We start from the raw sequence: 115,343 nt of genomic DNA, 5'->3' as shown, positions 1-115,343 counted from the left end.
GTCCTCGTGGCTAAATAAGGCTTCAATAAATTCTTCTGCGTTAAACGGACGTAAATCTTCAATTTTCTCGCCAACACCGATAAAACGGATAGGAATATTGAATTGATCTGCAATCGCAAAAATTACTCCACCTTTTGCCGTACCATCTAATTTGGTTAATGTAATGCCTGTTAAACCAACCGCCTCATTAAACAGTTTTGCTTGGTTGATCGCATTCTGCCCTGTGCCTGCATCAAGGGTAAGCATAATTTCGTGCGGTGCGGTCTCATCATATTTTTTCATTACACGCACGATTTTTTTCAACTCGTCCATTAAGTTATTTTTGTTTTGTAATCTGCCTGCGGTATCTGCAATTAATACATCAATCCCTTTTGCCGCAGCAGATTGCATTGCATCAAAAATAACTGAGGCAGAATCTGAGCCCGTACTTTGTGCCACAACAGGAATGTTATTTCGCTCACCCCACACCTGAAGTTGCTCTACTGCTGCTGCACGGAAAGTATCCCCTGCTGCTAACATCACCGATTTCCCTTCATTTTGGAATTTACGGGCAAGTTTTCCGATAGTTGTGGTTTTACCCACACCATTCACGCCAACCATTAAAATCACATACGGTTTTTTCTCTTCAAGCACTAGTGGTTGAGCCACAGGTTTTAATACCTCACCTAACTCAATTTTTAATTGTTGATAGAGTAAATCAGCATCTTTTAGCTGCTTTTTAGTGGCGTGTTGCGTTAAATTATTGATGATTTTTTGCGTGGTCGGCATACCTAAATCCGCCACAAGCAATTGTTCTTCTAGCTCTTCAAATAATTCATCATCAATTTTCTTGCCACTAAAGAAGTTACGGAAACCCGAGCCAATGTTCTGTTTGGTTTTAATTAAGCCCTGAATTAAACGGCTAAAGAAACCACCTTGACTTGGTTTTTCTTGGTATTCATCTTGAATAGTAGGCTCTTCAACTGCGTCTTGAACATCATTCACTAATTCAGTTGCAGCAACTTCCTCAACTACCGTTTCTTCTACTTGGTAAGTAACTTGTTCCTGTTCGTTGAGATCTAACTGCTCAGTTGCAATATTTTGCAGATTTTCGACCGCTTGTTCGCCTTTTTCTTCCTCAAATGTTTGTTCGATTTTGTCTTCAACATCATCAAAGAACTCTTTTACATCTTCAACTTTTTCTTCAACAAACTCTTTGATATCCTCAACTTTTTGCTCGAATTTATCCTCAATTTCCTCAAACTTTTGTTCAAGCTGTTCTTCTTTTTCCTCAAAGTAATCTTCTAGATGATCTACCTTTTCTTCAATTTTATCTTCCAGATCATCTAATTTTTCAGAAAACGATTTCTCGGCTTCCGGTTCAATAATGACAGGCTCTTCTGATCGAATAACCTCTTGTTGAACTTCTTCCTGCTTTGCTTCTTCTTTCTTACCAAATCCAAGCCAAGACCAAAAACCTTTTTTCTTTTCTGACATATTTTTCTCTCATTTATACTGAAAATAGACTAAACTTATATAGTTTATCAAAAAATCCTTTATTTTCCTTTAGTGAGTATGAAAAAAAATCGAAATTCTCCGCAATCCAGCCACCAAATGGGGGAAGTGCGTATTATTGCCGGACTTTGGCGAGGTAGAAAATTACCGGTATTGAATGCAGAAGGGCTACGCCCAACTACAGATCGTGTGAAAGAAACGTTGTTTAATTGGTTAATGCACGATATTGCTCACTCACGCTGTCTGGATTGTTTTGCCGGCAGTGGCTCACTGGGTTTCGAGGCTCTCTCTCGCCAAGCACAAGCGGTCGTTTTTTTGGAAAAATTTGCAAATGCGGCTAATCTATTGAAGAAAAACCTGCAAACCTTAAAAACAGACAATGGTTCGGTCATTCATACCGACACCTTGCAATATTTGTCGCAAAAAAACAGTAGTGAACAGTTTGATATTGTATTTATCGATCCACCTTTTCATCAAAATCTTGTACCACAAGTGCTAAAATTGTTAGTTGAAAATCATTGGTTAGCAGAAAATGCGATTTTATATGTGGAAACGGAGAAAAACCACGCTCCATTAAATTTACTCGAAGGCTGGCAAATTTTAAAAGAAAAAACGGCAGGAATGGTGGTAAGTCGTCTAATCCAAGCATAAACTTTTGTTTTTTATAACTAAAGGATATAGAATAAAACTTATCTATATAACATTTTTGTAACAATACAATTAGAATAAAAAGTATGAAAAAATTAACACCTGATGAAGCAATTGATATTGCTTACGATATTTTCTTAGAAATGGCAGGGGAGAATTTAGATCCTGCGGATATTTTACTATTCAATCTCCAATTTGAAGAGCGTGGAGCGGTCGAAATGGTTGAAACTCGTGATGATTGGGATCAAGAAATCGGTACATTAATTGACCCGGAGGCATTCGCGGAGGTTTGGGTCGGTTTAGTGAACGAGCAAGATGAAATGGACGATGTATTCGCCCGTTTTTTAATTTCTCACGATGAAGAAAATCGTGAATATCACGTTGTTTGGAAAGAATAATAAGGAAAAATATGTCGAACATCGATACTTCTCAACCCATTGAGGCTTCACTACAATTTCGTGAAGCAATGGCACATTTATCATCAGCGGTCAGTATTGTTACCACCAACGGTATCGCAGGTAAAGCAGGGCTTACCGTTTCTTCGGTAAGCTCGGTAACAGATGCTCCTCCAACGGTACTTTTTTGCATTAATAAAAACAGCCACGTTCACGATATTATCAAACAAAACGGCAAGGTTTGTATTAATGTATTAAGCCACGAGCAGGAAGATCTTGCCAAACATTTCGCTGCAATACTTGAAAGCACAATGGAAGAACGTTTTAGCTGGAATATTTGGGATAACGGCTTCGATGATCAGCCTGTGCTACGCAGTGCAATTTCTGCTTTACAAGGAAATATTGTCGATACTCACGCAGTGGGAACGCATACTATTTTTGTGGTGGAAGTGAGCCACATTGATGTAGAGCCAAATCACAGTTTAGTCTATTTTGCTCGTCAATTTAGAAGTATAAGCATTGATTAATAAAATATATTTCACCTAAATTTGATCAAATCCGACTTTTTTAGTCGGATTTTTTATTGCCTGCAATTTAAAAGTGATAAAATTTCAGCGTTTATGTTAATAACAAAGGAAAACGCAATGGAAAACTTAATTTGCTATAAACAAATGCCGGTGTGGAAAAAAGATACTCTTCCACAAATGTTTCAAGAAAAACACAATACCAAAGTTGGCACTTGGGCGAAACTAACCATTCTAAAAGGCTCGCTCAAATACTATGAATTAACTGAAGAAGGTGATGTGATTAAAGAAGATATTTTTGATGCCAATAACCAACGTCCAATGGTTGAACCACAATTATGGCACAAGGTGGAAGCCTTATCTGATGATTTAGAGTGCCAACTTTCCTTTTATTGCAAACCTGAAGACTATTTTGCGAAAAAATATAATCTTACCACTACACACTCCGAAGTGTTGAATGCGGTCAATTACATTAAAGGCGGAAAAGCCCTCGATTTAGGCTGCGGGCGTGGACGTAACTCACTCTACCTTAATTTGTTGGGCTTTGATGTAACAGCAGTCGATCATAACCAAGAGAGTATAGATTTCCTCAACTATATGATTGAAAAAGAGCAAGCTAAAAATATTACCGCCGGCATTTATGATATTAATGAGGCAACAATTGGCAACCAAAATGGTGAATATGATCTTGTTATTTCCACTGTAGTAATGATGTTCTTAAACCGTGAACGAATTCCTGCGATTATTGAAAATATGCAGAAAAATACTAAAGTCGGTGGCTACAATCTTATTGTCTGTGCAATGAGTACTGATGATTACCCTTGCCCAATGCCGTTCTCTTTTACCTTCACTGAAGGTGAGCTGGCAAATTATTACAAAGATTGGGAGCTGGTAAAATATAACGAAGATTTGGGACATTTACATAAAACAGACGAATTCGGCAACCGTATTCAACTGCGTTTTGCAACAATGTTAGCGAAAAAGGTGGCTTAATATCAGTTACAAGCGGTCAAAAAAAGAAAATTTTTTGCGAATAGCAAATCCCGAACTACTCGGGATTTGCTATATTTTTATGCGTAAAATGCTATAATGCGTCGCTATTTTTTAACGTTCATTTTGAGGAAACTATGTCTGAGTTAGTTATTGCGTTTATTTTAGGTGTGGTGGAAGGTTTAACAGAATTTTTACCTGTATCTTCCACAGGTCATATGATTATTGTAGGTCATTTATTAGGCTTTGAAGGCGAAAAAGCAGCTTCTTTTGAGGTAGTGATTCAGCTCGGCTCAATTTTAGCGGTTGTAGTTATGTTCTGGCGTAAATTATTCGGCTTAATCGGCATTCATTTCGGTCAAAAGCCTGATTTTAGCCAACCACGCTTAAGTTTAATTCATATTTTACTCGGAATGATTCCTGCGGTAGCCTTAGGTCTAATTTTCCACAAAGATATTAAATCACTGTTTAATCCGCAAAATGTAATGTATGCGTTAATTGTTGGCGGTATTTTATTGATTATTGCTGAAAAATTCCGCCCAACGGTTACGGCTGAAACCGTTGATAAAATGAGCTATAAACAGGCTTTTGTGATTGGTTTATTCCAATGCTGTGCATTATATCCGGGCTTTTCTCGCTCAGGGGCAACGATTTCAGGCGGTTTATTAATGGGCGTTGGTCGTCAAGCGGCGGCAGAATTTTCATTTATTTTAGCCGTACCAATGATGATGGGTGCGACTGTTTTAGATCTGTATAAGAGTATGGATTTCTTGACCGTAAATGATTTACCGTTATTTGCGGTGGGTTTTGTAACTGCGTTTGTTGTGGCATTAATTGCGATTAAAACCTTCCTAAACTTGATTAAAAAAATCTCATTTATTCCGTTTGCAATCTACCGTTTTGTTGTCGCTGCGGTCGTTTATTTTGTATTTATTCATTAAATTTTATATTAATATTAATTTGAAACCCTGTTTTCGTGTTAATGCCAAAACAGGGTTTTCTTTTTAAGAAAATTTAGTCGTTTCTTTCAAAATTATCATACCGCAAACGTTTGCTTGGTGGTATAATATCGCCGTTTTTTATTCATATGTTACTGTTGAGGTTAAAGTGAGCACACAACTTAGTTACAAAGATGCAGGCGTTGATATTCACGCAGGTAATGAATTAGTAGAACGTATTAAAGGCGATGTGAAACGTACCCGCCGCCCGGAAGTGTTAGGTGGTTTAGGTGGTTTTGGTGCTTTATGTGCTTTGCCAACTAAATATAAAGAGCCGATTTTAGTATCAGGCACAGACGGAGTGGGCACAAAATTACGTTTAGCCATTGACCTCAACAAACACGATACTATCGGTCAAGATTTAGTGGCAATGTGTGTGAACGACTTAGTTGTTCAAGGTGCAGAACCGCTATTCTTCTTAGACTACTACGCTACCGGTAAATTAGATGTTGATGTTGCAGCAGCAGTGGTTAAAGGCATTGCAGACGGCTGTGAAATTTCAGGTTGTGCATTAGTAGGTGGTGAAACAGCGGAAATGCCGGGAATGTACCACGAGGGCGACTACGACCTAGCCGGTTTCTGTGTCGGTGTGGTAGAAAAATCAAAAATCATTGACGGCTCAGCAGTGAAAACTGGCGATGTATTAATCGCATTAGGCTCAAGTGGTCCACATTCAAACGGCTATTCATTGATCCGTAAAGTTATTGAGGTTAGCGGTGCTAATCCCGCGAAAGATGTGTTAGACGGTAAATTATTAAGCGAACATTTACTTGCACCAACCAAAATTTATGTAAAATCGATTTTAAAATTAGTGGAAGAAGTAGATGTTCACGCTATCGCTCACTTAACCGGTGGTGGTTTCTGGGAAAATATTCCGCGTGTATTACCTGAATCTGCCAAAGCAGTGATTGACGAATCAAGTTGGCAATGGCCTGCAGCCTTCAAATGGTTACAAGAAAAAGGTAACATCAGCCGCTATGAAATGTATCGCACCTTCAACTGCGGCGTGGGTATGGTGATTGCACTACCTGCTGCTGATGTAGAAAAAGCCTTAGCTGTATTAAAAGAGAACGGCGAAAATGCGTGGATCATCGGTAAAATCGAAGATTTAGGCAATGGTAGCGAACAGGTTGAAATCAACTAATTTGCAAAATAAATGCTAAAATTAGCCGCTTGTTAAGTAAAAATTAAGCCCTAAGTTTTATAAAAACTTAGGGCTTTTTATTATAAACCTGCTCCAGCTCTTAATGCTTCTGCCTTATCTGTTTGTTCCCAAGGGAAGTGTTCACGACCGAAATGACCGTAAGCAGCGGTTTCACGATAGATCGGCTTAATTAAATCTAACATCTTGATTAAACCGTAAGGGCGTAAGTCAAAGTTTTGGTAGATTAATTTAACTAAAGTTTCGTTACTTACTTTACCTGTGCCGAAAGTTTCTACCATAATTGAGGTTGGGTCTGCCACACCGATTGCATAAGAAAGTTGGATTTCACAACGATCAGCTAAACCAGCGGCGACAATGTTTTTCGCTACATAACGAGCGGCATAAGCTGCGGAACGATCCACTTTTGATGGGTCTTTACCTGAGAAAGCACCACCGCCGTGACGAGCTGCACCACCGTAAGTATCAACAATAATTTTACGACCGGTTAAACCACAATCGCCCATTGGACCACCAATTACAAAGCGACCTGTCGGGTTAATGAAATATTTGGTATTTTGGCTTAGCCATTCGCTTGGTAATACCGGCTTGATAATTTCTTCCATCACACCTTCAATCAAATCTTTTTGTGAAATATGCTCAGCGTGTTGGGTAGAAAGCACTACAGCATCAATGCCCACGATTTTGTTGTTTTCGTAAGCGAAGGTTAATTGGCTTTTTGCATCAGGACGTAACCAATCTAATTTACCTGATTTGCGTACTTTCGCTTGTTGTTCCATTAAGCGATGAGCGTAAGTAATCGGAGCCGGCATTAACACTTCGGTTTCGTTGGTTGCGTAGCCAAACATAATCCCTTGGTCGCCTGCACCTTGCTCTAACGGATCAGCTCTATCTACGCCTTGATTGATATCCGGTGATTGTTTTCCGATAGCATTTAATACCGCACAAGAGTGAGCATCAAACCCCATATCAGAGTGGGTATAGCCAATATCGCAAATCACTTGGCGGGTTAAGTTTTCAATATCAACCCACGCAGAAGTGGTAATTTCACCGCCTACTAATGCCATACCTGTTTTAACGTAAGTTTCACACGCCACACGTGCTTTCGGGTCTTGTTTTAAGATTTCATCTAATACCGCATCTGAAATTTGGTCTGCGATTTTATCCGGATGCCCTTCTGAAACGGACTCAGAAGTAAATAAATTAATTGCCATTGTATTCCTCTCTATCTTAAATATCGGATAATAAATAATAACAAGCGGTCTTTTTTACTCGCTACGCTCGCTCCTTCGGAGCCGTTGGCAAAGCCAACGTTCAAACGCAAGCGTTTGTTGTAAAAAATTTACAAATACGAACCTCTTGTTGAAATTTTGTTTGGAAGTATTTCCATCTAGACGTCTATAATATATTTTTTGAACGTTTTAGGCAAATAGAATTTGGTTATTTTGCTAAATAAGACTTTAACCTGACTAACGCATTTTTTGCATCTTCCACACCCAAATCGTACATTGCTTGTATTTTATTCACATCTTTTTCTAAGCGACCTATTTTAAGCGTCTTACTTGGGCGAATAACGAAAATTTGTTGCTTTTCATTAAGTTCAATAACCTGCTCAACCGCTTGATTGTATTCTGCATAGCGATTTGCCCAACGTTCGATTAATTTTGGGTATTTTCTATAGAAAAGTTTGAAAAGCCACATTGAGCTTGGTTGCTTGCGGTATTCCAGCGGACGAGTAAGAATAACGATAATTTTATCGTAGCCCATCTCAATAAATTTCTGCACCGGAATGCTATCTGAAACGCCGCCGTCTAAATATTTTTTTCCCTCAATTTCCACAATTTTTGAAACAATCGGCATTGAAGAAGTGGCTCGAAAAGCCTCCATCTGCTCAAAAGCATTGGTGATTTTAATATATTCAGGCTCGCCTGTTTCCACATTGGTTACCGTTACCCAAAAATCCATTCCGGATTGTTCAAAGGCTTTTTGATCGAATGGGTCAAGTGTAGTTGGTAGTTCATAATAGGCAAAATCACGATTCACAATATTACCTGTAGTGAGTAAGCTGTGAATCCCCATATAAAGCTTATCTTTAGCATATTTTTTGTTATATCGTAATGCTCTGCCTTTTTGTTTAGACGGAAAATTCACACCGAACAGTGCTCCGGCAGAAACCCCGATTGCACCGTCTATATGAATATTTTCATCTAAAAATACATCTAATACGCCTGCGGTAAAAATTCCCCGCAAACCGCCACCTTCAAGCACTAATCCGACTTTCATATCATTCCCCCTGTAATTTGTGTATTATAACCTGAATTTATCTTCATAGGAGCAACTATGGCTGATACGGAATTTGTTCATTTTTTGTTAGATCAACTCTCGTCCATTTCAGGTTTGCGAGCGAAAAAAATGTTTGGTACATATTGCTTGTTTTATAACGATAAAATTGTGGCAATTATCAGCAAAGATTATCGTATTTTTGTAAAAACCAAAATAGAAACTTTACCCCTTTTCTTGGCAGAAAATGCAGAGCAATTTAGCTATTTTGCAAAAGGGAAAGTGCAAAAAATGCACTATTGGTCTATACCTGAGTTAGCGATCGAAGAATCTGATGAGCTGATAAAATGGATTAGGCTCGGCTTGCAAGCGGCCTGATTTTCGTTATTTTTTACAAGAGGCAACAATGAGAAAAAATCAATTTAATCAACTAATTGGCGAAGAAGTTAGTCATTTTTCAGCTGGCGAAGTGCCATCACTACAATATGTAGAAGGGAAGTATTGCTATTTAGAAAGGTTGAATAGCTCTCGCCATTTTGATGATTTATGGCGTGTTTACGGTACAGATTCAGAACTTAAGAATTGGACATATTTACCTGCTTTTTTTGGACCTTTTGGGGATAAAAATACATTCTCTGAATTTTTAAAGCAGCAAGAACAAGCAAGCGATCCTTATTTATTGGTTATTATGGATAAGCAAACCCAGCGAGCAATTGGAACATTTAGTTTAATGCGAATTGATCCTGCAAACCGAGTTATTGAGGTAGGAGCTGTGATTTATTCTTCACAGCTACAACGTTCACGAATTGCTACGGAAGCTCAATATTTGTTAGCCTGTTATGTATTTGAAGAGTTGAAATATCGGCGTTATGAATGGAAATGCGACAGTTTAAATGAGCGAAGTCGTCGAGCTGCTGAACGTTTAGGCTTTACCTTTGAAGGGATTTTTCGACAAGCTCAGGTTTATCATCACAGAAATCGGGATACCGCTTGGTATTCGATGTTAGATTCTGAATGGAAAACTATTAAGAAACGCTTTGAGGCTTGGTTAAATCCAGATAATTTTGATGAACAAGGTAAACAAAAACAACGTTTGCAAGATATTTAAGTGTTAATCCATTATTTATTAAAAGTTTACAAATTTGTGAGCTAATTCACAAAAACAAGCGGTCTTTTTTGTTAAAATTTTTACAATTGTTTTATTTTTATTACAAAGGAGTAACAGAATGACCTCTCAGCAACTAATTTCAGAATTAACAAGAATTGTCGGTGAAAAATACATCATTACTGATCCATTAAAAAATGAGGAATACCGTTCCGGTTATCGTTTTGGCACAGGTAATGCATTAGCTGTTGTTCGCCCTGCTACATTACTGGAGTTTTGGTATATAGTAAAAGCTTGTGTAGCGGCAGATGTGATTGTCATCAATCAAGCTGCAAATACAGGTCTAACAGGCGGTTCAACACCAAGTGGCAATGATTATGATAGAGATATTGTTATTATAAATGCAATGCGTATTGACGGTATTCAATTGATTAATCAAGCTGAACAAGTGGTTTGTTTACCCGGTTCAACGTTAAATGAATTGGAAATTTTACTTAAAAAATATGGGCGTGAACCGCATTCAGTAATCGGCTCATCTTGCATTGGAGCTTCTGTTATTGGTGGCGTATGTAATAATTCAGGCGGTGCTTTAGTTCAACGAGGTCCGGCATATACAGAAATGGCACTTTATGCACAATTAAATGAGCAAGGTGAGCTAGAGTTAAAAAATCATTTGGGGATAGATTTAGGCGATACACCAGAAGAAATTTTAACGAATTTACAAGAAAGTCGTTATCAACGAAAAGATATTCAAAATGAGTGTGGAAGAGGTCATGATCACAGCTATTGTCATCACGTTCGTCAAGTTGATGCAGATTCACCGGCTCGTTTTAATGCTGATCCTGCTCGCCATTATGAAGCATCAGGTTCAGCAGGGAAACTCGCTATTTTTGCAGTGAGATTAGATACTTTCCCATTAGAAAAAGAGACTGTGGTGTTCTATCTTGGGACAAATCAAACCGATGTACTTAACGATGTGCGACGTGCGATGTTAGGGCAATTTGAATCATTGCCTATTTCAGGTGAATATATTCATCGTGATGCCTTTGATATTGCTGCAAATTATGGAAAAGACACCTTCTGGGTGATTAAAAAATTTGGCACGCATTGGTTGCCAAAACTTTTCTCAGCAAAAGCGAAAGTAGATCGTTTGGCTAAGAAAATGAGTTTTTTACCTGCAGATTTGAGTGATAAATTATTGCAATCAATTAGTAAAATTTTACCTGAACATTTACCAAAGAAATTGTGGCAATATCGCGATCAATATGAACATCATCTTATCATTAAGATGGGTGGAAAAGGTGTGCAAGAAGCACGAGATTTTTTAAAAAATTACTTTGCAAACTCAGATAGAGGCAATTACTTTGAGTGCGATGCAGTAGAAACTCAAGCAGCTATGTTACACCGTTTTGCCGTTGCTTCGGCAGCGATACGTTATAGAGCAATCCATTCTAAAGAGGTTGAAGATATTGTGGCATTAGATGTAGCTTTACGTCGTAATGATGCAGATTGGTTTGAGAAACTTCCAGCGGAAGTTGATTCTAAAATTATCCATAAACTTTATTATGGGCATTTTATGTGCCACGTTTTCCATCAAGACTATATTGTGAAAAAAGGAGTAGATTGTCTGAATTTGGAGCACGAGATGCTAAAATTGCTTGATATAAGAGGTGCACAATATCCGGCAGAGCATAATGTCGGGCATTTATATGAAGCTAAGCCAGAATTACGAAAATTCTATAAACAACTTGATCCTACCAACAGTTTTAATCCGGGAATAGGGCAAACCTCTAAGAAGAAATTCTGGCAATAGCAGCTAATCTTTTCTTTGAATGACAAGCGGTAATTTTTTCATAAAATATTACCGCTTGTAGCTACTTATCCTCTATACTTATTCCATTCTTGTTACTTAAATAGATATCTTGATGAACCAGAAAAAACTATTCTCTCTTATTGCTGCGGTTTTACTGGCAGCTATTTTGCTATTTTTTCTTTTTTCGGATAAAAAAGATCAGCCAAATATAACGCAACAAAATTTCCCATCTTCTTTGCTGGGCGATTATGATGTGAAAATGAAAAATGATCGCTTGAAGCAAAATATTGTGGATACCGATTATTACACCTTGGCTCTTTCATGGTCACCGGCGTTTTGCCAAAAACAAAAACGCAATAATAATGGCAAAGTGCCGCAACATTTGAAATATCAGTGTGATGGGGAGAAAAAATTTGGTTGGGTAATTCACGGTTTATGGCCACAGAGTGGAAATGCCAGTCGGATTGAAGATCACCCTCGTTATTGTCAAGGCGATTTGCCAAAGGTAGAAGAAGAAACGATTAAAAAATATCTTCCGGAATCGCCGGGTGCAACACTTTTACAAGGTGAGTGGGAAAAGCACGGAGCTTGTGCGTTCAATCAAGCTGATGCTTATTTTGCTAAACAGAAATCCCTCTTTAATGAACTTACATTGCCTGACGTTGATATGCCAAAATCTGAGCTATTTAAATGGGTGAGAGTGAATAATCCGCAGCTTAAGGGTGTTTATTTAGGTGGTGGAAAAGATGAGCTTTATATCTGCTATGATAAATCTTGGCAGCCAATGGATTGCCCTCGTTGATGTCTGATTTTCGCCAACTGAAAATGCAGGTTCAACGCCAGTTAAAGCGTGATTTAGAGCGTGCAAATAGTTACTTCAACAAAACTTTTACCCTACCAACTGTGAATTATAACGTGCGTGGGGTAAAAGCAGGTGTTGCTTATTTGGAACGCAATGAGGTGAGATTCAACCCTGTGTTGTTACAAGAAAACGGGCAGGCGTTTATCAGCCAAGTTGTGCCGCACGAGCTTGCTCATATTTTGGTTTATCAACACTTTGGGCGGGTTCAATCACACGGCAAAGAGTGGAAAATGATGATGGAAACCGTACTCGGTGTGCCAGCAGAAATTTATCACTGTTTTAGCACACAAAGCGTTCAACAACAATTTACCTACCAATGCAGTTGTCAAACCCATCAACTTTCTCTTCGCCGACACAATGCAGTAATGCGTGATAAACGAAGTTATATTTGCCGTCTGTGTAAAGCTCCGCTTCACTTTGTGGAGTGAACGTTAAAATAATGTTGCAATTTAGCTAGACATTCTTTTTTTACTCCCTACAATGCACCTTAGTTTCAATTTTTAATTTAGTTAATTTTCGGAGCATTTTATGGAAACTATCGTCATTGTCGGCGGTGGGGCAGGCGGCTTAGAGCTTGCAACCTACCTTGGACGCAAATTAGGACGTAAACAAAAGGCAAAAGTGATTTTAATTGATCGCAATGCTACACACTTGTGGAAACCGTTATTACACGAAGTTGCCACAGGCACGCTAGATGAAGGGGTTGATGCATTAAGTTACCGTGCACACGCCAAAAATCACGGCTTTGAATTTCAACAAGGCACATTAGTTGCGGTTGATAGAGAAAATAAATCAGTCTCTCTTGCACCTATTTATAATGCACAAAACCAATTATTAGTAAAAGAGCGTAATATCAGTTACGATAAATTAGTGATTGCAATTGGCAGTAAATCCAATGATTTCGGAACGAAGGGCGTGGCGGAACACTGTATTTTCTTAGATGGTTCAGAGCAGGCAAAAGATTTCCAAAAACGTATGATGGAACTGTTTTTACAATTCTCTCACAGTGAAGATAAAGATGTAAAAATTGCGATTGTAGGCGGTGGAGCAACAGGCATTGAGCTTTCTGCCGAGCTTTATCATATTGTGAGAAACTTAAATTCTTATGGTTTTGGTAAGTTAAACCGTGCCAGTTTAAAAGTTACCTTAATTGAAGCTGGTCCTCGCTTAATTCCTGCTTTGCCGGAAAGAATTTCAATTGCAGCATTCCAAGAGCTGAAAAAAGCTGGGGTGGAAGTGCGTTTAGGCACAATGATTACGGAAGCTCGTGAAGATGGTTTGATGACCCGATTAGGCGAGAAAATTGAAGCCGATATTATGGTTTGGGCGGCAGGTGTGAAAGCTCCGGATATTACGCGTGAATTTGGCTTTGAAACCAACCGTTTGAACCAAATTCAGGTTAAAGATACCTTGCAAGCGACCGTTGATGATGCGGTTTTTGTGATTGGTGATTGTGCTGCCTTAATGCAAGATGGAAAACCTATTCCACCGCGAGCTCAAGCAGCCCATCAAATGGCAACCTTATGTGGTAAAAACATTGTTGCTTTACTTGAAGGAAAAGAGCTGAAGCCATTTAGATTTAATGACAAAGGCTCGTTACTTTCATTCTCGAAATTTGGCACAGTTGGCAATTTAATGGGGAATTTAGTCAGTGGTGATATGTTTATTGAAGGCAAAATTGCTCGATTTGCATATCTTTCGCTATATCGAATGCATCAGGTCGCATTACACGGTTGTTTTAAAACAGGATTGATTGTTTTAGTGGGGCAGATTAACCGCTTCCTACGTCCAACAATGAAATTACACTAAGAAAAAATCCGCATCACTGATGCGGATTTTCGTTTACAAGCGGTTATTTTCTTTAAAAATTTTGCAAAGGTTATTTAGCCAATTTGATTTCAGCTAACCATTTATCTACCAAGCGTTTTCCTTCTTCGCTTGAACCTGCTTTTTTATAATCAATTTCAACAAACTCAAGGGCATCCGCTTTGGTTGATTGAGGTGCTACTTCGGCATTTACATTAGTTGGCGTTTGGTAAACGCCGTGTTTTTTCCACGGAATTTCTTGGGCTTCTTTGGAAAGTACCCAGTCCATAAATAGCTTTGCATTTTCAAGGTTACGAGCGTTTTTCAAAATACTCACGCCACCTAACGCATACCCCACTTTGCCTTCAGGAATAACCGCTTCAACCGGTGCTCCTTTCTCCTTTTCAGTGGCATAGCTATGTACAAAACCGACAGTTACTGCACTTTCCCCTCGAGCCAGATTACTGGTTACTAATGCACTTTTGACATATTGTGAAATATTCGCATTCAATTTTTTCAAGTAATCAAAGGTTTTTTCTTCGCCCCACAGCGTGGAAAGAGTGGTCATTAACGTATAAGTTGTACCAGAGCTGCGAGGGTCAGGCAGTTGGACTTCACCTTGTAGACGAGGGTCGAGTAAATCGTCCCATTTTTTCGGCATTTCAACCCCAAGCTTGGCTAATTTTTCCGTATTTACGCCAAATCCAAGAACTAACATATAGACAATAGAAGTAAATTTGCCTTGCTCGCTTTCCACTAAGGATTTAAATTGCGGCAAAATTTCCACTTGTTTTGACGAGCGATATTCTTCTAATAAACCTAATTCACCGGCTTGAAAATGCGGCTCAATAGTGCCTCCATACCAAATATCCGCTTGTGGATTTGAGGCTTCAGCTTTTACTTTACCCAAAATCGTGCCTGTTCCACCGTGAATAAATTGCGTTTCAACATTATATTGTTGCGAAAATTGTTTGGTCATATCTTCACAAACATTGTTTTGTACCGAGCAATAAACCGTTAAACGCCCTTCTGCTTGAACGTTAGGTGTTATAAATAATGCTCCGGAGAGCAACAAGCCGGATAATAAAGAGGCTAATGATTTTTTCACTTCCATTTCCTATAAGAATATTAATAGATAAGGTTGGCAAGTCTAGCATTTCAATAGATGGGTGAAAATAACCCATAGCCATAAAGTATGTTGATTTAGCCTATTATTCTAATGACTTTCAGCTATCTGGCAATTTTTTGTAACAAACGTTTGTGTTTGAGCGTTAGTTTTACCAACGACTCCGAAGAAGCAAAAGTAGAGGGTAAAATAACCGCTTGTAGTAACTTGCTATTTTGCAAAAATTCAGAATAATAAATATCTTTGTCTTAATGTTAAATTTTAGTTATGGAAAATAGTTGGAAATACGCTATTAAATTAACCACGCCGATTTTTATGGGATATTTTGCCGCAGGAGTGGCTTACGGGATGTTGGCAACGAATGCAGGAATGCCTGCTTGGTTCACCATTGCAATGTGCTTTACCGTGATTTCCGGCACAGCACAATATGCGGCAATTCCGTTTTTTGTGTCGGGGGCTGGGGCAATTTCTGTGTTTCTAAGTACACTTTTAATGAGCTTGCGTTTTAGTTTTTATACTTTGAATATGATGGAACACAAGCCAAAATCTCGTTTTAAAGGAATAGTCTCTATCGCAGGTCTAACAGACGAAGGCTTTGCGGTATTATCTACGTTACCAAAAGAACAAAGGCAATCTCTGATTTTTAAAGTCTCTACATTGTGCGTAACATATTGGACTTTTTCCACTATTGTAGGTGTACTGATCGGCGATTCAGCTGCAAACTATATTCCTCATTTAGATTTTGCCTTACCGTGTTTATTCGCTATTTTGGCTTATGAACAATATAAAAACCAAAAGCAATGGAAGCCAATCTTTATTGCTTTAAGCGGCTTCTTACTTGCCCGCCAAATTACTGAAACTAGTGTGTTGTTAGTTGCTATTGTCGTTGCCATTATCATTGTGGCTTTTCTGCCTCAATCGTTCTCTAAAACTACCAAAGGAGTAGAAAATGAGTCTAAATGATATTTTGATTATGTTTGTTGCATTGGTTTTGGGTACACAAATTTGTCGCTTTCTCCCCGAATTTTTACCGAAAAAGGTACTATCTTCGCCGATTTTGCAAAAATTAAATAAAATGTTACCGCTTGTGATTATGCTTTTACTGCTTTTAACCAGTGTAACATTTCCCCAAAATGGCGAGAGTATTAATCTTTTCTTTGCACAGATATTAGCATTAGTTTGCGTATTAGCGAGCTATATTTGGCTGAAAAATACGTTTTTAAGTGTGGCATTGGGGATTTTAGGTGTGAATGTATTTTTGTCGATTTTAGGCTGATTGCAAATTTTAGATAAAAAATAACCGCTTGTAACTGAATATTACAAGCGGTCTTTTTTTGCTTATTTTTTGTAAATTAGATAGCTAAACCGAAGGCATAGAATGCGACTAAAATGATAGCAATAATAACTGTACCTAAGTTTAATTTGTTTGCTTCGCCTGAAATTAAGCGACCAATCACGAGTGTTGCGAAACCTAACATAATACCGGTTACGATGTTTGCGGTTAATACAATAAATACCGCACATACAAGACCTGCCATTGCACCAACGAAATCGCTAAAATCTAATCTTGAAACGTTGCTCAACATTAATAAACCAACATACATTAATGCCGGAGCGGTTGCATAGCTTGGTACTAAGAACGCAAGGGGTTGGAAGAACAACATAAATAAGAAACCGATACCCACCACTACCGCTGTTAAACCGGTTTTACCGCCAACCGCTGTACCTGCTGCTGATTCAATATAAACTGCTGCGGGTGCTGTGCCGAATAAACCTGATAAAATTGAACCGAAAGAGTCAGAGGTTAGGGCTTTATCGCCATTGATAATCTGTCCGTCTTTATCTAATAAATTAGCTTGACCTGCTACCGCACGAATTGTGCCTGTTGCATCAAAAATGGCAGTCATCACTAACGCAAATACGACAGGTAAAATTGCGGTATTTAATGCCCCCATAATATCAAGACTTAAAAACAGTGAATTTTCTCCAAAGCTTGGCATTTTGAAAAAGCCTGAGTATTTTACGTTCGGATCAAAAATAAGCCCAACAATGGTAATTGCAATGATTACCCATAAAATACTGCCTTTTATTTTCAGCTTTTCTAATCCGATAATAGCGGCTAAACCAATTAAAGACATCAACACAGGGAATGAGGTGAAATCACCTAATTTTACCGGGATATCCATACCACTATTTACGACTAATTTAACGTTAGTTGCCGCAATAATAAGTAGGAATAAACCGATACCGATACCGGCACCGTGTGCAATGCTGCTTGGTAAATTACGCAAAATCCAAGTGCGAATACCTGTTGCAGAAATAATGGTAAATACTACACCCATTAAGAAAATTGCACCTAGTGCTACAGGAATAGAAACTTGCTGCCCTAGTACTAAACTAAAAGCGGTAAAAGCAGTTAGAGAAATGGCACAACCAATCGCCATTGGTGCATTAGCCCACAATCCGATTAAGATTGAGCCTAAACCTGAAACTAAGCAGGTTGCAATAAATACCGATTCCGCAGGGAAGCCGGCTTGACTTAACATTCCCGGCACAACGATAACAGAATACACCATCGCGAGGAATGTGGTTAAACCTGCGATCACTTCTTGACGAACGTTTGAACCACGCTCTTCAAATTTAAATAAGGACATAAAAACCTCAAAGAAAAAATAGAAAAGGAAATTTTGTGGGCGAATTCTACAGAAATTTAAATTAATTGGCAAACGTTTGCCTAAGTAAAAAAAGAAAAGCAGGAATAAATCCTGCTTTTACCTTGCCGTTAATTAGTAATCAATAAAGGCTTCTTGATCTGCCCCTTCTTTTTCGACTTTAGGTTGCACCATATGTTCACGTTTCAATCCAAGTTCTAATGCAACACCAATTGCAATATAGATTGATGAATAAGTACCAAAAGCAATACCAATAAATAATGCAAGTGAGAAGCTATGAAGCGTTGGACCACCTAGATAGAACAAGGCTAACACCACAAAGAGAGTGGTAACAGAGGTCATTAAGGTACGAGAAAGCGTTTGGCTTAATGAAATATCTACTACTTCAGTTGAACTTAAACGACGAATTTTTGAGAAGTTTTCTCGCACACGGTCAAACACAACAATGGAGTCGTTCAGTGAGTAGCCTACTACCGATAAAATCGCTGCCACGAAGGTGAGATCAAGCTCAATCTGTAAGAAAGAGAAAACCCCGAGTGTAACTAATACATCGTGGAATAAAGCAACAATACCACCTACCGCTAAACGCCATTCAAATCGTGTTCCCACATAAATAAGTAACATTGCCAGGGTTGCAAGAGTGGCATAAATTGCCCCTTGTGTCAGTTCTTCACCTACATTCGGTCCAACAAATTCAATGCTTTTAATCGTTGCATTTGGGTCTAACTTCTGATGGATCATATCCATCACTTTGTTCCCAACACTCATATCACCAGCATTTGCAGACAAGCGAATCATTAGATCGCGTTGGCTACCCGTAGTTTGTACTAAAGCACTGCCATAGCCACTATTTTCAAGTTCGCTACGTAGTTTCGGTAAATCCGCCGGTTGAGAGAATTGGGTTTCAATTACTGTACCGCCTGTGAAATCCAAGCCCCAGTTAAATCCTTTCGTTGCAATTGTGAAAATACATAATGCAGACACAATAATCGAAAAAATGAAACCGATGAAGCGGTATTTCATAAACGGAATTAACTTATAAGGCAGTTTAATGTCTGCTACATCTTGTTTTACATTTTCAATAGCCATTTATTCCACCTTAAATCCAAAGTTTTTTCACACGTTTACCGCCGTAAACCCAGTTTACCAGCATTCGAGTACCGGTAATGGCGGTAAACATAGAAATAATTACCCCTAAAGCAAGCGTTACCGCAAAGCCTTTTACCGGACCTGTTCCTACCGCATACAGCACAAGAGAGGTTAAAATGGTGGTGAGGTTCGAGTCAAAAATACTTGAGAATGCACCACTATAGCCTTCGTGAATAGCTTGTTGAATAGAGCGACCGTTACGAATTTCTTCTTTAATACGCTCATAGATCAACACGTTCGCATCTACCGACATACCCACTGCCAGCACAATACCTGCAATGCCCGGCATTGTAAGTGTTGCCCCAATTAATGACATTAACCCGATGGTTAAAATCATATTGGCAATAAGCGCTAGTGAAGCAAATACCCCAAACATTTTATAAAACGCTAAGCAGAATAAAATGGTTAAGCCTAAGCCTAACATACTTGCTTCCATACCTTGTTTAACGTTATCCGCACCGAGTGATGCCCCGATAGTACGTTCTTCTACAATCACGATTGGAGCAATTAATGCACCAGAACGTAGTAATACCGCAAGATTTTGAGCTTCAGCCGGTGAATTAATCCCTGTGATTTGGAATTGATTACCTAAACGGGTTTGGATAGTTGCCACGTTAATCACTTCTTGATGCTTTTCCAAAATAACTTTGCCGTTTGCATCTTTACGACCTGAATCTTTAAATTCGGTATAAAGGGTTGCCATTGGCTTTTTAATTGCCATTTTAGTAATTTCGCCCATCATATCGCCACCTTCAGTATCTAATTTGATACTTACTTGCGGTAAGCCGCGATCATCTTTACCGGCGGTTGCATCAATAATATGCTCACCACCTAAAGACGGTTTACGGCGTAATACAACAGGTTCACCATCACGAGTGTTTTGTACTTCAGAATCAGCCGGTACAATCCCTTTAGCTGCAGAAGCTAAATTGGCTTCTGTATTTACTAAACGGAACTCAAGGGTTGCAGTTGCCCCTAAAAGTTCTTTTGCACGAGCAGTATCTTGCACGCCGGGTAATTCCACCACAATGCGGTCAGCACCTTGACGCTGAATAGTTGGCTCTGAAACCCCTAATTCTTCTACACGCTTACGCAAAATAGAAAGATTTTGCTCAATTGCCATACTACGAGAATCAGAAAGAGCTTGCTCTGACGGGGTTAAAGTTACGTTATTATCTTTAACTAAAATATCAAGCGTTGGGTGAGAGCGGCGAATTAAACGCACCGCATTTTCAGCTGTTTCGTTATCAACAAACTCAATCTCAGTTGCAAAATTTTCGCCTTTTTTGACCGCTTTATATTGCAGTTTTTCTTTGCGGAAATCATTACGCAAGCTGTCTTGTAAGGTATCTTGCTGTTTAGCAAGAGCGGTGTTCATATCTACTTCCATTAAGAAACGAACACCACCAAGTAAGTCTAAGCCTCGTTTCATCGGGCTTCCACCAATATCTGAGAGCCATTTTGGTGTTGCCGGTGCAAGGTTTAATGCAACAGAATAGTTATTACCCAATGCTTCAGAGATTTTTTCTTTGGCTGGAAGTTGTTGTTCAGCACTTTCTAAACGAACCAAGATCGAACCATTTTCTAATACGGCTGATTTCGGCTGAATGTTCATTGATGAAAGCGTAGATTGAACTTGAGTAAGGGTTTCTGGTGTGGCTTGTTGTCCACGAGTACCGGAAATTTGTACAGATGGATCATCGCCATATAAATTTGGAAGGGCATATAAAGCACCAATGGCGATCACGAAGATCACCATTAAATTCTTCCATAGAGGGAAACGGTTTAACACAATAAATCCCCAAATGTTAAGGTTTGATTAGAGGCATTAAAGTGATTTTAATGAGCCTTTAGGTAATACAGCAACCACGAAATCACGCTTAATGGTTACTTCAGTTGTGTCGTTTAATGCGATAACAATGTTGTCATTATCTGCAGTTACTTTCGTAATTTTACCGATTAAACCACCGCTGGTTAATACTTCTTCGCCTTTTGCGAGGCTTGCGAGTAATTCACGTTGTTGTTTTTGGCGTTTTGCCTGTGGACGATAAATCATAAAATAAAAAATTGCACCGAAAACAATCAGAATAAAGATCATTTCCATTCCGCCACCTTGTTGCATAAAAACTCCTTAAATTGTGTTAAGTGGTATAAAAAATTGATGTTATAAAAACGCCTGTTAAAATACCACAAATTCAATGAATTAACGAGTAGAAAAATTCATCGAATGCTTTTCTTTTAAACAAAAATTTGGGTAAAATCGTTTCTTTTGTTTACAAAGTTATGTCGGTTTTTATAAAAACGAGGAGAAAAAATGAGAAAAGTTGGAAAACTAGCGGTTATTTTTGGACTATTTTTTGCAAATATGAGTTTTGCTCATAATGTAAAATTAAATCAATCTTTGCCAGCCGTTTCGGTGGCAAAAGATGGCGAATTAGTGATTCAATCAGGCAAAATTGCTTATAAAAGTTGGAATTCATCAGCCGTTGCCGGAAAAGTGCGAGTAGTGCTTCATTTTGCAGCAAGAAGTTCAGTAAAGAGTAAAAATGACGAATTAATTAACGCATTAAAAAATGCAGCTTTTGATCCTATCAAATATCAAACATTAACCATTGTAAATGCGGATGATGCGATTGTGGGAACTGGGCTTTTTGTGAAAAATAATGTTGAAGACGGTAAATTAGAAAATCCACGCAGCCAAGTCGTGTTAGATCAACAAGGCAATGTTAGAAAAGCGTGGAATCTAAAAGAAAAAGAGAGCTTTATTGCGGTGTTGGATAAATCAGGCAAAGTCAAATTTGCAACGGAAGGTGCTCTTTCAGCAAAACAGATTGAAGAAGTGGTGGGACTAGTGAAAAAATTGATTGAGTAGTTTTATATTAAGCCTCGTGAAAAAATCTCACGAGGCTTATATTTACTTAAAGTAACAGATTATTTTTGTTTTGCGCCATAAGAACCATACCGGTTGCTATTGTGCTCATAAAATACACCACCAAGCTCTGTGGCTTTTGGCCCAAAGAAACTACCTTGTGTTTCAACTTTAGCATCTGGATTACTATGGAAAGAGCTGCCACGAATAACTGCGTGAATATCTAATAGGTTATTACCCTCTTGTGATAATACTCCGTCAAGTTTTTTATTGCTAAAATCTGCTTGGAACGCAGAATTTAAGAATGCGGTACTATTACCATCAGTCATAAAGGCTTTACCATTGTAATTGATAATACCACTGATAGGGATCTCTTCAAAAATAGTATTATTACCACGATAGAACACCTGATATTTGTCATCTTGATCTTTCAGTGCACCAAAACGGACATCGTCGTAGCTGTTTATTAAGGCATTATAAGTTTTAGTATCGGTAATACTCTTAAGATGCTGCCATTCTCCGTTTGAAGGGATATCAGCAATATGAAGAGGCATTCCGTTTTCCAGAACAATCCACTCCATAGCTGGTGTTGCCCCAATTATCTTAGCTGTAGCATCATATAATTTAGTTTGAGCAGCAGGATCTTCATCAAAAGAGTAAGGTGTGGTTGTTGTATCAAAACCAAAAATTTGTACCCATTGATAAGTATGTGTACTACCCGGTACTGCAACTACACCGATACCAATTTTTGTAAAGTTTTTTCCTATCATATTAGCATAATGTCCCGGGCTATTTTCCCAACCTTTACTTACATCCAATGCTGTTTTATAACCTGTAGCAATATTTTCACCGCCACCACCTTGAAGTCCTTGATCGAAAATTGAGCTATTATCTGGTCTTTCGTGAGCGTATCGACCTGCTAATTCTTCAGCACGGCGTTGAGCAAAAGCAGTCAGGTCATTATCAAGAACAAGAGCTGTAAGCCCTTTTTCTGCTCTCAGTTTATTCGTGTAATCAACAACTTCTTGCACCGATTGCTTTTGGCTTTCGGTCATCGGTTTGACTTTAAAAGACTCTGATATACTTTGTGTGCCAGCTACAGGGGTGAGATAAATATTGTCTTGAGCAAGCTTTAATCGACCATACTCAATTTTAGTATCAATCCCATTAAGTATATATCTTGTGTTTTGAAGATTTTCAGTTTCTAAAGCAGAATTTTTTACGGTAACCCTATTTAAATTATCTGAATTACCAGTATTGGAGTTATTACCCGAAGTATTGTCGATATTTGGGTTATTACCTGAAGTATTGTCGGTATTTGGGTTATTACCCGAAGTATTGCCGGTAGTTGGGTTATTACCTGAAGTATTGTCGGTATTTGGGTTATTACCCGAAGTATTGCCGGTAGTTGGGTTATTACCTGAAGTATTGTCGGCATTTGGGGTATTATCCGAAGTATTGCTAGTACTTTGGTTATTTGAAGCATTGTGGGAATTATTAATAGGCGTGCTTGCAACATTGTTGTTTCCGCTTCCACTTCCACCACCGCCACTACAGGCTGTCAAACAAACAGCTAAAATTCCTAAAAGATAAGCATTTTTCATAAGTAAGGTCTCCAATAAATGATATAAACCGTATCGCTATTTTGAAATAAATAGCCTAGATAATATGAGAAAAGTCTCGTTTGTCAAGATGTTAAATTTAAAACTTAAAATCGCTGACAAACCGATAACTTATCGTATGATGATAATTTTCTCCGGCTTTGGTTATGCCGCCAAATTGTAATAATTCAGGTTGATTCACGGAATTTGGGAAAAACTCTGGCTCTAACGCCACGCCTGCATAATCTTCATATTCGCCATTAGTCAAATTCGGTTGCCCCTTTAGCCAGTTGCCTGTGTAAACTTGTAAGGCAGGCATTGAGGTGCGGAGTTCCATTTTCAAATCTTCTACTGCTAAACAAGCGGTCAGATTTTCACTATTTTTTGCAAGATGAAAGGCGTGATCGTAACCTTTTACGGCTTTTTGGTCATCATCAGCCAATAAATCTTGCCCGATTTTTTTAACAGTGCGGAAGTCAAAACTCGTGCCAGCCACGTTTTTAAGCGGAGCATTTGGAATACCGCTTGCATCAACAGGCAAGTAGGCATCCGCATTAACTATCAATTCGTGATCTAAAATATTCTCTGAACCTTGCAGATTAAAATAGGCGTGGTTAGTTAAACAAAGTGGTGTATCTTGATTTGAGGTTGCGTCAAAGCTGATTTGCAGTTCATTATCGGTTAAACGATATTCTACAAAGGCTTTCACTTCACCACCAAAGCCTTCCTCATTATCTGCAAAAATATAGGAAAATTTAACCGCTTGTTCGCTCTGGCTTTCCACTTTCCAAAATACTTTATCGCCACCCAATTCGCCACTATGCAAATTATGTTCGCCATTGTTTTTTGCTAAGCGATAGGTTTTTCCGTTTAGGGCATATTCAGCATTAGCAATGCGGTTAGCATAACGCCCAATGGTTGCCCCAAAGAAAGCGGTCTGTTTTTGCCAATTTTTTGCAGAAGTGGTTACTAATACTTCACGCTCTTCATTCGGTAGCTTTACCACACAAGAGAGCCAAGATGCTCCAAAGTCTGACAAAGTAATTTTTAAAAAGGAATTTTCAAGGGTAAATAATTGCATAGATTATTGCCTATAAATTGTAGATTCGGGCGGATAGCATCCGCCCTGATGTTTATGGAGTCATACAACCTCGTGCACACCATCGCAAGCTGTGCATAAATGGAATGTCTCTTTAATGCCAGTTTGCTTTTCGTAGTTTTCAGCAACAGCTTGGCGAAGATTTTCCACTTTATCATTTGGCACTAAGCACACTACGCAGCCACCAAAGCCACCGCCTGTCATTCTTGCTCCACCATTTTTACCAATCGCTTTTTGAGCAATTTCAGTCAAGCAATCCACTTCAGGGCAAGTAATCTCAAAATCATCACGCATAGAATTATGCGAAGCTGCCATTAGTTCGCCCAATTTAACCATATTATTCGCTTTTAAGGCTTCCGCAGCTTCTAAAACACGTTGATTTTCACTGATGATATGCTTCGCACGCTTATAGGCAAGTTCATTAGTATCACGTAGTTCTGCGGCACGTTCAATAAATTGTTCGGCAGTTACATCACGCAATTTTTTTGCTCCAAAGAAGTGAGCAGCAAATTCGCACTGCTCACGGCGACTATTATATTCACCTGTTACTAAATCGTGCTTCACATTAGAGTTAATAATGGCGATTGAATAACCCTGTGGCTCAGGCGTTGGACTAATCTCAAGACTGCGGCAATCAATCATTAAAAAGTGATCTTTTTGTCCTAAAGCAGAGGTGAGTTGATCCATATTACCGCAATTACAGCCAACAAATTTATTCTCTGTTTCTTGCCCGATTAAAGCGATTTGTTGTAACGAGAGTGGCAAATCTCCCAACAATTGAGCAGTTTTACCAATCGACACTTCAAGTGCAGCCGAAGAACTTAGTCCCGACGACATCGGTACATCGCTGGTAATCACTAAATCTGCTCCTTGTTTAAACTCTGGACATTGAGCTTGAATGTATTTCACCACCCCACGCACATAGTTTGCCCATTTGTGTTCGCTTGGCTCAATAGGTTGGCTTAAATCAAATTCCTCTTGCTCGTTAATATCAAGGGCGAACACTCGCCATTTATGATCATCACGTTTAGCAAAACTAACCGCTGTGCCGTAATTAATCGCACAAGGCATTACAAAACCATCGTTATAATCGGTATGTTCGCCAATAATATTCACTCTACCCGGAGCAAATACAGTACGCTCTGCTTTATAACCAAAATGTTCTTCAAATTTTTGAACAGCAATCTGTTGTGGTTTCATTCAAATTCCTTATTTTTTATTTTTGTAATGTTCAGTATCACTTACTGCATTTAAACGCTCTGTAGCTTGCTCCGGCGTTAAATCACGCTGAGTTTCTGCCATCATTTCATAGCCAACCATAAATTTACGCACAGTAGCTGAACGTAATAAAGGCGGGTAGAAATGGGCGTGTAATTGCCAATGTGCATTATCTTTGCCATTAAATGGAGCAAAATGGAAACCCATTGAATATGGGAAACTGATATTAAACAAGTTATCATAGCGAGTAGTCAGTTTTTTCAACGCTAGTGCTAAATCGGCTTTTTCAGCTTCGTTCAAATCTGTAATGGATTTAAACTGCTTCGCTTTCGGTAATAATAGTGTTTCAAACGGCCAAGCTGCCCAATAAGGCACAACCGCAATCCAATCTTCTGTTTCCACCACGATTCGCTCTTTTTTATCTAATTCACGCTGAGCATAATCTAATAAAAGCGGTGAGCCGTATTTTGCAAAATAATCTGCTTGGCATTCATCTTCAATAGTGATTTCATTCGGTAAAAAATTACTTGCCCAAATTTGCCCGTGCGGATGAGGGTTAGAGCAGCCCATCATCGAGCCTTTATTCTCAAAAATTTGTATCCATTGATAACGCTCTTTCAATTCATTGGCTTGTTCTTGCCAAACCGTTACCACATCGGTAATTTCATCAACAGAAAGTTGCGGCAAGGTTTTACTGTGGTCAGGCGAAAAGCAAATCACACGGCTTTCCCCTTGTGTATGTGAGATCTGGAAGAGCGGATCATCACTCGGTTCTGGAGCAGGTGTATCTGAAAGTAGGGCAGAGAAATCATTTTTAAACACAAATGGCTTGGTGTAATTCGGGTTTTGCTCGCCTGTAATGCGTTTATTACCAGGACAGAGATAACAAGTTGGGTCGTAACTTGGTTTTTCATCTTGCACTACCTCTTCTTGTTGCCCTTGCCACGGGCGTTTTGCTCGATGCGGTGACACTAAAATCCACTGATTTTTCAGCGGATTAAAACGGCGATGCGGATGGTCGTTAAGAACAAATTCGCTCATAAAACACTCCTCAAAATTAAAACTCCCAAAAGTATAGCGAAAGTTGTAAAAAATGACTGTGATATAGCTCACAAAAATGAAGTTAAGCGGTCATAAAAGCGTTGCTTTTTGCAGGTTTCCCTCCAATGTGAGCTAAATTTTCAACTGAATGCCATTATTATTTTGTAAATAAAAATCACAAGGGAAAATGGTGCTTTGCCTTTGCGATCTTTAATTTTTTACAAAAATAAAGTGGTAGTATTAAGGGAAACATGATTTGCTCTACAACTATTGGCTTTTCCCCTCCACCTCAATAATCATCACTTCTGACTGCGAACCTAACCGCATCGGTACGCCCCAAAAGCCGTATCCTGAAGTAACAAAATAATGCCCTAAGCCGATTTTTTCATAGCTGTAGTGTAGTCGATACATCAGGCTGGTGATGATGCTGGCGGGGAACACTTGCCCCTTGTGAGCGTGGCCGGACACCTGAATATCAATCGGTAATTTAGCGTGTTTTTCAATTTCTGTCGGGCGGTGGTCGAGCAAAAACACCGGCAGTTTGCTGTTCACATCTTGTAACAAGGCTTCCGTTGATGGTCGGTCTTTCACTAAATCATCATTTCGCCCGATAATGGTAAATTTTCCGTTAATTTCGACCGCTTGATCCCATAAAACTTGAATACCTGCGTTACGAATTTCTTGGGCAATGCTTTTCTGTCCCCCAAAGAAATCATGGTTGCCAAGGGTGGCATACACCCCAAGTGGGGCTCTTAATTTAGCAAAATGCGGTTGCATATTTTCCGCCCGATACGCACTGACATTATCGTCCATAATATCGCCCGGCAGAAAAATCAAATCCACTTTTTCTTGGTTAAAAATAGCAGCAAGTTTATCCAGCTGTTTCGCCCCGAAAAGTTTGCCTAAATGCAGATCACTTGCCACGCCAATGCGTAGCGGTTTTTCAAGCGGTTTGTTTAATTTCACCGAATAATGTTCGACTTTGGGGGTGTAGGCGTTATAAAAGCCTAGCCCGATTAAGCCTAAAAAGGCAAAAGGGTAGCTGATTTTCAGCCAACGGTTTACCGTTGTGTTGCCTCTGCTTAATTTGTAGATACAAGCGGTCAAAAAGCTGACAAAAAATGCAAATAGCAATAACACCAATACAAACGCCATTACTCGAAACAGGGTAAATGTTCGGGTAACGTGCAGAATAACCATCGCATTAATCACTAAAAATGTGATGAGGTGAGTGATTTTTCGACTTTTTGTCGATAAGTTAAACAACCAGCCGATTGTTTTTGCAAAACTGTATAAAAAGAGTTGTAGCACTGCAACCACAATGGCGGTGGTGATGTAATAGCGATATTCCAAAATTGTTCCTTAAATGAGGGGCTAAACCCAGCCTAATTGTCTTAATAGAAATAGCCCGATGCTAGCACTAAACATTGAGCCAAGTGTGGTGATCCCAATTAAATTTGCTGCTGCTTCACCATTGCCACCATAGCTTCTTGTCATTGCATAAGTCGCGGCAGCTACAGGGGCAGAGGCTGCAACAAAGACAATACCCAGCTCCATTGGTGGCAGTTTGAACACAAATTTACCGAGTAAGAGAAAGAAAATCGGTGCAAAAATCAGCCGAATAGAGGCAGAAAATAACACGATTTTGTTAATGGTACTTTCTGTGCCTTGATTAAACTGCTTCAACTGTTTGAAATTAATACTTGCCCCAGTGCAAATTAAGGCTAAGGGTAAAGTTAGCCCGGCGATTAAATGTCCTGTGGTTTCAATCGGCTTAGGAATTAGGCTGCGTAACTCAAAGAGATTGAAAATAATGCCGGCAATCACTGCTAAAATCAGCGGGTTTTTAACAATCGAAATCGCTAGTCTGCCTGCATTGACTTTCTTTTCGCTCAGCGATGAAGTAAGTGTAATTACAGCCAGTACATTAAAGGTAATCACTAAGCAGGAAATATAAACCGAAGCAGCCGCTAGGGCTTTATCGCCATAGGCATTGAGGATCAAGGCAATGCCTAAAATTGCAGCATTTGTGCGAAATGTCCCTTGCGTGAAAATACAGCGATAACGGCGGTTTTCTATGTGTCTTGCTGCCCACCATTCCGCCCACAAATAAATTAATATCGACCCTCCCACACCGGTGGAAATCAAGCTAATTTGGCTAGTAAAATCCAACGGACTTTTTAACATATTAAAGAAAAGCATTGGCGGGAGAGTAAAGTTAAACACTACCTTTGATGCCATATTACAAAAGGCATCATCAATGAATTTTCGCTTGCGTAGAAAAATCCCGAATAACATTAATAAAATAGTTGGGAGTGTTACGCTAATGCTAAATTGAAGAGAGTCGAAAATATTCATTTGATTACCTGAGATGGTATTCCTCCTTAAATAAAGAGGAATACAAGCGGTTATTTTTACTCGAAAATTTGTAAATTAAAGCCCAGCTTTCAAACTTGCCTCGACAAATTTATCCAAATCACCGTCTAACACTTGTTGAGTGGTGCGGTGTTCCACACCTGTGCGGTGGTCTTTGATGCGAGAATCATCCAACACATAAGAGCGAATTTGGCTGCCCCAACCGATGTCCGATTTATTATCTTCCATCGCCTGTTTCTCCGCATTTTTCTTACTCATTTCCAACTCATAGAGTTTTGCTTTGAGCTGTTTCATCGCCTGATCTTTATTTTGGTGTTGCGAACGTCCATTCTGACATTGCACTACAATGCCGCTTGGCATATGGGTGATACGCACCGCCGATTCGGTTTTATTAACGTGCTGACCACCCGCACCGGAGGCACGATAAACATCAATGCGAAGATCGGCAGGGTTGATCTCAATATCAATATTGTCATCGACTTCAGGATAAACGAAGGCAGCGGAGAACGAAGTATGACGACCGTTGTTCGCATCAAACGGGCTTTTACGCACTAAACGGTGAATGCCTGTTTCCGTTCTAAACCAGCCATAGGCATATTCGCCGGAAATTTTTACTGTAGCGGATTTAATTCCTGCCACATCGCCGTCGGAGGCTTCCATCAATTCCGCTTTAAAGCCTTTGCTTTCCGCCCAACGTAAATACATTCGCAGTAACATTTCCGTCCAGTCTTGTGCCTCTGTACCGCCCGAACCGGCTTGCAGATCCAAATAGCAGTCGGCACTGTCGTGCGGACCGCTGAACATCCGTTTAAATTCTAAATCCGCCAGTTTCTTCTCTAATTCATCGGCTTCGGCTTGTGCCTCGTTAAAGGTGTCTTGATCTTCGGCTTCCACTGCTAATTCAATCAAGCCTTCCACATCTTCAATCCCTTGCTCTAACTGGCGAATGGTATTGACGATCTGCTCCAACATCGCTCTTTCTTTACCGAGAGCTTGAGCTTTTTCCGGCTTATTCCACACATCCGGCTGTTCCAGCTCGGCATTCACTTCTTCTAAACGCTCGACTTTATGATCAAAGTCAAAGATACCCCCGAATTACCTCAGTTCGTTGAGATAAATCCGCAAGTTGGTTTTTAATTGGGTTCAATTCAAACATTATTTCTTCCTTTTTACAGTTTTGGTCTCGCAAAATAGGGCGTGATTATACCGCAAGCGGTCAAATTTTCAGAATTTTTTGCAAAAAATTTGCCAAATTTTACCGCTTGTTAGCGTACAATAGCACTTATTTTGATTGATTATGGAGGCGAGATGTCTGAACCGATTAGATTAACCCAGTTCAGCCACGGGGCGGGTTGAGGTTGTAAGATTTCTCCTAAGGTGTTAGGGACAATTTTACAAACGCAATTAGATAAATTTATCGACCCGAATTTGCTCGTGGGTAATGAAACGGCGGACGATGCGGCGGTTTACGATCTAGGCAATGGGCAGGCGATTATCAGCACAACGGATTTCTTTATGCCGATTGTGGACGATCCGTTTGACTTTGGGCGGATCGCCTCTGCCAATGCGATTAGCGATATTTACGCAATGGGCGGTAAGCCGATTATGGCGATTGCGATCCTCGGTTTCCCTGTTAATAAATTGCCGGCAGAAGTCGCCCAGCAAATTGTTGAGGGCGGGCGTTTTGCGTGCCAACAGGCGGGTATTGCGTTGGCGGGCGGGCATTCGATTGATTCGCCGGAACCGATTTTCGGTTTAGCCGTTACAGGTATTGTGCCGACCGAACGAGTGAAACGCAATGCTTCGGCAGTTGCTGGCTGTGAACTGTTTTTAACCAAGCCGTTAGGGATTGGGGTTTTAACCACTGCCGAGAAAAAAGGCTTGCTCAAGCCTGAACATCAGAATTTGGCGAGTGAAGTGATGTGCCAAATCAACTTGATTGGGGCAGAGTTTTCTGAGCTTACGGAAGTCACGGCAATGACCGATGTGACCGGCTTTGGTTTGCTCGGGCATTTAAGCGAGGTGTGTCAAGGTTCGAACTTGCGTGCTGAAGTGCATTTTGCCGATATTCAAACTCTAGAGGGTACGAAAGATTACATTGCCTTAGGGGCAGTGCCGGGCGGGACGAATCGCAATTTTGATAGTTACGGGCATTTGATTTCAGCAATGACAGAGGAGCAAAAAGCGATCTTGTGTGATCCGCAAACTTCCGGTGGTCTATTGGTAGCAGTGTTGCCACAAGCGGTCGAAAAAATTCAACAGATTGCAAAAAATGCAGGTGTGCCTTTATTCCACGTTGGGCGATTGCTTGAAATGGAAGAAGATAAGCCACTTATCGAGGTAATTTGATGTTTAAACCGAATGTAACAATGGCTTGCGTGGTGCATTGCAAGGGTAAGTTTTTGTTTGTTGAAGAGATCGAATATGGTAAACATACTCTTAATCAACCTGCAGGACATTTAGAACCAAATGAAACGTTGCAGGAAGGGGCAAGTCGAGAGCTGTTTGAAGAAACAGGCATTCGTGCAGAAATAGCGAGTCTTGTGAAAATTTACCAATGGCAAGCCCCTCGCTCTAAAACGGACTATCTACGTTTTCTGTTTGCGGTTGAACTTGATGATTGGATTGAGCCTAATCCGCAAGATGCAGATATTACTCAAGCTCTCTGGTTAAGTGTAGAGGAATTTAACCACTATATTCAGCAAGAGGGGCAATGTGAACGTAGCCCGTTGGTAATTCAATCGGTAAAAGATTATTTAAGCGGTGAGCGTTATCCGTTAAGTATTCTTAATGCGTTTGATTGGGCAAAAAATGGAAAATAGAATGGCAACTGAATTTGATGTGGTGATTGTCGGCGGGGCAGTTACCGGCTCGGTGTTAGCGTTAGCATTGAGTAGTTTTACCCAGCATAAAATCTCGATTGCGATTGTAGAAAAGTCATTACCAAACTACGCACAGCAAGGCGGTTTTGATGCGAGAAGTATTGCTCTTGCACAAGGTAGTTTGCAAAAAATGAGGCAAATCATACCGCTTGTTGGCAATAATTTGGAAGCAGAAATCAGAGAAATTGCCACTCCGATTAAACAAATCCAAGTAGCGGATAAAGGACATTTTGGCAAAGTTACATTGAAAGCGAGCGAACAGAATGTGCCTCAACTTGGCGTTGTGGTTGAACTTGCAAAATTGGGTAAAAAATTAACCGCTTGTATTGAGCAGCAGACTAATATTCAGCTCTTTTGTCCGAATGAAGTTGAGGTTATCAAACGCTCACAGCAATGTTGTGAACTAACGCTAAAAAATGGTGAGAAGTTGAGCAGTTCCTTACTTGTAGCAGCCGATGGTATTCAATCTCAAGTTGCGAAAATGTGTGGTGTAGAAACTGTACAATTAAGAGACTATGTGCAATCAGCCATTATCGCTAATGTAGAATTGAGTGAGTGGCATCAACATCAAGCCTTTGAATACTTTACTGAACAAGGACCTTTTGCCTTACTGCCGTTAAGTGGCAATATGATGTCGCTTGTTTGGTGTGTGAAAAATGCAGATGAATTGATGCAATTGTCTGATAATGAGTTTTTAAGTCGATTACAACATCAATTTGGCTGGAAGTTAGGGCAGTTTTTGCGTGTGAGCAAGCGGTTTGTTTATCCGCTTATTTTACAAAAAGCAGAAAGCCATATTCACCATCGTTTAGCGATTGTTGGAAATGCTGCTCAAATGCTTCACCCTGTTGCCGGGCAAGGGTTTAACTTAGGGTTGAGAGATTTGCACGTATTGGCAAAGTGGGTAGCCCACGCTTTTAATCAAGGGAACGATATTGGTGAATTTTTATTATTAGCCGAGTTTGAGAACGAACGAACGGAAGATCAAAATAGGATTATGAATGCAACAAGCGGTCTAATTTCTATCTTTTCTTGCGAAATTTTGCCTGTGCAAGCTATGAGGAATTTTGGGCTATTCGCGGTTTCACACTCGAAAACGGCTAGAGATTTTATTACTAATCGAGCATTAGGCTGGTAAGAGCATAAAATCTTAAATTTTCTATTTGACATTGTTGCAAGAATACTATATTATCCTGCCCGTTTAAAAATTAATTCTAAGCCTTGAATGAAAATTCAAGGCTTTTCTATTAGTGGAAGCCCTAGAAAATTTTTTGCCGTAAAATCGGCAAAAAAATTTTACCTAAAATTGGCAACCGATTGCCGTAATCGTTTGCTAAGATGGTTTTGTATGCTTTCATCTGAGTAACTGCAAGAGTTACATCGTCATCACACAAAGAGAGTAAAAAATGACCACAGAAAATATGAATACGCCAAAACAGGCGTTTATCGGCTTGCAAATGTTGTTTGTTGCATTTGGGGCATTGGTATTAGTTCCGCTAATTACCGGTTTAGATCCTAATGTTGCCCTTCTTACTGCCGGTGTCGGCACTCTAATTTTCCAAGTTTGTACTAAACGTCAAGTCCCTGTTTTTCTCGCATCTTCTTTCGCTTTTATTGCTCCAATCCAATTCGGTGTCCAACAATGGGGTATTCCTGTAACAATGGGGGCATTACTCTGTTCAGGTTTCGTTTATATGGCATTATCTGCTTTAGTGAAAGCAAAAGGTGTTGAAATCTTACATAGATATTTTCCACCAATTGTGATTGGTCCTGTGATTATGGTAATCGGTTTGGGTCTTGCCCCTGTAGCGGTAGATATGGCAACAGGTAAATCGGCAAACATTCCATACAATACTGCAATTGTTGTTTCAATGACAACGTTGTTAACTACCCTTATTGTGGCTGTTTTTGCTAAGGGTTTATTGAAATTAGTACCAATTTTAGCCGGCTTAACAGTAGGCTATATTTTATCTATCTTTATGGGATTAGTAGATTTTACCAAAGTGATTGAAGCTCCTTGGTTTAGCTTACCGAATGTTTCTGCACCGGAGTTCCAATTAGATGCTATTCTTTACTTACTGCCAATTGCTCTTGCTCCTGCAGTTGAGCATTTAGGCGATGTAATGGCAATTAGCCAAGTAGCAGGCAAAGATTTTATGAAAAAACCGGGCTTACACCGCACACTTTTAGGAGATGGTTTAGCCACTTCTGCGGCAGCGGCATTAGGTGGTCCACCAAATACGACTTACTCAGAAGTAACCGGTGCAGTAATGCTAACCAAGAACTTCAATCCGAAAATTATGACTTGGGCAGCGTGTTGGGCAATTGCTTTCTCCTTCTGCGGGAAAATTGGGGCATTCCTTGCAACTATCCCAACTTTCGTGATGGGCGGTATTATGATGTTGCTGTTCGGTGCAGTAGCCGTTGTGGGTATCAATACCTTAATTAAAGCTAAAGTTGATTTAAGTATCCCACGCAACCTTTGTATTGCTTCTGTGGTAATGACATTCGGTATTGGTGGTATGCTAATCAACATCGGTGAGTTCTCTCTGAAAGGGATTAGCTTATGTGCTTTAGTGGCGATTGTGCTAAACATCGTGTTACCAAAAGAAAAAAACGTAACTCATTAATCGTAAGGACGCTAATGCGTCCTTTTTGTTACAAAGTCTAAAATAAGGAATAATCTATGCAAAAATTAACATTCAATCCCCCTCTTCTTAATACGCCTTGCCCTTGGTGCTCTGAGATCGACAACCTGCGTGAACTCTATGCGTGTGAATACACGGGGGCTGTTACTACGCGTACTTCAATGTTAGAGCCATACCCACACGATTGGGCGAACAATCAATATGTTTTATTTGATTCCACTGCCCAACAAGTTGCCGGTGTAAATGTACAAAATGCCACAGCTTTGCAAACTTCCAGCCTCAATACCATTGGGCTTAGTCCAAATAATTTAACTGTAACTAAAAATTTTGTTCGTACCATTTCTGATGAATTAAGTTCAAATAGCAGTAAACCATTTATCATTTCTGTATTTGGCTCGCCTGAGGAAGTAGGAGATTGTTACGAACAGATTTGTGAGTTGCAAACTGAAGTGAAAATGCCGCTGGCAATGGAAATCAATATTTCTTGCCCGAATATTCCGGGTAAAGTTTCGCCTGCTTATTCTGCAGAGGAACTTTTACCATATTTAAATGCACTACAAACAACGCTGGATAAACTCAATCAAGGGGAAAATGCTTTGCCAATCGGTATCAAAATTCCTCCATTTACATACCAAAATCAGTATGATGAATTGATTAAAGGGTTATTACAAGCGGTCGAAAATGGTAAAAATTTACCAATTACCTTTATTACTTCAACGAATACACTTGGTTCATCATTGTTAATGCAAGGTGATAAATCAGTATTAAACTCAGAAGTGGGTACAGGTGTAGGAGGAATGGCAGGAACTGCAATCCACGCTCTTTCTCTTGGAAATGTTTATACACTTCGTCAAATGCTTGACCAAGAGCCAACATTGAAATCACTGCAAATTATTGGTGTAGGTGGTGTAAATGATAAAGCTGGCTTTGATCGAATGAAAGCGGTTGGGGCTGATTTTGTTGGTTTAGCAACGGCATTAGGTGTAAAAGGAATTGGTGTATTTAAAGAGATTTTGTCTTAATAACGAAGAATAGAGGCGTGCCTTGCACGCCTAAATACTTAAATAGAACATTTAGCCCAACCATTTCTCCACTAATTCATTAGTGGTTTCCTTATGCACCCACATACTGCCTAGCTCTGGCTGAGGGAATTTAGTACGGTTGTAGCCCACAAATTGGCGGAAATCAAACGCAGCGTGTGGGTATCCGTTGATAACTAAGAAGGCTTGATAGCCGCTTTCGTCCCAGCAAATTTCCAAACGGCGTGGCTCGTGAACCGAGTTTTGCTCAATATCGCTAATGCTGAATACAAATAAACTATCCACCACAGGTTGTTCGGTTTGGTGTAAATCCATTGCGTAAAAATAGCCAGTTTCTTCATCAATCTCAAACATCACTACCAAATGTTCGTGCTGAGTGGAATGAGCTCCGTTGCGGTAAGGTTCATTGAGCAAAATATGGTCGGTAAGAACAGAGTAGAGCATTTTATCCCCTTTGAGTGCAATATAAAAATGCCACTGATTTCTCAGTGGCATTTCGGAAGTTAAATCAGCAATTATGCTTGACCTTTAATCTCTTTACGACCATTGAACGGAGCTGGTGTGCCAGCACGCTCTAATGCTTCTTCGATACGGATTAATTGGTTGTATTTCGCTACACGGTCAGAACGGCTCATAGAACCGGTTTTGATTTGACCTGCTGCTGTACCTACTGCTAAATCTGCGATAGTTGCATCTTCAGTTTCGCCTGAACGGTGAGAGATTACTGCGGTGTAACCTGCATCTTTCGCCATCTTAATCGCTGCTAAGGTTTCAGTTAATGAACCGATTTGGTTGAATTTGATTAAGATAGAGTTTGCGATACCTTTTTCGATACCGTTTTTAAGGATTTTAGTATTAGTTACGAATAAATCGTCGCCTACTAATTGAACTTTGTCGCCTAATACTTTAGTTTGGTATGCAAAACCTTCCCAGTCTGATTCGTCTTGACCATCTTCGATAGACACGATTGGATACTCTTTGCATAAGCCTTCTAAGTAGTGAGTGAACTCTTGTGAAGTGAAAGTTTTGCCTTCGCCTTTCATATCGTACACGTTACGCTCTTTGTCGTAGAATTCAGAAGATGCACAGTCCATCGCTAAAGTTACATCTTTACCTAAAACGTAGCCTGCTTTCTCAACTGCTTCTTTGATACACGCTAATGCATCTGCATTTGATGCTAAGTTTGGTGCGAAACCACCTTCATCACCTACCGCAGTATTTAAACCTTTAGATTTTAATACTTTCGCTAAGTTGTGGAATACTTCAGCACCAATGCGTAATGCTTCTTTTAATGTTGAAGCACCTACTGGTTGAATCATAAATTCTTGAATATCAACGTTGTTGTCTGCGTGCTCACCACCGTTGATGATATTCATCATTGGTAACGGCATAGAGTAAACGCCCGGAGTACCGTTTAATTCAGCAATGTATGCGTAAAGTGGTAAACCTTTAGATGCCGCTGCTGCTTTAGCCGTTGCTAAAGAAACTGCTAAGATTGCGTTTGCACCAAATTTAGATTTGTTATCTGTACCGTCTAAATCGATCATAATTTGGTCGATTTCAGCTTGTGCTGTACCTTCTTTACCTTCAATTGCTTTAGCAATTTCATTATTTACTGCAGAAACCGCTTTTAATACACCTTTACCTAAGAAACGACCTTTGTCACCATCACGTAATTCTAATGCTTCACGTGAACCTGTAGATGCACCTGATGGAGCAGCTGCTAAACCAACAAAACCACCTTCTAAGTGAACTTCTGCTTCTACTGTTGGGTTACCACGAGAGTCGATGATTTCACGACCGATTACTTTAACAATTTTTGCCATTGTTGATATCCTCTAATGTGAGAGTTAATAGAAAAAAGAATAGGTATATAGTAAAACGATTTTACATTTTTGTCTTGGAAAAACTGCGATGCGTATTGAGAATTTACCACTAATTTGATCTAAGACTATATTCGCTCAAGATTATAGCAATGTTTGCAAAAAACGGCAAAAATTTGCCCGCTTGTATGCTTATTTTTTGATTAAAAAAGTCAGTGTTTCATAATGTGAAGTATGAGGGAACATATCAAACAACTGTACTTTGTGTAATTCATAATTGGTTAAGGCTGCAAAATCTTTCGCCATAGATTGAGCGTTGCAACTTGAATAAATCAAATAAGGCGAGCCTAAATCATTTAAAAATTCAGCTAAAGGTTTGCCAATACCACGACGAGGCGGATTGACAATCACTAAATCAGGCGTTAAGCCTGCTTCATTTAACGCAAATTGGGTGGAATCGAGCGAGGCGAATTTGACGTTTTTTAAGCCAAGAGCATTTGCAGATTTGGTTGCACTTTCAATCGCTGAGGCTGATATTTCAATACCGGTTAATTCCACATTTGGATTTTTTTCACTCAATGCTTTTGCACAATGCAGACCAAAGCCTCCGACACCACAGAAAAGATCCCAACATTTTTGTATCGGTAGGGTTTCAATCCATTGTTGAGCGGTTAAGTAAAGTTGGCTTGCAACAAAAGGATTGGTTTGGAAAAAGCCTTGTGGACGAATAAATAACGGTATGTCGTTAAAATATTCTTCAATGACTTTATGCTCTGTCAGGAAAATCTCAGTTTCACCCTCTAAGACAGCTGCGTGCTGCGGTTGAATATTGAGGCTAACGACCGAATTGGGAGGTAGTTTTTCCAGCAGTTTCGGTAGCTCTCGCTCCACCAATGCACGTTTTGCTTCGCTTCGTACCACAAAACGGAGCATTAACGATTGGTTGAACCGACTTTCGGTAATCAGAATATATTTCAGCTCACCTTTTTTCTTGGCGATGTTATATGGCACTAACCCGGCTCGGGCAATAAAATCTTTTAAAATAGGGAAGAGACCCGAAAATGAAGCAGGGTAGAGTGAGCAATCAGTTAAATCAATGCCACTTTGGGCATCATTTTGATCTTTTAAAATGCCGAGAATAGGGCGTTCCACACTACCTGATACTACCATTTTCGCTTTATTACGAAAGTAAGAAATTGGAGAGCTAACAAGCGGTAAGATTTCGGTTTTATTTTGCAAAATAAAGGGAGAAATCAACCGCTTGAGATCTGCGTCTTTCTTTGAGAGTTGGCTGGCATAAGGTATTTCTAGCCATTGACAAGAGGTGCAGGTACCACGTTCAAAGTGCGAACAGTTGAGCTGATTAGGCATTGGCTTCTTTCCACTCTAGCCAATTATTTTGCAGGGCAGTTAGCTCTGCTTGAGCCTGTTGATAACGTGTGCTATTTTCTAACTCACGCCAAGTTACAGTTCGACGTTTCATTAAGGATAAATGGCGTTCTTTTTGAGCTTGGGTCGGTTGATATTTCAAGCGATCTAGCACTTGCACAACGCCTTCAGGTTCGTTGCAAAGTAACAATAAATCGCAGCCTGCTTGAATCGCTTTTTCAGAACGCTCGACAAAGTTACCCATAAAGCCTGCACCTTTCATTCCTAAATCGTCGGAGAAAATCACACCATTGAAATTAAGCTGTTGGCGTAAAACGTCTTTGAGCCAGTAAGCTGAGCCACTGGCAGGTTGGCTATCGCATTGAGTATAAACAACGTGTGCCGGCATAATGGCAGAGAGTTTGCCTTTACTAATCAGCTGTTTGAAAGGTAGGATGTCGTGGTTAAAAATCACCTCTTTTGCTCTATCGTCAAACGGGGTTTCTAAATGCGAATCGGCTAAAACGTGCCCGTGCCCGGGAAAATGTTTCCCTGTAGTTGCCATTCCCATTTCAAGCATTCCGTCAATAAAGGCTTCGGCAATAGGTAAAATAGTATTTGGATCTTGCCCGAATGAACGGTCGCCAATTGCTTTGCAGTCGTGTCCTAAATCCAACACAGGAGCAAAACTTAAATCAATGTCTAAAGCAAACATTTCAGCAGCCATTAACCAACCGCTTTCCTTCGCTATTCTGATAGCTTCTGTTTCATTTTTTGCCAGTTGTTTGAAAGATTGCATCGCAGGCAGTTTGGTGAACCCCTCACGGAAACGCTGCACACGTCCGCCTTCTTGATCGACAGTAATTAATAAGGGCTTTTTCATACGGCTTCGAATATCTTTTATGAGAGCTTGAACTTGTTGTTTGTCGTAAAAATTGCGAGTGAATAAAATTAATCCGGAAACTAAAGGGTGTTCCAGTATTTCCACTTCTTCTTGGGCGAGTTCTTTGTCTTTAATATCAATAAGTAGCATAATTTGTAAAAAATGGGAGAAATAAAACCGCTTGCTATTGTACATTAAAAAGCCCTTGATTTTCATCAAGGGCTAACGAATTGCTCAGTAATTATATTTGTTGCATTTTTATTTGGTTACGACGCATTTTAATATTGAGCATTTCAACTACCACAGAGAAGCCCATTGCGGTATAAACCGCTGCTTTTGGAATATGGATATCAAAGGCTTCGCCGACTAATACCACGCCAATTAAAATTAAGAATGCTAAGGCAAGGTTCTTAATTGTTGGGTTATTGTCAACAAAGTTGCCAATCGCTTTTGCAGCTAACATCATTACCCCAACGGCAATCATAATGGCAATCACCATCACAGGAATATCATCCGCCATTGCCACAGCAGTAATGACCGAATCAAGTGAGAAAATAACATCAAAAATAGCAATTTGTGTCAGTATCATCAAAAAGCCGGTTTTTTTGAGTGAGGTTGTTTCTTCTTCGTGTGAACTAGCCGAAATTGATTCTTTTAGCTCCATCAAACTTTTGACAATCAGGAAAAGACCTCCGATCAGCAAAATTAAATCTCTACCCGAAATAGCATTACCTGCAATGTAGAAAAGAGGGGTAACTAATTTCATCATCCACGCAAGTGAAAGAAGCAATAAAATACGTGTTCCCATTGCTAAAGCCAAACCGATAATTCGAGCTGATTGGCGTTTCTCAATTGGCAAGCGGGAAACTAAAATGCTGATAACAATGATGTTATCGATACCAAGTACAATTTCAAGCCCGGTGAGCGTAACAAGTGCTACCCAAGCTTCAGGATTTGTCATCCAATCAAACATAAAATGTCCTTTTAAAAATAGGGAATTGCTTTTTTTCTATACAAAAGAAAGGCAACATCTTATAGAGAATAGAGGCAAAATTAAAGGGGGGAATATAAAAAGTTTTGTAAAATTTCTGCCGTGAATTGTTTGCGTAAATAAAAGCCTAAAGGCAACGATTGAACTCGTTCTCCATAAGCATTAATAGCAGCGGTTACAGAGCGATTATTTCTACCTTTAGGTCTAAGTTGTAAGATTTCACCGTGTTTGGCATTAATAGCGTGGAGCTTGCCTAACACAATCATTTCCATCAACTCTTCCCAATCTTGTTTTAATTGGCGTTCTTGTGTAGATGTAGGCGACCATAAAATCGCTTGTCCGATGTAGCGTTGATAAAGTGGAATAGTACGTTCGCCTTCGACAGGAATCCATAATACACGCGAAAGTTTATGCTTAACGTGTGAACTTTCCCAAGTAATACCGTTGTTTTGAGTGAGAGGAGCAAGGCTTACAAATGTAGTTTCTAACGGTAAGCCTTTGTGAGTAATAGGAATAGTTTTAAGCTCAATACCTAAATGCGAAAAATCTTGCTCCGCTTTGCTCCCCGCCTTTGCTCCGAGTGCAGTTTCAATAAGTGTTCCTACCCAGCCTTTGTCTCGTTTTAAATCAGGCGGAACAGGGATATTCAGCATTGTAGCAATTTCGCCTAAGGTAAAACCTGCCAGCCATTGTGCTTTGGCTAACAGCTCCTGTTCAGTTTGAGGAATGCCGGCAAGAGAATAATCACTCATAGAAAATTAATAGACAAGCGGTTGTTTTTTAATAATTTTTTGCAATTAGATCTTATTTATAAGGCGAAAATATCGCCCTGTGATTTTACATCCACGCATTACTGCGAATAACACCAACGGCAATACCTTCAATCTCAATATATTCTTGGCTTGGATTAACCACAATCGCCTTTAATTCGTCATTTTCAGGGTGTAAATAAATTAAGTCGCCCTTTTTCTCCAAACGTTTTACCGTTACTTCATCATTCACTCGGGCAACAACAACTTGACCATTACGAGCAGTATTGGTTTTGTGAACAGCTAATAAATCACCGTCTAAAATACCGATTTTCTCCATTGAATTACCATTTACTTTGAGTAAATAATCAGCAGTTGGATTAAACATCGTCCCATTAACAGGATAATGATTTTCAACGTGTTCAACTGCTAAAATCGGTGTGCCGGCAGCTACTTTTCCTATAAGTGGTAAGCCTTCATCTTCATCATTGGCAGCTTCGGTTTCGTCCTCAACTAAAATGCGAATACCTCGAGATGTGCCGGAGAGCATTTCAATATAACCTTTGCGGGCTAAAGCCTTTAGGTGTTCCTCTGCGGCATTGGGAGATTTAAAGCCGATTTCTCGTGCAATTTCTACACGAGTTGGTGGCATACCAGTTGTTTCAATATGATTTTTTACAAAATCAAAAATTTCTTGCTGACGAGCAGTTAAATGTTTACGCATTTGGGTTGAACCTCACTGTCTTTATATACAGAAAATATTGATAGTATATACAGTATTTTTTGTTTTGTAACTAATAATTTCACAAAATTATAGAAAAAACTGTGGTAGAATGAAGTAAATTAGAGGTTAGACCTCCAAAAATAACAATTCTAAAGGGTATTAATATGTCTGGCTTATTAAATTTCTATCGTACTTTCCTCAATTTACCGCTTTCACTTTTGGTAAAGTCTCGTGCTATTCCAACAGATCCCATAAATGAACTAGAGCTGAACTTAGCACAGCCCATTGTTTATGTGTTACCTTACACTTCGCAAACAGATTTGCTGATTTTGCAAAAAAACTGTTTAGCACTAAATTTGCCTGATCCATTGCAAAATAATGTTATTGATGGGCAAACTTTACCTCGTTTCGTATTTTTAGATGAAGGTAGACGATTTTTTAAATCAAAAGGGGCAAAAAGCGAAACAGAATCTATTTTTTATCGCTACTTAGATTTACATCGTGAAAAAGCAGAGTTAGATGTTCAGCTTGTGCCTGTTTCAGTGTTATGGGGGCGAGCTCCGGGTAAAGAAGATGCCCGTCATTTGCAAGTTTTAACCTCATTCCAACGTTTTATGTCAATGGTTTGGTTTGGGCGTGATAATTTTGTCCGCTTCTCGCCGGCAGTGTCTTTGCGTTATATGGTAACTGAGCACGGGGCAGATGAAAAAATTGCTCAAAAAGTTGCTCGTGTGGCGAAAATGCACTTTGCTAAATTACGTTATTCGGCAATGGGTCCTCGTTTGCCTAATCGTGAAGCAATGTTTAATAAAATTCTCAATTCAGAGGTGATTCAAACGGCGATTGCGGAAGAAGCAAAAAAATCTTCGCCTGAAAAAGCACGCAAAGAAGCGGAAAAAATCATTAATGAGATTGCGGCTGATGTAAAACACGATAGTTTGCGTATTGCCGACCGTGTATTGAGTTGGCTTTGGAACAAATTGTATCAAGGCATTAATGTACAAAATGCGGAGCGTGTAAGAAAACTCGCCTTAGAAGGGCACGAAATCGTATATGTGCCGTGCCATCGTAGCCATATGGACTATTTGCTTTTATCTTACTTACTTTATCATCACGGTGTTGTTCCACCTCATATTGCAGCAGGGATCAATTTGAATTTCTGGCCGGCAGGTCCGATTTTCCGCAGTTGGGGGGCATTTTTCATTCGCCGTACTTTTAAAGGAAACCGTTTATATTCCACCATTTTCCGTGAATATTTGGCGGAGCTATTCTATCGTGGCTATTCGGTGGAGTATTTCATCGAAGGTGGACGTTCTCGCACAGGGCGTTTGTTACAGCCTAAAACAGGTATGATGTCGATGACTTTACAAGCACTTCAACGTGGCTTAAATCGCCCATTAAGCATTGTGCCGGTATATATTGGCTATGAACACGTTCTGGAGGTGGATACTTATGCCAAAGAGTTGCGAGGAGCGGCAAAAGAGAAAGAAAATGCAGGTTTAGTATTACGCGTACTTAAAAAACTGAAAAATTTAGGTCAAGGCTATGTGAATTTTGGTGAGCCTATTCAAGTAAATAATTACCTAAATCAATATTTCCCGGAATGGAAGGAGCAAACTGAAGATACTCGCCCTAAATGGTTGAATGATGCAGTAGATCAAATCTCTCATCAGGTAATGGTGAATATAAATAAAGCAGCTGCGGTAAATGCGAAGAATTTAGTCGGCTCGGCATTACTGGCTTCACGCCAGCGGGCTTTATCTCGAGAGCAGCTTATTGAACAGCTTGAAAGTTATATTCAATTATTCCGCAATATGCCTTATTCTAAAGATATGACGTTGCCGGAAGAAAGTGCAGCAGAAATGCTTGATCACGTTATTCAATTGCCGCGTTCCGGGGTGATCGTTGAGAAAGACCATTTCGGCGAGTTAGTTCGTTTAGAGCGTGAAGCGGCAGTATTGATGACTTACTATCGCAACAATGTTCAACATCTATTTGTATTGCCTTCGCTAGTAGCAAGCTTCGTGCTACATCACGAGGCGATTTCAAAAGATTTGGTTATTCAATCGGTTTATCGAATTTATCCGTTCTTGCAAGCAGAGTTATTTTTACATTTCAAGCAAGAAGAAGTGGCAGAACAGGTTGAATCCATCATTGATGAATTTGTTCGTCAAGGCATCATTAAAAATGAAAGTGATATGTTGATGATTAACCGTCCGCATATTCGTACATTACAACTTCACTCTGCCGGCGTGCGTGAGATTTTGCAGCGTTACTATATCTGTTTAAGTTTATTACTTGAACAGCCGGATATTAGCCGTGTTGCGTTAGAAAAAGAGAGTAGTTCAGTAGCACAACGTTTATCGGTATTACACGGTATTAATGCACCGGAATTTTTTGATAAAGCCATTTTCTCAACTTTTACTACCAGTTTGAAGCAGCAAGGTTACTTTGATAGTGCAGATAATTTGACTATTGGAAAAGTGCAAGAAACCGAAGCACTGCTAAGAAGTTTGATTTCTATTGAAGTGCAACAAACCATTCAAGGGGCAATGGCAAAAGTTGATAGAGAACTTGAAGATGAAAAAGTAGAGAAAAAAAGCTAACAACTAATAAGCGATCATTTTTCTCACATTTTTTGCAAATTAAAAGGCTGAATGTTTATCCCATTCAGCCTTTTTTATTACTTAAACTAAATTACTTTGGTTCGCCGATTGGTAAAATCGTTCTGCCAAAACTTTCATTGATAATATCTGCTGCTGCAAGATAGAATGCTAAGAATGCAGTTAATAAACCGAAATTACCACCAATGTTAGTAATGCTGCTGTTGTGAGTGAAATCGCCCGCAGCTAATAAATAGAAAGTGATGGTTAAGCTTAAGAAAATGGCTTGTAATGCACGTGGTTTTGTTAATGTGCCGATAAACATCATAAATGTGAATGTTCCCCACGCAACTAAGTACCAACCGATAAATTCCGGTGATACGGTTGAAGCAAAGAATACTTTAAATAATGCGAAAGACCACCAGAATGCACCGTAGCTGGTGAAAGCGGTAAAACCGAAAGTGTTACCTTTTGCAAACTCAAACATCCCTGCGATCATCTGTGCTGTACCGCCGAATGCGAATCCCATTGCTAATACTAAACCTACATTTTCACCGCTGAATGTCCCGTTGTTGATTAAGCTAAGTAAAAAAGTCGTTAATGCAAAACCGCATAAGCCGAGCGGAGCCGGGTTAGTTCCTGAATTTGGAGCTGACATCGAAAACCTCTATTGTATTGTTACGCCACAAACCTGTGGCAATGCTTTTATTCACTTCTAAGTCTAAGAAAGAAGCTATTTCCCTAAATTTTAGGGCGATAAAGTATAGCGATTTTGCATCAAATTGACTAGCAATTTTCTATCGACAAGCGGTCGTTTTTATAAAAATTTTGCAATAGTTTTGATGAAATAATTGCGTCTTTCATTCTATCTATCTAAGTGAATTTTAAGTATAATTTATGTATGCAAACGTTTGCTTTTTAATTTTGGAGGGAATATGACAACAATCGGCACCCCATTAAGACCTAATTCAACTAAAGTGATGATGTTAGGTTCGGGCGAGTTAGGCAAAGAAGTCGTGATTGAATTACAACGCTTGGGCGTGGAAGTGATTGCGGTTGATCGCTACGAAAATGCACCGGCACAGCAAGTGGCACATCGTGCCTATACCATTTCGATGTTAGATGGTGCAGCGTTGCGTGCGTTGGTCGAAAAAGAAAAACCGGATTTTATTGTGCCGGAAGTGGAAGCGATTGCAACTGATACACTCGTTGAATTAGAAAGTGAGGGCTACAATGTTGTACCAACAGCAAAAGCAACTAAATTGACAATGAACCGTGAGAGCATTCGCCGTTTAGCGGCAGAGGAATTAGGATTAAAAACCTCGCCTTATCGTTTTGTTGATGATTATACACAATTCCAACAAGCCATCAGTGAGATCGGTATCCCCTGCGTGGTTAAACCAATTATGTCTTCTTCCGGGCACGGGCAATCAGTTATCAAGTCGGAGGCTGATATTCAAAAGGCTTGGGAATACTCGCAAGAGGGCGGGCGTGCCGGCGGTGGACGAGTGATTGTGGAAGGTTTTATCAAATTCGACTACGAAATCACTCAGCTTACCGTTCGCCATATTCACGGTACATCGTTCTTAGCCCCAATCGGGCATATCCAAATTGATGGCGACTACCGTGAATCGTGGCAGCCACAGGCAATGTCGGACATTGCATTGAAACGAGCCCAAGAAACCGCAGAAAAAATCACTACCGCCTTAGGAGGTCGTGGTATTTTTGGCGTGGAGCTGTTTGTGTGTGGCGATGAGATTATCTTTAACGAAGTTTCGCCACGTCCGCACGATACCGGAATGGTAACGATGGCATCGCAAGAGCTGTCTCAATTTGCTCTACACGCTCGTGCGATTTTAGGTTTACCGATTCCGGAAATTTATTGCATTAGCCCGGCAGCATCAAAAGCAATTGTGGTGGAAGGCAAGTCGGATAATGTGCGTTTTGGTGGATTGGAAAATGTGTTAGCGGAAATCGGCACAAACATTCGTTTATTCGGCAAAGGCGAAGTAAACGGACACCGCCGTTTAGGTGTGATTTTAGCCCGTGATAAAAGTGCAGAAAAGGCGTTAGACAAAGCACGAAGAGCTTACGATAAGCTGGATATCAGCTTATAACAACAAGGGCTATATTAAATAGCCCTTTTCTTTTGGAAATTACCAATATCTATGACGCCAGCCGTGATGGTAACCCGCACCAATACTTGGGTAAATCACAGGGCGAATAGGATAAATTGTACTTTTTGAGCATCTATCACTTTGGTTTAGAGCTTCATTGTTTGGTTGAGCATTTTTATCCACAGTTTGTTTAGTTAATATTCGTTGTTGATAATCGTGAACGGCTTGCATATCCATTGGCACGGTGCTTTGTTGTGTTGGAGTTGAACAAGCAGTAATGACGATTGATGAAACGAGTAGCATAATTTTTTTCATATCATTTCCTTATATTTGCAAAAAATTTGTTAATTTAGACCGCTTGTTTTCTATTTTTATCTTAAAGATTTGTAATTTTTACCGATAAAATAAAAAAGGACGCACTAGGCGTCCTCATCTCTATTCTTTAAAATTAAAGAGCAGATTTTGCTTTTTCAACTAAAGCGGCGAATGCTACTTTGTCGAATACAGCGATGTCAGCTAAAATCTTACGATCGATTTCAACAGATGCTTTTTTCAAGCCGTTGATGAATTTGCTGTAAGATAAACCATTTTGACGAGCTGCTGCGTTGATACGAGCAATCCATAATTGACGGAATTGACGTTTACGTTGACGACGGTCACGGTAAGCATATTGACCAGCTTTAATTACTGCTTGGAACGCAACACGATAAACACGTGAACGCGCACCATAATAACCTTTAGCAGCCTTAAGAACTTTCTTATGGCGTGCTCTTGCAATAACACCACGTTTTACACGAGCCATTATTTAATCTCCTAAATTGTCTATTTTGATTGAGTGGACGAGTTTTCGTCCCTAAGAATTACTATTCGTACGTTTGTGTTTTTAACGCAGCCTTCGGCTTATGCGTATGGTAAACACGCTACTACTAAAACTTGGTCAGCTTTCGCTACCATTGATTTGTGACGTAAGTGACGTTTACGTTTAGTGGTTTTCTTAGTCAAAATGTGACGTAAGTGAGATTGTTTACGTTTGAAACCGCCAGAAGCTGTTTTTTTGAAACGCTTAGCAGCACCACGTACTGTTTTAATTTTAGGCATTGTTAAAAAACTCCGCATTGTTTTGGGTTTAAATGAATAATCAGGCGAACTCTTACGAGTTACTTGGCAGCACTGATTACGCTACTTTACGGTTTTCACCGCAATCTAAAAAGCAGCTCAGGCTGCTGAGTGTGCCTGTCTGCTTTTGTTTCTCCTACGAAAAACGAGCGAATTCTACAGAATAAGCTCGTTTTTTGCAAGTGAATTATTTTTTCTTTGGTGCGATTACCATCACCACTTGGCGACCTTCCAGTTTGCCCGGTGCAGATTCAACTGCTGCAATCTCTGCTGTATCTGCTTTCACACGTTCTAAAACGTCCATACCGATCTCTTGGTGAGCCATCTCACGTCCACGGAAGCGAACAGTAATTTTTACTTTATCGCCATCTTCTAAGAAACGAAGAATGCTACGTAATTTAACTTGATAATCGCCTTCATCTGTACCAGGGCGGAATTTAATTTCCTTCACTTGTACTACTTTTTGTTTTTTCTTTTGCTCTTTTGCCGCTTTTTCTTTTTCATAGATGAACTTACCGTAGTTCATAATGCGACAAACCGGTGGTTCAGCATTTGGGCTGATTTCTACTAAGTCTAACTCAGCTTCTTCTGCACGGCTTAATGCTTCTTGAATAGAGACGATACCAACTTGTTCGCCGTTTTCGTCGGTTAAGCGAACTTCTTTCACACCGCGAATTTCTTCATTAAGACGGTGTGCACGATTTGTTTGAACACGTTTTACAGGTTTAATAGCCTTATTCCTTCTAGTAAATTTTTGGTTAAATAAGACCGCTTGAAAGCGGTTAAGTATTTTTATAGTGTCCGTTTTATTTTATAAAAAACAGATAAACGTTCGGATTCTATAGGATTTTCAATGCTTATGCAATAATAAACCCTTATTTAGCTCCCTATTTTCGTTTATTTTGATGTTCTTTGATTAATGTCATAAAGGCTTGACCAAATCGTTCAAATTTTCTCTCTCCCACACCGTTTATTTCGAGCATTTCCACTTTTGAAGTTGGTAAGAACTCCGCCATTTCTTGTAGAGTTGCATCATTGAAGACAATATAAGGCGGAATATTTTCCTTATCGGCAATCTGTTTACGCAAAAAGCGAAGACGAGCAAATAGGTCTTTATCATAACGATGGCTTGCTTGTTTTTGCACAAATGCAGTTGCTGAAATCCCTAAGCGTGGCAATGCCAGTTGTAATGGTTTTTCGCCACGCAAAAAAGGTCTGGCACTTTCGGTCAGTTGTAGAGCAGAGTGATTGGCGATATTTTGATAAATCAGCCCTAAATGAATGAGCTGCCTTACTACATTTTGCCAATAGTGCTGGCTCTGTTCTTTCCCAATACCATAAACCGAAAGTTGATCGTGATTATGCTCACGAATTTTCAAGTTATTCATTCCACGCAGTACGGCAATAATGTGATGTTGCCCAAAAATTTGCCCTGTTCGATAAATAACCGACATCACTTTTTGAGCATCAAGTAATCCATCATATTTTTGTGGCGGATCTAAGCAAATATCGCAGTTTTTGCAATCTTCTTGTTTATGTTCGCCAAAGTAATTGAGCAAGACTAAGCGGCGGCAAGTTTGTGATTCCGCGAATTCGCCGATAGCGTGTAACTTATGCTGTTTAATGTCTCTTTGTTCGCTTTCTGGCTCTTCTAAGAGGATTTTTTGTAGCCAGCCATAATCGCTTGGATCGTAGAAAAGTATTGCTTCCGAAGGAAGATCATCTCGTCCAGCACGTCCTGTTTCTTGGTAATAAGATTCGATAGAACGGGGAAGATCGAAGTGTACAACAAAACGAACGTTTGATTTGTTGATCCCCATTCCAAAAGCAATAGTTGCCACCACAATTTGAATGTCATCTCGCTGAAAGGCATTTTGTACGAACTCTCTTTGTTCAAAACTCATTCCTGCGTGATAGCCCATTACACTAAGATGTCTTGAAGCTAATTTTTCGGTAATTTCTTCCACTTTTTTTCGGCTATTGCAATAAATGATCCCGCTTTTACCTTGCTGTTTATTGATGAATTTCAACAACTGCTCAAGGGGTTTAAATTTTTCTTGCACTGTATAACGAATATTTGGACGATCAAAACTCCCTAAATAAATATGTGGATTATTTAGACGTAAATGGTGAAGAATATCCGCTCGTGTTGTCGGGTCTGCCGTGGCAGTTAATGCCATTAACGGCACATTGGGAAAAGTGTTTCGCAAGCCGCCAAGCAAAGTGTATTCAGGGCGAAAATCGTGTCCCCACTGCGAAACACAATGAGCTTCATCGACTGCAATAAAACTGATTTTACAAAGCGAGATAAAGTGGAAAAAGCCTTGTGTCATTACTTTCTCAGGGGAAAGATAAAGTAATTTCAATTTACCCGATAAGGCTTTTTGCTCTACAAGCTGTTGCTCTTCAAGTGTTTGGGTAGAGTTTAAATAGGCGGCTTCAATGCCATTAGTAATGAGCTGATCGACTTGATCTTTCATCAATGAAATCAGCGGTGAAATAACGAGTGTTATGCCATCTAAACATAGAGCAGGTACTTGATAACAAAGGGATTTTCCACCACCTGTTGTCATAATCACAAGGCAATCGCGATTTCCCAACACGGCAGAAATGACTTCTTCTTGCCCGTCTCGGAATTTTTGATAACCAAAAATATTATTTAAAACAGAAATTGCGGTGGTACTCATTATTTTTATATGTGGGGAAGCACTGCGTGCCTCCGCAAGCGGTTTATTTGAGGAAAAAATTTACAAATATAATTATAAAAGGACGTACTCCAGTACGTCCTTACAAACAATTAGAAAGAAATGCTTTCACCGTGTCGGGCAAAGGCTTCTTCTAAATGTTGCCAGAAGGTGCGACCTTCATCTGTAACCCATTCTCCATCAATGTTTTTAAAATGAATGCCACCTAATTTGCTGGCAAGCCATAGTTCTAACATTGCTTCTTGTTTGTTAATGATGATTTGTGATTCATCATCAAAGGTTAAAGTGCAAACTGCACCTTGAATTTCGGTATCAACCGATAAACCTTCGTCATCAATTTTTTCTTCAATTTGCTGCCATACTTGTTCTACGGCTTGGTGGAATTGTGCTGTATTCATTGTGTTCTCCAAAATATTAAGGGAAAAAGTGGTTAAATTTGCAAAAAACTTTGCAAAATTGACCGCTTGAAATTATTCGATCGATGGTAGTTCCGTCATTGCCCATCGAGGTTTTACGCTCACGCTTAAGTCTGTTTGTTCGCCGTTTTTTAGACGTAAAAAACCGGTGTAAGCAATCATTGCTCCGTTATCGGTACAAAATTGCGGGCGTGGATAAAATACTTCGCCTTTGAGTTTTTGCATCATTTCCGCAACATCGGCACGTAATTGCTTATTGGCACTTACACCACCTGCCATCACTAGTCTTTTATAACCCGTTTGTTCTAATGCTCGTTTGCATTTAATTAAAATCGTATCAACTACCGCTTGTTGGAAAGCGTGAGCAATGTCGCAACGGGTTTGTTCATCTATCTCGCCATTTTCATTCAGGTTAGCTTTAATGGTATTTGCTGCAAAGGTTTTTAAACCGGAAAAACTGAAATCTAAGCCTGGGCGGTCTGTCATCGGGCGTGGGAATTTAAAACGATTTGGTGTGCCTAATTCCGCAAGTTTGGATATTGCCACCCCGGCAGGGTAATCTAAACCTAATAATTTTCCGGTTTTGTCAAAGGCTTCGCCTGCTGCATCATCAATCGATTCGCCCATTAATTCGTATTTGCCGACACCATCGACTTTCACTAATTGAGTATGCCCACCCGAAATTAATAACGCCACAAATGGAAATTCAGGTGCGTTTTCTTCCAACATTGGAGCAAGTAGATGCCCTTCCATATGATGAACGCCAAGAGCCGGCACATTCCACGCATAAGCTAAAGAGCGAGCGATGGTTGAGCCTACTAATAATGCTCCAACCAAGCCCGGACCGGCGGTATAAGCAATACCATCAATATCGGAAGGCTGAAGGTTAGCTTCTTTTAGGGCTTCTTGGATAAGTGGGAGCGTTTTGCGGATATGATCTCGCGAAGCAAGCTCCGGCACAACACCACCATAATCAGCGTGCATATCAATTTGGCTGTAGAGCTGGTTTGCTACTAAGCCTTTTTCTTCATCATAAATGGCAACGCCGGTTTCATCGCAAGAGGTTTCAATACCTAAAATTCGCATAATTTCCTAATGAGCTAATAAGTTATAAAGCCAAAAGGGGCGAAACCGCCCCTAATATTCTGCTATGTTTAATTAGAATTGTTCGCCATATTCCGGTTTTGCCGGGTTTGGTAAGGTTTTATTTTCGTATTCTTTGATTAATAATTCGGTTTTTTGTTCAGAATCTTGAATACCCATTTGTTTAAATGCTTCTTTCAAATAAGGAAGGGCATTTTTAGTTGCTTCGGTATTTGGATAGAAACGCAACATTTCTTCTACGCGATTTACTACCGCAACGTACGCATTACGTTTATCATAGAATTTTACGATCGATAATTCGTGCTCGGCTAAACGGTTGAATAAATAGTTCATCCAATTTTGAGCATCTTGAGCATATTGGCTTTGTGGATAGTGCTGAACGATAGTTTGGAAATTACCGTAAGCGTTACGCACATTATCCACTGCACGAGAGGCACGATTTACTTTAAAGAAATCTTGGATAAAATTATCGCCTAAGCGTGCATTTGAAAGACCGGCTAGGTAGAATACATAATCCATATTGGCTGCATTTGGGTAAGAACGGGCGAAACGTTCTGCAGCATCTAATGCTTTATAATATTCGCCTACTTTATATTGTGCATAAATTAAACTTAATTGGGTTTGTTCACCAAGACCTGAATATTGGCCACCTTTAGCACTCACTCCCTCTAAATAACGAATGGCAGAGTTATAATCGCCGTCTTGTAAATAGGTTTGCCCTTTGCTATAAAGATCTTGAGCGTTTGATTCTTCGATGTCTTTATTAGAACTTGAACAACCTACAACAAGCCCTGCTAATGCTAATGTGGCAAGAGTTTTAAATTTACGCATATGTTTTACCTATAAAAAGTGTCTGAGACCAAAAGTTAATGTACAATACCTCAGACTAAGAATAACTTATGAAGTTCATCTCACTATTTTATATAACATCACGCAAGTAAGCAAATGACTAATTAGGATTTATATTTTAATGACTACTCAAAAAAAGATTTTAACCGCAGAAATTACAGCTGACCTATTAGGTGCTCGTTTAGATCAAGCACTGGCACAACTTTTTCCGGATTATTCACGTTCACGCATTAAAGTGTGGATTGAAAGCGATTTAGTAAAAGTGAACGGCAATATCATCAATAAAGCACGAGAAAAAGTATTTGGTGGCGAAACGGTGGAAATTACCGCTGAAATCGAAGAAGAAATTCGTTTTGATCCGCAAGATATTCCGCTCAATATTGTGTATGAAGATGACGATATTATTGTTATCAATAAACCAAAAGATTTAGTGGTTCACCCTGGAGCGGGCAATCCTGATGGTACGGTATTAAATGCGTTGTTGCATTATTATCCGCCGATTGCAGAAGTGCCACGTGCGGGTATTGTGCATCGTTTAGATAAAGATACAACAGGCTTAATGGTGGTAGCAAAAAATATTCCGGCTCAAACCCATTTAGTAACTGCATTACAAAAACGCCGAATTACCCGTGAATATGAGGCGGTAGCAAGCGGCATTATGACTCAAGGCGGTAAAGTTGATGAACCAATGGCTCGCCACCCGACTAAGCGTACTGCAATGGCAGTTCACCCAATGGGAAAACCGGCTGTAACCCATTATCGTATTATGGAGCGTTTCCGTAACTACACTCGCTTACGTTTACGTTTGGAAACCGGGCGTACTCACCAAATTCGTGTGCATATGGCACATATTGCCCACCCGTTATTGGGTGATCAACTTTATGGTGGCAGACCTCGCCCACCAAAAGGAGCGAGCGAGGAATTTTTAGCTGTTTTACGCGGTTTTCAACGTCAAGCATTACACGCTATTATGTTGCGTTTAGAACACCCAATTACAGGCGAATTGATGGAATGGCACGCTCCATTACCGGAAGATTTTGTGGAGCTCATTCAAGCCTTAAAAGCCGATTACGAGCTTTATAAAGATGAACTAGATTATTAATTTGACGTATTGCGTTTATAATTTAAACTTGTTATATTGAAGTCGTTTTCATAACAAACAAAAAATAAGGAGTGTTTTATGAAAAAATTAGTATTAGCAATTTTAGCAAGTGCAACTTTCTTAACAGCGTGTAACACTGTTGATGGCGTAGGCAAGGATGTTGAGAAAGCTGGTGATCAAATCCAAAAAGCAGCACAATAAGAATAATTAAAAAACCTCTGATAAGTTCAGAGGTTTTTTGTTATAGAGAAATCATTGAGCCAACGCAATCAAAAAAATCAGAATGACAGGGAATTCCAACATTCCGATCTGTTTTACATTCAATCCTAAACTCGGCACAATAATCGCACGAGCAGTTGCAATTAAATAGGCAAAAAAGACCGCTTGCATTGAGCTTAAACTATAAGCGAAAGCCAATAATAAGTGTGTTGTAATGCTAAGCTCCATATAAACAGGATTTTTACGCTCTCGTACCATACTTTTTACATAGAAGGTAGTGGCGATAAAAAATAGCGTAGGGTGGAGGAGTATCTCAATATTATATTGTTTTGTAACAACATAATAAGTTGCCATTCCCATTACCCCGAAAGTTAAAATGCCTGCAATATCATTCCACAAATTCCGTTCATCTTTTTGTTTGGCAAAGTAAATTTGAATTAATCCAAGCGGTAGAATTATCACTAAAAATTGCAAAATAGCAGGCACATTATAAATAACAGGCAAAGCAAAGAGTAAACTTAAAGCGAAGTAAATTTTTGCCCATTTTTTATTACGTTCGGTTGGTTTTTTGCTAAATAAAGAGAGAAAAGGGTAAGAGAAAAGATAGAGGAATAGCCAAGAAAACCCAAAGAAAATATGCAAAGGTGTAAATCCACTTGTGATGACCGCATAAAGAAAAGGCAGCATTGCCATTGCTAATGCACCGTGTTGGTTGGAAATAACGGGTTTTTCTTTGAACATTCGATTTCCTTATAAATGAAAATAAAAAAGGCGACTATTTTAGTCGCCTTTAAATTTTAAGGAATATTAGAATAATTTTCTAGAGGTCTCGTATAATTCTTCTTTAAACGGACGACGCATATTATTAATTGCATCAATAATATCGTGATGAACTAACTGCTCGTTTTGAATACCGACACAGTGTCCGCCAAAACCTTGTAATAATAATTCTACCGCATAAACGCCCATACGAGAGGCTAAAATACGGTCAAAGGCACAAGGTGCACCACCACGTTGGGTATGACCTAACACAGTTGCACGAGTTTCGTGTCCGAAACGCTCTTCAATCTCTTTTGCTAATTCGTGAACATCAGTCATTAACTCAGTAATTGCAATGATAGAATGGCGTTTACCTTTTTGGAAACCATCAGAAATACTATTCATTAAAGATTCTTTGTCTAGTCCTTTTTCCGGTACGATCACATATTCACAACCGCCGGCTAAGGCTGCACTAATGGTTAAATCACCACAATGGCGACCCATTATTTCAACAATAGAAATACGTTGGTGAGAACTTGATGTATCACGTAAACGGTCAATTGCTTCTAAAGCGGTTTCTAACGCAGTTTGATAGCCGATAGTATAATCAGTACCTACGATATCATTATCAATCGTGCCCGGAATACCGATACACGGATAACCAAATTCCTCAGTTAATAACTTCGCTCCCATATAAGAGCCATCACCACCAATAACAACTAACGCATCAATATCATATTTTTTTAATGTTTCTACGCATTTTTTACGTACTTCAGGGCGTTTGAATTCAGGAAAGCGTGCTGAACCTAAGAATGTACCGCCACGATTGATAGTTTCTGATACAGAGCGTCTGTCTAGTGGAATCACTTTATCGTGATAAAGCCCTGAATAACCATCTTGAACGCCACAAACTGCTAATCCTTCATTTAATGCTGCACGCACCACACCACGAATAGCGGCATTCATACCCGGTGCATCGCCACCGCTGGTTAAAATCGCAATTTTTTTGATTTTTTTACTCATCTAAAAACACCTTTTTGATAAATTAAATTTAAAATAGAAACTAGTGTAAAGATTACAATATTCAGCCTTTTCGTTCTACTAAAAAATATGTATTTTTTGATTTAGCTTAGCTTTCTTGCAAAATTTCGAGTGCAAAATTTAAGGCGTTGAAAAAATGCTCAATATCCTCTTTTGTATTGTAATGAGCCAGCGAAAGGCGAAGTGTGCCGCTTTCTTGCAAATAACGCAAATAAGGCTTAGCACAATGTTCGCCGTGCCGAATAGCGATTTTACTCTGGGTCAAAAAAGCCGCAATATCGGCAGGGTGCTGATCTTTAACCACAAAACTAATAGTCGGTGTATTTTGTTGTCCGATAATTTGCAAATGTTGATAAGAATTTAACCGCTTGCGGGTGTATTCTGCTAACGTATAAAGTTGTTGATTAAGTTCTGTAAAATTCCAGTTCTCTAACCAAGCCAAAACTTGTCCAAAACCAATAATACCTGCAATATTTGGTGTACCAGCTTCCAACCGGTAAGGCAAATCTGCTACAGTTAGTTCACTTTCAGTAATGTTTTTCAGCATTTTGCCGCCGAATACAAGCGGTTGAATTTGCTCCAAACTTTGCAATTTGCCGGTCAGCACGCCTACACCGTTTGAACCATACATTTTATGGGCGGAAAAAGCGTAGAAATCTGCATCAAGTTTTTGCACATCCACTTGCTCACAACATACAGCTTGAGCAATATCTAACACAATTTTAGCGGAACTGTGCTGGCGAATAATTGGGATTAAGTGTTCCGCAGGTTGGCGAACCCCTGTTACATTGGAAACTAAATTAAAAGCGACGATTTTGGTTTTTTCTGACAACGCATTTTTAAGTGTTTCAGCTTCAATTTGATACTGTTCATTAAGTGGCAGCACAATAAGTTTTGCCTCCGTGCGTTCGGCAAGTTGTTGCCAAGGAATAAAATTGGCGTGATGTTCTGCCACTGAAATCACAATTTCATCACCTTCCGCAATTTGATGCTCCAAGCCATAAGCCACAATGTTTATACTTTGGGTTGTACCACTTGTCCAAATTACCGCTTCACAAGTTTCCACATTAAAGCGTTTAGTAACTAAATCACGAGCCTGCTCATATTGCTCCGTTTGTGGTAAATCATATTGGCTACGATGTACAGAGCCAGCAGAAGCGTAAAAATCGTTTGTTGCTTGAATTAATACATCAGGTTTTAGCGTTGTGGCGGCGGAATCTAAATACGTCCAGCCGTCCGATTTTTCAAAAAAAGGGAAGTGGGAACGGAATTGAGTATTTAGCATAAATTAGTTCCTATTTTGTGATTTTCGATAAAGTTTATTGCACGGAATGCCGTCATTATTACCATCTAACGCTTTCCAACCGCATTGTTGAAAGTAGTGTTTTGCTTGTTCGTAATTGCCGATTTGGTTGCAGCTTAATTTAACTTGGCAATCAATCGTTGTTGGCGGAATTGCAGTATTTTCCGATTTTTTGACCGCTTGTGGTAAGGTTGAGGCGTGTGTTTTTCGCCATTGGCTCGGGTTAATCGGGAATTTGTCCTGCCATAAGCCGATTTTGGCGTGTTTTGCTTGATTTTGTGCCTCAATGTACTCTCGCTTTGTGGTATAAGCCCACGCCATACCGTTTTCTACTAAGGCTAAATTGATGTTTTTACCGTTTAAATAGAGGGTGGCAAGTAAGCGTTGATAGCGATCGTATCCTGAAATCACGGCAGTAATGTTTTGTTTAAACACTAACTGAGCCAGAGCTTGTTTAGCTCTATTTCCATAAGGTTGGGATTGTTCAGGTGCATCAATATGTATCAATCTCACTTTGAGCGGTGCTTTGTTTACTAAGCAACTTAAGGTATCGCCATCGCTAATTCCCACCACTTTGCAATTGATTTGTCGCTCATTTGCATAGCTAATGGAAAACAATAGGCAAAAAATAAAGGTGTATAAAAATTTCATAAATAAAAATATAGGGCTAAATTGCCCTATATTCTATCAGTTTTTATTCTGTTTCGCCTTTTTTAAGGCGAGCAAAGAAATCTTTGGTTTCGCTAATAATTACTTTGCGTAAAGCAATAATTGCAATGAGATTTGGGAATGCCATTAAACCGTTTACAATATCGGCAATTGTCCAGATAGTATCGAGTTGTAAAAATGGGGCAGCGGCAATTAACGCAATAAATAAAATGCGATAGAGCTTGATGTATTGGGTTCGTCCACGTGTTAAATAGACAAAACAACGTTCACCATAATAACACCAGCCTAAAATAGTGGTGAATGCGAAGAAAACTAAGCCAACTGTTACAATAATTGCACCAAATGAGCTGTCTAAGCCTTGAGTAAAGGCAGTTGTCGTGAGAGCTGCACCTTTAATATCACCTGTCCAAGCACCTGAAATAATAATAACCAAGCCTGTCATTGTACAAACAATGATAGTATCTAAAAATGTGCCTGTCATTGAAATTAAGCCCTGTCTCACAGGTTCTTTGGTTTGAGCAGCGGCTGCTGCAATCGGGGCTGAGCCTAAGCCTGATTCATTCGAGAAAATACCGCGTGCTACACCCAGCTGAATGGCTTGCATTACAGTAAAACCAAATGCTCCACCTAATGCTGCTTGCGGATTAAAGGCAGCGTGAACAATAGTAACGATAGCTTGTGGTACTTTTTCGGCGTTGAGAATAATCACACACAGTGAGGCAACAACATAAGCGATAGCCATAAACGGCACAACAATGGTTGCAATTTTAGAAATACGTTTTACACCGCCAAGAATAATTGCAGTTACAATCAGCGTTAAAATAATAGCACTAAAGAGAATTGGCACATCGAAGGTACTTTCTAAGGCGTGCGTAATGCCATTTACTTGTGGGAAAGTGCCAATACCGAGTAACGCCACTAATACTCCGAAAAAAGCAAAGGCTTTAGCAAGCCAACGCCATTGTTTACCCATACCTAATTCGATATAGTACATTGGTCCGCCGGCAACAAAGCCCGCTTTATCTTTAGTACGATATTTAATCGCAAGCAAGCCTTCGGCGTATTTAGTTGCCATACCGAATAGGGCGATAAGCCACATCCAAAATAATGCCCCCGGTCCGCCCGAATGAATTGCGGTGGCAACACCAACAATATTCCCTGTACCGATAGTCGCTGCAAGGGCAGTAGCAAGGGCTGCAAAAGCTGAGATGTCTCCCGATTGCCCTTTCCCTTTTTCAGGTTTGAACATATAAACGAACGCTCGCCCAAGTTGGCTTAATTGAATGCCTTTTAAGGCAAGAGTGAGATAAATCCCTACGCCTGAAATTAAAATCAGAAGCGGCGGACCCCAAATAAAACTGTTGATTTGATTAAGAATGGTGTCGATTGACATTAAATGTTCCTCGTAAAAATAACTTACAAGGAAAGAAAAGGAATGCTAGAACAAGCGGTTAAAAAACGGAAATTTTTTGCAAAAAATCAGCAAAAAACAACCGCTTGTATTGTATAACTTTTCTCCCCTGTCCTTTTGCCTGAGCGTTTCACACATTGCTGCATTTTCGCCTTCGGCGGCTGATTTTTCATCAGCTCTCTCCAAGGGTTCGTCCAGTAACAGTCCTCGCAACTTAGTTGCACCTGAAAGAGTTTGCCTCGTCGGTGAAATGTTAATTCATTTCTCTCCAGCTACCTTCATCCGAACAATCTGATTTATTTCAGTTTGTGAAATAAAAAAGAGTTGCCAAATTCTAGCAACTCTTTTTCGCTCGTCAAGTTATTTAGTGATATTTTTTGCCTCTTGGCACTTCTTCTAAATCACTGAACAATACGGCATATTTTCTTGTGTCTTTGTTTGATTCTAACGCGACTTTACACGCCATTGTTAAAGGAACAGAAAGCAACATTCCCACCGCTCCGAGCAACCAGCCCCAAAACAGAAGTGAAAGGAATACCACTAGAGTTGAAAGTCCTAGCTTTTTACCCATTAAACGAGGCTCTAAGGCATTACCGATAACCATATTAATGGCAACCATACCGATTAATGTTCCTAGCCCGATTGAAAAGCCATTTAATATGAGGGCTTGAATAACAATAGGAATGCCTGCCAAAATTGAACCGATATTCGGAACATAGTTAAGTAAGAAGCTAAACATAGCCCATAAAATAGCGTATTGGACATCTAACGATGTTAATAAAATCCATACAAAAATACCGGTAAGAAGACTAACAAAGGTTTTTACGCCTAAATAACCGATTACGCCTTCTAATACTTGGTTGATGTACTCTTTTTCATTGCGTAAATCATCATCTTCACTTAACGCTAAAGCTAGTTTATATTTCGCTACAGGCATTTCCATTAGCATAAAAATGACGATTAAAAAGACCACAAAAATATTTGATAATGTACCGGAAAGCCCCACCAATAGCGAACTGACAAAATTCATAATGGAGCTTGGGTCAAATTTGCTCATCAGTTCTTCCTGTGAAATATGAATTGGTAAATTCCACTGCTGTGCAAATTCCAATAGGGCACGAACTCTGGTTGAGAGCTGAGTTTTATATTGCGGTATTGAACTGGTAAACTCTTGCAATGAGCTATTAATAATGCCTGCAAAAAAGGTAAAACCTAACAGAATCACTATCAGCAAGAGTGTAATTGCTAACCATAGCGGAATTTTCCGCTTCGTCATAAAATTAATCATTGGCGAGCAAATAATCGCAATGAAAAGTGCGAGGAGAAATGGCACTACAATCTCACTAGACAATTTAATACCGGCTAAAATAATAATGATTGCAGCGATAGAAACTAAACTACGGCTAGATGAAAGTATCATAAATATCCTTTTACAAGCGGTCGAAAATCGTTAATTTTTTGCAAATTACCGATTTTCAAACCAGCTTTCTAAAATTAAACAAGCGGAAATGGAGTCCACTTTATCCTTTTTTAATGCTTTGTAGCCACCACGAGAAAAAATTTCCGCTTTGGCTTCAACGGTGGTTAAACGTTCATCTTGTAACTCAACAGGCAAATTAAAACGTCCGTTTAAGCGGTTAGCGAATTTTCGGGCTCTTTGGGTTAAAGGCTGTTCTGTTCCGTCCATATTTAATGGTAAGCCGACAACTAAAATATCGGGCTTCCATTCTTGCAACAGTTTACCAATTTCTTCCCATTTTGGAATACCGTCTCGGGCTTTAAATGAACTCAAGCCTTGAGCCGTGCCGGTAATACTTTGACCAACAGCACAACCAATGCTATTTGTGCCGAAATCGAAGGCAATCACAGTTTCAGACATTAAGCTCTCCCTGCTCTAGCTGGTATACCTGAAAGCCCCATCATTTCATAGGCTTCTGCCCAGCGATCTAAATAGCCGGTTTCAAACAAGGTTTTTTCATTTGCTTCAGATACAATCCAATAATTTTGTGCAATTTCTTGCTCCAGCTGATTGGTTCGCCACGTTGAGCAGCCTAAGCAAACAATAAATTTTTCCGGCGATTGGGGGGTGCCGAAAGAGTCTAACACATCGCCTGATGTAGTAAGTGTGATTTTATTAGTGATCGGATAAGTGTGGATAAAATCATTTTCTGTTTTGGTATGAATGATAAAACCGCGATCTTGATTAACCGGTCCACCACTGAGCACCATTTGATCTTTATTATAATCACGCTGATTTGCCATTTGGAAATCCATACGGGTAATCAGTTCGAGTACAGAAAGATCGGTAGGTGTATTAATTACAACACCCATTGCCCCCTGCTGATTATGCTCGCAAATATAAATCACCGTGCGTTCAAAATAATCATCGTCCATTTCTGGGGTAGCAATAAGGAATTTGCCTTGTAAATTTTCTAGCATTAAATATCTCCAAAACACACTTGTAGGGCAGTAATGGCGGCAAGTGAGGCAGTTTCTGTGCGTAATACACGTTTGCCTAATAATACTTCAGTAAAGCCTTCACTTTCGGTCATCGCAATTTCTTCCGCCGATAATCCACCTTCTGAACCAATTAGTAAGCGTACTCCCGCACTCGGTACATTTGGTAGTTCACGAATAGTATATTTAGCTCTTGGGTGCAGGTTAAGTTTTAGCATTTCATCTTGCTCTTTGCACCAATCGGTGAGCTTCATAATCGGGCGAATTTCAGGAATTTCATTTCGTCCGCATTGCTCGCACGCGGCAATTGCAATTTTATGCCATTGTTGCAGTTTTTTATCTTGTCGTTCATCATTGAGTTTTACGCCACACCGCTCCGACCAAAGTGGGGTAATAATTTTTACACCCAATTCCACCGATTTTTGAATGGTAAATTCCATTCTATCGCCTCTGGAGATTACTTGCCCTAAGTGAATAGGCAACTTGGATTCTCTATCATCTAATTCACTTGAATGAATTTTTGCAATAATTTGACGTTTTTCGACCGCTTGTAATGTAGCGTTAAAAATATGGTTTGATCCATCAAACAAAATAATTTGCTCGCCTTCTTTCATTCGCAGCACACGCCCAACGTGATTAAATGCATCTTCACTTAAAATACAACTTTGCTGATTAGCTAATGGCTCTGAGTGGTAAATTCTTGGGATTCTCATTTTATATCTATTTAAAATATATCAAAGGCAGACCTTATGTCTGCCTTATGGTAAGGGCAAATTGTTTAACAGTAAATTGAATTTATGCTATTTTCAAGCAACATTACAAAATAGAAAACAACAAGCGGTTAAATTTCTTCAATTTTTTGCAAAAAACTGAGCAAATTTAACCGCTTGTAAGATGAGTTCAATATCAATTACTTGAATTGATGAATTGCTGCTGCGATTTCGTTATCGTTATAAATTGCTTTAACAACATCAGAATACGCTTGGTCTAGCACCTTTTTGATTTCATCGTTGTTTGCACCAAATGCTCCTTCATAACCGCGTGTTGCGTTGAAGTTTTTGCTGAAGTTGCCTCTTGAACCTTGAACAGTAACTTCAACACCAACTTGTGCATCAGCTTTATAGCGTAAATTGCCTTGTTCAACAGTTGCGAAGAATTTACGAATATTCACAGTAACATTTGCATTTGCTGCACCTTGCACAATTTGGAAGCCTTTTGCGTTAAGGTCTTGCTGTACTGCTTGTTGGAACATCGCAGCCACTTCCGGCACAGCGGTTAAACGAATTAATTCACCATTTTTAGTGTAGCTTGCAATTTCGCGTGAGGTGCGTAAATCTTGTGTCATCACATTTACCGCAGCAGTTTGATTGTTGGTGTTAAATACCGCAGTTGGGGTTGGTGTTGCAAAAGTTAAAGTATTTGATTGGCTTTGACAACCCGCTAATAAAGCTGCTGCAAAGGTTGTCGCTAAAACTAAGGTTTTTTTAGATAATTTCATAATAAATCCTTCTGTTTAATAAATTATGAGAAAAATTTCCACTAGTATAGTATTATTTAGCCTTAATTTTCAATGAAAGAGAACAAAAATGTTAGTAGAACAAGCCATTATTAATAAAATAAATAACGAATTTTCGCCAATTGTGTTGAATATTGAAAATGAAAGCTATATGCACAGTTCAGGTCGGGGAGCTGAATCCCATTTTAAATTAACGCTGGTGTCTGACAAATTTGAAGGAAAAAGAGCAGTAGCTCGTCATCAAGCGGTTTATGCTTGTTTGGCGGAAGAATTGGAAAATGGCGTTCACGCATTGGCTCTCCATTTATACACACAAAGTGAGTGGGCTGAAATTGGTGGAATTGTGCCAAAATCGCCAAATTGTTTAGGTATTGGGCAGTGAACCGTTCAAAATTTGATTTAATTTATTTTGTGAAGAAAATACTTGAAATAAAGTCGTAATATTGCTATATTTATGCCATCTTTTTGTTGATTCGGTGAGATGTCCGAGTGGTTGAAGGAGCACGCCTGGAAAGCGTGTATATGGGAAACTGTATCGAGGGTTCGAATCCCTCTCTCACCGCCATCATAATGAAAGATTCCTTACTGTTTTCATAGATATTTCCTTGGTTAAGTAAAAGTAGAAATACTTTTTTATTTTTAGGTTATCCCCAAACATTTTTGTTTGGGGATTTTTTTATTCTATTCAAAATAGCAATAAAAAAGAGATTCCTAAGAATCTCTTTTGCTAAGTAGTATATTAACGAATTTTGTTCAATTTATAATTGTTTGTACTTTTTACTGTATTACCATTCGGATCGCACAGTTCAACATATTGATCGGAAATTAGGAATGCCAAGCTACCGGAGGCTTGTTCTAAACGGATAACATTTGATTTGTTTGCTTCCCAAGTGTATGTGCCGTTATCACGGTAAGTATACTCTTTTTTATCTTTGAAATAGACGGTATCGTACTGATAAGTTCTATCTGCGTTTAGGGTAAGCTGTGCTTGAATTTTTTCGCAGTCGGCACAAGGAAATACGCCTGCATAAGTACCCGTTACGCTTTTTTGCGGCAACAATGAACACGCACCTAACATAGTCGCGGTAAATCCAATGAGTGCGATTTTTTTCATATTATTTTCCTCTTTTTTAAACTATTTAACGCTCGGATTTACTTTAAATTCAAGCCGGGTTATTTCAGGTAAATCGGTCTGTATCTGTGCTAACAGAGAGGCTTGTTGTAACAATAAACCTTGTCTTACGGTTGCACTTTGTACATTAATAATGAGTTGATTATCAACTAAATTTGCCACTCGGTAAAGTCCACGATAAGATTGTGGCAAGATTTTCTGAATTTTTTGGTTTAAATCATTCACAAAATTTGCCTTTTCGACAATTCGACTTAAAGTGGAGTTCTGTAAAATGTCGTTAATCTTTTTAGGTGCTGAATTTTTCATCTATTATTTACTTTATCTCTATTTTTATACTTGATTTTACGTTACTTGACCCAATTATTTGATAACTCTGATTAAATTTAGCGTATAATCACTTAAATTTTTATTTAATCTTAACTTAATGAGCTTATTTTTTAAACACTTTCATAAAACGCCTTTTTGGTCGCAACTTTTTTTCGGAATGGTTGCGATGCTTGCATTACCTGAGATTCAGGCGGTTAATCCGAATGAAAGTGAACAAGAAGCAGTCATTAATCAATCTTTTCTTCAGTATGCTCAAGCTACGAATGAGTTAGAGCAGCAATCACTTTTTATCGTAGAATTGAACGATAACGTTGTGGAAATTAAACCACAAGCGGTCAATTTTTGCGAATTTTTTACCAAATCTTACCGCTTGGATAAGCAAAATATTTATCCAATCCGAGCAGGACCTCACGCCTAATTATAAATTTAACGTTTAAACTCAAATAATTAACAATATTTATATTTAGGAAAATACAATGATTTCAAAATTACTTACCTCTATTTTTGGCTCAAGCAATGACCGTACACTAAAACGTTTAAGAAAACGAGTGGTGCAAATTAATAAACTTGAGCCGACATTTGAACAGCTATCTGACGAAGAATTAAAAGCCAAAACGGCTGAATTTAGATTACGTTTAGCGGATGGAGCAACCTTAGACAGTTTATTGCCTGAAGCCTTTGCAACGGTTAGAGAAGCGAGTAAACGAGTATTAGGTATGCGTCCGTTTGATGTACAGCTCATTGGCGGTATGGTTTTAACCGGGCGTAATATTGCCGAAATGCGTACCGGTGAAGGGAAAACATTAACGGCAACTCTGCCTTGCTATTTGAATGCTTTAACCGGTAAAGGGGTTCACGTTGTAACCGTGAATGATTACCTTGCTCGCCGTGATGCGGAAACTAACCGTCCATTATTTGAATTTTTAGGCTTAACTGTTGGTGTAAATATTCCGGGCTTAGCCCCAGAGGTTAAACGTGCGGCATACCAAGCGGATATTACCTATTCAACCAATAGTGAATTAGGTTTTGATTACTTGCGTGATAATTTAGCTCACGATAGAAATGAGCGTTTCCAACGTGAATTGCACTATGCATTAGTGGATGAAGTTGACTCTATTTTAATTGATGAAGCCCGCACGCCATTAATTATTTCAGGACCTGCGGAAGATGCCACTCAGATTTACCAAGCAGTGGATCAAATTATTCCGCATTTGATTGCACAAGATAAAGAAGATACCGAAGAATACACAGGCGAGGGTGATTTCACTTTAGATCTGAAAAACAAACAGGCTCATTTAACTGAGCGTGGTATGGTGAAAGTAGAGGACTTCCTTACTCAAATGGGGTTAATGGAAGAAGGCGAGAGTTTGTATCACCCGGCTCGTATTTCGCTTTTACACCACGTAAGTGCGGCGTTGCGTGCTCATAAATTATTTGAACGCAATGTGGACTATATTGTAAAAGATGGCGAGATTGTCATCATTGACGAACACACCGGTCGAACAATGGCGGGTCGTCGTTGGTCTGATGGTTTACACCAGGCGATTGAAGCCAAAGAGCGTGTAAATATTCAAGGTGAAAACCAAACTGTTGCTTCTATTACTTACCAAAACTATTTCCGTTTGTATGAAAAATTAGCGGGTATGACAGGTACGGCAGATACAGAAGCCTTTGAATTCCAACAAATTTATGGTTTAAACACTGTTGTTGTGCCAACCAACAGACCGATTATCCGTGTGGATCGCACGGACTTAATGTTCAAAAGCGAAGCGGAAAAATTTGCGGCGATTATTACCGAAATTAAAGATTGTATGGAACGCCAGCAGCCCGTGCTAGTGGGTACGGCATCGGTCGAAAAATCAGAATTATTATCGGCAGAATTAACTAAAGCAGGTATTCCACACAACGTTTTAAATGCGAAATTCCACGCCCAAGAAGCAGAAATTGTAGCGGAGGCAGGTGCACCGGGAGCAGTAACCATTGCAACGAATATGGCTGGTCGCGGTACAGATATCGTGCTTGGCGGTAACTGGAGAATGGAAATTGCCAAACTTGAAAACCCAACTCAAGAACAAATTGATGAAATTAAATCAGCCTGGCAAGAGCGTTACAACACGGTAATGCAAGCAGGTGGTTTGCATATTATTGGTACAGAACGTCACGAGTCTCGTCGCATCGATAACCAGTTGCGTGGTCGTTCTGGTCGTCAAGGCGACCCTGGCTCATCACGTTTCTACTTATCATTAGATGATACATTGATGCGAATTTATCTCAACGAAGGTAAATTAAATATGATGCGTAAAGCCTTTACTGAAGAAGGCGAAGCGATGGAATCTAAACTATTAACCAAAGTAATTGCATCGGCACAGGCAAAAGTGGAAGCTCATAACTTTGATGGTCGTAAAAACCTCTTACAATATGATGATGTAGCGAACGAACAGCGTAAAGTGATTTATGAACAACGTAATCACTTATTGGATACTGATGATATTTCATCAATGATTGAAACTATTCGCCAAGATGTATTTGATAGTACCGTCAGCGAGTATATTCCACCTCAATCTATTGAAGAAATGTGGGACGTACCGGGCTTGGAAGAGCGTTTACGCCGTGAGTTTGGCTTAGATTTACCAATTGCTCATTGGTTAGAAACCGAAAAAGATCTACACGAAGAAACCTTGCGTGAGCGTATTCTAAATATTGCTATTGAAGAATATAAAGCGAAAGAAGAGAAAGTTGGCTCTGAAGTAATGCGTAATTTTGAAAAAGGGGTAATGCTACAAAACCTTGATGAATTATGGAAAGAGCATCTTTCTTCAATGGACTACTTACGCAAAGGCATTCACTTGCGTGGTTATGCCCAAAAAGATCCGAAGCAAGAGTATAAAAAAGAGTCTTTTGCAATGTTTACCAATATGCTTAACACCTTAAAGCTGAACGTGATCAGCATTTTAAGCCGTATTCAAGTACGTAGCCAAGAAGAGGTGGAAGAGGCTCAACGCTTGCAAGCTGAATTGGAGGCGAAAACTGCGGAACAATTAACAACCGATGAGTCAGAACAGCAAGTGGCTCTTGAAAGTTTAAGCGATGAAGAATTGTCAAACTTAAACATTGGTCGTAACGATCCTTGCCCTTGTGGTTCAGGCAAAAAATATAAACATTGTCACGGCAATAAAGCGAAATACGCATAATGATACAAGCGGTTATTTTTAGACAGAAATTTGCAAATTATCGTCTAAATCTGACCGCTTGAACTTATAAAAAGAGTAAAGGAAATCTATGTCAAAACCGATTATTCAAGTATCAGCCGGTATTATCCGCAACGAATTTGGGCAAATTTATTTGACCCAACGTTTAGAAGGGCAAGACTTCGCTCAATCATTAGAATTTCCGGGCGGTAAGGTTGATGCCAGTGAGACTCCTGAAGAAGCCCTTAAACGTGAGTTAGAAGAAGAAATCGGTATTCAAGTGCTAAGTGCTTTTCCCTATGAAAGTTTCAGCTTTGAATATCCAAATAAGATTATTGAGTTCTTCTTCTACTTAGTAGAAGAATGGGTAAATGAACCTTTTGGACGAGAAGGGCAAGAGGGCTTTTGGATTGCTCAATCGGATTTAGATGAAGGGGCTTTCCCACCGGCTAATGCACAATTGATTAAACGTCTAAAAGCAGAAATAGAAAATCAAGAATAGTAGCAGTTTCATCTGCTATTCTTTCTTTTAAAGAAATAATCTTTTTTCATAACGCACATTTATTCCTTATCTTTATTTGGATAGAATAAAAGTTCCTTAACTAAAATTTAACAAATCGACAATTAAAGCGAGGAACTTTTATGAAAAAAATCGTTATGTTAGCAGCTGCTATTACTGCTGTATCTGCAAATGCGGCAACTTATAAAATTGACCCATATCACGCAAATGCAAGATTTAGCATTGACCATTTTGGTACAAGTAGCAATGTAGGCGGTTTCTACAATTTAACAGGTGAACTACAACTTGATGTAGAAAAAGGCACGGGTTCAATTGATGTAACCATTCCGGTAAGCAGCTTACAAGCAAGTAGCCAAGATTTTACCAACCACTTAAAATCGGCTGATTTATTCCACGCTGAAAAATTCCCTGAAATGCGTTTTGTTTCAACTAAGTTCCATTTTGCCGATAAAAAAGTAACAGAAGTAGAAGGTAACTTAACCCTATTAGGCAAAACCCACCCGGTAACTTTAAAAGCGACCAAATTCAATTGCTACCAAAGCCCAATGTTAAAAGCTGAAGTATGCGGTGGAGATTTTGTAACGACTATCGACAGAAGCCAATGGGGTATGAATTACCTTGTTGATGTAGGTATGACAAAAGACGTTGAAATTGCAATTCAAATTGAAGCAGCGAAGCAGTAATTGTTAAAAAAATCCGCACTTACATGCGGATTTTTTTATGCTTTTCATTCTTTTTATTTGACTGAAATTTCACCATCAAGCGGTTAAATTTACAAAATTTTTTACAAATTTGATCGCTTGCTCTTGAAAGTCTGAAATCCGCCTTTATATTGTTAGGCGTTACGCTTTTTGCGTAGAATTATCAATCATCAATTTATAAGAGGAACAGAATATGGCACTTCGTCCATTACACGATAAAGTAATTTTAAAACGTGAAGAAGTTGAAACAAAATCAGCTGGTGGTATTGTTTTAACCGGTTCGGCAGCAACTAAATCTACCCGTGGTAAAGTGATTGCTGTGGGTACTGGTCGTTTATTGGAAAACGGTTCGGTTCAGCCTTTAGCGATAAAAGTGGGCGATGTAGTTATCTTCAATGAAGGTTATGGCGTGAAAACGGAAAAAATTGACGGCGAAGAAGTGTTAATTCTTTCTGAAAACGATATTTTGGCAATTGTAGAATAATAAAAGGAAAGCAAAAATGGCAGCAAAAGACGTTAAATTTGGTAATGATGCACGCGTAAAAATGTTAAAAGGCGTGAATATTTTAGCCGATGCAGTAAAAGTAACTTTAGGTCCAAAAGGTCGTAATGTGGTATTAGACCGTGCATACGGTGCACCGACTATTACAAAAGATGGGGTATCTGTTGCTCGTGAAATCGAATTAGAAGATAAATTTGAAAATATGGGTGCTCAAATGGTGAAAGAGGTTGCCTCTAAAGCCAATGATGCCGCCGGCGATGGTACAACAACTGCAACGGTATTAGCTCAAGCGATCGTAAATGAAGGCTTGAAAGCGGTTGCAGCAGGTATGAACCCAATGGATTTAAAACGTGGTATCGATAAAGCAGTTGCCGCAGTTGTTGAAGAATTAAAAGTGATTTCAAAACCGTGTGAAACTTCCAAAGAGATCGAGCAAGTTGGGACAATTTCAGCAAACTCAGATGAAACCGTCGGCAAATTAATTGCTCAAGCGATGGAAAAAGTGGGCAAAGAGGGCGTAATTACTGTTGAAGACGGCACAGGTTTAGAAGATGCCTTAGATGTGGTTGAAGGTATGCAGTTTGATCGTGGCTACTTATCGCCATATTTCATCAATAAACCTGAAGCCGGTACGGTTGAGTTGGAGAATCCGTACATTCTTTTAGTGGATAAAAAAGTCTCTAACATTCGTGAATTATTACCGGTGTTGGAAGGTGTGGCGAAAGCGGGCAAACCGTTAGTGATTATTGCAGAAGACATTGAAGGCGAAGCATTAGCAACGCTTGTTGTGAACACAATGCGTGGTATCGTGAAAGTGGCTGCGGTGAAAGCACCGGGATTTGGCGATCGCCGTAAAGCGATGTTACAAGATATTGCGATCTTAACTGCGGGTACCGTGATTTCTGAAGAGATCGGTATGGAGCTTGAGAAAGCGACATTAGAAGAGTTAGGTCAAGCAAAACGTGTGGTGATCTCAAAAGATAACACAACGATTATTGACGGCATTGGTGATGAAACACAAATTAAAGGTCGTGTAGCACAAATTCGTCAGCAAATCGAAGATTCAACCTCAGACTACGACAAAGAAAAACTGCAAGAACGTGTAGCAAAATTAGCCGGCGGTGTGGCAGTCATCAAAGTTGGTGCGGCAACAGAAGTAGCGATGAAAGAGAAGAAGGACCGTGTTGATGATGCCTTACACGCTACCCGTGCCGCAGTGGAAGAAGGTATCGTTCCGGGAGGTGGTGTAGCTTTAGTGCGTGCAGCAAGCAAAGTAGCAGCAACCTTAAAAGGCGACAATGAGGAACAAAATGTGGGTATCAAACTTGCCCTTCGTGCGATGGAAGCACCTTTACGCCAAATCGTAGCAAATGCCGGTGAAGAGTCTTCAGTAGTCGCTCGCAACGTGAAAGATGGTTCGGGTAACTATGGTTATAATGCAGGTACAGAGCAGTATGGCGATATGTTAGAAATGGGTATTTTAGATCCAACTAAAGTAACCCGTTCAGCATTACAATTTGCAGCTTCTATTGCAGGTTTAATGATCACGACAGAATGTATGATCACAGACTTACCAAAAGAAGAAAAATTAGATCCAGCCGCAATGGGCGGTATGGGTGGAATGGGCGGAATGATGTAATCGTTTGTTCTTAATAAATAAAAGCTACTGAAAAACTCAGTAGCTTTTATTTTATTTATTAGAACTGCAAGCGGTCATTTTTGTAGAAAAGTTTGCAATAAAAAACCAAGCTATTCCAGCTTGGCTTTTTCTTATTGATGTTTTTGCCTTAGGTTATTTAATGCGGTTAAACCTTTCTCACAACTTTTTTGTTGTAGAACAGTATCCATTTTAAGGATTTGTTGCTTTGTTGAAGAAAGTTTATTTTTCATTTTAACCAATTGAGTATGAGTACCCGGCTGTTTTTCTGCATCAGAAACTAATTTATTTGCGGTGTTAAACATTTTCTCACATTCAGTTGGTAATGTTTTACTTAAAGTAGGTTTTGCAACTGTAAGTGATGAAGTTTTCACATTCGCAATTGCAGTAGCGGAAACCAGTACTGCACAAAGTGTAACTCCTAAAATTCTTTTAAGCATGCGTTCTCCACACATTAAGTGCTAATAAATTTGATGTTTTGCTTATTATCCAAAATAAAGCGAGCCGATACTAGCAGAAGTTTAAATAAAAGTCATCTATTAAGTGGATCTTTTTTGCTAAAAGATCCATATATATTAAAATGGTAAATTATTTGTTATAAATTTGTTTATTATAACCTAGTTATTTAGTGGGTTATATAGAATTTATTACATAAATAAACCAATTTTGTGACGAATATAACAAAATTACTATTTTTTAATTGGTTATTTACAGGTAGAATACTTTCCGACACTTTATTATAAATTTAACCAATTTGGGTTATTGTTAGAATTGAGTGAAAATTTGTGGGCGATTACTTTTCGGTAATCTATTTGTCAAATTATTATATTAATAAATAAGAGGTTTGAGATGTTAGACGTAGTTGAACTCTCACGTTTGCAGTTTGCTTTAACTGCACTCTATCACTTCTTATTCGTACCGCTTACATTAGGTCTTTCTTTCGTACTTGTTGTGATGGAAACACTTTATGTAACTACGGGTAAAGAAGTATATAAAGATATGACTAAATTCTGGGGTAAGTTATTTGGTATTAACTTTGCTTTAGGTGTAACAACTGGTATTACAATGGAATTCCAGTTTGGTATGAACTGGTCATATTACTCTCATTATGTAGGTGATATCTTTGGTGCTCCATTAGCGATTGAAGGTTTAATGGCATTCTTCTTAGAATCTACATTTGTGGGTCTGTTCTTTTTCGGTTGGGATCGTTTATCAAAGGCTAAACACTTATTAACGACTTACTGTGTTGCATTTGGCTCTAACTTATCTGCGTTATGGATTTTAGTGGCTAACGGTTGGATGCAAAATCCGGTTGCTTCAGAGTTTAACTTTGAAACAATGCGTATGGAGCTTTCAAGCTTCTCTGAATTGTTACTAAATCCGGTTACACAATCTAAATTCTTACATACTGTAACAGCAGGTTATGTTTGTGGTTCTATCTTCGTATTGGGGATTAGTTCATACTACATCTTAAAAGGTCGTGATTTAGGATTTGCTAAACGTTCATTCTCTGTAGGTGCAAGTTTTGGTTTATTATCGATTATCGCTGTATTAATTATGGGTGATGAGTCTGGTTATGAAATCGGTAAAGCTCAACCTACAAAATTAGCGGCAATGGAAGGAGAATTTGAAACTCAACCGGCACCGGCAGCTTGGAATGCATTTGTTATTCCAAATACAGCAGAAATGAAAAATGAATTCTCAATTCATATTCCATACGCAGCTGGTATTATTGCAACGCGTTCTTTAGATACCGAAATTACAGGTTTAAAAGATATTCGTGTAATCAACGAACAACGTGTTCGTAACGGTATTGTTGCTTACGGTTTACTAGAAAAATTACGTTCTGGTAATTATACGGAAGCAGATAAAGAAGCCTTTAAAGCAGTACAAAAAGATTTAGGTTTTGGCTTATTGTTAAAACAATATACAGACAATGTAGTTGATGCAACAGAAGAGCAAATCCAAAAAGCAGCAGATAGCACTATTCCAAATGTAGGTCCTACCTTCTGGGCATTCCGTGTGATGATGCTTGCTGGTGTGATTATGTTAGTATTAATCATCTCTGCATTTGTTCAAAATATGCGTGGTAGAGTTGGACAAAGCCGTTTCCTATTAAGAACATTATTATGCGGTATCCCATTACCTTGGATTGCAATTGAGTCTGGTTGGTTCTTAGCGGAATATGGTCGTCAGCCTTGGGCTATCTATGAGATGTTACCGGTTGGTGTGGCAAACTCTGCATTAACAACAGGCGACTTATGGTTTACGATCGGCTTATTATGTGGTTTATATACGCTGTTCTTAATCATAGAAATGTACTTAATGTTCAAATACGGACGACTTGGACCGAGTTCATTAAAAACGGGTCGTTACTACTTCGAACAATCAGCTAAATAATAGGAGTTAAAAATGCTCGATTATGAATTTCTCCGCTTTATTTGGTGGATTTTAATCATAGTATTATTAATTGGTTTTGCCATTACTGATGGCTTTACTATGGGAGTATTAAATCTTTTACCTGTAATTGGTAAAAGTAATGTTGAACGCCGTATTATGATCAACACAGTTGCTCCTCACTGGGACGGTAACCAAGTATGGTTATTAACCGCTGGTGGTGCATTATTTGCAGCCTGGCCAACAGTATATGCAACCTCGTTCTCAGGTTTCTATATTGCAATGGTGCTAGTATTAGCCGCATTATTCTTCCGCCCAGTTGGTTTTGAATATCGTGCTAAAATTGATAGCCCGAAATGGCGTAATGCTTGGGACTGGGGACTATTAATCGGTGGATTTGTACCATCATTAGTATTCGGTGTTGCATTTGGTAACTTATTACAAGGTGTGCCATTTGAATTTAACAGCATTAACCAATCACAATATACAGGCACATTCTTTGGTTTATTAAATCCATTTGCATTATTATGTGGTGTGATTAGTTTAATGATGCTAACAACACAGGGTGCAACTTGGTTACAAATGAAAACCACAGATGAGCTTCATAACAATGCAAGAAAAGTAGCACAAGTTACAGCAGCAGTTGTATTAGTTGCCTTTATCCTTGCTGGTGTATGGTTGTCTTTTAAAGACGGTTTCGTAGTAACAAGCCAAATCGATCACAATGCACAATCGGTATTTACTAATAAAACAGTAGCAGTTGAAACAGGTGCTTGGTTCAGAAATTATGAGGCAATGCCTGTATTATGGATCATTCCGGCATTAGCGGTAATTGGTGCATTGCTTACTATCGTTGCATCAAGAGCAAATCGTTCCGGCTTTGCGTTCTTCTCATCATCTATTATGATTGTTGGGGTAATTACAACGGCGGCAGTTTCAATGTTCCCATTTGTAATGCCATCAATTACTCATCCTAATATGAGTTTAACGATGTGGGATGCAACTGCAAGTCAAACAACATTAACAGTAATGTTAGTAGTAGCGTGTATCTTCGTTCCAACAGTATTAGGCTATACTATTTGGTCATACATCAAAATGTATGGTCGCTTAGATGTGAGTTACTTAGAACACAATAAATCAGCTTACTAATAGGAGAGTGCATTATGTTTTATGTAACTTGGGTGTTAGGTGTAATGCTTGCAATTTTCTTTGCAACTGTAATCACCATCAGCATTGAAAAAACAGGTAAGTTTGACGAGTAATGATTAATACTCTTTATAACTTAACAGCAAAGGGCTTGTTAAAAGCCCTTTCTTTTATTTTAGCCACCGCATTATTTGCAATAATTTTACTAAATTCGACCGCTTTTGCTCTTACTTTTGGAGGAAAAACACCGTATTTAGTGATGCTCATCTTTTATGGTATGGCAATTTTGTGGATACACGGGGTTGGATTTGAAATTCGTTCAACGATTTGGAAAGCAATTTTTTTACCGATAGTAGGTTATCTTATTGTCATTCCATCTTTATGTATTTTATTAATGAAATAGAGGCATTTTTAATGCCTCTATTTGTTTTTGATAGGTAAAAAATATTTTTACGATTAAACTCAAAATATACTTGCACAACGATTTGTCTATCTCTACAATAGCAACCAATTTTCCGCCTAAATTTTGGGCGTTTTTTCATTTTGAAGAAAGAGGAAAAAGTATGCATTTTCCGATTCGGGTTTATTACGAAGATACTGATGCTGGTGGGGTAGTTTATCACGCTAACTATCTTAATTTTTTCGAGCGAGCTAGAACGGAATTTTTAAGGCAATACAATTTTTCTCAGCAGGCACTTTTTGGTCAATCTCTTGCTTTTGTTGTTAAAAAGATTGAGATAGAGTATAAGCTACCTGCACGTTTAGATGATTTATTAAACGTAGAAACAACCATTTCAGAGTTTAAAAAAGCTACTTTGGTGTTTAAGCAAACCTTGTGGAAACAAGATATCTGCTTAAGTGAGGCAACTGTAACAGTTGCCAGTGTTGATCTCGTTAAAATGAAACCTGTTGCAATTCCTGATGATATTCGTCAAGCATTACAAAAAATTAATTTTTCTATTTAAAAACTATTCGGAGTTTTATTAATGCAAACTGAATTTAGCCTTCTATCGTTGTTTTTAGAAGCAAGTATTGTGGTCAAGATCGTAATGTTGATCCTTGTTGTATTTTCCATTTTATCTTGGGCTGTTATTATCCAACGTAGCAAAGTATTAACAAAAGCAAGAAAAGATTCGTTAGCATTTGAGGATCGCTTTTGGTCCGGAGAGGATTTAAACCGCTTACATCAAGGTTTGGAAAATCGCCGTGATGCTTTAACCGGTTCAGAACAAATTTTCTATGTCGGATTTAAAGAATTCAACCGCTTACAGCAAGCAAATCCTGAAGCACCTGAATCTATCATTCAAGGTTCAACTCGTGCAATGAATTTAGCGTTAAACCGTGAAATGGAAAGCCTAGAAAACTACATCCCATTTTTAGGCACAGTAGGTTCAATTAGCCCATATATTGGCTTATTTGGTACAGTATGGGGAATTATGCACTCATTTATGGGGTTAAGTGCAGTTAAACAAGCAACCTTACAATCTGTTGCACCGGGTATTGCAGAAGCATTAATTGCAACCGCGATTGGTCTATTTGCAGCAATTCCGGCAGTAATGGCGTATAACCGCTTAAATCTACGTTTAGGTAAAGTAGAACAAGGTTATGTGAATTTCATTGATGAATTTACAACCTTATTGCATCGTCAAGCCTTTTCAAAAAGATAAGCATCAAGCGGTCTCTTTTTGATAAAAATTTGCAAAATTCAGTAAAAAATCGACCGCTTGTAAAGTAATAATGCGTAGCTAAAAGTGCTACGTTATATAAATTAATGATAGATGCAAAAGCATCTTAAAAGAGGGAAATATGTCGATTCGTCGTGTAAAACGTAATGACATTAAATCGGAAATTAATATTGTTCCATTCCTAGATGTATTGTTAGTACTATTGCTTATTTTTATGGCAACAGCACCTATTATCAGTCAAAGTGTGGAAGTTAATTTACCTGAAGATACACATAGTCAATCTGTATCAAATGAAGATAAAACGCCTGTTATTTTAGAAGTGGCGGGTGTGGGGGCATATAAATTAAAAATTGATGGTAACTATGTGCAAAGTAATGGGCAAGATAATATTTCTGAAGCAGAAGTGATCGCTTATGCCGGAGAGCAATTTCAAAAAGATAATAATACATTATTTTTAGTTGCCGGTGATAAAGTTGTACCTTATGAAGAAATTATGAAAGGTATCACATTACTTAAAGACGCAGGGGTTAAATCAGTAGGTTTAATGACTGAAGGCAAATAATCAGCAAGGATAACGTGTGAAATCTCAACAAGATAGACTAGAGCTTGCAGTTATTATTTCGATCTTATTACATATATTATTGATTGGATTATTATTGCTTGGGTCTCTTTTCACCAAAACAGAGCTTGCTGCTGCTGGCGGTAGTGGTGGCGATAGCGACAGCTTCGAAGCAGTAATGGTTGATACCGGACAGGTTGCTGCGGAATACGGTCAATTAATGGCAGAAAAAAAGGGAACTAAAAAGCCAAAAGTAGAGCCAAAAGAAGAACCGAAAGAGGAACCGGCTGAAGAGCCTGTGGAGGAAGATAAACCAACTCCAGAGGAAATCCAAAAGCAGCAGCAAGCCGAGCTAGCGGCAATTCAAGAAAAGCAACGCCAACAAGAAATTGAGCGTCAAGAAAAAATTGAAGAGCAGAAAAAGCAAGAGCAAGCTAAACAAGAAGAGTTGAAAAAACAGCAAGCTGAGGAAGCAACCCGTAAAAAGGCAGCTGAAGCAGCGAAGTTAAAAGCAGATGCTGAAGCAAAACGTTTAGAAGCTGCTGCAAAACAAGCTGAAGAAGAGAAAAAAGCGAAGGAATCTCAGCAAAAACTGGAACAGCAGAAAAAAGTTGAAGCTGAGAAGAAACTACAAGAGCAGAAAGAGCTGAAAGAAAAACAGGCTAAAGAAGCGAAAGAAAAAGCTGAGAAAGAAGCTAAGGCGAAGGCTGAAAAAGAAGCGAAAGAGAAAGCAGAAAGAGAGGCTAAAGCGAAAGCTGAGAAAGAAGCCAAAGCAAAAGCCGAAAAAGAAGCTAAAGCCAAAGCTGCAGCTGAGGCGAAAGCAGCCCAAGCTAAGAATAATAAAGCTCTAGATGACTTCCTAAGTGGAGGCGATATTGGTGGCGGCTCTAGCAAAGGCGGTAATAAAAATTCATCAGGTTCACAAGGCTCAGGTGGTACAAGCGGCTTAGGACAAGGTGCAAATGTAGATGGTAATGCATACGGTCAGCGAATTAAGAAATTAATTCAGTCTAAATATCGTGTTGATCCGAGTTTCGCAGGAAAACAATGTGATGTTAAGATTTTCTTAAGCCGAGATGGTACAATCACTAATTATCAAGTGGTCAGTGGCGATAAAGCAGTATGTGATGCAGCGGTAAGTGCAATTGTGGCAACTAGAAAAGTGCCACCTGCACCATCAGATGCGGTGTATAATATGTTTAAATCTCCAACGCTTGATTTTAGTTTAAAAGTTAAATAATTTAGAGGATTAAAAATGAAGTTATTCTCTCGTATATCGGGTGTAATAAGCATTGTATCTGCGTTAATTTCTACTTCGGTAGTGGCAGATTCAGATGTTAGAATTTCGATTGATGAAGGCGTAAGTATGGCTCAACCAATTGCGGTTGTGCCATTTAAAGCAAGTGGTGTGCCTGCTGATGTAGCACAGATTATTTCTGATGATTTGCGAAATAGTGGTAAATTTACACCGCTTGAGCGTTCTCAAATGCCTGCACAACCAGGTTCTGCAGGTGAAGTAGTAGCAGATCAATGGAGTGCTATCGGAATTGATAATATTGTTGTAGGGCAAGTGAGTGCTGCAGGTGGTGGTTATAATATTGCTTATCAATTAATTGATACCCTCGGTACTTCAGGGACTGCCGGTGGAGTAATTGCACAAGGTTCATTTATTGTACCTGCTGCTCAAATTCGTCAAGGTGCACATACAGTAAGCGACCAAGTATTTGAAAAGCTCACTCAAATTCGCGGTGCATTTAGAACGAAAATTGCTTATGTAGTACAACGTGGCGTATCATCTTATGAATTACGTGTATCAGATTATGATGGTTTTAACGCTTTTACTATTACAACAAGTAAGGAGCCATTAATGTCTCCAGAATGGTCTCCGGATGGTAGCAAATTAGCCTATGTAACCTTTGAGAAGAAAAAAGCACAGGTAGTTGTACACGACATCCGTTCAGGTTCTCGCCGCGTAGTAGCTGCTTTACAAGGACATAATGGTGCACCGGCGTTCTCCCCAGATGGTTCACGCATTGCATTTGCTTCTAACCAAGATGGTGAGTTGAATATTTACGTTGTAGGTAGTGGCGGTGGAACACCGAGTAAATTAACCTCAAATGCAGGTAATAATACTGAGCCGAGCTGGTCTCCAGATGGAAGTACAATTTACTTTACATCCGACCGTGCTGGTGCTCCGCAAGTTTACAGAATGAGTTCATCAGGTGGTGGTGCGAGCCCAATGGGAGGGCGTGGTAGCTATAATGCTAAAGTATCATCTGATGGTAAGAATCTAATCATGATTGCTGGAGATAGAGTTGTGAAACGCGATCTCGCTTCAGGTGGCACGGAAGTATTGAGTTCAACTTTCTTAGACGAAAGTCCAAGTATTTCTCCAAATGGCATTATGGTTATTTATAGCTCTACCAAAGGTACGAGTAAAGTGCTACAATTGGTATCCGCAGATGGGCGTTTTAAAGCTAATTTGCCGGGAGCAGGCGGACATTATAAATTCCCTGCGTGGTCCCCATACTTAACTAAATAATAATATTTCTCTAATTAGGAGCAACAAATGAAAAAATTTGCTAAAGTTTTAATGGTAGCAGTACCAGCTTTCGCATTAGCAGCATGTAGCAGTTCATCTGATGATGCAGCGGCAAACGCAGCAGCAAATGCAGCAGGTGAATTCGGTGGTTTAACAGCTGAGCAATTAAAAGCACAATACAACACTGTATACTTCGGTTTTGATAGCTATGCAGTTGAAGGTGAGTACCGTCAATTATTAGACGCTCACGCTCAATTATTAGCTAAAACTCAAGGTAACGTAACTATTGCTGGTCACGCTGATGAGCGTGGTACTCCAGAGTACAACATCGCATTAGGTCAACGTCGTGCAGATGCAGTTAAAGGTTACTTAGCAGCTAAAGGTGCTAACAACACTTCAACTGTTTCTTACGGTGAAGAAAAACCAGCTGTGTTAGGTCACACTGAAGCTGACTACGCGAAAAACCGTCGTGCAGTATTAGAATACTAATTTTTAGTTCATTCTAAAATGAAGCCCTGAAATAATCAGGGCTTTATTTTTATTAAGCCATTATATTATGAATTCTTGGAATCCCTTATCGCCATTGTTTAAAGCTATATTTTGTGTACTTTTATCGGCATTAAGTTTTGCTGCTATGGCAGTATTTCTTCGTTTATCTGGTGAATTGCCTGTGGCTGAAAAAGCTATTTTTCGTAATGGTATTACGGCATTAATTAGCGGCTATATTGTTTGGAAAAATCGCCAATTATTCTTCGGACATAAAGAAAATCGACTTTTGTTACTTTGCCGCTCGGTTACCGGACTAATCGGTATTTTGGTAGGTGTTTATATCATCGATCATCTTGTATTAAGTGATGTAGATATGATTGGCAAGCTAACCTCTTTTATTTTGATTATTCTTTCGGCTATTTTTTTGAAAGAAAAAGCCTCTATCGCACAGTGGGTTTTATGTATTGTTGCCTTCATTGGAGCACTATTTATTATTAAACCTGCTCTTGATGTTCGATTTATTCCTTATCTAATAGGTATCATCGGCTCTGTTTTTGCGGCGATTGCCTATTTATGTTTGAGATTACTGTCAAAAACAGAAAAAGTAGAATCGCCAAATACCATTGTTTTCTTTTTTTCTGCATTCTCGACCTTGATATTACTGCCTTTTGTCGCCATTGATTATGTACCACTAACTTTTATGCAATTAGTGTACTTGATTCTAGCGGGCATCACTTCAGCAGTTGGGCAATTTTGTGTCACTACTGCGTATAAATACGCTGCTGCTAAAGATATCTCAATCTATAGCTACGCATCGGTAATCTTTAGTGCGGTTTTAGGAGCTCTGCTTTTTGAACAATACCCGGATGCGTGGAGCTGGTTAGGTTATGTCATTATTTTTATAGCAAGCTGGTTTATGTTTGTTTTAACGAAAAAGCAAGCAAAGTGAAATCGTTAATCTTTGACATAAATTTTGTTAGAATAGCACCACTTAGTTTACGAAAAGGATAAAAAATGCAATTTATTGGAAAAATAATTGGCTTTATTTTAGGTTATCAAATCTTTCACGGTCTATTTGGTGGGCTATTAGGGGCATTTATTGGGCATTTGGCAGATAAAAAACTTTATGCTTTGGGGTCTGTACGTTCTAGTATTTTTGGTAAAAATCTTACTCGTCAGTCGCTTTTCACTCAAACTACCTTTGCAGTTTTAGGGCATATTGCGAAAGCAAAAGGACGTGTAACTGAAGCGGATATTGAATTAGCCCGTGCATTAATGGCTCGTCTAAAATTAGACAGTGCGGCTCAGCAATTAGCTCAAGAGGCTTTCACATTAGGTAAAGAGCCTAATTTTCCATTGCGTCAAGTTATTCAAGAGTTTCGTGAAGCCTGTGGTGCAAGAACCGATCTACTGCGTTTCTTTGTTGAAGTACAAATGCAAGCGGCATTACAAGATGGCGAATTAGATACAAACGAGCAACAGATTCTCTTTACCATTGCAGAAACAATGGGAATGTCTCGTTTCCAATTTGAGCAAATGATTGCAATGATTATGGCTGCTCAACAATTCCGTACAGGTGGCTATTACCAACAAGGTGGAAGCTATCATCAGCAATCGCAAGGTGGCTACAGTTCTCAGGGCGGTGGATATTATCAACAACCGGCACAACCGAGTATTGATGCGGCTTATACCGTGTTAGGTGTAACGGCACAAGACGATCAAAATACAGTGAAGCGAGCTTACCGCAAGCTAATGAACGAACATCACCCTGATAAATTAGCAGCAAAAGGCTTACCTGATGAAATGATGGAATTAGCGAAAGAAAAAGCTCAACAAATTCAATCCGCCTATGATCTCATCTGTAAAGTAAAAGGATGGAAATAATGGATTCACGTTCGCATATCATTCCACTGTTTTTAGCGATAGTCATTACTGTAATTGCTGTTTGGTCTGGTTTTAATCCAACAGATAGAGCGGTGTGGTATGCGGAAGTTGCCCCCATTTTTGTCGTATTTGGCTTGCTGATTATCACTTACCCAAAATTTCAGTTTAGCAGCTTAGCTTATTTTCTAATGTCGCTTTGGCTGATTATGCACTTAATTGGTGCAAAATATACTTTCGCTAATGTACCTTTTGATTGGGTAAACCAATTTCTTACCCCATTCTTAGGAGAAGATCGCAACCATTTTGACCGTGTGGCACACTATATTATCGGTTTTTATAGCTACCCAATGGCAGAATGGCTATTGCGTAAACGTAAATGTACCTTTGGCATTGCCCTCTTTTTCTCGTTATTTTTTATAATGTCGGTGGCGGCAGCCTATGAAATTATTGAGTGGCAATATGCTGTGATAGAAGGTGGCAATGCAGGTATTGAATTTTTAGGCTCGCAAGGCGATATTTGGGATGCACAAAAAGATATGTTAGCCGATACCTTAGGAGCGATTACTGCACTGATAATTTATGTGATTGTCCGCCCTGATTTGCGTATTCACGATAGATATTTTTAACGTTCAAGCGGTTGAATTTACGCATTTTTTGCAAAATGTTTATAAAATTTAACCGCTTGCCATTTTATTTTAACTAATGAACTCAATTCCAAAAGTTATTCTTGCCCCAATGCAAGGGGTGTTAGATCCCTTCGTTCGTAACCTTTTAACCTCTGTGAATGAATACGATCTCTGTATTTCCGAATTTGTGCGGGTGGTGGATCAAAAATTACCGAAAAAAGCTTTTTACCGCTTAGCACCGGAGCTTTATCAAGGTGGATTAACAGATTCCGGCACACCTGTTCGAGTACAAATTTTAGGTCAGCACCCTGAATGGTTGGCGGAAAATGCAGCGTTAGTGATTGAACTTGGCTCGCACGGGGTAGATCTGAACTGTGGTTGCCCATCTAAAACGGTAAATGGTAGTAATGGAGGGGCATCGCTACTTAAAGATCCTGATTTAATTTACCGAGCGACAAAAGCAATGCGGGAAGCTGTGCCAAATGAACAGATTGTGTCTGTAAAAGTGCGTTTGGGCTGGGATTCTGCCGAGCAATGCTTTGAAATTGCCGATGCTGTTCAGCAAGGTGGAGCGAATGAAATAACCGTACACGGGAGAACAAAATCGGATGGCTATCGTGCCGAACGTATTAACTGGCAGGCGATTGGTGAGATTCAAAAGCGTTTAACTATTCCTGTTATTGCCAATGGCGAAATTTGGGATTTTGAATCTGCAAAAAATTGCCAAGAAATGACCGCTTGCAATACTTTGATGATTGGCAGAGGGGCATTAAATACGCCAAATTTAAGCAAGGTAGTGAAATATAATCAGCCGAAAATGGCGTGGAAGGACGTTTTGCAACTGTTGTTTAAGTATGTACAGATGGAAAATCAGTTTGACACAGGTTTTTACCACGTTGCCCGTATTAAGCAATGGCTACGTTATTTGGATAAAGAATATCCACAAGCAGTAGAATTATTTGATATTTTGAAAACTGAACACGGCTATGATGGTCTAAAAGCACATATTGAAAAGGCGGTGGGTTAAATGAGTAAACAAATTTTTAATGAAGAAGATCTAAAAACAACCGCGTATTTTGAGCCTAAACAAGAGTTTGATCTCGAAAATGCGATTATTGAGGAAGAAGCTAAAGCTGTTGAGGCAGAACTGATTATTGAAGAAAGCCTAAAACCTTCTCGCTTTTGGGTTCGAGTGTTGCTTGCAACGCTTGCCTTGTTTGGCGTGGCGGTGATTGCTCAAAGTATTCAATGGCTAATTGATACTTTCCAACAAAAAGAGTGGATCTATTTTGCTTTCTCGATTGTCTTTTTTATTATTAGCTTGTTCGGTGTGGGCGTGATTGTTTCTGAATGGCGTAAATTGGTTTATCTGCGTAATCATCAGAAAAATCAACAAGTCAGTCAGCAGCTTTTATTGGAACAACTTCCCTCTAACGATGGTGAGCAAGCGGTCAAATTTTGTGAAGATATTGCAAATAATCTCAATCATTTACCAACTATCGCCCAAGCCGAGCAACGTTGGAAAAGCCAGCTTAATGAGGCTTACAATGCCAAAGAGGTGCTATATCTTTTCAGCGAAAATGTACTCAAGCCGATTGATAAACAAGTTAAGCAGATGATTTCCCGTAATGCGGCAGAAAATGCGGTTATTGTGGCTGTCAGCCCACTTGCTGTCGTTGATGTATTACTAATGGCAGCAAGAAATATTGCCTTAGTGAATAAAATTACCAAAGCCTATGGAATGGAATTGGGCTATATCAGCCGCTTAAAACTGTTCAAAATGGTGTTAAAAAATATGGTGTTTGCCGGAGCAACCGAAATTGCCACTGATGTGGGAATGGATTTCTTCTCACAAAACCTCACAGCAAAGCTCTCTCTCCGTGCCGCACAAGGCATTGGTGTGGGCTTACTCACTGCACGACTAGGAATTAAAGCAATGGAGTTTTGCCGCCCTGTCGCTTTCCAAGCCAATGAGCGACCAAAAATTTCAGCTATTCGCCAAGAGTTATTAACATCGGTTAAAAATACGGTATTTGCCAAAACAGACATTAAAGAAAAAGTGTTTTCTGATTAGCAATATTTAAACGGGATTTGATTTGTAGGGACAGGCACATTAAGCTGCCCCTACCATATTAAGAGAGGTGTTCTGTATTATTAAACTCTGAGACCGTTACTTTGCCATTATCCACCTCTACTTTAGTAATTGCAGTGTTGATAATGAAACTATGCTTTTCTTCATTACGAAAATCTTGCCACGCAATGCCTTTTAACACAGCGGTAAGCAGAGTTAAGGTCATTCCGTGTGAAACAATCAACACCTTACCATCATTTTGATGAAGTTGAGCAATTTGATTAAACGCTTGGGTAGCACGTTGATAAAGTTGCTCGAAACGCTCGCCACCGTTTGTTTTAGCGAGATATTCAGCCGGCGTGCGTTTCATTACCCAATATTCTTCATTCTCTTGTAAATCAAGGGATTTCATTCCCTCCCAACTACCGAAATCAAATTCGTTCAGCCCTTTGTGGTGGAAATGAGGGATATTACTCAATTTATTTTCCGCTAAAATGTAGTTTGCGGTATCTTGAGCCCGTTTTTGCATACTGGAATAGGCTGCGGTAAAAGGCACATCTTTTAATGTAACTCCTGTTTTCTTTGCCCCGATAATGCCTTCTTCCACAAGGGCTGAATCGCCGGAGCCTTGTAATCTGCCTTCAATATTCCAAACGGTTCTGCCGTGTCGAACTAAATAAATGGTAACAGCCATCGTAATTCCTTGCTAAAATAGTCAAAAATAAACGAGATTATAGCAAAATGACCTTAACATTGCCTATTTGTTATCAGCACCCTGATTTTATTATCATCAACAAGCCTGATGGTGTAAGCGTACATAAAGACGAAGCGGAAATTGGCTTAACGGAAATGGTTGCCCGCCAACTGAATATTGAGCAAGTTTGGCTGGTACATCGTCTTGATAAAATCACCTCCGGTTTGCTGATTTTAGCCTTAAATAAAGAGACAGCCGCGAAGTTCTATCATCTGTTTGAACAACATAAAATTCAGAAAACCTATTGGGCGTTGAGCGATAAAAAACCGAAGAAAAAGCAGGGGAAAATTGTGGGCGATATGGAAAAAAGCCGTAACGGGGCTTGGAAATTATGCCACAGTAAAGAGAACCCGGCGGTAACACAATTTAACTCTAATTCGCTTGAGCCATCACTTCGCCATTTTATTTTGCAACCGAAAACAGGTAAAACCCATCAACTAAGAGTGGCAATGAAAAGTTTAGGTAGCCCGATTTTAGGCGATAAACTTTATTCAGGCACAGAGGCGGATAGGGTTTATTTACACGCCTACCAGCTTGAATTTGAATACGAAAACGAACATATCTGTGTTCAAGCAGAGCCTACAAGCGGTCATTTTTGGCAAAAAATTTGCTAATTTATGTTACTAAAAAGAAACGGAGAACAGTATGAAACTTTGGTACTCAACAACAAGCCCTTTTGCTCGCAAAGTCCTTGCGGTTATTAAACATCACCAGCTTGATGACAAAGTGGAAATGTTGCGGGTAACTGCCGCAATGGATCCAAACTCACCACACAACCAAGACAATCCGCTAGGGCGTATTCCGGCTTTACAACGTAATTGCGGACGCTGGCTATTCGGCAGTTTGCTCATCAGCGAGTATCTTGACCAAAAAGGCAATAATACGCCTTTACTGCCAAAAGAGGGCAAGCCACGCTGGGCGGTATTAGCCTTGCATAATTTGGCAGACGGTATAATGGAAAACACAATGCACACCATTATCCAAGAAAAAATGGCACGCCCCGAAAATGAATGGTGGGTAAGTCGCCACGAACAATTAATGGAAAGAAATATCCGCACTTTCCAACACTTAGAAGAAGCCATACAAGAATTCGGTACGGAGCTTAATTTAGGCACATTAACCGCAGTTGCATTAATTGACTGGTGGGCGTTCCGCTTAGAAAAAATCGACTATGATCTTGCAAAAAATCACCCAAATTTAACCGCTTGGGCAGAAGGAATGAATAATAAATATACCATTTTGGCGGAAACGAAGCCGAGAGTGTAGAGATTTTAATTGAATAGAAAAGGCATTGAGGGTGTGGCTCAATGCCTTTTTGTTTAGCTAATTTACCTAAATTTAGGTGGGTATAAATATAGCATGTTGTGCAAGAAAACAATTGTAAAATCCAAAAAGTTTTAATCACGACTTTAAGGATATTTTATGAAAAAATATGCCCTACTTATTATGTTGCCAGCTATAGCTACGGCAGAAGTTAATTATTCTTCGACATTTATTAAATGTAGAAGTAATGAATCTAATAACGTAGATCTGGCAAATTGCATTTCTGAGGAAACTAAACGTCAGGAGAAGCGTTTAAATAAAGTTTATAATCAGTATCTGAAAACCCTTTCCCCTAATCATTCCAAAGCATTTAAAGAAGCTCAAAGAGCTTGGATTAAATATAAAGACTTAAGTGTGAAAGCCGCAGCTATGGAATATGAAGGTGGATCTTTGGCTGGAATTTCATCAAGCTATAAATATATGGATATGACCATTGAGAAAGCTGATGAAATTGAAAAATTATTAAAGGAAGCTAATTCAAGATAATTCTATTTGTCCGTGTGCTGGGTTAGTCTACCTAACCCAGTTATAATGTAAAAGGGAAAACATTAGTCTGCCAACATTCCCTCTAACTCCTCCTGAGCCTCTAACCACTGCATTTCAATCTCTTCCACTTGCTTTTTAGTCTCAACTTGTTGAGCAAGAGTTTCGGTGAGTTTGGCTTTATTTTCTGCCTCGTAGAGCTGGCTATCGCCAAGCATTTCTTCTAGCTTATTCAGTTTTTCAGAGGCTTTTTCCAATTCTTTTTCCAACTGCGTGATTTTTTTACGCAGCGGGGCGGTTTGTTGGCGGAGTTCGGCTTCTAAACGCTTTTGCTCTTTGCGGTTTGCCGCACTGTTTTCATTGGCTGTCGGCTCACAAGCGGTTGCATTTTCCGAATTTTTTGCAAGTACCGATTTAGGCTCATTTGCTAAGGCATTTTGCTCATTCAACCATTTTTGATAATCGTCTAAATCGCCTTTAAATTCTTCTACTTTATGATTATGAACCAAATAGAATTCATTTACCGTGCTGCGGAGTAAATGACGGTCGTGCGAAACCACTACCAGCGATCCTTCATAATACGTCAGAGCATCAACAAGAGCTTGTCGCATTTCTAAATCTAAATGGTTGGTCGGTTCGTCCAATAGCAGAAGATTAGGGCGTTGCCACACAATTAAGGCAAGAACTAAACGGGCTTTTTCACCGCCCGAAAAGGATTGTACCGCTTGCACGACTTTATCGCCTTTGAAATCAAAGCCGCCCAAGTAGTTACGCAATTCTTGCTCAGTTTTTTCCGGTGCGATTTTCTGCAAATGCCAAAGTGGGCTTTCATCAAAACGCAAGGTATCCACTTGGTGTTGGGCGAAATAGCCAAGCTGAACGCCTTTTGCCAGTTGTACATCACCATTTTGGGGAAGAATTACGCCTGCCAGTAATTTAATCAGCGTGGATTTACCCGCTCCATTTCTGCCAAGCAAACCAATTCGAGAGCCGGGCACTAAATTCAATTTCACCGATTCCAGCACGGTTTTATCTGCGTAACCTGCACTCACTTTTTCCATCATCAGCAATGGGCTTGGTAAGGCAAGTGGTGGGCGGAATTCAAATTCAAACGGGGAATCTGCGTACGCAGGGGCGATAAGTTCCATTTTCTCCAATGCTTTAATACGGCTTTGAGCCTGTTTGGCTTTGGTCGCTTTGGCTTTGAAACGGTCAATAAAGCTCTGCAAATGAGCAACTTTTCGTTGTTGTTGCTGATAAGCGGCATTTTGTTGTGCGATTTTAGTTGCTCGCTGAATTTCAAACGAGGTGTAATTGCCTGTGTATTCATTGAGTTTTTGATGTTCGATATGAATGACACGGTCAATAATCGGATCAAGAAAATCACGGTCGTGGGAAATCAGTAATAACGTACCACGATAGTTAGTGAGCCAGCGTTCGAGCCAAATCACGGCATCTAAATCTAAGTGGTTGGTTGGTTCATCGAGTAGCAATAAATCGGAACGGCAAATCAACGCTTGAGCGAGATTTAAACGCATACGCCAACCGCCCGAGAAAGATTTCACAGGCAGTTGTAATTGCTCGGTGCTAAAGCCTAAGCCGTTGAGCAAGGTAGAAGCTCTGGCTTGAATTGTCCACGCATCAATGGTGTCGAGATGGGAGTGGATAGTCGCAATGCGATTGCCGTCATTTTTTGCATTCGCTTCATCAAGCTCTGCTATTAATTTTGTGTATTCTCTATCACCTTGAATCACATAATCAAGAGCGGAAATATCTAATGCAGGTGTTTCTTGATTTACCCACGAAATCGCCCAATTTTTTGGGAGTGAAACATCGCCTCCCTCAGGCTGTAATTCACTTTTGAGTAAGGCAAAAAGCGAGGATTTTCCACACCCGTTTTTACCGACTAAGCCTACTTTCTGCCCTGTATGAATGGTTGCAGAGCTATTATCAATCAGGACAGAATGCCCTCGTTTTAAAATTAAATCTGTAAAAAATATCATTACAAGCGGTCTGTTTTGTTAAAAATTTTGCGTATTTTAGCATAGTAAATTTCAATGCAATGAAGATTGTTTGAGATTTAAATTAAGTTTAATTCAATATGCGGTGTTGAATTAAACTGAGTTTTATATAAAACGGATAAAAAATATTCATATTACTATCAAATATTTAACATAGTGTTTACCTATTAAACTATTCAGCCATTCTGTAAGCGGTCGTTTTATGTTAGAATTTTTCTAAATTCAAAATAACAGGGAGAGAAAATGTTTGATTCATTAGCGGTACAATTTGTGGTTTTGTGGGCAGTTATTGACCCGGTTGGCTCTGTTCCTGTTTATTTGGCGAAAACGATTGGTTTGCCGATTGAAGCACGCCGTAAAATTGCATTGAATGCAGTGCTGATTGCGGGAGGCATTTTAATTTTCTTCCTCATTGGTGGGCAGATTCTATTAGAGTCTATGCAAATTCCGCTACCAGCTTTCCAAGCAGCAGGTGGTTTGGTACTTTTATTATTTGCTTTAACGATGATTTTTGGCGAAAGCAAGCCGGAGCAAGAAATCAGAATGAGCAGTAATCTAAATGAGTTAGCGGTTTATCCCTTGGCTGTTCCTTCTATTGCTTCTCCGGGTGCGATGATGGCAATTGTTCTATTAACCGATAATCACCGCTTTAGCATTAGCGATCAATTTATTACTGCCAGTATTATGGTGTTGGTTTTAGCAATTACTTATTTATTATTGTTAGCCGCAAATAGAATTCAGCATTTAATTGGTAATGCAGGGGCGGCAATTATTAGCCGTGTAATGGGGCTAATTTTAGCGGCAATTGCAGTGAATAATTTGCTTATTGGTGTGCGTGATTTCTTCGTGCAAGTTAGCTGATTTTTGAATAGGAATGGAATAAATTTATGGCTCTTTTACCTCTTGCAGAAGCATTAGAGAATATGCTTTCTCGTTTGCCTGCTCCAACAATGATTGAATATTTACCATTAAATGAATGTGCAAACCGAGTGTTGGCGGAAGATATTTCCTCGCCTATTAATGTACCGAATTTTGATAATTCAGCAATGGACGGTTATGCAGTACGCATTGCAGATTTAGAGCAAAATTTAACCTTAAAGGTAGCAGGAAAAGCCTTTGCAGGTAATCCGTTTAGTGGCGAACTCCAAGCCGGCGAATGCGTGCGTATTATGACGGGAGCGTTAGTACCAAAGGGCGTTGATGCCATTGTAATGCAAGAGGAAACCGCCTTAAATGCAGATGGTTCTGTAACCTTTAACAATATTCCAAAATTAGGCAGTAATATTCGTCGCATTGGGGAAGATATTCAACAAGGTGCATTGGTATTGAAAAAAGGCTCGCTATTGAATGTAGCGAGTTTGCCATTGTTAGCTTCACTCGGCATTGCCTCAGTGCCTGTTTTTGCAAAATTAAAAGTGGCAGTTCTTTCTACAGGTGATGAATTAACGTCGGTTGGAGAGCCTTTGAGTGAAGGGAAAATTTACGATACCAACCGTTTTGCAGTACGTTTAATGTTGGAAAAACTCAACTGCGAGATTTTAGATTACGGTATTTTGCCTGATGATGAAGCCTTATTTGAACAAACTTTTATTGAGGCACAAGAAAAAGCTGATGTAGTGATTACGAGTGGCGGAGTGTCTGTTGGCGAGGCAGATTTTACTAAAACAGTATTGGAGAAATTAGGCGAAATCGGTTTCTGGAAAATTGCAATGAAACCGGGCAAACCTTTCGCATTTGGTAAATTAGAAAATGCGTGGTTCTTTGGCTTACCGGGAAACCCTGTTTCCGCATTAGTAACCTTCTACCAATTAGTGCAACCGGCTTTAGCGAAATTATCGGGGTTATCGGCAGATAAAATTGCAAATCTTACGCAAAATTTAACCGCTTGTAGTGCTGAAAAATTGAAAAAAGCAGTTGGTCGTCAAGACTTCCAACGTGGCTATTACTACGCTAATCAGCAAGGCGGGCTGGAAGTTAGACCGATTGGCTCACAAGGTTCACATATTTTTAGTGCTTTTAATGAAAGTAACTGTTTTATCGTGCTTGAAGCAGAGCGTGGCAATGTAGAGGTTGGAGAAAAGGTAACTATTCAGCCGTTTAATTCGTTACTCGGCTAGTTGAGAGAAGATATGGAACTGACTGATCACGAAACCCTTCGTTATAACCGCCAAATTATTCTCAAAAGTGTCGATTTTGACGGGCAGGAAAAATTAAAATCGAGCCGTATTTTAATTGTTGGTTTGGGCGGCTTAGGTTGTGCGGCTTCGCAATATCTTGCTTCAGCCGGGGTAGGGCATCTCACTTTGGTTGATTTTGATACAGTTTCACTTTCTAATTTGCAACGTCAAATTTTGCATACCGATGAAGCCATTGGACTGCCTAAAGTTGAATCGGCAAAGGCTCGGCTCTCTGCGATTAATCCGAATATTCAGATTGAAGCGATTAACCAAAAATGTAGCGATGAACAGTGGGCAGAACTCATCGCTAACACAGATTTAGTGCTAGATTGTACTGATAATGTTACTGTTCGTAATCAACTGAATTTTCAATGTTTTAAACAAAAACGACCGCTTGTATCAGGCTCGGCAATTCGCTTTGAAGGGCAAATTAGTGTATTTACTTATCAAGAAAATGAGCCTTGCTACCAATGTTTGAGTAGTTTATTTGGCGATGGTACATTAAGCTGTGTAGAAGCAGGGGTAATTGCCCCGATTGTTGGTGTGATCGGTAGTTTTCAAGCATTGGAAGCGATAAAAACTCTGTTGAATATCGGCAAAACATTATCAGGAAAATTACTGATGATTGATGGTTTACATTTTTCAGTACGAGAAATGGCACTGCCTAAGCAAAAAAACTGCTCTGTTTGTACCTCCAATTAAGTATTTTAAACGCTAGGAGCGTAAATAAATGTAAATAATGAACGAAGGTTCATTATTTTATTTGACTGCTAAAACGTTTTAGCCTATCATTCTCTCCGTTAATTCCTCCTTAGTTCAGTCGGTAGAACGGTGGACTGTTAATCCATATGTCGCAGGTTCGAGTCCCGCAGGAGGAGCCAAAGATTTTTATTTTCTTTTGTTCTTGTTTTATTTGTCTCCTTTTATAAAACAGTAATTCAAACCTCCAGAATTAGAACAAAAGTTTTGCTCCACTCACTTATTTGAGTGGAGCTTTTTTCTTTTAGGCTTTTAAAGCTCATCAAAATATTCATTTCCCCACGTTTCTTCTGCCAATTTCAGTAAATTTGCAAAATCTTGGAAAGAAGGCACCGCTTGTTCTTCTTCAAGTTTAACTTGAGCGGTAATCAGCTTTTGTCTAAGTGTTTCATACCATTGCAGTAGTGATAATGAGAGAGGTGATCTTGCCCTTTTACCCAGCCAATAAAGCCCTTGAAAGGGAATAGAAATTGCAAAAATAGCGGTAATAACAGAATTAGCTAAAACAGATTGTGTCGGATCGGTAAAAAAGTATTGCCATACTAAAGCAAAGCACGCAAAAGCGGGCATTACTTTAGAAGAAAATTTAACAAGGCGGATAATATGATAATCAGGCATAAAATTCGCCAGTTTTTTCTGATTAGGCAGGGTGTTGAGGTAACGTTGCCCTGCTTCAAATAGGCTTAACATAGTTTTTCTCTTTTAATCTTTTCGTTTATTGTAGCTAACTTACTAAAATCTACAATAGGTTAATGCAGTTTGGGCTAACACTTGCTATACTTTACAAAAAAATGTTTATAACGTATTTGAAGGATATTTTATGCCAATTAAATTTGTGGATTTATTACAGCAAAGTTGGAATTTTATGCGTAATCAGCAATCTTTTACGCTGTTTGCAATAGTAACTATCGTAGTTGTGCAGCTGGCATTTATTTTATTATTGCCGGCTTCACCGGAAATGGCAGCAGAACCGCAGCCACAACAAATTCAAATTGATAGCTCAAAATTATTAGCTATTTTAATGCCAACTGTTTTATTAGGAATTGCCAATCTATTTCTGACTGTATTGATGATTTTAAACATTCAATCTATTAATAATGGCAATTATCAGCACTTTTTCCAAAATGCAGGTGGAGCATTAAAGCATTTTTTACCTGTTTTAATGTTGCAATTTATTATGGTACTTCCCCTTTCATTAGGGGCTTCTTTTGCAATGGCATCGCCTGAAACTGTGATTATTGCTTTGCCTATGCTAGTGGCTGGTTTTTATTTTTTCATTAAATTATCGCTTGTAATTTACGCTTATTTATTAGAAAAACCACAGAAAACATTATCAGAAAGTATTAAATTTACTTTCCAATTATCACGTGGAAAAATGCTACCGTTAATTTTATTTTGTGTGATTTCTTATTTATTGCCGGGAATACTATCTCGATTACTTACTGTTTTTGGTAATGATTTTGTAGGTTCATTAATTACCGTTATTTTTAGTGCAATCATTAATGTATTTATGGCAATTTTTAGCTTCCGTTTTTACCAAGTTTATCGTCAAATGCCGGCGAATTAATGGAGATTAAATGAAACAGTTACTTGAATTTATTCCGCTGATTCTATTTTTTGTCGTCTATAAAATGGACGGTATTCAAATGGCATCTATTGTGTTAGTGGTAGCAACGATTGCACAGATGATCGCCTTAAAAGTGCTTTACGGCAAAATTGAAAAGCAACAACTTATTATGGGCGGAGCAGTGGTCTTTTTTGGTTTACTCAGTGCTTATTTTAATGAATTGAAATATCTACAATGGAAAGTTACCATCGTTTATTCGCTTTTTGCTATTGTGTTATTAGTGAGCCAGTTTGTGTTTAAAGCTCCGCTAATTAAAAAATTACTCGGTAAGGAAATTAATTTGCCAGATCAAGTATGGAATAAAATCAACTTCGGTTGGGCTATTTTCTTTATTATTTGTATGTTGCTTAATATTTATATTAGCCAATATTTATCCGAAGATATCTGGGTTGATTTTAAATCTTTCGGTATTATCGGTTTAACATTGGTTGCAACAGTTATAACGGGTTTTGTACTTTATCCTTACCTAAAAGAGGCTGAAAAACAGGAAAAACAAGATGAAAAATAAACCTTACGAAAAAGATCCTGAAGGGAAACTGATTTTAAGAACGCTTGCAATGCCATCAGACACCAATGCTAATGGCGATATTTTTGGTGGTTGGATTATGTCGCAAATGGACTTAGGCGGTGCAATTTTAGCAAAAGAACTTGCTAAAGGCAGAGTAGTTACAGTAACCGTTGATAAAATGATTTTCCATCGCCCTATTTCTGTTGGCGATGTGGTTTGTTGTTATGGCAAACTGATGCACATTGGTCGTTCTTCGATGCAAGTGAAAGTTGAAGTGTTTATCAAGCAGGTTTATGAAGGCACGCGTGAACGTTTTCTGGTAACTGAAGCGTTATTTACCTATGTTGCTACTGATAAAGAAGGCAGACCTCGTGCTGTGCCAAGAGAGAATAATCCGGAATTATATGAGGCTTTATCATTAATTACCCAAACTACCGAACAAGGAGAATAGTATGTATTATGTGATTTTTGCACAAGATAATCCAAACACGTTGGAAAAACGTTTAGAAGTACGCCCTGCACATTTAGCTCGTTTAGAAAAATTGCAAGCTGAAGATCGTTTATTAATTGCCGGTCCTAACCCAACGGAAGATGGTACAGGCGTAACAGGTTCAACTGTTATTGCAGAATTTAACTCTCTTGAAGAGGCTCAACAATGGGCAAGCCAAGACCCTTATGTTGATGCCGGTGTATATGGCGATGTGATCGTTAAGCCGTTTAAGAGAGTGTTTTAACAAGCGGTTGAATTTTACAAATTTTTTGCAAATTTGTAGGGGCGGGTCCTGTGCCCGCCCGAATATCATCTAATGGTTTACGGATAGGCACAGGACCTCTCCTTACGATGTTTATTCTATGCTTACCACTCTAATCTCCCAATCCCAACTTAATTTACCAGCTGATTTGCAAAATGCTGAGCAAATTCAACCGCTTGTTGTGGCGATGGCAATGTCTAATTTAGTCAAACAAACCTTGCAAAAACATCCTGATTTACTGGAGCAATGGGTTCATTTTCCGCCAACAGTAGAGGAGTGTGGTAATTATACTACTCGTTTAAATGAGCTTTTGGCAACGGTTGGAAATGAGGAGGAGCTAAACAGAGCATTGCGACAATTTCGCCATCGTGAATTAGCTCAATTGAGCTTTTTGCAATCAAACAAACTCGCTACGGTTGAATTTGTATTTCAACGCTTATCAGACTTAGCAGAAAGTCTGATTTTAGCTGCAAGAGATTGGTTATTTAAAAAGTGTTGTGAAGAATACGGCACGCCAATGAATAGTTTGGGGGAAAAGCAAGAAATGCTGATTTTAGGAATGGGGAAACTTGGCGGAGAAGAGCTAAATTTTTCTTCTGATATTGATCTCATCTTTACTTACCCTGATGCCGGCGAAACAGAAGGCGGGCGTAAGCCGATTGAAAACAGCAAATTTTTTACCCGACTTGGTCAGCGTTTGATTAAAGCTCTTGATGATATTACTGCTGATGGTTTCGTGTATCGCACCGATATGCGGCTTCGTCCTTTTGGCGACAGTGGGGCATTGGTGCTGAGTTTTGCCGCAATGGAAGACTACTACCAAGAGCAAGGGCGTGATTGGGAGCGTTATGCGATGATCAAAGCCAAAATTTTGGGCGAAGAGAACCAAAACATCAATCATCGCTATTTAAAACAGATGCTACGCCCTTTTGTTTACCGCCGTTATTTAGATTTTTCGGCGATCCAATCGCTGCGTGAAATGAAGCAGAAAATCAGCCGTGAAGTAGTTCGCCGTAGCTTAACGGATAACATCAAACTCGGTGCCGGCGGTATTAGGGAAGTAGAATTTATTGTACAAACCTTCCAAATGATTCGTGGCGGGCGAGATAAAATTTTACAGGAACGTAGCCTGTTAAAAGTACTCCCTCGCTTGAGTGAGCTGAATTTATTAACGCAATCACAGGTAGAAAAACTGCATAACGCTTATATTTTTTATCGTCAAGTGGAGAATGTGCTGCAAGCGATTGATGATAAACAAACACAAACTTTGCCAACAGATTTAGAAGATCAAGCTCGACTTATTTTTGCTTGTCAGAGCTATTGGCAACAAGCCTTAAATAGCGAAGATAGCATTTTTATAGAACACCCATTTAGCGATTGGGCAGGATTTTTAGCCGTATTAAATGGCTACCAAAAAGAGGTTCGCCACATTTTTAATGAATTGATTGGTGAGGAAGAAAATGAAGACGAAGTCTCTCCATTAAATGAAAAATTAGCCGAATGGAAAGATATTCTAAACTATAACATCTCGTTAGAAGATTTATCCGCAATATTAAAAACTTATCCTCAAGTTATAGAAAAGGATTATGAGACGATTTTCCACCATTTTTCCACTACTTTCCAAGATTGGGTAAAACGCCCGATTGGAGTAAGAGGGAGGGAAGTGCTTCGCAATTTAATGCCAAAACTGGCAGATAGCATTTTTGAGCGTGAAGATTATTTACTGCTTTTACCTCGTTTGCTCAATATTATAGATAAAATCACCACCCGCACAACTTATCTGGAATTGCTGGTAGAGCGGGAACAGATTTTGCCACAGTTATTAACACTCTGTAGCAAATCGGTAATGCTTGCCGAGCAAATCGCTCGCTACCCAATGTTGCTTGATGAATTAATAAGATATAACGGTTTAACCGAAGTGCTAGAGCTTGAACAGTATCAATCTGCCTTGCAGGATTATTTAATTCGCATTCCGGAAGAAGATGAAGAAGGTTTGATTGATGGCTTACGTCAGTTTAAACAAACGCAGATTTTACGTATTGCCGCAGCCGATATTTTAGGTGTGCTGCCTGTTATGAAGATCAGCGATCACCTTACTTATTTAGCAGAAGCCATTATCAATGCGGTAGTGAATATGGCGTGGAAGCAAGTTAGCCAACGTTTCGGCACACCTGAGTATTTAGAAGCTAGTGAAAAAGGCTTTGCGGTTATTGGTTATGGTAAATTGGGCGGGATTGAACTTGGTTATAATTCAGACCTTGATCTGGTTTTCTTGCATAATGCTCCGGAAGATAGCCAAACGGTTGGCGGAAAAAAGGAAATTTCAAGTCATCAATTTTATTTAAAACTTGCCCAAAAAATTAATTCGATTTTTAATCTTAACACCAGTGCCGGCGTGTTATATGAAGTGGATATGCGACTTCGCCCATCAGGCGAAGCAGGGCTTTTAGTGAGCACCTTTAATGCTTATGAACACTACCAAAAAAATGAGGCTTGGACGTGGGAAAGTCAAGCCCTCGTGCGGGCAAGATGTGTATTTGGGGTGGAGCCTTTAAAGAAAGAGTTTGAACGTATTCGCCAATCTACATTGGCATTGCCTCGTACAAGCGGTCAATTACGCCAAGAAATTTGCGAAATGCGAGAGAAAATGTATCAGCATCTTAGTTCCCATTCGCAAGACAAATTCCATATCAAAACTGATAAGGGCGGTATTACCGATATTGAATTTATTGCTCAATATTTGGTGCTGGCGTACAGTAATGAAAATCCACAAATGGCGGTATGGTCTGATAATGTGCGGATTTTCGACAGTGCGGTTGAATGCGGTATTTTAAGTTTACAAGAGAGTGAACAACTTAAACATTGCTACACCTCACTTCGCAATAAAATTCACCATTTAAACTTACTTCGCAAAGAAAGTGTGGTTGAGGCAACGGAATTTGTAAAAGAGAGAGAGTTTGTGAGAAAAATGTGGCAATCACTATTAAACTAAAGGGTAAAATTTTTCCAAAAAACAACCGCTTGTTAGGCTATAATAGCCGTTAAAGAGGAGAATATATATGGAATATCAATTTACACATAGTATTCACGGTATTGTGGCAAAATGTTCAATGGATCACGAGGCATTTGCCCGTTGGTTGAATACTGAAATTACAGGTAATCCGAAAGAACTGGAAACTATTTTTGCTGAAATTGAAAAGTGCAGAGCCGCTTTTCCAAATCATTATGAATGCGTATTTGAAGGACGTGAATATAGTATTTATTTTGATTATGATGAAGTAATGGCAAAAGCAAATAACTTAGATGCAGCTTTTGACGAAGAAGAAATAGAAGAAGGTTTTCAATTCTATAATGAAGAGAGCATTGCGTTTTGTGGCTTAGATGATTTTGAAAAATTCCTCAAAGCCTATCAGCATTTTATGCAAACTTACCATTAATTGAAATCAATGCTATTAAGGCAAGGCAATTCCTTGTAGAATAGTGGTTTATTAAAAATTTTAGATTAAAGAATTATGAGCCGTACGAAAAAAACACGCCGCATTACTGATATTATGCCGGCAAGAAAAACAGATAAACCAAAGCAACCGACACCCAAATTAGGTGGCGGTAAAAATCGTAAATTAACCCGCTATGAGCTAGATGCGTTAGCCCGTGAGGAAAAGCGTAAACGTAAACATAAAGGTTTACCGACAGGTTCTCGCAATGCAGATCCGGCAGAGCAGAAAAAAGCGGTTGAGAAAGAAGTAAAAGATCCACGTATCGGCAGCCGTAAAAAAGTGCCGTTAATGGTGGAATTTGTTAATCAACCTGAAAAAGGGCGTACGATTAAGCCTGTGCCGGTTGAGGCAGTAAAACCAACGCTTTCGCCTGAACAAGAGTTAGAACAATTAGAAAATAATGAATGCTTAAATCAGTTATTAGATGATTTAGAAGCAGGTAAAACATTATCAATTGAAGATCAGAAATTTATGAATGAGTGCTTAGATCGCATTGATGAATTAATGACGGAACTTGGCATCGAATTTGAAGATGAAGACGGCGATAACGGTGATGCGTTATTACGCCAATTTGAAACAATGGATATTAATAAATTCCGCTAACAGATAGTCAAAATGGATAGCAAATTATGATGCTAAAAATGTTCCTGATTGTACTTGCGACACTTATTCTGATTTCAATGGCTGGTTATGCAATCCACTTAATGCTTAAAGTCCGTTTACAAAAAAGACGTGAGCAAGAGTTAATTGAAGAGGCTAAACAATCACAAAAAGCACGTTATCTTCGTATTTTAGAAAGTATTGATGTGATTACCAGAGCAATGATTTCTGAACAATGTGATTTCTCTGAGGGCGTTTTGCGTTTAAAGCCACTGCTAGATGTATTAGGCAAAAAATTAAGCCATTACAATGCGATGTGGGCGTTATATGAAGTGGTCGAAAATATGCCGATTTTAGATGAACGCAAAAATTTGAAACGCAATGAACGAATGAAACTCGATTTAGAACGCGAAGCAAAAGAAGTTGAGCTTGAGGCAGAAATTAAAGCCGAGTGTGAGCAATTATTAAAAGATATTGAAGAAATGAGAAAGGCAATCTAATGTCAGAAATTATTTGGGATTTAGCCCTTATTCAAAAATATAACCATTCAGGTCCTCGTTACACTTCTTACCCAACGGCATTAGAGTTTAACGAAAATTATACTAATGATGATTTTATTGCAGCGGCTGCTCGTTATCCTGAGCGTCCGCTTTCGCTTTATGTACATATTCCGTTTTGTCATAAACTGTGCTATTTCTGTGGCTGTAATAAAGTGATTACCCGCCATCGCCATAAAGTTGAAATATATTTAGATTATTTAGAGCGTGAAATTAAAACCCGAGCACCGCTATTTACAAATCGCTTGGTTACCCAAATTCACTGGGGCGGTGGTACTCCAACTTATTTAGATGAAGATCAATCTGCACGTTTGATGCAAATGTTGCGTACTCATTTTGAAATTAGCGAAGATGCTGAAATCAGTATTGAGATGGATCCGCGTGAAATTGAACTAGATATGTTAGATCACCTAAAAGCTATCGGTTTTAACCGAATTAGTATGGGGATTCAAGATTTCGACAAAGAAGTGCAACGCTTAGTAAACCGTGAGCAAGATGAAGAGTTTATTTTTGCGTTAATGAAGCGTGCAAAAGAACTTGGCTTTGTTTCAACCAATGTAGACTTAATTTACGGCTTACCGAAACAAAATGTTGAGAGCTTTATGTACACGTTACAACGTGTGGTAGAATTAAATCCGGATCGTATGAGTGTGTTTAACTACGCACACTTGCCAAGTCGTTTTGCAGCACAGGTTAAAATCAAAGAAGAGCTACTGCCAGCACCGGAAACAAAGCTTACGATCTTACAAAAATCGATCGAATTCTTAGGCGAAAACGGTTATAAATTTATCGGTATGGATCACTTTGCCAAACCTGATGATGAACTTGCGGTTGCTCAAGAAAAAGGAATTTTGCACCGTAACTTTCAAGGCTATACAACACAAGAAGAGTGCGATTTGTTAGGTATGGGCGTTTCAGCAATCAGCTTACTGGGCGATACTTACGCTCAAAATCGCAAAGAGTTACAGCAATATTATGCTGATGTGGAAGAAAGTGGCATTGCTTTACATAAAGGTATTGCACTTACCCAAGATGACTGTATTCGCCGTGATGTGATTAAAGCCCTGATTTGCAACTTCAAGCTCGATTTTGCAACTATTGAAAAGCAATACGGTATTGATTTTAAAGCCTATTTTGCTGAAGATCTGACTTTATTAGAGCCGTTAGCGGAAGATGAATTATTAACGATTAACGATGATGGCATTGTGGTGCTACCTCGTGGGCGTTTGTTAATCCGTAATATTTGCTTATGTTTTGATGTGTATTCAAGACAATTAGCGAGAAGACAGCAGTTTTCCCGTATTATCTAGTAGAACAAGCGGTTATTTTTTTAAGATTTTTTGCAAAATATAAAATAATCGAATTTGCAAAAAAACGCTCAAATGCAACCACTTGTTCCCAATTCAGAAAGGAAAAATAATGAAACAGCGTTATAGCTTACTTTCTCTTGCTGTGATGGCAGCTTGTTATAGCAATTATGCAGTCGCTGATCTAAAGCAGCAATGCTTACTTGGTGTACCTCAATTTCAAGGTGAGGTAGTTGAGGGCGATCAGCTCAGAATGCCTGTTACCATTGAATCAGACAGTGCGGTGATTAATCAGCCTCGTGATGCAACTTACACGGGCGATGTGAGTATTAAACAAGGCAATCGTTTAATTTTGGCGGATCAGGTTCGAGTGGAGCAAGAGGGCGAAAATGCCCGAATGGCATATTTGCAAGGCAACTTTAACTATCAAGACAATTTGATTCAAGCTACAGGGGCTGATGCTACTATTAATCTTCTTTCCAAAGATGCTAACTTAAGTAATGCAAACTACCAATTAGTCGGCAGACAAGGACGAGGTACAGCAGAGTATGGTGAGTTTGGCGATAGTAAACGTACACTAAAAAATGCCAGCTTCACTTCTTGTTTACCTGATGATAATTCTTGGAAAATTGAAGCCAATGAGATGATTCAGCACGTTGATGAAGAATACGCTGAAATGTGGCACGCTCGTTTTAAAGTGCTGGGAATGCCTGTTTTCTATTCACCTTACCTGCAATTCCCAATTGGTGACCGTCGCCGTACAGGTTTGCTTATTCCAAGTTTTGAGCGTTCAAGCAAAAATGGCTGGACTTATTCTCAACCATTTTATTGGAATATCGCACCAAATATGGACGTAACCATTACGCCGACTTACTATTCACGCCGAGGTTGGCAAATTAGCCCGGAGTTTCGTTATTTAACTATAATTGGGCAAGGCTTGGTGGCGACCGAATATATGGCAAAAGATCGTCTCACAGAATATCAACCGGAAAATGATGATCGTAAACGTTATTTGCTCCATTGGCGACACGCAATGAGCTTCTTAACGAATTGGCGTTTTTCGGTGGATTACACCAAAGTGAGCGATAGACGTTATTTCTCTGATTTTTATTCAAACTACGGTAATAGCACGGACGGCTACGCAACACAAAATTTTAGATTAGGTTACTATCAGCCGAATTACAATATTTCGATTTCAGGTAAAAAATTCCAAACCTTCGATGAATTGGATATTGGACCTTATCGTGTACTCCCACAAATTGACTTTAATTACTACAAAAACGATTTAATTAAAGGTGGCGATTTCAAATTCTTCGCTCAAGCCACTCGTTTTGAAAATGATAGTAAACTAATGCCAAAAGCGTGGCGTTTCCACGCTGAGCCAACGTTAAACTTCCCACTGGCAAACCGCTACGGTAGTTTAAATTTGGAAACGAAGCTGTATGCAACTCACTATCAACAAACTAAGGGGAGTGAAAGCACAGAAGAGATTAAGAAAAGTGTAAGCCGAGTATTGCCTCAAATTAAGTTAGATTTCAAAACGGTTTTAGCATCAGATAAACAATTATTCTCCGGTTTTAATCAAACGATTGAGCCGAGATTGCAATATATTTATCGTCCATATAAAAATCAAAGCGATATTGGCTCTAAACGCCAGAAAAGCGTAAGTTTGGGTTATGATTCAGCACTATTGCAAAATGATTACTTCTCACTATTTAACGACCGCCGTTATAGTGGTTTAGACCGAATTTCATCTGCAAATTTAATCACAGCCGGTGGAACAACCCACTTCTTTAATAATGAAACGGGAGAAGAAGTATTCAACTTTAGTTTAGGTCAAACCTATTATTTAAGCCCATCAAAAATTGATGATACGTCGGAGAATAGCACCGCTAAACGTTCTTCTTCATGGGCTGCGGAATCTAACTGGAAATTCCACAAAAAATGGAACTGGCACGGTAGTTATCAATATGACACTCGCTTAAATCAAACTTCTTTGGCGAATATGTCATTACAATATAAACCACAATCAGACAAACTGATTCAGCTTAACTATCGTTATGCAAGTAAAGATTACATCAATCAAAACCTAAATACGAATAGATATGGTCAATCTATCAAGCAAATTGGCGGAGTATTAGGTTGGGAAGTAACTGATAAAGTCTCGGTAATGACCAGTTATTATCACGATCTTGCCTTGAAGAAACCGGTTGAAGGGCAGCTTTCCCTGAATTACAACACCTGTTGTTGGGCTGCGAATGTCTATGTTGCACGAAAATTAGTTCCAACTCCAATAGGCTCTTCTGACACTATAAGTGATATTTACTACGATAATAAATTCGGGATTAATTTTGAATTGCGTTTTGGCACAAGCTACAGCAACGGATTATCAAGAATGCTAAAACGGGGTATTATATCCTATACTGAGCCTTATGGTATCAATTAAGTATTTTTAAGTAAAAAAGCGAGAACACAATGATGTTCTCGCTTCTTAGTTTGTTTTCTGAAGTGCTAAACAATCTCACTCGGCACGAAGAAATAAGCAATTTCACGTTTTGCCGATTCTTCCGAATCAGAACCGTGAACGGAATTTTCACGGTAGCTTAATGCAAATTTATCACGGATTGTGCCTTTTTCACGTTTTGTTGGATCAGTTGCCCCCATTAACGCTCGGTAGTGCTGAACGGCATTTTCGCCTTCTAATACGGCAACCACAATCGGCTCGCTCGTCATAAATTCTACTAACGGCTCAAAAAATTCTTTGCCTTGATGTTCAGCGTAGAACCCACCAGCTTGTTCTGCGGTTAAATGCAACATTTTCAGTGCTTTGACTTTTAGTCCACCTTTTTCAATTTCAGCCAATACTTGCCCTATTAAATTACGACGTGTGGCATCCGGTTTAATGATAGAAAGAGTTTGTTGAAGCATATAATTCTCCTATTTTACCTGCATACCCGGTTGTACACCGCTGTCTGCATCTAACAAGAATAAATTCGCACCGCCTGTGCCGGCTGATAAAATCATTCCCTCAGATAAGCCAAACGACATTTTACGAGGGGCGAGGTTTGCAATCACGATCACAAAACGTCCGATTAACTCTTCCGGGTTTGGATAAGCGGCTTTAATGCCTGAGAACACTTGGCGTTTGTGGTCGCCTAAGTCTAGTTCGAAACGCAATATTTTATCTGATTTTGGTACGGCTTCGCAGTGTAAAACTTTGGCTGCACGTAAATCTAATTTTGCAAAATCATCAATCGTGATTTCAGCAGCAATCGGTTCGATTGCAGAATTTTCTGTGTTTTCCACCGCTTGTTTTCCTTTTTTCTCGTCTGTTTTAGCCGGTTCTTTATTTGGCTCTTGGTTTGCTTGGGCAAATAACGCTTTGGTTTCTTCAATCACCGCATCAATTTGTCTTTTCTCAAGGCGTGAGAATAATGCTTTGAATGGGGCAAGAGTATGACCTAATAATGGGGTAGTAATATTATCCCAAGTTAATGTTGTCTGTAAAAACGCCTCTGAACGTGCCGCTAATTGTGGGAGAACAGGTTTTAAGTAGCTCATCAAAATACGGAATAACTCAATGCCCATTGAGCAAACGGCTTGCAACTCCGCATCACGCCCTTCTTCTTTAGCGATGACCCAAGGGGCTTTATCATCAATATATTTGTTTGCTTTATCGGTCAATTCCATAATCACACGAATTGCCTTGTTAAATTCACGGCTTTCGTAGTAATTGGCAATGGTTTCCGCCTGTGCGATGAAATCATTGAATAGGGCTTCATCGTCCAATTTATCCGCTAATTTGCCCTCAAAACGTTTAGCGATAAAGCCGGCGTTACGAGAGGCAAGGTTCACTAATTTATTGACGATATCGCTATTTACACGTTGTACGAAATCATCAAGGCTGAAGTCTAAATCTTCAATGCGGTCGTTTAATTTCGCCGCATAGTAGTAACGTAAACATTCAGGGTCGATATGTTTTAAATAGGTGCTGGCTTGAATGAATGTGCCACGAGATTTCGACATCTTCGCCCCGTCCACGGTCACATAACCGTGAGCAAATACGTTAGTCGGTTTGCGGTAGCCGCTGCCTTCTAACATCGCCGGCCAGAATAGACTGTGGAAGTAAACGATATCTTTACCGATAAAGTGATAAAGTTCGGTTTGAGAATCTTTTTGCCAAAATTCATCGAAGTTAATGCCTTGGCGGTCGCATAAATTTTTAAACGATGCCATATAGCCGATAGGGGCATCGAGCCACACATAGAAGAATTTGCCCGGTGCATCGGGAATTTCAAAGCCGAAATAAGGGGCATCACGGCTGATATCCCATTGCTGCAAGCCGCTTTCAAACCACTCTTGCATTTTGTTGGCGATTTCAGATTGCAATGAGCCGGAGCGAGTCCACTCTTTTAACATCCCTTCAAAACTCGGTAAATCGAAGAAGAAATGCTCAGATTCTTTCACGACAGGCGTTGAGCCGGAAACTGCCGAGCGTGGATTAATTAAATCCATCGGGCTATAAGTTGAGGCACATACTTCGCAGTTATCGCCATACTGATCTTCCGCTTTACATTTCGGGCAAGTACCTTTCACGAAACGGTCCGGCAAGAACATATTTTTTTCAGGGTCGAAAAGTTGAGAAATCACTTTGCTTTTAATAAAACCGTTCGCACGTAATTTTTTATAGATTTCGCTAGTGATTTCACGGTTTTCTTCGCTGTGAGTTGAATGGTAGTTATCAAAGCTGATGTTAAAACCTTCAAAATCGGCAATATGATCGGCTTTGGCTTTAGCGATTAATTCTTCCGGCGTAATGCCTAGTTTATTGGCGTTAAGCATAATGGGTGTGCCGTGGGCATCATCAGCACACACAAAATGCACCTCGTTGCCACGCATACGTTGAAAACGCACCCAAATATCCGCTTGAATATGCTCAAGCATATGACCTAAATGAATTGCACCGTTGGCGTAAGGCAAGGCACAAGTAACAAGCATTTTTCGTTTTTGGTTAGCCATTCTTTTTCTCGTTAATTTTCTGTAAAAATTTGCGGCATATTTTAGCCCAAAACCGTGAAATTTACTAGCTCGCTTGAATTTATTAGGGCTTTACGCCAACAAGCGGTAGAATAATCATTAAATTTTGCACATTTATTGGGGATAACCAATGCGACAGGTTCAGCTTTATCGCTACCGTTTGCCGATTCAAACAGGCGTGGTATTACGCAAACAGACTTTAACCGAGCGGGAAGGCTTCATCGTCAAACTCCAGCAAAACGAGCAAATCGGCTGGGGGGAAATTGCACCATTGCCGACTTTTAGTGAAGAGTCGCTAGAACAAGCAGAGCAGCAAACCAAAGCGTGGTTGAAAGCGTGGCAAATCGGGCAAGAAAACGACTTAGATTTACTTTTTCCCTCCGTTGCCTTTGGGCTAAGTTGTGCTTTGGCGGAATTAAATGGCGAATTGGGCAAGCAGGGGAATTATCAATCTGCCGTTTTATGCTATGGCGATTTAGATAAAATGTATCAAACTTTCGGCACGGCACAATTGCAACAGCTGGGGAAACTCAAAATTGGTCAAGATCCTGAAAACGAGGGCGAACAGGCAAATTTATTGCTGAACACTTTCCCGAATTTACAGCTTAGGCTTGATGCTAACCGCCTGTGGAGCTTGGAACAAGCGGTCAAATTTGCCGAAAAAATTGCAAATGAAAATAAGCCCAGAATTCAGTTTATTGAAGAACCCTGCCAAACACCGGAACTTTCCCGACAATTTGCCGAGCAATCCGGCATTGCGATTGCGTGGGACGAAACCGTTCGAGAGCCGAATTTCTTGGTAAAAAAAGAGCCAAATATGACCGCTATCGTGCTAAAACCTACCTTGATCGGCTCTATTCAACAATGCACAAAGCTAATTGAGCAAGCCCATCAGTTGGGGATAATGGCAGTGATTAGCTCAAGCCTTGAAAGCAGTTTAGGGCTAACCCAACTGGCAAGGCTTGCTCAACAATACACGCCTGATAGCACACCGGGGTTAGATACGCTAAATTTAATGCAGGTACAATTATTGCGAGCGTGGCAAGGTTCACCTCTACCGCTTGTGGACGAACAGAGCCAATTTGTGCAAGAAGTTGTGCTATAATTGTGAGTGATTTTTTAAATAATATAGCTCCCCTCACGGCTCAAAGAGGGGGAGATGTAAATTAATGAATAAGAGAAACTATGCGTTTAGATAAATTTATTGCTGAAAATACCGGCTTAACCCGCTCCCAAGCGGCGAAAGTGCTGAAAAGTGGCGAAGTGACAGTTAATGGCAAAATTGAAAAAAGCGGAGCAGTGAAAATTAGCCAAGAAGATGAAATTTGCTACCAAGGTGAGCAGCTTGAATGGGTGGAAGAGGGGCAGTATTTTATGCTGTATAAGCCACAGGGCTATATCTGCTCGAATGATGATGGCGAATATCCGACCGTATTCCAATTTTTTGACTATCCGCTGATGACCAAATTACACACCGCAGGGCGATTAGATGTGGATACCACAGGGTTGGTGTTATTAACCGATGACGGCAAATGGTCGCACCGTATTACCTCGCCCAAGCATCACTGCGAAAAAACTTACTTAGTCACATTAGCCGATCCTGTTGAAGATTTTTATGCGGAAAAATTGGCCGAGGGAATTTTGCTGCGTGGTGAAAAAGAGCCGACTTTGCCGGCTCAACTTGAAATTTTAGATGATTACAATGTCAATCTAACAATTAGCGAGGGGCGTTACCACCAAGTCAAACGCATGTTTGCTGCCTTAGGTAATAAAGTGGAAGCCCTGCACCGTTGGCGAATTGGCGATGTGGTGTTAGATGAAACCTTAGCCGAAGGCGAATTCCGCCCGCTGACACAAGCCGAAATTGAGAGTTTCTAATGGAAAATAAAAGACCTTCTCCCAGCTTTTTTATCATTCTCGGTATGATGGCGATGATGCCACCGCTCGCGATTGATATGTATCTTCCTTCGTTTTTGGATATCGCCAAAGATTTAGCCGTTTCGCAAGAAAAGGTGCAAACCACCTTGGCCTTATTTACGTTAGGTTTTGGTTGTGGGCAGCTTTTCTGGGGACCAATGGCGGATAGCTTTGGGCGGAAAATTATTATTCTAATCGGGCTGATTGGTTCGGCAATTGCCGCCTATTTCCTCACGCAAGTGGAAAATATCAACACTTTCTATATATTGCGTTTAATTCAAGGCTTATGTGCTTCCGCTCCGGCGGTGGTGCTTGGGGCATTGGTGCGGGATCTGTTTGAGAAAAATCTATTCGCCCGTTTAATGTCGATCATTATGATTATTTCAATGCTCGCCCCGCTACTTGCCCCAATTATTGGCGGTTATGTGGCGAAATATTTCCATTGGCATTCGATTTTCTATGTACTGGTGGCAATGGGGCTGCTTTGTGTGGCGTTAATCAGTTGGAAAATTCCAGAAACTTTACCGCCAGAAAAACGCTTACCACTCAGTTTTGGTAAAAGTTTAAAAAATTTCTCCGAGCTTTTGTTGCATAAACCAACTTTAGGCTATGTGCTGATTGGCGGTTTAACCTTTGCTGGTATTTTCTGTTTTCTTACGTCAGGTTCGATTGTTTACATCGGCATTTATGGCATTTCGCAGGAGTATTTTGGCTACTTCTTCGGCTTAAATATGGTGGTAATGGTGATTATGACCGCCATCAACAGCAAAATGGTGGTAAAAGTCGGCTCGGAAAGAATGTTGCAAATTGCCTTAGCCCTGCAAGTGCTAGGCGGTATTTGGCTTGCCTTAACGGCGATGTTTGAGTTTGGGTTCTGGGCGATGGCATTAGGCGTGCCATTTTATATCGGAATGCTTTCCACCATTGGCAGCAACGCCTCGGCTGCGATTTTAGACCGCTACCCACAAATGGCAGGTACGGCAAACGGCGTTGCTGGCACCGCCCGTTTTGGCATTGCCTCGCTTGTCGGGGCAGGGTTATCACACATCGCCATTACCAGCGAAGCCCCAATGCTGTATGCAATGGCATTGTGTACCATTACCGCAGGTGTGGTGTATTATTTTCTCTGTTATCGGAAAAATTAATTAAAAGGCTACTTCGGTAGCCTTTTTGCTATTTGCGAAACAACGAAATCGATTCCAAATGCCCCGTGTGTGGGAACATATCAATCATTGCCACTTTTTCTAAGCGGTAGCCGAATTGCAGTAATTTTTCCGCATCACGCACGAGTGTAGCAGGGTTGCAAGAAACATAAACTATTCGCTCGGGGTCGAGGGCGGCAAGGTGGTCTAAACAAAATAATGCCCCGTTGCGAGCCGGATCGAGTAGCACTTTATCAAAAGGTGCTTTCGCCCAGGGCTTATCGGCAAAAGGTTCGTCTAGGTTGGTTTGGTAAAATTCCACATTTTCTAGACCGCTTGCAGTAGCATTTAAGCGAGCTTGTTCCACCATCGGTTCAACTCCCTCAATGCCGACTACCGATTTGGCGGTTTTGGCAATCGGCAAGGTGAAATTTCCCATTCCACAAAAGAGATCGAGCACCCGATCATTGGCGGATAAATCTAACCACTCAAGGGCTTTCGCTACCATTTGTTCATTTAACACGCCGTTTACCTGAATAAAATCCCGAATGGAAAATTGCAGTTTCAATCCATGAATTTCATAGTAAGGTAGCTCGCCGTACAGGTGTTCGAGCTGATTTTCTTCACACATTAGAAAAACAGACAGGGCATTTTGTGCAGCAAACTGAAGTAAATTTTCACGATCTTGTGCCGATAATTGCCCTAAATGGCGTAAAAATAGTGCTGTGGTGTTATCCGCTTGCACTAATTCGATATGCCCTAGTTTTTTCTTATTCTGCCAATTTGCCACAAGGTTTTGCAATTTAGGCAAGAGATTAGAAAGTGGTTCAACCAAGACTTCGCATTGTGCAAGCGGTATGATTTGGTTGGAATTTTGCAAACGAAAGCCCATCAGTAATTGCTGATTTTGAATGGCAATGCTTAATTTTGCTCGGCGGCGGTAGGCTTTATCGTTGCCGATAATCATAGGTTGGAAATCAATTGGATCGCTTTGCAATTTTTGCAGACGTTGAAACAGGGCGGTTTGCTTTGCCTCACGTTGTAGATCAAGGGAAATATGCTGCATTTGGCAGCCACCGCATTTACCGTAAAGCTCGCAGCTTGGCTGGGTGCGATTTGCAGATTTTTTTAGAATTTTAACCGCTTGTCCGCGTCCATATTGGCGTTTTTCTTCAATGACTTTAAATTCCACTTGCTCATCGGGCAGGGCATTTTCAATAAACCACGTTTTGCCGTTAATTTTGGCAATCCCCAAGCCTTGATAGTCCAACGATTGAATACTTGCTGTTTGGTAAGCGGTCGACTTTTGTGATTTTTTTGCAGATTTCTCGGAATAAAAAATAGCCATTGTTTTATTATAACTTGTTGTGATATAAAGTGAAATTAGCCCTATTATATAAGAAAAGCATTTGGTGGAAAACGGAGGCAATATGATTTCAGCGGTTTGGACTGAGCGTTACTTAGCAGATAAAAAGCGTGAGCAAGATCACCGCTCCCCTTTTCAACGAGATAGAGCAAGGTTACTCCATTCCGAAGCCTTTCGCTGCTTACAAGCGAAAACGCAAATTCACGCTGTGGGGGAGGACGATTTTTACCGCACCCGCTTAACTCATTCGTTGGAAGTGGCACAAATCGGCAGTAGCTTGCGTGAAAAATTATTAGACGATAAAGCAGGCTTTCAAGCGGTCTGTTCTGATCCAAAACTTGCAAAAGATGAAGAAAATTTGACCGCTTTATTACCTTCTCGTAGTCTGATTGAATCGCTCTGCTTTGCTCACGATCTCGGGCATCCACCTTTTGGACACGGTGGCGAGATGGCATTAAATTATAAAATGCGTGAATTTGGCGGTTTTGAAGGGAATGCTCAATCTTTTCGCATTATGACCCAGCTCGAGCCTTACACTGAAAGGGCAGGTATGAATTTAACTCGTCGTACCTTGCTTGGTGTGATGAAATATCCATCATTATTATCCGTAAGTTTTCCTCTTGAACCAGCAGAAATGGAGAATACTCACCACATTAATCTGCACGATTTTCCTCAAAGTAAAGGCATTTTTGATGATGATGAGCACTTTTTCGATTGGGTTTTAGCTCCTTTAAGTGAAAAAGATAAACAACAATTCTGCTCGGTTGAACAAAATAAAGATCCTAAAAAGCCGAATAAAACCCGTTATAAATCGCTTGATTGCAGCATTATGGAATTGGCAGACGATATTGCCTACGGCGTGCACGATTTGGAGGATGCGATTGTCGGCGGAATGGTAACGCCGCAATCTTGGCAAAATGCGGAAAAATTACTGAAAGAAAGTGGATCAGATTGGATAAAAGAGCGTTTATCTGAAATGAGTAAAAATTTATTTTCACAACATCGCTATGAACGTAAAGATGTGATTGGGGCTTTAGTCAATCACTTTATAACCAATGTACGTTGGAAAGAACTGCCTGAATTTGATGAGCCGTTGCTACGTTATAACGCTTATCTTCCGGAAAATGTGGCGTGTGTACTGAAAATTCTAAAAGATTTTGTGTATCAATATGTGATTTGTGATGCCAAAACGCAACGGGTGGAACGCAAAGGGCAGCGAATTTTGATGGAGCTGTTTGATATTTTAAGCAGTGATCCAATGCGATTATTACCCAATAATGTGCGTGAACGTTGGCAAAATTCGGAAGAAACTAAACGGGCAAGAGTAATCTGCGACTACTTAGCCAGTATGTCAGACGGGCAGGCATTCAAACTTTTTAAAAATTTTTAACAATTTTTTAAAAATTAAATGAACTATCTAAAATTCATTCAGTCATAAATTATAGTTGATTGATTAACTCAACTTTTAACTGAAGAATAGGAGATTCTTATGAAAAATTTAAATAAAGCATTATTAATTTTAACAACGTTCGCTTCTGCAACCGCATTTGCTCAAGCGGTGGCTGTACCTGAGGAAATTTATCAACCACAAGGTAAATTAATTAAATCGGAGCTTCAAGGTAAAAATGAATTTGAGGTTGAATACCACGTTAAAGGAACAGATGTGCGTGGTTTAGCGGAAAAAGCAATTGAGCACGCTAAAAGCAAGGGTTTTGATTTAGTTAAATCTGAAATCAAAGATAGAGATGCCGATTTGAAATTCAAACGTAATCAGCAAGAATTAGATGTTGATATTGAATTAGAAGGTAAAGATCATATCGAATATAAAGCAGAGTTAGATTTAGACAATAAATAGTTGTAAATCGGGCAATTAAAAAATGCCGCTTGTGTGTTTGAGCATACAAGCGGTTTTATTTTATAAATATTTTACCAATACTTGATACTTCCATTCCTATTATCAATAAGTCGATGTAATAGCAATAATTTGGCTACTTCTATTATAGATAAAAAAAGCGAGATATAATCCCGCTTTTTTACCATTTAAGTATTATAAAATCTCTTTCGCTTTTGCAACTACGTTTTCAACAGTAAAGCCGAAGAGTCTGAATAATTGATCTGCCGGGGCTGATTCACCGAAGCTATTCATACCTACAACTCTGCCTTCAAAGCCAACGTATTTATACCAGAAGTCTGCAATTTGTGCTTCAATTGCAACACGTTTAGTAACTGAACGAGGTAATACAGACTCACGGTATGCTTCATCTTGTTTATCAAATACATTGGTGCTTGGCATTGAAACAACACGTACTTTCACACCTTCTTTATCTAACACATCTGCGGCTTTCATTGCTAAATCGACTTCAGAACCTGTTGCAATTAAGATTAAATCAGGGCAAGTACCTTTTTCACAGCAATCACGTAAGATGTAACCACCACGAGCCACATTTGCTAATTGTTCAGGCGTACGTTCTTGTTGTGCAAGGTTTTGACGAGTAAAGATCAACGCAGAAGGACCATCTTTACGCTCAACAGCTGCTTTCCAAGCAATAGCAGATTCTACTTGGTCTGCCGGTCTCCAAGTTTCTAAGTTTGGAATCAGACGTAACGAAGCAGTTTGTTCTACCGGTTGGTGTGTAGGACCATCTTCACCTAAACCGATTGAGTCGTGAGTATAAACGTATAATACACGTTGTTTCATTAATGCCGCCATACGCACAGCATTGTGAGCGTATTCATAGAACATTAAGAATGTTGCACCGTAAGGAATAAATCCTCCGTGTAGGGCAATACCGTTCATAATCGCAGACATACCAAACTCACGTACACCGTAGTTGATGTAGTTACCGTCTACATTATGATCAGCACGGATTGGCTTTGAGCCGGACCATAAGGTTAGGTTAGAACCTGCAAGGTCTGCTGAACCACCTAAAAATTCAGGTAGTGTTGGTGCATAGGCTTCAATCGCATTTTGAGATGCTTTACGGCTTGCGATATTTGCAGGATTTGCTTGTAGCTTCTCAATAAATGCTTTGCTTTCTGCTTCCCAGTTTGCCGGTAATTCGCCTGCATAACGGCGTTTAAATTCTGCAGCCAGTTCTGGATATGCAGCCTCATAAGCGGCAAATTTGGCATTCCAATTTTTTTCTGCTAGTGTGCCTTTTGCTTTAGCATCCCACTCTGAATAAATTTCCGCCGGAATTTCAAATGGTGCGTGTTCCCAACCTAAGAATTCACGAGAAGCAGCAATCTCAGCATCACCTAATGGTGCACCGTGGCAATCGTGAGAAGCTGATTTATTTGGCGAGCCGTAACCGATAATTGTTTTACAGATGATGAGGGTTGGGCGTTCGGTTTCAGCTTGTGCATTTTCAATTGCAAATTTGATTTGTTCTGCATCGTGTCCATCAACATTACGGATTACTTGCCAGCCGTAAGCTTCAAAGCGTTGTGCCGTGTCATCAGTAAACCAACCATCAACGTGCCCATCGATAGAAATATTGTTGTCATCATAGAACGCAATTAATTTACCTAAACCTAATGTACCAGCTAACGAGCAAGCTTCGTGAGAAATACCTTCCATTAAGCAACCATCACCTAAAAATGCATAGGTGTAGTGATCAACAATGTTATGACCTTCACGGTTAAATTGTGCGGCAAGTGTTTTTTCTGCAATTGCCATACCTACAGCGTTAGTAATGCCTTGACCTAAAGGACCTGTTGTGGTCTCAACGCCCGGTGCATAACCATATTCAGGGTGTCCCGGTGTTTTAGAGTGTAATTGACGGAATTGTTTTAAATCTTCGATAGAAAGATCGTAACCGGTTAAATGTAACAAACTATAAATTAACATTGAACCGTGCCCGTTTGACAGAACAAAGCGGTCGCGATCAGCCCATTTTGGATTAGTTGGGTTGTGCTTTAAAAAATCACGCCATAAAACTTCTGCAATATCAGCCATACCCATAGGGGCTCCCGGGTGCCCTGAGTTAGCTTTTTGCACAGCGTCCATACTTAAAAAACGAATTGCATTTGCTAGCACTTTACGTTCTGCCATTGTGTTACTCCTAGTCGAAGAATGTTATATAAAAGAAAGGGATAGAGTTCGATTTTACACTATTTTTTTATAAAATCTCAAAAAAGTAAATGAAAAGTGTGATCTAGCTCACATAATCTGCACAGACTTACATTGATTACTTTTGATATTGTTTTTGTCAGGTAGTTTATAAAATAGCAGCTATTAATAGTTGATTTTGGCTAGAAATTTCTCTAAAATACGCACTCTTTTTGGCGTTGAGTTATACTCAACATTTTATTAATCACATATGGTACTTGTTCGGTACAGCCCCAAAATGGAAGGCTCGGCAAGT

The 115,343-nt window shown here is 39.4% G+C and carries 118 protein-coding genes, 2 tRNA genes and 1 riboswitch (1 of these 121 running past the window's edge); of the genes, 69 read left to right on the top strand and 51 right to left on the bottom strand.

What is annotated here, in order from left to right; all coding sequences use genetic code 11:
* Positions 1-1,476, bottom strand: partial view of a signal recognition particle-docking protein FtsY gene (gene ftsY / locus ICJ55_RS09920; protein WP_188156653.1) — the 5' portion only. Its footprint begins 15 nt before the window's first position; the window shows 1,476 of its 1,491 coding nt (coding positions 1-1,476); the start codon lies at positions 1,474-1,476; its stop codon lies off the left edge, out of view.
* 78 nt (positions 1,477-1,554) lie between these two features.
* Between ftsY and rsmD the strand changes: the two genes are divergently transcribed.
* From rsmD to purM, 6 genes are all read left to right on the top strand, one after another.
* Complete coding sequence (rsmD, locus tag ICJ55_RS09915; RefSeq protein ID WP_188156652.1) at positions 1,555-2,145, top strand: 16S rRNA (guanine(966)-N(2))-methyltransferase RsmD; 591 nt, start codon at positions 1,555-1,557, stop codon at positions 2,143-2,145.
* Positions 2,146-2,228: 83 nt separating this feature from the next.
* The gene (locus ICJ55_RS09910) at positions 2,229-2,540 is read left to right on the top strand and encodes an HI1450 family dsDNA-mimic protein (protein WP_188156651.1); all 312 of its coding nucleotides are present in this window, start codon (positions 2,229-2,231) and stop codon (positions 2,538-2,540) included.
* Between the two features lie 11 nt (positions 2,541-2,551).
* The gene (hpaC, locus tag ICJ55_RS09905) at positions 2,552-3,064 is read left to right on the top strand and encodes a 4-hydroxyphenylacetate 3-monooxygenase, reductase component (protein ID WP_188156650.1); all 513 of its coding nucleotides are present in this window, start codon (positions 2,552-2,554) and stop codon (positions 3,062-3,064) included.
* Between the two features lie 117 nt (positions 3,065-3,181).
* Complete coding sequence (tehB, locus tag ICJ55_RS09900) at positions 3,182-4,054, top strand: SAM-dependent methyltransferase TehB (RefSeq protein ID WP_188156649.1); 873 nt, start codon at positions 3,182-3,184, stop codon at positions 4,052-4,054.
* A 134-nt stretch (positions 4,055-4,188) separates the two neighbouring features.
* Complete coding sequence (bacA, locus tag ICJ55_RS09895) at positions 4,189-4,992, top strand: undecaprenyl-diphosphate phosphatase (protein ID WP_188156648.1); 804 nt, start codon at positions 4,189-4,191, stop codon at positions 4,990-4,992.
* Between the two features lie 166 nt (positions 4,993-5,158).
* Complete coding sequence (gene purM, locus ICJ55_RS09890) at positions 5,159-6,193, top strand: phosphoribosylformylglycinamidine cyclo-ligase (protein ID WP_188156647.1); 1,035 nt, start codon at positions 5,159-5,161, stop codon at positions 6,191-6,193.
* Between the two features lie 80 nt (positions 6,194-6,273).
* On the opposite strand, the gene metK is transcribed toward purM, so the two are convergent.
* Both metK and ICJ55_RS09880 read right to left on the bottom strand, forming a co-directional pair.
* Entirely contained in the window at positions 6,274-7,425 is a 1,152-nt protein-coding gene (gene metK / locus ICJ55_RS09885; RefSeq protein ID WP_188156646.1) for a methionine adenosyltransferase, read from the bottom strand.
* Positions 7,426-7,651: 226 nt separating this feature from the next.
* A complete protein-coding gene (locus tag ICJ55_RS09880) occupies positions 7,652-8,494 on the bottom strand; it encodes a patatin-like phospholipase family protein (RefSeq protein WP_188156645.1) in 843 nt (280 codons plus the stop codon).
* A gap of 57 nt (positions 8,495-8,551) precedes the next feature.
* Between ICJ55_RS09880 and ICJ55_RS09875 the strand changes: the two genes are divergently transcribed.
* The 6 genes from ICJ55_RS09875 to ICJ55_RS09850 all read left to right on the top strand — a co-directional run bounded on the left by ICJ55_RS09875 (position 8,552) and on the right by ICJ55_RS09850 (position 14,080).
* On the top strand, positions 8,552-8,869 hold the full coding sequence (locus ICJ55_RS09875; RefSeq protein WP_188156644.1) for a TfoX/Sxy family protein: 318 nt from the start codon (positions 8,552-8,554) through the stop codon (positions 8,867-8,869).
* 28 nt (positions 8,870-8,897) lie between these two features.
* Positions 8,898-9,599, top strand: coding sequence for a GNAT family N-acetyltransferase (locus ICJ55_RS09870; protein WP_188156643.1), 702 nt, complete (start codon positions 8,898-8,900; stop codon positions 9,597-9,599).
* Positions 9,600-9,717: 118 nt separating this feature from the next.
* On the top strand, positions 9,718-11,409 hold the full coding sequence (gene dld / locus ICJ55_RS09865; protein ID WP_188156642.1) for a D-lactate dehydrogenase: 1,692 nt from the start codon (positions 9,718-9,720) through the stop codon (positions 11,407-11,409).
* A 112-nt stretch (positions 11,410-11,521) separates the two neighbouring features.
* The gene (locus ICJ55_RS09860; protein ID WP_188156641.1) at positions 11,522-12,211 is read left to right on the top strand and encodes a ribonuclease T2 family protein; all 690 of its coding nucleotides are present in this window, start codon (positions 11,522-11,524) and stop codon (positions 12,209-12,211) included.
* On the top strand, positions 12,211-12,699 hold the full coding sequence (locus tag ICJ55_RS09855; RefSeq protein WP_188156640.1) for a SprT family zinc-dependent metalloprotease: 489 nt from the start codon (positions 12,211-12,213) through the stop codon (positions 12,697-12,699). The genes ICJ55_RS09860 and ICJ55_RS09855 overlap by 1 nt, the downstream gene beginning before the upstream one ends.
* A gap of 100 nt (positions 12,700-12,799) precedes the next feature.
* On the top strand, positions 12,800-14,080 hold the full coding sequence (locus ICJ55_RS09850; protein WP_188156639.1) for an NAD(P)/FAD-dependent oxidoreductase: 1,281 nt from the start codon (positions 12,800-12,802) through the stop codon (positions 14,078-14,080).
* Positions 14,081-14,150: 70 nt separating this feature from the next.
* Here the strand turns inward: ICJ55_RS09850 and ICJ55_RS09845 are convergent, their stop codons facing one another.
* Positions 14,151-15,191, bottom strand: coding sequence for an ABC transporter substrate-binding protein (locus ICJ55_RS09845; protein ID WP_188156638.1), 1,041 nt, complete (start codon positions 15,189-15,191; stop codon positions 14,151-14,153).
* A 279-nt stretch (positions 15,192-15,470) separates the two neighbouring features.
* Between ICJ55_RS09845 and ICJ55_RS09840 the strand changes: the two genes are divergently transcribed.
* Positions 15,471-16,166: an AzlC family ABC transporter permease gene (locus ICJ55_RS09840; RefSeq protein WP_188156637.1), complete on the top strand. Its 696-nt coding sequence runs from the start codon at positions 15,471-15,473 to the stop codon at positions 16,164-16,166.
* The gene (locus ICJ55_RS09835; protein ID WP_244141776.1) at positions 16,153-16,479 is read left to right on the top strand and encodes an AzlD domain-containing protein; all 327 of its coding nucleotides are present in this window, start codon (positions 16,153-16,155) and stop codon (positions 16,477-16,479) included. The genes ICJ55_RS09840 and ICJ55_RS09835 overlap by 14 nt, the downstream gene beginning before the upstream one ends.
* A 76-nt stretch (positions 16,480-16,555) precedes the next feature.
* Here the strand turns inward: ICJ55_RS09835 and ICJ55_RS09830 are convergent, their stop codons facing one another.
* From ICJ55_RS09830 to yajC, 4 genes are all read right to left on the bottom strand, one after another.
* Positions 16,556-17,857, bottom strand: coding sequence for an NCS2 family permease (locus tag ICJ55_RS09830; RefSeq protein ID WP_188156636.1), 1,302 nt, complete (start codon positions 17,855-17,857; stop codon positions 16,556-16,558).
* A 132-nt stretch (positions 17,858-17,989) separates the two neighbouring features.
* The gene (secF, locus tag ICJ55_RS09825; RefSeq protein WP_188156635.1) at positions 17,990-18,964 is read right to left on the bottom strand and encodes a protein translocase subunit SecF; all 975 of its coding nucleotides are present in this window, start codon (positions 18,962-18,964) and stop codon (positions 17,990-17,992) included.
* A 10-nt stretch (positions 18,965-18,974) separates the two neighbouring features.
* Positions 18,975-20,816, bottom strand: coding sequence for a protein translocase subunit SecD (secD, locus tag ICJ55_RS09820; RefSeq protein ID WP_188156634.1), 1,842 nt, complete (start codon positions 20,814-20,816; stop codon positions 18,975-18,977).
* A 36-nt stretch (positions 20,817-20,852) separates the two neighbouring features.
* Positions 20,853-21,146: a preprotein translocase subunit YajC gene (gene yajC, locus ICJ55_RS09815; RefSeq protein WP_025216924.1), complete on the bottom strand. Its 294-nt coding sequence runs from the start codon at positions 21,144-21,146 to the stop codon at positions 20,853-20,855.
* A gap of 192 nt (positions 21,147-21,338) precedes the next feature.
* On the opposite strand from yajC, the gene ICJ55_RS09810 reads away from it, so the two are divergent.
* Positions 21,339-21,896 (top strand): YtfJ family protein, encoded by a 558-nt coding sequence (locus ICJ55_RS09810; protein ID WP_188156633.1) that lies wholly within the window; start codon positions 21,339-21,341, stop codon positions 21,894-21,896.
* 59 nt (positions 21,897-21,955) lie between these two features.
* Here the strand turns inward: ICJ55_RS09810 and ICJ55_RS09805 are convergent, their stop codons facing one another.
* The 7 genes from ICJ55_RS09805 to prfB form a co-directional block, all read right to left on the bottom strand.
* The gene (locus ICJ55_RS09805) at positions 21,956-23,497 is read right to left on the bottom strand and encodes a CAP domain-containing protein (RefSeq protein WP_188156632.1); all 1,542 of its coding nucleotides are present in this window, start codon (positions 23,495-23,497) and stop codon (positions 21,956-21,958) included.
* 97 nt (positions 23,498-23,594) lie between these two features.
* Positions 23,595-24,575, bottom strand: coding sequence for a galactose-1-epimerase (locus ICJ55_RS09800; RefSeq protein ID WP_188156631.1), 981 nt, complete (start codon positions 24,573-24,575; stop codon positions 23,595-23,597).
* 60 nt (positions 24,576-24,635) lie between these two features.
* Positions 24,636-25,793, bottom strand: coding sequence for a galactokinase (gene galK / locus ICJ55_RS09795; protein ID WP_188156630.1), 1,158 nt, complete (start codon positions 25,791-25,793; stop codon positions 24,636-24,638).
* 9 nt (positions 25,794-25,802) lie between these two features.
* Positions 25,803-26,852 (bottom strand): galactose-1-phosphate uridylyltransferase, encoded by a 1,050-nt coding sequence (gene galT, locus ICJ55_RS09790; RefSeq protein ID WP_188156629.1) that lies wholly within the window; start codon positions 26,850-26,852, stop codon positions 25,803-25,805.
* Between the two features lie 267 nt (positions 26,853-27,119).
* Positions 27,120-28,205 (bottom strand): metallophosphoesterase, encoded by a 1,086-nt coding sequence (locus ICJ55_RS09785; RefSeq protein ID WP_188156628.1) that lies wholly within the window; start codon positions 28,203-28,205, stop codon positions 27,120-27,122.
* A 21-nt stretch (positions 28,206-28,226) separates the two neighbouring features.
* Positions 28,227-29,210 carry an AEC family transporter gene (locus ICJ55_RS09780; protein WP_188156627.1) on the bottom strand — a complete coding sequence of 328 codons (984 nt, stop codon included), beginning with the start codon at positions 29,208-29,210 and terminating at the stop codon, positions 28,227-28,229.
* Between the two features lie 75 nt (positions 29,211-29,285).
* Positions 29,286-30,384, bottom strand: a protein-coding gene (gene prfB / locus ICJ55_RS09775; RefSeq protein ID WP_188156626.1) for a peptide chain release factor 2 whose coding sequence is annotated in 2 segments (ribosomal slippage) — positions 29,286-30,308 and positions 30,310-30,384 — 1,098 coding nt in all. Because the reading frame shifts where the segments join, the coding sequence is not laid out codon by codon here.
* 152 nt (positions 30,385-30,536) lie between these two features.
* On the opposite strand from prfB, the gene selD reads away from it, so the two are divergent.
* The 5 genes from selD (at position 30,537) to ICJ55_RS09750 (ending at position 35,780) form a co-directional block, all read left to right on the top strand.
* Positions 30,537-31,577, top strand: a complete 1,041-nt coding sequence (gene selD, locus ICJ55_RS09770; RefSeq protein ID WP_188156625.1) for a selenide, water dikinase SelD — start codon at positions 30,537-30,539, stop codon at positions 31,575-31,577.
* The gene (locus ICJ55_RS09765; RefSeq protein ID WP_188156624.1) at positions 31,577-32,050 is read left to right on the top strand and encodes an NUDIX hydrolase; all 474 of its coding nucleotides are present in this window, start codon (positions 31,577-31,579) and stop codon (positions 32,048-32,050) included. The genes selD and ICJ55_RS09765 overlap by 1 nt, the downstream gene beginning before the upstream one ends.
* 1 nt (position 32,051) lies before the next feature.
* Positions 32,052-33,248: a 2-octaprenyl-6-methoxyphenyl hydroxylase gene (gene ubiH / locus ICJ55_RS09760; protein WP_188156623.1), complete on the top strand. Its 1,197-nt coding sequence runs from the start codon at positions 32,052-32,054 to the stop codon at positions 33,246-33,248.
* Between the two features lie 268 nt (positions 33,249-33,516).
* Positions 33,517-34,740: a uracil-xanthine permease family protein gene (locus ICJ55_RS09755; RefSeq protein ID WP_188156622.1), complete on the top strand. Its 1,224-nt coding sequence runs from the start codon at positions 33,517-33,519 to the stop codon at positions 34,738-34,740.
* 56 nt (positions 34,741-34,796) lie between these two features.
* Positions 34,797-35,780, top strand: coding sequence for a dihydroorotate dehydrogenase (locus ICJ55_RS09750; RefSeq protein WP_188156621.1), 984 nt, complete (start codon positions 34,797-34,799; stop codon positions 35,778-35,780).
* A 51-nt stretch (positions 35,781-35,831) separates the two neighbouring features.
* On the opposite strand, the gene ICJ55_RS09745 is transcribed toward ICJ55_RS09750, so the two are convergent.
* From ICJ55_RS09745 to lexA, 7 genes are all read right to left on the bottom strand, one after another.
* A complete protein-coding gene (locus tag ICJ55_RS09745) occupies positions 35,832-36,242 on the bottom strand; it encodes a DUF2251 domain-containing protein (protein WP_188156620.1) in 411 nt (136 codons plus the stop codon).
* Positions 36,243-36,313: 71 nt separating this feature from the next.
* The gene (gene eno / locus ICJ55_RS09740) at positions 36,314-37,624 is read right to left on the bottom strand and encodes a phosphopyruvate hydratase (protein ID WP_025236378.1); all 1,311 of its coding nucleotides are present in this window, start codon (positions 37,622-37,624) and stop codon (positions 36,314-36,316) included.
* A gap of 189 nt (positions 37,625-37,813) precedes the next feature.
* Positions 37,814-38,992: a 23S rRNA (uracil(747)-C(5))-methyltransferase RlmC gene (rlmC, locus tag ICJ55_RS09735; RefSeq protein WP_188156619.1), complete on the bottom strand. Its 1,179-nt coding sequence runs from the start codon at positions 38,990-38,992 to the stop codon at positions 37,814-37,816.
* Positions 38,985-40,022 carry a beta-N-acetylhexosaminidase gene (gene nagZ, locus ICJ55_RS09730; RefSeq protein WP_188156618.1) on the bottom strand — a complete coding sequence of 346 codons (1,038 nt, stop codon included), beginning with the start codon at positions 40,020-40,022 and terminating at the stop codon, positions 38,985-38,987. Before nagZ ends, rlmC begins: the two co-directional genes overlap by 8 nt.
* 91 nt (positions 40,023-40,113) lie before the next feature.
* Positions 40,114-40,845 (bottom strand): TerC family protein, encoded by a 732-nt coding sequence (locus tag ICJ55_RS09725; RefSeq protein WP_188156617.1) that lies wholly within the window; start codon positions 40,843-40,845, stop codon positions 40,114-40,116.
* Positions 40,846-40,925: 80 nt separating this feature from the next.
* Positions 40,926-41,615, bottom strand: a complete 690-nt coding sequence (gene mutH, locus ICJ55_RS09720) for a DNA mismatch repair endonuclease MutH (RefSeq protein ID WP_188156616.1) — start codon at positions 41,613-41,615, stop codon at positions 40,926-40,928.
* A gap of 85 nt (positions 41,616-41,700) precedes the next feature.
* Entirely contained in the window at positions 41,701-42,336 is a 636-nt protein-coding gene (gene lexA / locus ICJ55_RS09715; RefSeq protein ID WP_188156615.1) for a transcriptional repressor LexA, read from the bottom strand.
* A 164-nt stretch (positions 42,337-42,500) separates the two neighbouring features.
* Between lexA and plsB the strand changes: the two genes are divergently transcribed.
* Positions 42,501-44,942: a glycerol-3-phosphate 1-O-acyltransferase PlsB gene (plsB, locus tag ICJ55_RS09710; RefSeq protein WP_188156614.1), complete on the top strand. Its 2,442-nt coding sequence runs from the start codon at positions 42,501-42,503 to the stop codon at positions 44,940-44,942.
* Positions 44,943-45,033: 91 nt separating this feature from the next.
* Here plsB and ICJ55_RS09705 read toward each other — a convergent pair whose 3' ends face one another.
* Complete coding sequence (locus ICJ55_RS09705) at positions 45,034-45,597, bottom strand: acetate uptake transporter (RefSeq protein WP_188156613.1); 564 nt, start codon at positions 45,595-45,597, stop codon at positions 45,034-45,036.
* A gap of 277 nt (positions 45,598-45,874) precedes the next feature.
* Between ICJ55_RS09705 and purT the strand changes: the two genes are divergently transcribed.
* On the top strand, positions 45,875-47,056 hold the full coding sequence (purT, locus tag ICJ55_RS09700; RefSeq protein WP_188156612.1) for a formate-dependent phosphoribosylglycinamide formyltransferase: 1,182 nt from the start codon (positions 45,875-45,877) through the stop codon (positions 47,054-47,056).
* 39 nt (positions 47,057-47,095) lie between these two features.
* Here the strand turns inward: purT and ICJ55_RS09695 are convergent, their stop codons facing one another.
* The 8 genes from ICJ55_RS09695 to ICJ55_RS09660 form a co-directional block, all read right to left on the bottom strand.
* The gene (locus ICJ55_RS09695; RefSeq protein WP_188156611.1) at positions 47,096-47,371 is read right to left on the bottom strand and encodes a hypothetical protein; all 276 of its coding nucleotides are present in this window, start codon (positions 47,369-47,371) and stop codon (positions 47,096-47,098) included.
* A gap of 133 nt (positions 47,372-47,504) precedes the next feature.
* On the bottom strand, positions 47,505-47,858 hold the full coding sequence (gene rplT, locus ICJ55_RS09690) for a 50S ribosomal protein L20 (protein WP_005596075.1): 354 nt from the start codon (positions 47,856-47,858) through the stop codon (positions 47,505-47,507).
* Between the two features lie 98 nt (positions 47,859-47,956).
* Entirely contained in the window at positions 47,957-48,154 is a 198-nt protein-coding gene (rpmI, locus tag ICJ55_RS09685) for a 50S ribosomal protein L35 (RefSeq protein ID WP_005596065.1), read from the bottom strand.
* Positions 48,155-48,359: 205 nt separating this feature from the next.
* Positions 48,360-48,902 (bottom strand): translation initiation factor IF-3, encoded by a 543-nt coding sequence (infC, locus tag ICJ55_RS09680; protein WP_081732151.1) that lies wholly within the window; start codon positions 48,900-48,902, stop codon positions 48,360-48,362.
* 157 nt (positions 48,903-49,059) lie between these two features.
* Positions 49,060-50,859 carry a DNA helicase RecQ gene (recQ, locus tag ICJ55_RS09675; protein WP_188156610.1) on the bottom strand — a complete coding sequence of 600 codons (1,800 nt, stop codon included), beginning with the start codon at positions 50,857-50,859 and terminating at the stop codon, positions 49,060-49,062.
* Between the two features lie 110 nt (positions 50,860-50,969).
* Positions 50,970-51,275, bottom strand: coding sequence for an iron donor protein CyaY (cyaY, locus tag ICJ55_RS09670; RefSeq protein WP_188156609.1), 306 nt, complete (start codon positions 51,273-51,275; stop codon positions 50,970-50,972).
* Between the two features lie 72 nt (positions 51,276-51,347).
* A complete protein-coding gene (gene tsaD / locus ICJ55_RS09665) occupies positions 51,348-52,379 on the bottom strand; it encodes a tRNA (adenosine(37)-N6)-threonylcarbamoyltransferase complex transferase subunit TsaD (RefSeq protein WP_188156608.1) in 1,032 nt (343 codons plus the stop codon).
* A gap of 72 nt (positions 52,380-52,451) precedes the next feature.
* A complete protein-coding gene (locus ICJ55_RS09660) occupies positions 52,452-53,228 on the bottom strand; it encodes an outer membrane protein assembly factor BamD (protein ID WP_188156607.1) in 777 nt (258 codons plus the stop codon).
* A 139-nt stretch (positions 53,229-53,367) separates the two neighbouring features.
* Here ICJ55_RS09660 and rluD point away from each other — a divergent pair, with 139 nt between their 5' ends.
* Positions 53,368-54,348, top strand: a complete 981-nt coding sequence (gene rluD / locus ICJ55_RS09655; protein WP_188156606.1) for a 23S rRNA pseudouridine(1911/1915/1917) synthase RluD — start codon at positions 53,368-53,370, stop codon at positions 54,346-54,348.
* A 78-nt stretch (positions 54,349-54,426) separates the two neighbouring features.
* Positions 54,427-54,549, top strand: coding sequence for an entericidin A/B family lipoprotein (locus ICJ55_RS09650; protein ID WP_038643990.1), 123 nt, complete (start codon positions 54,427-54,429; stop codon positions 54,547-54,549).
* Positions 54,550-54,600: 51 nt separating this feature from the next.
* Here ICJ55_RS09650 and ICJ55_RS09645 read toward each other — a convergent pair whose 3' ends face one another.
* From ICJ55_RS09645 to ICJ55_RS09600, 10 genes are all read right to left on the bottom strand, one after another.
* Positions 54,601-55,308, bottom strand: a complete 708-nt coding sequence (locus ICJ55_RS09645) for a YwiC-like family protein (protein ID WP_188156605.1) — start codon at positions 55,306-55,308, stop codon at positions 54,601-54,603.
* Positions 55,309-55,374: 66 nt separating this feature from the next.
* Entirely contained in the window at positions 55,375-56,349 is a 975-nt protein-coding gene (gene pfkA, locus ICJ55_RS09640; RefSeq protein WP_025236359.1) for a 6-phosphofructokinase, read from the bottom strand.
* 106 nt (positions 56,350-56,455) lie between these two features.
* Positions 56,456-57,652: an aminotransferase class V-fold PLP-dependent enzyme gene (locus ICJ55_RS09635; protein WP_188156604.1), complete on the bottom strand. Its 1,197-nt coding sequence runs from the start codon at positions 57,650-57,652 to the stop codon at positions 56,456-56,458.
* Between the two features lie 3 nt (positions 57,653-57,655).
* Positions 57,656-58,321 carry a thermonuclease family protein gene (locus ICJ55_RS09630; protein WP_188156603.1) on the bottom strand — a complete coding sequence of 222 codons (666 nt, stop codon included), beginning with the start codon at positions 58,319-58,321 and terminating at the stop codon, positions 57,656-57,658.
* Between the two features lie 43 nt (positions 58,322-58,364).
* Positions 58,365-59,732 (bottom strand): alanine/glycine:cation symporter family protein, encoded by a 1,368-nt coding sequence (locus tag ICJ55_RS09625; RefSeq protein ID WP_188156602.1) that lies wholly within the window; start codon positions 59,730-59,732, stop codon positions 58,365-58,367.
* Between the two features lie 117 nt (positions 59,733-59,849).
* Positions 59,850-59,946, bottom strand: a riboswitch (glycine riboswitch).
* Between the two features lie 168 nt (positions 59,947-60,114).
* Complete coding sequence (locus tag ICJ55_RS09620; protein WP_188156601.1) at positions 60,115-61,170, bottom strand: AI-2E family transporter; 1,056 nt, start codon at positions 61,168-61,170, stop codon at positions 60,115-60,117.
* A gap of 45 nt (positions 61,171-61,215) precedes the next feature.
* The gene (gene ruvX / locus ICJ55_RS09615) at positions 61,216-61,629 is read right to left on the bottom strand and encodes a Holliday junction resolvase RuvX (protein WP_176671545.1); all 414 of its coding nucleotides are present in this window, start codon (positions 61,627-61,629) and stop codon (positions 61,216-61,218) included.
* The gene (locus tag ICJ55_RS09610; RefSeq protein ID WP_188156600.1) at positions 61,629-62,189 is read right to left on the bottom strand and encodes a YqgE/AlgH family protein; all 561 of its coding nucleotides are present in this window, start codon (positions 62,187-62,189) and stop codon (positions 61,629-61,631) included. The genes ruvX and ICJ55_RS09610 overlap by 1 nt, the downstream gene beginning before the upstream one ends.
* Entirely contained in the window at positions 62,189-62,920 is a 732-nt protein-coding gene (rsmE, locus tag ICJ55_RS09605) for a 16S rRNA (uracil(1498)-N(3))-methyltransferase (protein ID WP_188156599.1), read from the bottom strand. Before rsmE ends, ICJ55_RS09610 begins: the two co-directional genes overlap by 1 nt.
* A 197-nt stretch (positions 62,921-63,117) precedes the next feature.
* Complete coding sequence (locus ICJ55_RS09600; RefSeq protein ID WP_025236348.1) at positions 63,118-63,705, bottom strand: YajG family lipoprotein; 588 nt, start codon at positions 63,703-63,705, stop codon at positions 63,118-63,120.
* Between the two features lie 88 nt (positions 63,706-63,793).
* Between ICJ55_RS09600 and ICJ55_RS09595 the strand changes: the two genes are divergently transcribed.
* Complete coding sequence (locus tag ICJ55_RS09595) at positions 63,794-64,105, top strand: BolA family protein (RefSeq protein WP_188156598.1); 312 nt, start codon at positions 63,794-63,796, stop codon at positions 64,103-64,105.
* Between the two features lie 93 nt (positions 64,106-64,198).
* Positions 64,199-64,288 (top strand) — tRNA-Ser (locus ICJ55_RS09590).
* Between the two features lie 174 nt (positions 64,289-64,462).
* Here the strand turns inward: ICJ55_RS09590 and ICJ55_RS09585 are convergent.
* Both ICJ55_RS09585 and ICJ55_RS09580 read right to left on the bottom strand, forming a co-directional pair.
* Complete coding sequence (locus tag ICJ55_RS09585; protein ID WP_188156597.1) at positions 64,463-64,837, bottom strand: copper resistance protein NlpE; 375 nt, start codon at positions 64,835-64,837, stop codon at positions 64,463-64,465.
* 21 nt (positions 64,838-64,858) lie between these two features.
* Positions 64,859-65,161, bottom strand: a complete 303-nt coding sequence (locus ICJ55_RS09580) for a DciA family protein (protein ID WP_188156596.1) — start codon at positions 65,159-65,161, stop codon at positions 64,859-64,861.
* A 118-nt stretch (positions 65,162-65,279) separates the two neighbouring features.
* On the opposite strand from ICJ55_RS09580, the gene secM reads away from it, so the two are divergent.
* The 6 genes from secM (at position 65,280) to groL (ending at position 71,732) form a co-directional block, all read left to right on the top strand.
* Positions 65,280-65,600, top strand: coding sequence for a secA translation cis-regulator SecM (secM, locus tag ICJ55_RS09575; protein WP_188156595.1), 321 nt, complete (start codon positions 65,280-65,282; stop codon positions 65,598-65,600).
* A gap of 58 nt (positions 65,601-65,658) precedes the next feature.
* Complete coding sequence (gene secA / locus ICJ55_RS09570) at positions 65,659-68,373, top strand: preprotein translocase subunit SecA (protein ID WP_188156594.1); 2,715 nt, start codon at positions 65,659-65,661, stop codon at positions 68,371-68,373.
* Positions 68,374-68,461: 88 nt separating this feature from the next.
* On the top strand, positions 68,462-68,872 hold the full coding sequence (gene mutT, locus ICJ55_RS09565; RefSeq protein WP_188156593.1) for an 8-oxo-dGTP diphosphatase MutT: 411 nt from the start codon (positions 68,462-68,464) through the stop codon (positions 68,870-68,872).
* Positions 68,873-69,012: 140 nt separating this feature from the next.
* Entirely contained in the window at positions 69,013-69,573 is a 561-nt protein-coding gene (locus ICJ55_RS09560) for a YceI family protein (RefSeq protein WP_188156592.1), read from the top strand.
* A gap of 211 nt (positions 69,574-69,784) precedes the next feature.
* The gene (locus ICJ55_RS09555; RefSeq protein WP_188156591.1) at positions 69,785-70,075 is read left to right on the top strand and encodes a co-chaperone GroES; all 291 of its coding nucleotides are present in this window, start codon (positions 69,785-69,787) and stop codon (positions 70,073-70,075) included.
* A 16-nt stretch (positions 70,076-70,091) separates the two neighbouring features.
* Positions 70,092-71,732 (top strand): chaperonin GroEL, encoded by a 1,641-nt coding sequence (gene groL, locus ICJ55_RS09550; protein ID WP_188156590.1) that lies wholly within the window; start codon positions 70,092-70,094, stop codon positions 71,730-71,732.
* 131 nt (positions 71,733-71,863) lie between these two features.
* Here the strand turns inward: groL and ICJ55_RS09545 are convergent, their stop codons facing one another.
* The gene (locus tag ICJ55_RS09545; RefSeq protein ID WP_025236344.1) at positions 71,864-72,190 is read right to left on the bottom strand and encodes a DUF5339 domain-containing protein; all 327 of its coding nucleotides are present in this window, start codon (positions 72,188-72,190) and stop codon (positions 71,864-71,866) included.
* Between the two features lie 409 nt (positions 72,191-72,599).
* On the opposite strand from ICJ55_RS09545, the gene ICJ55_RS09540 reads away from it, so the two are divergent.
* The 15 genes from ICJ55_RS09540 (at position 72,600) to ICJ55_RS09470 (ending at position 85,152) form a co-directional block, all read left to right on the top strand.
* On the top strand, positions 72,600-74,150 hold the full coding sequence (locus tag ICJ55_RS09540) for a cytochrome ubiquinol oxidase subunit I (protein WP_188156589.1): 1,551 nt from the start codon (positions 72,600-72,602) through the stop codon (positions 74,148-74,150).
* A 12-nt stretch (positions 74,151-74,162) separates the two neighbouring features.
* Positions 74,163-75,296, top strand: coding sequence for a cytochrome d ubiquinol oxidase subunit II (gene cydB, locus ICJ55_RS09535; protein ID WP_188156588.1), 1,134 nt, complete (start codon positions 74,163-74,165; stop codon positions 75,294-75,296).
* A gap of 14 nt (positions 75,297-75,310) precedes the next feature.
* Positions 75,311-75,409: a cytochrome bd oxidase small subunit, CydX/CbdX family gene (locus ICJ55_RS09530; protein ID WP_080686558.1), complete on the top strand. Its 99-nt coding sequence runs from the start codon at positions 75,311-75,313 to the stop codon at positions 75,407-75,409.
* The gene (gene ybgE / locus ICJ55_RS09525; protein WP_025236341.1) at positions 75,409-75,696 is read left to right on the top strand and encodes a cyd operon protein YbgE; all 288 of its coding nucleotides are present in this window, start codon (positions 75,409-75,411) and stop codon (positions 75,694-75,696) included. Before ICJ55_RS09530 ends, ybgE begins: the two co-directional genes overlap by 1 nt.
* 160 nt (positions 75,697-75,856) lie before the next feature.
* The gene (ybgC, locus tag ICJ55_RS09520; RefSeq protein WP_188156587.1) at positions 75,857-76,258 is read left to right on the top strand and encodes a tol-pal system-associated acyl-CoA thioesterase; all 402 of its coding nucleotides are present in this window, start codon (positions 75,857-75,859) and stop codon (positions 76,256-76,258) included.
* 21 nt (positions 76,259-76,279) lie between these two features.
* On the top strand, positions 76,280-76,960 hold the full coding sequence (gene tolQ / locus ICJ55_RS09515; protein ID WP_188156586.1) for a protein TolQ: 681 nt from the start codon (positions 76,280-76,282) through the stop codon (positions 76,958-76,960).
* Between the two features lie 139 nt (positions 76,961-77,099).
* Positions 77,100-77,540, top strand: a complete 441-nt coding sequence (tolR, locus tag ICJ55_RS09510; protein ID WP_025236338.1) for a colicin uptake protein TolR — start codon at positions 77,100-77,102, stop codon at positions 77,538-77,540.
* Positions 77,541-77,556: 16 nt separating this feature from the next.
* Entirely contained in the window at positions 77,557-78,777 is a 1,221-nt protein-coding gene (tolA, locus tag ICJ55_RS09505; protein WP_188156585.1) for a cell envelope integrity protein TolA, read from the top strand.
* A gap of 15 nt (positions 78,778-78,792) precedes the next feature.
* Positions 78,793-80,079: a Tol-Pal system beta propeller repeat protein TolB gene (tolB, locus tag ICJ55_RS09500; protein ID WP_188156584.1), complete on the top strand. Its 1,287-nt coding sequence runs from the start codon at positions 78,793-78,795 to the stop codon at positions 80,077-80,079.
* Between the two features lie 27 nt (positions 80,080-80,106).
* The gene (gene pal / locus ICJ55_RS09495; protein WP_188156583.1) at positions 80,107-80,568 is read left to right on the top strand and encodes a peptidoglycan-associated lipoprotein Pal; all 462 of its coding nucleotides are present in this window, start codon (positions 80,107-80,109) and stop codon (positions 80,566-80,568) included.
* A gap of 67 nt (positions 80,569-80,635) precedes the next feature.
* On the top strand, positions 80,636-81,517 hold the full coding sequence (locus ICJ55_RS09490) for a DMT family transporter (protein WP_188156582.1): 882 nt from the start codon (positions 80,636-80,638) through the stop codon (positions 81,515-81,517).
* Positions 81,518-81,582: 65 nt separating this feature from the next.
* Positions 81,583-82,452: a co-chaperone DjlA gene (gene djlA / locus ICJ55_RS09485; RefSeq protein WP_188156581.1), complete on the top strand. Its 870-nt coding sequence runs from the start codon at positions 81,583-81,585 to the stop codon at positions 82,450-82,452.
* Positions 82,452-83,078: a DUF2238 domain-containing protein gene (locus ICJ55_RS09480; protein ID WP_188156580.1), complete on the top strand. Its 627-nt coding sequence runs from the start codon at positions 82,452-82,454 to the stop codon at positions 83,076-83,078. The genes djlA and ICJ55_RS09480 overlap by 1 nt, the downstream gene beginning before the upstream one ends.
* A gap of 76 nt (positions 83,079-83,154) precedes the next feature.
* Positions 83,155-84,105 (top strand): tRNA dihydrouridine(16) synthase DusC, encoded by a 951-nt coding sequence (dusC, locus tag ICJ55_RS09475; RefSeq protein WP_188156579.1) that lies wholly within the window; start codon positions 83,155-83,157, stop codon positions 84,103-84,105.
* On the top strand, positions 84,106-85,152 hold the full coding sequence (locus tag ICJ55_RS09470; RefSeq protein WP_188156578.1) for a YcjF family protein: 1,047 nt from the start codon (positions 84,106-84,108) through the stop codon (positions 85,150-85,152).
* Positions 85,153-85,210: 58 nt separating this feature from the next.
* Here the strand turns inward: ICJ55_RS09470 and ICJ55_RS09465 are convergent, their stop codons facing one another.
* A complete protein-coding gene (locus ICJ55_RS09465; RefSeq protein ID WP_188156577.1) occupies positions 85,211-85,843 on the bottom strand; it encodes a histidine phosphatase family protein in 633 nt (210 codons plus the stop codon).
* Between the two features lie 47 nt (positions 85,844-85,890).
* Here ICJ55_RS09465 and ICJ55_RS09460 point away from each other — a divergent pair, with 47 nt between their 5' ends.
* The 3 genes from ICJ55_RS09460 to ICJ55_RS09450 all read left to right on the top strand — a co-directional run bounded on the left by ICJ55_RS09460 (position 85,891) and on the right by ICJ55_RS09450 (position 87,712).
* Entirely contained in the window at positions 85,891-86,517 is a 627-nt protein-coding gene (locus ICJ55_RS09460; protein WP_188156576.1) for a TIGR01621 family pseudouridine synthase, read from the top strand.
* 31 nt (positions 86,518-86,548) lie between these two features.
* On the top strand, positions 86,549-87,169 hold the full coding sequence (locus ICJ55_RS09455) for a glutathione S-transferase (RefSeq protein ID WP_188156575.1): 621 nt from the start codon (positions 86,549-86,551) through the stop codon (positions 87,167-87,169).
* Positions 87,170-87,325: 156 nt separating this feature from the next.
* Positions 87,326-87,712 carry a lysozyme inhibitor LprI family protein gene (locus tag ICJ55_RS09450; RefSeq protein ID WP_188156574.1) on the top strand — a complete coding sequence of 129 codons (387 nt, stop codon included), beginning with the start codon at positions 87,326-87,328 and terminating at the stop codon, positions 87,710-87,712.
* A gap of 62 nt (positions 87,713-87,774) precedes the next feature.
* Here the strand turns inward: ICJ55_RS09450 and ICJ55_RS09445 are convergent, their stop codons facing one another.
* Positions 87,775-89,712 carry an ABC transporter ATP-binding protein gene (locus ICJ55_RS09445; RefSeq protein ID WP_188156573.1) on the bottom strand — a complete coding sequence of 646 codons (1,938 nt, stop codon included), beginning with the start codon at positions 89,710-89,712 and terminating at the stop codon, positions 87,775-87,777.
* 261 nt (positions 89,713-89,973) lie between these two features.
* Here ICJ55_RS09445 and ICJ55_RS09440 point away from each other — a divergent pair, with 261 nt between their 5' ends.
* From ICJ55_RS09440 to ICJ55_RS09425, 4 genes are all read left to right on the top strand, one after another.
* On the top strand, positions 89,974-90,591 hold the full coding sequence (locus ICJ55_RS09440; protein WP_188156572.1) for a MarC family protein: 618 nt from the start codon (positions 89,974-89,976) through the stop codon (positions 90,589-90,591).
* Positions 90,592-90,617: 26 nt separating this feature from the next.
* A complete protein-coding gene (gene moeA / locus ICJ55_RS09435) occupies positions 90,618-91,847 on the top strand; it encodes a molybdopterin molybdotransferase MoeA (protein WP_188156571.1) in 1,230 nt (409 codons plus the stop codon).
* A gap of 12 nt (positions 91,848-91,859) precedes the next feature.
* A complete protein-coding gene (gene moeB, locus ICJ55_RS09430) occupies positions 91,860-92,609 on the top strand; it encodes a molybdopterin-synthase adenylyltransferase MoeB (protein WP_188156570.1) in 750 nt (249 codons plus the stop codon).
* Positions 92,610-92,712: 103 nt separating this feature from the next.
* A tRNA-Asn gene (locus tag ICJ55_RS09425) sits at positions 92,713-92,788 on the top strand.
* A 130-nt stretch (positions 92,789-92,918) separates the two neighbouring features.
* On the opposite strand, the gene yfbV is transcribed toward ICJ55_RS09425, so the two are convergent.
* On the bottom strand, positions 92,919-93,356 hold the full coding sequence (gene yfbV / locus ICJ55_RS09420) for a terminus macrodomain insulation protein YfbV (protein WP_188156569.1): 438 nt from the start codon (positions 93,354-93,356) through the stop codon (positions 92,919-92,921).
* A 130-nt stretch (positions 93,357-93,486) separates the two neighbouring features.
* Here yfbV and ICJ55_RS09415 point away from each other — a divergent pair, with 130 nt between their 5' ends.
* The 10 genes from ICJ55_RS09415 to lptD all read left to right on the top strand — a co-directional run bounded on the left by ICJ55_RS09415 (position 93,487) and on the right by lptD (position 103,960).
* Positions 93,487-94,233 (top strand): ABC transporter permease, encoded by a 747-nt coding sequence (locus ICJ55_RS09415; RefSeq protein WP_188156568.1) that lies wholly within the window; start codon positions 93,487-93,489, stop codon positions 94,231-94,233.
* Positions 94,234-94,243: 10 nt separating this feature from the next.
* Positions 94,244-94,801 carry a septation protein A gene (locus tag ICJ55_RS09410; RefSeq protein WP_188156567.1) on the top strand — a complete coding sequence of 186 codons (558 nt, stop codon included), beginning with the start codon at positions 94,244-94,246 and terminating at the stop codon, positions 94,799-94,801.
* Positions 94,791-95,252 (top strand): acyl-CoA thioester hydrolase YciA, encoded by a 462-nt coding sequence (gene yciA / locus ICJ55_RS09405; RefSeq protein ID WP_188156566.1) that lies wholly within the window; start codon positions 94,791-94,793, stop codon positions 95,250-95,252. Before ICJ55_RS09410 ends, yciA begins: the two co-directional genes overlap by 11 nt.
* A gap of 1 nt (position 95,253) precedes the next feature.
* A complete protein-coding gene (locus ICJ55_RS09400) occupies positions 95,254-95,535 on the top strand; it encodes a YciI family protein (protein WP_188156565.1) in 282 nt (93 codons plus the stop codon).
* 118 nt (positions 95,536-95,653) lie between these two features.
* Positions 95,654-98,545 carry a bifunctional [glutamate--ammonia ligase]-adenylyl-L-tyrosine phosphorylase/[glutamate--ammonia-ligase] adenylyltransferase gene (glnE, locus tag ICJ55_RS09395; RefSeq protein WP_188156564.1) on the top strand — a complete coding sequence of 964 codons (2,892 nt, stop codon included), beginning with the start codon at positions 95,654-95,656 and terminating at the stop codon, positions 98,543-98,545.
* A gap of 67 nt (positions 98,546-98,612) precedes the next feature.
* Positions 98,613-98,990, top strand: coding sequence for a YacL family protein (locus tag ICJ55_RS09390; RefSeq protein WP_188156563.1), 378 nt, complete (start codon positions 98,613-98,615; stop codon positions 98,988-98,990).
* A 75-nt stretch (positions 98,991-99,065) separates the two neighbouring features.
* The gene (gene yihI, locus ICJ55_RS09385; RefSeq protein WP_188156562.1) at positions 99,066-99,653 is read left to right on the top strand and encodes a Der GTPase-activating protein YihI; all 588 of its coding nucleotides are present in this window, start codon (positions 99,066-99,068) and stop codon (positions 99,651-99,653) included.
* A 29-nt stretch (positions 99,654-99,682) separates the two neighbouring features.
* Positions 99,683-100,150 carry a DUF2489 domain-containing protein gene (locus tag ICJ55_RS09380; RefSeq protein WP_188157727.1) on the top strand — a complete coding sequence of 156 codons (468 nt, stop codon included), beginning with the start codon at positions 99,683-99,685 and terminating at the stop codon, positions 100,148-100,150.
* Positions 100,150-101,517 carry an oxygen-independent coproporphyrinogen III oxidase gene (gene hemN / locus ICJ55_RS09375; protein ID WP_025236312.1) on the top strand — a complete coding sequence of 456 codons (1,368 nt, stop codon included), beginning with the start codon at positions 100,150-100,152 and terminating at the stop codon, positions 101,515-101,517. The genes ICJ55_RS09380 and hemN overlap by 1 nt, the downstream gene beginning before the upstream one ends.
* 109 nt (positions 101,518-101,626) lie before the next feature.
* Positions 101,627-103,960: an LPS assembly protein LptD gene (lptD, locus tag ICJ55_RS09370; RefSeq protein ID WP_188156561.1), complete on the top strand. Its 2,334-nt coding sequence runs from the start codon at positions 101,627-101,629 to the stop codon at positions 103,958-103,960.
* A 65-nt stretch (positions 103,961-104,025) separates the two neighbouring features.
* Here lptD and ndk read toward each other — a convergent pair whose 3' ends face one another.
* Positions 104,026-104,442, bottom strand: coding sequence for a nucleoside-diphosphate kinase (ndk, locus tag ICJ55_RS09365; RefSeq protein WP_188156560.1), 417 nt, complete (start codon positions 104,440-104,442; stop codon positions 104,026-104,028).
* Between the two features lie 9 nt (positions 104,443-104,451).
* A complete protein-coding gene (metG, locus tag ICJ55_RS09360; protein WP_188156559.1) occupies positions 104,452-106,533 on the bottom strand; it encodes a methionine--tRNA ligase in 2,082 nt (693 codons plus the stop codon).
* 148 nt (positions 106,534-106,681) lie between these two features.
* Between metG and menC the strand changes: the two genes are divergently transcribed.
* From menC to ICJ55_RS09345, 3 genes are all read left to right on the top strand, one after another.
* Positions 106,682-107,656, top strand: coding sequence for an o-succinylbenzoate synthase (gene menC, locus ICJ55_RS09355; RefSeq protein ID WP_188156558.1), 975 nt, complete (start codon positions 106,682-106,684; stop codon positions 107,654-107,656).
* 80 nt (positions 107,657-107,736) lie between these two features.
* Entirely contained in the window at positions 107,737-108,429 is a 693-nt protein-coding gene (gene rsuA / locus ICJ55_RS09350) for a 16S rRNA pseudouridine(516) synthase RsuA (protein WP_188156557.1), read from the top strand.
* Positions 108,429-109,613, top strand: coding sequence for a Bcr/CflA family multidrug efflux MFS transporter (locus tag ICJ55_RS09345; RefSeq protein WP_188156556.1), 1,185 nt, complete (start codon positions 108,429-108,431; stop codon positions 109,611-109,613). Before rsuA ends, ICJ55_RS09345 begins: the two co-directional genes overlap by 1 nt.
* A gap of 28 nt (positions 109,614-109,641) precedes the next feature.
* Here the strand turns inward: ICJ55_RS09345 and rlmD are convergent, their stop codons facing one another.
* A complete protein-coding gene (rlmD, locus tag ICJ55_RS09340) occupies positions 109,642-110,958 on the bottom strand; it encodes a 23S rRNA (uracil(1939)-C(5))-methyltransferase RlmD (RefSeq protein WP_188156555.1) in 1,317 nt (438 codons plus the stop codon).
* Between the two features lie 82 nt (positions 110,959-111,040).
* Here rlmD and ICJ55_RS09335 point away from each other — a divergent pair, with 82 nt between their 5' ends.
* Together ICJ55_RS09335 and ICJ55_RS09330 are read left to right on the top strand one after the other, a co-directional pair.
* The gene (locus tag ICJ55_RS09335; protein ID WP_188156554.1) at positions 111,041-112,366 is read left to right on the top strand and encodes an anti-phage deoxyguanosine triphosphatase; all 1,326 of its coding nucleotides are present in this window, start codon (positions 111,041-111,043) and stop codon (positions 112,364-112,366) included.
* A gap of 99 nt (positions 112,367-112,465) precedes the next feature.
* Complete coding sequence (locus tag ICJ55_RS09330) at positions 112,466-112,831, top strand: hypothetical protein (RefSeq protein ID WP_188156553.1); 366 nt, start codon at positions 112,466-112,468, stop codon at positions 112,829-112,831.
* Between the two features lie 192 nt (positions 112,832-113,023).
* Here the strand turns inward: ICJ55_RS09330 and tkt are convergent, their stop codons facing one another.
* On the bottom strand, positions 113,024-115,030 hold the full coding sequence (gene tkt, locus ICJ55_RS09325) for a transketolase (protein WP_188156552.1): 2,007 nt from the start codon (positions 115,028-115,030) through the stop codon (positions 113,024-113,026).
* Positions 115,031-115,343: the final 313 nt, after the last annotated feature.

This window comes from Mannheimia bovis (assembly GCF_014541205.1).
Lineage (GTDB): Bacteria > Pseudomonadota > Gammaproteobacteria > Enterobacterales > Pasteurellaceae > Mannheimia > Mannheimia bovis.
Note: the sequence above shows the minus strand (reverse complement) of the source record. Positions and strands in the feature narration are given on the sequence as shown.

Bases quoted from the DNA above. Each gene is read 5' to 3' on its own strand.
- rsmD (WP_188156652.1), top strand. From the start codon at position 1,555: ATGAAAAAAAATCGAAATTCTCCGCAATCCAGCCACCAAATGGGGGAA.
- ICJ55_RS09910 (WP_188156651.1), top strand. From the start codon at position 2,229: ATGAAAAAATTAACACCTGATGAAGCAATTGATATTGCTTACGATATT.
- hpaC (WP_188156650.1), top strand. From the start codon at position 2,552: ATGTCGAACATCGATACTTCTCAACCCATTGAGGCTTCACTACAATTT.
- tehB (WP_188156649.1), top strand. From the start codon at position 3,182: ATGGAAAACTTAATTTGCTATAAACAAATGCCGGTGTGGAAAAAAGAT.
- bacA (WP_188156648.1), top strand. From the start codon at position 4,189: ATGTCTGAGTTAGTTATTGCGTTTATTTTAGGTGTGGTGGAAGGTTTA.
- metK (WP_188156646.1), bottom strand. From the start codon at position 7,425: ATGGCAATTAATTTATTTACTTCTGAGTCCGTTTCAGAAGGGCATCCG.
- ICJ55_RS09880 (WP_188156645.1), bottom strand. From the start codon at position 8,494: ATGAAAGTCGGATTAGTGCTTGAAGGTGGCGGTTTGCGGGGAATTTTT.
- ICJ55_RS09875 (WP_188156644.1), top strand. From the start codon at position 8,552: ATGGCTGATACGGAATTTGTTCATTTTTTGTTAGATCAACTCTCGTCC.
- ICJ55_RS09870 (WP_188156643.1), top strand. From the start codon at position 8,898: ATGAGAAAAAATCAATTTAATCAACTAATTGGCGAAGAAGTTAGTCAT.
- dld (WP_188156642.1), top strand. From the start codon at position 9,718: ATGACCTCTCAGCAACTAATTTCAGAATTAACAAGAATTGTCGGTGAA.
- ICJ55_RS09860 (WP_188156641.1), top strand. From the start codon at position 11,522: ATGAACCAGAAAAAACTATTCTCTCTTATTGCTGCGGTTTTACTGGCA.
- ICJ55_RS09855 (WP_188156640.1), top strand. From the start codon at position 12,211: ATGTCTGATTTTCGCCAACTGAAAATGCAGGTTCAACGCCAGTTAAAG.
- ICJ55_RS09850 (WP_188156639.1), top strand. From the start codon at position 12,800: ATGGAAACTATCGTCATTGTCGGCGGTGGGGCAGGCGGCTTAGAGCTT.
- ICJ55_RS09845 (WP_188156638.1), bottom strand. From the start codon at position 15,191: ATGGAAGTGAAAAAATCATTAGCCTCTTTATTATCCGGCTTGTTGCTC.
- ICJ55_RS09840 (WP_188156637.1), top strand. From the start codon at position 15,471: ATGGAAAATAGTTGGAAATACGCTATTAAATTAACCACGCCGATTTTT.
- ICJ55_RS09835 (WP_244141776.1), top strand. From the start codon at position 16,153: ATGAGTCTAAATGATATTTTGATTATGTTTGTTGCATTGGTTTTGGGT.
- ICJ55_RS09830 (WP_188156636.1), bottom strand. From the start codon at position 17,857: ATGTCCTTATTTAAATTTGAAGAGCGTGGTTCAAACGTTCGTCAAGAA.
- secF (WP_188156635.1), bottom strand. From the start codon at position 18,964: ATGGCTATTGAAAATGTAAAACAAGATGTAGCAGACATTAAACTGCCT.
- yajC (WP_025216924.1), bottom strand. From the start codon at position 21,146: ATGCAACAAGGTGGCGGAATGGAAATGATCTTTATTCTGATTGTTTTC.
- ICJ55_RS09810 (WP_188156633.1), top strand. From the start codon at position 21,339: ATGAGAAAAGTTGGAAAACTAGCGGTTATTTTTGGACTATTTTTTGCA.
- ICJ55_RS09805 (WP_188156632.1), bottom strand. From the start codon at position 23,497: ATGAAAAATGCTTATCTTTTAGGAATTTTAGCTGTTTGTTTGACAGCC.
- ICJ55_RS09800 (WP_188156631.1), bottom strand. From the start codon at position 24,575: ATGCAATTATTTACCCTTGAAAATTCCTTTTTAAAAATTACTTTGTCA.
- galK (WP_188156630.1), bottom strand. From the start codon at position 25,793: ATGAAACCACAACAGATTGCTGTTCAAAAATTTGAAGAACATTTTGGT.
- galT (WP_188156629.1), bottom strand. From the start codon at position 26,852: ATGAGCGAATTTGTTCTTAACGACCATCCGCATCGCCGTTTTAATCCG.
- ICJ55_RS09780 (WP_188156627.1), bottom strand. From the start codon at position 29,210: ATGAATATTTTCGACTCTCTTCAATTTAGCATTAGCGTAACACTCCCA.
- ICJ55_RS09765 (WP_188156624.1), top strand. From the start codon at position 31,577: ATGTTTAAACCGAATGTAACAATGGCTTGCGTGGTGCATTGCAAGGGT.
- ubiH (WP_188156623.1), top strand. From the start codon at position 32,052: ATGGCAACTGAATTTGATGTGGTGATTGTCGGCGGGGCAGTTACCGGC.
- ICJ55_RS09755 (WP_188156622.1), top strand. From the start codon at position 33,517: ATGACCACAGAAAATATGAATACGCCAAAACAGGCGTTTATCGGCTTG.
- ICJ55_RS09750 (WP_188156621.1), top strand. From the start codon at position 34,797: ATGCAAAAATTAACATTCAATCCCCCTCTTCTTAATACGCCTTGCCCT.
- ICJ55_RS09745 (WP_188156620.1), bottom strand. From the start codon at position 36,242: ATGCTCTACTCTGTTCTTACCGACCATATTTTGCTCAATGAACCTTAC.
- eno (WP_025236378.1), bottom strand. From the start codon at position 37,624: ATGGCAAAAATTGTTAAAGTAATCGGTCGTGAAATCATCGACTCTCGT.
- rlmC (WP_188156619.1), bottom strand. From the start codon at position 38,992: ATGCCTAATCAGCTCAACTGTTCGCACTTTGAACGTGGTACCTGCACC.
- nagZ (WP_188156618.1), bottom strand. From the start codon at position 40,022: ATGCTACTTATTGATATTAAAGACAAAGAACTCGCCCAAGAAGAAGTG.
- ICJ55_RS09725 (WP_188156617.1), bottom strand. From the start codon at position 40,845: ATGTTTGATTGGATGACAAATCCTGAAGCTTGGGTAGCACTTGTTACG.
- mutH (WP_188156616.1), bottom strand. From the start codon at position 41,615: ATGAGTGATTATTCTCTTGCCGGCATTCCTCAAACTGAACAGGAGCTG.
- lexA (WP_188156615.1), bottom strand. From the start codon at position 42,336: ATGCGTAAACATTTAACTGCTCGTCAGCAAGAAATTTTTGATTTTGTA.
- plsB (WP_188156614.1), top strand. From the start codon at position 42,501: ATGTCTGGCTTATTAAATTTCTATCGTACTTTCCTCAATTTACCGCTT.
- ICJ55_RS09705 (WP_188156613.1), bottom strand. From the start codon at position 45,597: ATGTCAGCTCCAAATTCAGGAACTAACCCGGCTCCGCTCGGCTTATGC.
- purT (WP_188156612.1), top strand. From the start codon at position 45,875: ATGACAACAATCGGCACCCCATTAAGACCTAATTCAACTAAAGTGATG.
- ICJ55_RS09695 (WP_188156611.1), bottom strand. From the start codon at position 47,371: ATGAAAAAAATTATGCTACTCGTTTCATCAATCGTCATTACTGCTTGT.
- rplT (WP_005596075.1), bottom strand. From the start codon at position 47,858: ATGGCTCGTGTAAAACGTGGTGTTATTGCAAGAGCACGCCATAAGAAA.
- rpmI (WP_005596065.1), bottom strand. From the start codon at position 48,154: ATGCCTAAAATTAAAACAGTACGTGGTGCTGCTAAGCGTTTCAAAAAA.
- recQ (WP_188156610.1), bottom strand. From the start codon at position 50,859: ATGAGTACCACCGCAATTTCTGTTTTAAATAATATTTTTGGTTATCAA.
- cyaY (WP_188156609.1), bottom strand. From the start codon at position 51,275: ATGAATACAGCACAATTCCACCAAGCCGTAGAACAAGTATGGCAGCAA.
- tsaD (WP_188156608.1), bottom strand. From the start codon at position 52,379: ATGCGAATTTTAGGTATTGAAACCTCTTGCGATGAAACCGGCGTTGCC.
- ICJ55_RS09660 (WP_188156607.1), bottom strand. From the start codon at position 53,228: ATGCGTAAATTTAAAACTCTTGCCACATTAGCATTAGCAGGGCTTGTT.
- rluD (WP_188156606.1), top strand. From the start codon at position 53,368: ATGACTACTCAAAAAAAGATTTTAACCGCAGAAATTACAGCTGACCTA.
- ICJ55_RS09650 (WP_038643990.1), top strand. From the start codon at position 54,427: ATGAAAAAATTAGTATTAGCAATTTTAGCAAGTGCAACTTTCTTAACA.
- ICJ55_RS09645 (WP_188156605.1), bottom strand. From the start codon at position 55,308: ATGTTCAAAGAAAAACCCGTTATTTCCAACCAACACGGTGCATTAGCA.
- pfkA (WP_025236359.1), bottom strand. From the start codon at position 56,349: ATGAGTAAAAAAATCAAAAAAATTGCGATTTTAACCAGCGGTGGCGAT.
- ICJ55_RS09635 (WP_188156604.1), bottom strand. From the start codon at position 57,652: ATGCTAAATACTCAATTCCGTTCCCACTTCCCTTTTTTTGAAAAATCG.
- ICJ55_RS09630 (WP_188156603.1), bottom strand. From the start codon at position 58,321: ATGAAATTTTTATACACCTTTATTTTTTGCCTATTGTTTTCCATTAGC.
- ICJ55_RS09625 (WP_188156602.1), bottom strand. From the start codon at position 59,732: ATGTCAATCGACACCATTCTTAATCAAATCAACAGTTTTATTTGGGGT.
- ICJ55_RS09620 (WP_188156601.1), bottom strand. From the start codon at position 61,170: ATGATACTTTCATCTAGCCGTAGTTTAGTTTCTATCGCTGCAATCATT.
- ruvX (WP_176671545.1), bottom strand. From the start codon at position 61,629: ATGTCTGAAACTGTGATTGCCTTCGATTTCGGCACAAATAGCATTGGT.
- ICJ55_RS09610 (WP_188156600.1), bottom strand. From the start codon at position 62,189: ATGCTAGAAAATTTACAAGGCAAATTCCTTATTGCTACCCCAGAAATG.
- rsmE (WP_188156599.1), bottom strand. From the start codon at position 62,920: ATGAGAATCCCAAGAATTTACCACTCAGAGCCATTAGCTAATCAGCAA.
- ICJ55_RS09600 (WP_025236348.1), bottom strand. From the start codon at position 63,705: ATGAAATTATCTAAAAAAACCTTAGTTTTAGCGACAACCTTTGCAGCA.
- ICJ55_RS09595 (WP_188156598.1), top strand. From the start codon at position 63,794: ATGTTAGTAGAACAAGCCATTATTAATAAAATAAATAACGAATTTTCG.
- ICJ55_RS09585 (WP_188156597.1), bottom strand. From the start codon at position 64,837: ATGAAAAAAATCGCACTCATTGGATTTACCGCGACTATGTTAGGTGCG.
- ICJ55_RS09580 (WP_188156596.1), bottom strand. From the start codon at position 65,161: ATGAAAAATTCAGCACCTAAAAAGATTAACGACATTTTACAGAACTCC.
- secM (WP_188156595.1), top strand. From the start codon at position 65,280: ATGAGCTTATTTTTTAAACACTTTCATAAAACGCCTTTTTGGTCGCAA.
- secA (WP_188156594.1), top strand. From the start codon at position 65,659: ATGATTTCAAAATTACTTACCTCTATTTTTGGCTCAAGCAATGACCGT.
- mutT (WP_188156593.1), top strand. From the start codon at position 68,462: ATGTCAAAACCGATTATTCAAGTATCAGCCGGTATTATCCGCAACGAA.
- ICJ55_RS09560 (WP_188156592.1), top strand. From the start codon at position 69,013: ATGAAAAAAATCGTTATGTTAGCAGCTGCTATTACTGCTGTATCTGCA.
- ICJ55_RS09555 (WP_188156591.1), top strand. From the start codon at position 69,785: ATGGCACTTCGTCCATTACACGATAAAGTAATTTTAAAACGTGAAGAA.
- groL (WP_188156590.1), top strand. From the start codon at position 70,092: ATGGCAGCAAAAGACGTTAAATTTGGTAATGATGCACGCGTAAAAATG.
- ICJ55_RS09545 (WP_025236344.1), bottom strand. From the start codon at position 72,190: ATGCTTAAAAGAATTTTAGGAGTTACACTTTGTGCAGTACTGGTTTCC.
- ICJ55_RS09540 (WP_188156589.1), top strand. From the start codon at position 72,600: ATGTTAGACGTAGTTGAACTCTCACGTTTGCAGTTTGCTTTAACTGCA.
- cydB (WP_188156588.1), top strand. From the start codon at position 74,163: ATGCTCGATTATGAATTTCTCCGCTTTATTTGGTGGATTTTAATCATA.
- ICJ55_RS09530 (WP_080686558.1), top strand. From the start codon at position 75,311: ATGTTTTATGTAACTTGGGTGTTAGGTGTAATGCTTGCAATTTTCTTT.
- ybgE (WP_025236341.1), top strand. From the start codon at position 75,409: ATGATTAATACTCTTTATAACTTAACAGCAAAGGGCTTGTTAAAAGCC.
- ybgC (WP_188156587.1), top strand. From the start codon at position 75,857: ATGCATTTTCCGATTCGGGTTTATTACGAAGATACTGATGCTGGTGGG.
- tolQ (WP_188156586.1), top strand. From the start codon at position 76,280: ATGCAAACTGAATTTAGCCTTCTATCGTTGTTTTTAGAAGCAAGTATT.
- tolR (WP_025236338.1), top strand. From the start codon at position 77,100: ATGTCGATTCGTCGTGTAAAACGTAATGACATTAAATCGGAAATTAAT.
- tolB (WP_188156584.1), top strand. From the start codon at position 78,793: ATGAAGTTATTCTCTCGTATATCGGGTGTAATAAGCATTGTATCTGCG.
- pal (WP_188156583.1), top strand. From the start codon at position 80,107: ATGAAAAAATTTGCTAAAGTTTTAATGGTAGCAGTACCAGCTTTCGCA.
- ICJ55_RS09490 (WP_188156582.1), top strand. From the start codon at position 80,636: ATGAATTCTTGGAATCCCTTATCGCCATTGTTTAAAGCTATATTTTGT.
- djlA (WP_188156581.1), top strand. From the start codon at position 81,583: ATGCAATTTATTGGAAAAATAATTGGCTTTATTTTAGGTTATCAAATC.
- ICJ55_RS09480 (WP_188156580.1), top strand. From the start codon at position 82,452: ATGGATTCACGTTCGCATATCATTCCACTGTTTTTAGCGATAGTCATT.
- dusC (WP_188156579.1), top strand. From the start codon at position 83,155: ATGAACTCAATTCCAAAAGTTATTCTTGCCCCAATGCAAGGGGTGTTA.
- ICJ55_RS09470 (WP_188156578.1), top strand. From the start codon at position 84,106: ATGAGTAAACAAATTTTTAATGAAGAAGATCTAAAAACAACCGCGTAT.
- ICJ55_RS09465 (WP_188156577.1), bottom strand. From the start codon at position 85,843: ATGGCTGTTACCATTTATTTAGTTCGACACGGCAGAACCGTTTGGAAT.
- ICJ55_RS09460 (WP_188156576.1), top strand. From the start codon at position 85,891: ATGACCTTAACATTGCCTATTTGTTATCAGCACCCTGATTTTATTATC.
- ICJ55_RS09455 (WP_188156575.1), top strand. From the start codon at position 86,549: ATGAAACTTTGGTACTCAACAACAAGCCCTTTTGCTCGCAAAGTCCTT.
- ICJ55_RS09450 (WP_188156574.1), top strand. From the start codon at position 87,326: ATGAAAAAATATGCCCTACTTATTATGTTGCCAGCTATAGCTACGGCA.
- ICJ55_RS09445 (WP_188156573.1), bottom strand. From the start codon at position 89,712: ATGATATTTTTTACAGATTTAATTTTAAAACGAGGGCATTCTGTCCTG.
- ICJ55_RS09440 (WP_188156572.1), top strand. From the start codon at position 89,974: ATGTTTGATTCATTAGCGGTACAATTTGTGGTTTTGTGGGCAGTTATT.
- moeA (WP_188156571.1), top strand. From the start codon at position 90,618: ATGGCTCTTTTACCTCTTGCAGAAGCATTAGAGAATATGCTTTCTCGT.
- moeB (WP_188156570.1), top strand. From the start codon at position 91,860: ATGGAACTGACTGATCACGAAACCCTTCGTTATAACCGCCAAATTATT.
- yfbV (WP_188156569.1), bottom strand. From the start codon at position 93,356: ATGTTAAGCCTATTTGAAGCAGGGCAACGTTACCTCAACACCCTGCCT.
- ICJ55_RS09415 (WP_188156568.1), top strand. From the start codon at position 93,487: ATGCCAATTAAATTTGTGGATTTATTACAGCAAAGTTGGAATTTTATG.
- ICJ55_RS09410 (WP_188156567.1), top strand. From the start codon at position 94,244: ATGAAACAGTTACTTGAATTTATTCCGCTGATTCTATTTTTTGTCGTC.
- yciA (WP_188156566.1), top strand. From the start codon at position 94,791: ATGAAAAATAAACCTTACGAAAAAGATCCTGAAGGGAAACTGATTTTA.
- ICJ55_RS09400 (WP_188156565.1), top strand. From the start codon at position 95,254: ATGTATTATGTGATTTTTGCACAAGATAATCCAAACACGTTGGAAAAA.
- glnE (WP_188156564.1), top strand. From the start codon at position 95,654: ATGCTTACCACTCTAATCTCCCAATCCCAACTTAATTTACCAGCTGAT.
- ICJ55_RS09390 (WP_188156563.1), top strand. From the start codon at position 98,613: ATGGAATATCAATTTACACATAGTATTCACGGTATTGTGGCAAAATGT.
- yihI (WP_188156562.1), top strand. From the start codon at position 99,066: ATGAGCCGTACGAAAAAAACACGCCGCATTACTGATATTATGCCGGCA.
- ICJ55_RS09380 (WP_188157727.1), top strand. From the start codon at position 99,683: ATGCTAAAAATGTTCCTGATTGTACTTGCGACACTTATTCTGATTTCA.
- hemN (WP_025236312.1), top strand. From the start codon at position 100,150: ATGTCAGAAATTATTTGGGATTTAGCCCTTATTCAAAAATATAACCAT.
- lptD (WP_188156561.1), top strand. From the start codon at position 101,627: ATGAAACAGCGTTATAGCTTACTTTCTCTTGCTGTGATGGCAGCTTGT.
- ndk (WP_188156560.1), bottom strand. From the start codon at position 104,442: ATGCTTCAACAAACTCTTTCTATCATTAAACCGGATGCCACACGTCGT.
- metG (WP_188156559.1), bottom strand. From the start codon at position 106,533: ATGGCTAACCAAAAACGAAAAATGCTTGTTACTTGTGCCTTGCCTTAC.
- menC (WP_188156558.1), top strand. From the start codon at position 106,682: ATGCGACAGGTTCAGCTTTATCGCTACCGTTTGCCGATTCAAACAGGC.
- rsuA (WP_188156557.1), top strand. From the start codon at position 107,737: ATGCGTTTAGATAAATTTATTGCTGAAAATACCGGCTTAACCCGCTCC.
- ICJ55_RS09345 (WP_188156556.1), top strand. From the start codon at position 108,429: ATGGAAAATAAAAGACCTTCTCCCAGCTTTTTTATCATTCTCGGTATG.
- rlmD (WP_188156555.1), bottom strand. From the start codon at position 110,958: ATGGCTATTTTTTATTCCGAGAAATCTGCAAAAAAATCACAAAAGTCG.
- ICJ55_RS09335 (WP_188156554.1), top strand. From the start codon at position 111,041: ATGATTTCAGCGGTTTGGACTGAGCGTTACTTAGCAGATAAAAAGCGT.
- ICJ55_RS09330 (WP_188156553.1), top strand. From the start codon at position 112,466: ATGAAAAATTTAAATAAAGCATTATTAATTTTAACAACGTTCGCTTCT.
- tkt (WP_188156552.1), bottom strand. From the start codon at position 115,030: ATGGCAGAACGTAAAGTGCTAGCAAATGCAATTCGTTTTTTAAGTATG.